This window comes from Salinivibrio sp. MA351 (assembly GCF_001996065.1).
Lineage (GTDB): Bacteria > Pseudomonadota > Gammaproteobacteria > Enterobacterales > Vibrionaceae > Salinivibrio > Salinivibrio costicola.
In genome coordinates this window covers 1-87722 of the sequence record NZ_MUFG01000010.1, presented here as the reverse complement: position 1 = coordinate 87722, position 87722 = coordinate 1, and the positions used below count along the sequence as shown (strand labels likewise).

The 87722-nt window shown below is 49.9% G+C and carries 69 protein-coding genes, 3 pseudogenes, 1 CRISPR repeat array and 1 riboswitch; of the genes and pseudogenes, 26 read left to right on the top strand and 46 right to left on the bottom strand.

What is annotated here, in order from left to right; translation table 11 throughout:
* Nucleotides 1-439: 439 nt before the first annotated feature.
* A CRISPR array of direct repeats spans nucleotides 440-1486; the repeat unit is 28 nt; unit sequence TTTCTAAGCTGCCTGTGCGGCAGTGAAC.
* A gap of 218 nt (nucleotides 1487-1704) precedes the next feature.
* Nucleotides 1705-1974 carry a TIGR03643 family protein gene (locus tag BZG78_RS07455; RefSeq protein WP_021023599.1) on the top strand — a complete coding sequence of 90 codons (270 nt, stop codon included), beginning with the start codon at nucleotides 1705-1707 and terminating at the stop codon, nucleotides 1972-1974.
* 333 nt (nucleotides 1975-2307) lie between these two features.
* Here BZG78_RS07455 and BZG78_RS07450 read toward each other — a convergent pair whose 3' ends face one another.
* Nucleotides 2308-3471 (bottom strand): amidase family protein, encoded by a 1164-nt coding sequence (locus BZG78_RS07450; protein WP_077660816.1) that lies wholly within the window; start codon nucleotides 3469-3471, stop codon nucleotides 2308-2310.
* A 126-nt stretch (nucleotides 3472-3597) separates the two neighbouring features.
* The gene (locus BZG78_RS07445; RefSeq protein ID WP_077660815.1) at nucleotides 3598-4767 is read right to left on the bottom strand and encodes a J domain-containing protein; all 1170 of its coding nucleotides are present in this window, start codon (nucleotides 4765-4767) and stop codon (nucleotides 3598-3600) included.
* 358 nt (nucleotides 4768-5125) lie between these two features.
* Nucleotides 5126-5219: riboswitch (glycine riboswitch) on the top strand.
* Between the two features lie 72 nt (nucleotides 5220-5291).
* Here BZG78_RS07445 and BZG78_RS07440 point away from each other — a divergent pair.
* Nucleotides 5292-6695 (top strand): alanine/glycine:cation symporter family protein, encoded by a 1404-nt coding sequence (locus tag BZG78_RS07440; RefSeq protein WP_077660814.1) that lies wholly within the window; start codon nucleotides 5292-5294, stop codon nucleotides 6693-6695.
* Nucleotides 6696-6775: 80 nt separating this feature from the next.
* On the opposite strand, the gene BZG78_RS07435 is transcribed toward BZG78_RS07440, so the two are convergent.
* Nucleotides 6776-7450 (bottom strand): HAD family hydrolase, encoded by a 675-nt coding sequence (locus tag BZG78_RS07435; RefSeq protein ID WP_236719564.1) that lies wholly within the window; start codon nucleotides 7448-7450, stop codon nucleotides 6776-6778.
* 307 nt (nucleotides 7451-7757) lie between these two features.
* Here BZG78_RS07435 and BZG78_RS07430 point away from each other — a divergent pair, with 307 nt between their 5' ends.
* From BZG78_RS07430 to BZG78_RS07410, 5 genes are all read left to right on the top strand, one after another.
* Nucleotides 7758-8342, top strand: coding sequence for an FMN-dependent NADH-azoreductase (locus BZG78_RS07430; protein ID WP_077660813.1), 585 nt, complete (start codon nucleotides 7758-7760; stop codon nucleotides 8340-8342).
* 168 nt (nucleotides 8343-8510) lie between these two features.
* The gene (sbcB, locus tag BZG78_RS07425) at nucleotides 8511-9932 is read left to right on the top strand and encodes an exodeoxyribonuclease I (protein ID WP_077660812.1); all 1422 of its coding nucleotides are present in this window, start codon (nucleotides 8511-8513) and stop codon (nucleotides 9930-9932) included.
* Nucleotides 9933-10145: 213 nt separating this feature from the next.
* On the top strand, nucleotides 10146-10646 hold the full coding sequence (locus BZG78_RS07420) for a hypothetical protein (protein WP_236719563.1): 501 nt from the start codon (nucleotides 10146-10148) through the stop codon (nucleotides 10644-10646).
* Nucleotides 10647-10955: 309 nt separating this feature from the next.
* Nucleotides 10956-11852 (top strand): cytidine deaminase, encoded by an 897-nt coding sequence (gene cdd / locus BZG78_RS07415; RefSeq protein ID WP_021023608.1) that lies wholly within the window; start codon nucleotides 10956-10958, stop codon nucleotides 11850-11852.
* A 95-nt stretch (nucleotides 11853-11947) separates the two neighbouring features.
* The gene (locus BZG78_RS07410) at nucleotides 11948-12847 is read left to right on the top strand and encodes a DMT family transporter (protein ID WP_174566346.1); all 900 of its coding nucleotides are present in this window, start codon (nucleotides 11948-11950) and stop codon (nucleotides 12845-12847) included.
* 43 nt (nucleotides 12848-12890) lie between these two features.
* Here BZG78_RS07410 and BZG78_RS07405 read toward each other — a convergent pair whose 3' ends face one another.
* On the bottom strand, nucleotides 12891-13508 hold the full coding sequence (locus BZG78_RS07405) for a thiopurine S-methyltransferase (RefSeq protein WP_077660811.1): 618 nt from the start codon (nucleotides 13506-13508) through the stop codon (nucleotides 12891-12893).
* 198 nt (nucleotides 13509-13706) lie between these two features.
* Here BZG78_RS07405 and BZG78_RS07400 point away from each other — a divergent pair, with 198 nt between their 5' ends.
* Nucleotides 13707-14114, top strand: a complete 408-nt coding sequence (locus BZG78_RS07400) for a hypothetical protein (RefSeq protein WP_131825315.1) — start codon at nucleotides 13707-13709, stop codon at nucleotides 14112-14114.
* A gap of 8 nt (nucleotides 14115-14122) precedes the next feature.
* Here the strand turns inward: BZG78_RS07400 and BZG78_RS07395 are convergent, their stop codons facing one another.
* Together BZG78_RS07395 and BZG78_RS07390 are read right to left on the bottom strand one after the other, a co-directional pair.
* Nucleotides 14123-14557, bottom strand: a complete 435-nt coding sequence (locus BZG78_RS07395; protein ID WP_077660810.1) for a hypothetical protein — start codon at nucleotides 14555-14557, stop codon at nucleotides 14123-14125.
* A 276-nt stretch (nucleotides 14558-14833) separates the two neighbouring features.
* Entirely contained in the window at nucleotides 14834-15199 is a 366-nt protein-coding gene (locus BZG78_RS07390) for a MarR family transcriptional regulator (protein ID WP_077660809.1), read from the bottom strand.
* Nucleotides 15200-15465: 266 nt separating this feature from the next.
* Between BZG78_RS07390 and BZG78_RS07385 the strand changes: the two genes are divergently transcribed.
* Nucleotides 15466-16149, top strand: a complete 684-nt coding sequence (locus BZG78_RS07385) for a DUF2982 domain-containing protein (RefSeq protein ID WP_077660808.1) — start codon at nucleotides 15466-15468, stop codon at nucleotides 16147-16149.
* A gap of 128 nt (nucleotides 16150-16277) precedes the next feature.
* On the opposite strand, the gene BZG78_RS07380 is transcribed toward BZG78_RS07385, so the two are convergent.
* Complete coding sequence (locus BZG78_RS07380; protein WP_077460613.1) at nucleotides 16278-16922, bottom strand: MBL fold metallo-hydrolase; 645 nt, start codon at nucleotides 16920-16922, stop codon at nucleotides 16278-16280.
* A 185-nt stretch (nucleotides 16923-17107) separates the two neighbouring features.
* On the opposite strand from BZG78_RS07380, the gene BZG78_RS07375 reads away from it, so the two are divergent.
* A complete protein-coding gene (locus BZG78_RS07375) occupies nucleotides 17108-18853 on the top strand; it encodes a GNAT family N-acyltransferase (RefSeq protein ID WP_077660807.1) in 1746 nt (581 codons plus the stop codon).
* A gap of 130 nt (nucleotides 18854-18983) precedes the next feature.
* Here the strand turns inward: BZG78_RS07375 and BZG78_RS07370 are convergent, their stop codons facing one another.
* The 5 genes from BZG78_RS07370 to BZG78_RS07350 all read right to left on the bottom strand — a co-directional run bounded on the left by BZG78_RS07370 (nucleotide 18984) and on the right by BZG78_RS07350 (nucleotide 25749).
* Nucleotides 18984-20744, bottom strand: a complete 1761-nt coding sequence (locus BZG78_RS07370) for a L,D-transpeptidase family protein (protein WP_077660806.1) — start codon at nucleotides 20742-20744, stop codon at nucleotides 18984-18986.
* A gap of 149 nt (nucleotides 20745-20893) precedes the next feature.
* The gene (locus BZG78_RS07365; RefSeq protein WP_077660805.1) at nucleotides 20894-22000 is read right to left on the bottom strand and encodes a DUF1513 domain-containing protein; all 1107 of its coding nucleotides are present in this window, start codon (nucleotides 21998-22000) and stop codon (nucleotides 20894-20896) included.
* Nucleotides 21981-22994 carry an imelysin family protein gene (locus BZG78_RS07360; protein WP_158011789.1) on the bottom strand — a complete coding sequence of 338 codons (1014 nt, stop codon included), beginning with the start codon at nucleotides 22992-22994 and terminating at the stop codon, nucleotides 21981-21983. Before BZG78_RS07360 ends, BZG78_RS07365 begins: the two co-directional genes overlap by 20 nt.
* Nucleotides 22995-23034: 40 nt before the next feature.
* A complete protein-coding gene (locus BZG78_RS07355; protein WP_077660803.1) occupies nucleotides 23035-24432 on the bottom strand; it encodes a di-heme oxidoredictase family protein in 1398 nt (465 codons plus the stop codon).
* A gap of 60 nt (nucleotides 24433-24492) precedes the next feature.
* Nucleotides 24493-25749, bottom strand: coding sequence for an imelysin family protein (locus BZG78_RS07350; protein ID WP_077660802.1), 1257 nt, complete (start codon nucleotides 25747-25749; stop codon nucleotides 24493-24495).
* Between the two features lie 412 nt (nucleotides 25750-26161).
* Between BZG78_RS07350 and BZG78_RS07345 the strand changes: the two genes are divergently transcribed.
* Nucleotides 26162-26659 (top strand): MarR family transcriptional regulator, encoded by a 498-nt coding sequence (locus BZG78_RS07345; protein WP_021023622.1) that lies wholly within the window; start codon nucleotides 26162-26164, stop codon nucleotides 26657-26659.
* 183 nt (nucleotides 26660-26842) lie between these two features.
* Here BZG78_RS07345 and BZG78_RS07340 read toward each other — a convergent pair whose 3' ends face one another.
* Entirely contained in the window at nucleotides 26843-27703 is an 861-nt protein-coding gene (locus BZG78_RS07340; RefSeq protein WP_051109700.1) for an aldo/keto reductase, read from the bottom strand.
* A 280-nt stretch (nucleotides 27704-27983) separates the two neighbouring features.
* Here BZG78_RS07340 and BZG78_RS07335 point away from each other — a divergent pair, with 280 nt between their 5' ends.
* Both BZG78_RS07335 and BZG78_RS07330 read left to right on the top strand, forming a co-directional pair.
* The gene (locus BZG78_RS07335; RefSeq protein ID WP_021023624.1) at nucleotides 27984-28481 is read left to right on the top strand and encodes a GNAT family N-acetyltransferase; all 498 of its coding nucleotides are present in this window, start codon (nucleotides 27984-27986) and stop codon (nucleotides 28479-28481) included.
* A 101-nt stretch (nucleotides 28482-28582) separates the two neighbouring features.
* Entirely contained in the window at nucleotides 28583-30898 is a 2316-nt protein-coding gene (locus BZG78_RS07330; RefSeq protein ID WP_077660801.1) for a methyl-accepting chemotaxis protein, read from the top strand.
* Nucleotides 30899-31911: 1013 nt separating this feature from the next.
* Here the strand turns inward: BZG78_RS07330 and mukB are convergent.
* Genes mukB through cmoM form a run of 4 tightly spaced genes read right to left on the bottom strand, consistent with a single transcriptional unit; the run spans nucleotide 31912 to nucleotide 39245 of the window.
* A complete protein-coding gene (mukB, locus tag BZG78_RS07320) occupies nucleotides 31912-36366 on the bottom strand; it encodes a chromosome partition protein MukB (protein WP_077660799.1) in 4455 nt (1484 codons plus the stop codon).
* Entirely contained in the window at nucleotides 36363-37094 is a 732-nt protein-coding gene (mukE, locus tag BZG78_RS07315; protein WP_021022806.1) for a chromosome partition protein MukE, read from the bottom strand. The genes mukB and mukE overlap by 4 nt, the downstream gene beginning before the upstream one ends.
* On the bottom strand, nucleotides 37075-38439 hold the full coding sequence (gene mukF / locus BZG78_RS07310) for a chromosome partition protein MukF (protein WP_077660798.1): 1365 nt from the start codon (nucleotides 38437-38439) through the stop codon (nucleotides 37075-37077). The genes mukE and mukF overlap by 20 nt, the downstream gene beginning before the upstream one ends.
* A complete protein-coding gene (gene cmoM / locus BZG78_RS07305) occupies nucleotides 38436-39245 on the bottom strand; it encodes a tRNA uridine 5-oxyacetic acid(34) methyltransferase CmoM (RefSeq protein ID WP_077660819.1) in 810 nt (269 codons plus the stop codon). Before cmoM ends, mukF begins: the two co-directional genes overlap by 4 nt.
* 115 nt (nucleotides 39246-39360) lie before the next feature.
* Between cmoM and elyC the strand changes: the two genes are divergently transcribed.
* Nucleotides 39361-40137, top strand: a complete 777-nt coding sequence (gene elyC, locus BZG78_RS07300; RefSeq protein ID WP_021022808.1) for an envelope biogenesis factor ElyC — start codon at nucleotides 39361-39363, stop codon at nucleotides 40135-40137.
* 130 nt (nucleotides 40138-40267) lie between these two features.
* On the opposite strand, the gene kdsB is transcribed toward elyC, so the two are convergent.
* The 5 genes from kdsB to BZG78_RS07275 are packed head-to-tail and all read right to left on the bottom strand — an operon-like array spanning nucleotide 40268 to nucleotide 46319.
* Nucleotides 40268-41038 (bottom strand): 3-deoxy-manno-octulosonate cytidylyltransferase, encoded by a 771-nt coding sequence (kdsB, locus tag BZG78_RS07295; RefSeq protein ID WP_077660797.1) that lies wholly within the window; start codon nucleotides 41036-41038, stop codon nucleotides 40268-40270.
* Nucleotides 41035-41217 carry a Trm112 family protein gene (locus BZG78_RS07290; RefSeq protein WP_077460625.1) on the bottom strand — a complete coding sequence of 61 codons (183 nt, stop codon included), beginning with the start codon at nucleotides 41215-41217 and terminating at the stop codon, nucleotides 41035-41037. Before BZG78_RS07290 ends, kdsB begins: the two co-directional genes overlap by 4 nt.
* Nucleotides 41218-41228: 11 nt before the next feature.
* On the bottom strand, nucleotides 41229-42221 hold the full coding sequence (gene lpxK, locus BZG78_RS07285) for a tetraacyldisaccharide 4'-kinase (protein ID WP_077660796.1): 993 nt from the start codon (nucleotides 42219-42221) through the stop codon (nucleotides 41229-41231).
* A 2-nt stretch (nucleotides 42222-42223) separates the two neighbouring features.
* Nucleotides 42224-43978, bottom strand: a complete 1755-nt coding sequence (msbA, locus tag BZG78_RS07280; protein WP_077577016.1) for a lipid A ABC transporter ATP-binding protein/permease MsbA — start codon at nucleotides 43976-43978, stop codon at nucleotides 42224-42226.
* A gap of 43 nt (nucleotides 43979-44021) precedes the next feature.
* On the bottom strand, nucleotides 44022-46319 hold the full coding sequence (locus tag BZG78_RS07275; protein WP_077660795.1) for a DNA internalization-related competence protein ComEC/Rec2: 2298 nt from the start codon (nucleotides 46317-46319) through the stop codon (nucleotides 44022-44024).
* A 29-nt stretch (nucleotides 46320-46348) separates the two neighbouring features.
* Between BZG78_RS07275 and BZG78_RS07270 the strand changes: the two genes are divergently transcribed.
* The gene (locus BZG78_RS07270) at nucleotides 46349-46909 is read left to right on the top strand and encodes a DUF2062 domain-containing protein (RefSeq protein WP_021022813.1); all 561 of its coding nucleotides are present in this window, start codon (nucleotides 46349-46351) and stop codon (nucleotides 46907-46909) included.
* 249 nt (nucleotides 46910-47158) lie between these two features.
* Here BZG78_RS07270 and lolE read toward each other — a convergent pair whose 3' ends face one another.
* From lolE to BZG78_RS07255, 3 genes are read right to left on the bottom strand one after another with little or no spacing between them, the layout of a single operon-like run.
* On the bottom strand, nucleotides 47159-48400 hold the full coding sequence (lolE, locus tag BZG78_RS07265; protein ID WP_025744329.1) for a lipoprotein-releasing ABC transporter permease subunit LolE: 1242 nt from the start codon (nucleotides 48398-48400) through the stop codon (nucleotides 47159-47161).
* Complete coding sequence (gene lolD / locus BZG78_RS07260) at nucleotides 48394-49083, bottom strand: lipoprotein-releasing ABC transporter ATP-binding protein LolD (RefSeq protein ID WP_021022815.1); 690 nt, start codon at nucleotides 49081-49083, stop codon at nucleotides 48394-48396. Before lolD ends, lolE begins: the two co-directional genes overlap by 7 nt.
* Nucleotides 49076-50263, bottom strand: a complete 1188-nt coding sequence (locus tag BZG78_RS07255; RefSeq protein ID WP_077660794.1) for a lipoprotein-releasing ABC transporter permease subunit — start codon at nucleotides 50261-50263, stop codon at nucleotides 49076-49078. Before BZG78_RS07255 ends, lolD begins: the two co-directional genes overlap by 8 nt.
* A gap of 195 nt (nucleotides 50264-50458) precedes the next feature.
* Between BZG78_RS07255 and BZG78_RS07250 the strand changes: the two genes are divergently transcribed.
* From BZG78_RS07250 to BZG78_RS07240, 3 genes are all read left to right on the top strand, one after another.
* The gene (locus BZG78_RS07250) at nucleotides 50459-51052 is read left to right on the top strand and encodes a hypothetical protein (protein WP_021022817.1); all 594 of its coding nucleotides are present in this window, start codon (nucleotides 50459-50461) and stop codon (nucleotides 51050-51052) included.
* Between the two features lie 4 nt (nucleotides 51053-51056).
* Nucleotides 51057-54521 (top strand): transcription-repair coupling factor, encoded by a 3465-nt coding sequence (mfd, locus tag BZG78_RS07245; RefSeq protein ID WP_077660793.1) that lies wholly within the window; start codon nucleotides 51057-51059, stop codon nucleotides 54519-54521.
* Nucleotides 54522-54585: 64 nt separating this feature from the next.
* Complete coding sequence (locus tag BZG78_RS07240; protein ID WP_077460632.1) at nucleotides 54586-55458, top strand: peptidoglycan binding protein CsiV; 873 nt, start codon at nucleotides 54586-54588, stop codon at nucleotides 55456-55458.
* A 151-nt stretch (nucleotides 55459-55609) separates the two neighbouring features.
* On the opposite strand, the pseudogene BZG78_RS07235 reads toward BZG78_RS07240, so the two are convergent.
* The 8 genes and pseudogenes from BZG78_RS07235 to hinT all read right to left on the bottom strand — a co-directional run.
* A pseudogene (locus BZG78_RS07235) lies at nucleotides 55610-56878 on the bottom strand (DEAD/DEAH box helicase); the annotation flags it as partial.
* Between the two features lie 241 nt (nucleotides 56879-57119).
* Nucleotides 57120-58121 carry a cytochrome-c peroxidase gene (locus tag BZG78_RS07230; protein ID WP_077660792.1) on the bottom strand — a complete coding sequence of 334 codons (1002 nt, stop codon included), beginning with the start codon at nucleotides 58119-58121 and terminating at the stop codon, nucleotides 57120-57122.
* Between the two features lie 167 nt (nucleotides 58122-58288).
* On the bottom strand, nucleotides 58289-59578 hold the full coding sequence (locus BZG78_RS07225) for an NAD(P)/FAD-dependent oxidoreductase (RefSeq protein WP_077460634.1): 1290 nt from the start codon (nucleotides 59576-59578) through the stop codon (nucleotides 58289-58291).
* 289 nt (nucleotides 59579-59867) lie between these two features.
* Entirely contained in the window at nucleotides 59868-60410 is a 543-nt protein-coding gene (ycfP, locus tag BZG78_RS07220) for an alpha/beta hydrolase YcfP (protein WP_077577006.1), read from the bottom strand.
* Nucleotides 60411-60516: 106 nt separating this feature from the next.
* The gene (locus tag BZG78_RS07215; RefSeq protein ID WP_077660791.1) at nucleotides 60517-61371 is read right to left on the bottom strand and encodes a DUF6279 family lipoprotein; all 855 of its coding nucleotides are present in this window, start codon (nucleotides 61369-61371) and stop codon (nucleotides 60517-60519) included.
* 67 nt (nucleotides 61372-61438) lie between these two features.
* Entirely contained in the window at nucleotides 61439-62296 is an 858-nt protein-coding gene (locus tag BZG78_RS07210; RefSeq protein WP_077660790.1) for a phosphotransferase, read from the bottom strand.
* Complete coding sequence (locus BZG78_RS07205) at nucleotides 62283-62873, bottom strand: hypothetical protein (RefSeq protein WP_158011539.1); 591 nt, start codon at nucleotides 62871-62873, stop codon at nucleotides 62283-62285. Before BZG78_RS07205 ends, BZG78_RS07210 begins: the two co-directional genes overlap by 14 nt.
* 22 nt (nucleotides 62874-62895) lie before the next feature.
* Nucleotides 62896-63246 carry a purine nucleoside phosphoramidase gene (hinT, locus tag BZG78_RS07200; protein WP_077460639.1) on the bottom strand — a complete coding sequence of 117 codons (351 nt, stop codon included), beginning with the start codon at nucleotides 63244-63246 and terminating at the stop codon, nucleotides 62896-62898.
* Between the two features lie 201 nt (nucleotides 63247-63447).
* Between hinT and BZG78_RS07195 the strand changes: the two genes are divergently transcribed.
* Nucleotides 63448-64803, top strand: coding sequence for a dihydroorotase (locus BZG78_RS07195; protein WP_077660788.1), 1356 nt, complete (start codon nucleotides 63448-63450; stop codon nucleotides 64801-64803).
* 502 nt (nucleotides 64804-65305) lie between these two features.
* Nucleotides 65306-66937 carry an ABC transporter ATP-binding protein gene (locus BZG78_RS07190; RefSeq protein ID WP_021022828.1) on the top strand — a complete coding sequence of 544 codons (1632 nt, stop codon included), beginning with the start codon at nucleotides 65306-65308 and terminating at the stop codon, nucleotides 66935-66937.
* A 160-nt stretch (nucleotides 66938-67097) separates the two neighbouring features.
* Here BZG78_RS07190 and BZG78_RS07185 read toward each other — a convergent pair whose 3' ends face one another.
* On the bottom strand, nucleotides 67098-68615 hold the full coding sequence (locus BZG78_RS07185) for a fumarate hydratase (RefSeq protein ID WP_077660818.1): 1518 nt from the start codon (nucleotides 68613-68615) through the stop codon (nucleotides 67098-67100).
* 307 nt (nucleotides 68616-68922) lie between these two features.
* Here BZG78_RS07185 and pabB point away from each other — a divergent pair, with 307 nt between their 5' ends.
* The 4 genes from pabB to BZG78_RS07165 all read left to right on the top strand — a co-directional run bounded on the left by pabB (nucleotide 68923) and on the right by BZG78_RS07165 (nucleotide 74180).
* The gene (gene pabB, locus BZG78_RS07180) at nucleotides 68923-70308 is read left to right on the top strand and encodes an aminodeoxychorismate synthase component 1 (protein WP_077660817.1); all 1386 of its coding nucleotides are present in this window, start codon (nucleotides 68923-68925) and stop codon (nucleotides 70306-70308) included.
* A gap of 9 nt (nucleotides 70309-70317) precedes the next feature.
* Nucleotides 70318-71121, top strand: a complete 804-nt coding sequence (locus tag BZG78_RS07175; RefSeq protein ID WP_077660787.1) for a CoA pyrophosphatase — start codon at nucleotides 70318-70320, stop codon at nucleotides 71119-71121.
* A 203-nt stretch (nucleotides 71122-71324) separates the two neighbouring features.
* Nucleotides 71325-72593: a serine/threonine transporter gene (locus tag BZG78_RS07170; protein ID WP_077660786.1), complete on the top strand. Its 1269-nt coding sequence runs from the start codon at nucleotides 71325-71327 to the stop codon at nucleotides 72591-72593.
* A 225-nt stretch (nucleotides 72594-72818) separates the two neighbouring features.
* Entirely contained in the window at nucleotides 72819-74180 is a 1362-nt protein-coding gene (locus BZG78_RS07165; protein ID WP_021022833.1) for an L-serine ammonia-lyase, read from the top strand.
* A 163-nt stretch (nucleotides 74181-74343) separates the two neighbouring features.
* Here BZG78_RS07165 and BZG78_RS07160 read toward each other — a convergent pair whose 3' ends face one another.
* Nucleotides 74344-74946 (bottom strand): GPR1/FUN34/YaaH family transporter, encoded by a 603-nt coding sequence (locus tag BZG78_RS07160; RefSeq protein ID WP_077660785.1) that lies wholly within the window; start codon nucleotides 74944-74946, stop codon nucleotides 74344-74346.
* A gap of 255 nt (nucleotides 74947-75201) precedes the next feature.
* On the bottom strand, nucleotides 75202-75924 hold the full coding sequence (nfsA, locus tag BZG78_RS07155; RefSeq protein ID WP_077660784.1) for an oxygen-insensitive NADPH nitroreductase: 723 nt from the start codon (nucleotides 75922-75924) through the stop codon (nucleotides 75202-75204).
* Nucleotides 75925-76173: 249 nt separating this feature from the next.
* Between nfsA and BZG78_RS07150 the strand changes: the two genes are divergently transcribed.
* Entirely contained in the window at nucleotides 76174-76440 is a 267-nt protein-coding gene (locus BZG78_RS07150) for a GrxA family glutaredoxin (RefSeq protein ID WP_021022836.1), read from the top strand.
* 108 nt (nucleotides 76441-76548) lie between these two features.
* On the opposite strand, the gene BZG78_RS07145 is transcribed toward BZG78_RS07150, so the two are convergent.
* The 10 genes and pseudogenes from BZG78_RS07145 to BZG78_RS07100 form a co-directional block, all read right to left on the bottom strand.
* The gene (locus BZG78_RS07145; RefSeq protein WP_077660783.1) at nucleotides 76549-79731 is read right to left on the bottom strand and encodes an ATP-binding protein; all 3183 of its coding nucleotides are present in this window, start codon (nucleotides 79729-79731) and stop codon (nucleotides 76549-76551) included.
* Entirely contained in the window at nucleotides 79728-82586 is a 2859-nt protein-coding gene (locus BZG78_RS07140) for a PAS domain-containing protein (protein WP_077660782.1), read from the bottom strand. Before BZG78_RS07140 ends, BZG78_RS07145 begins: the two co-directional genes overlap by 4 nt.
* A gap of 24 nt (nucleotides 82587-82610) precedes the next feature.
* The gene (locus BZG78_RS07135) at nucleotides 82611-84260 is read right to left on the bottom strand and encodes a diguanylate cyclase (protein ID WP_077660781.1); all 1650 of its coding nucleotides are present in this window, start codon (nucleotides 84258-84260) and stop codon (nucleotides 82611-82613) included.
* Complete coding sequence (locus BZG78_RS07130; RefSeq protein WP_077660780.1) at nucleotides 84253-84642, bottom strand: response regulator; 390 nt, start codon at nucleotides 84640-84642, stop codon at nucleotides 84253-84255. Before BZG78_RS07130 ends, BZG78_RS07135 begins: the two co-directional genes overlap by 8 nt.
* A 232-nt stretch (nucleotides 84643-84874) precedes the next feature.
* Nucleotides 84875-85138: a Txe/YoeB family addiction module toxin gene (locus BZG78_RS07125; protein ID WP_077660779.1), complete on the bottom strand. Its 264-nt coding sequence runs from the start codon at nucleotides 85136-85138 to the stop codon at nucleotides 84875-84877.
* Nucleotides 85135-85377, bottom strand: a complete 243-nt coding sequence (locus BZG78_RS07120; RefSeq protein WP_021022842.1) for a type II toxin-antitoxin system Phd/YefM family antitoxin — start codon at nucleotides 85375-85377, stop codon at nucleotides 85135-85137. Before BZG78_RS07120 ends, BZG78_RS07125 begins: the two co-directional genes overlap by 4 nt.
* Nucleotides 85378-85466: 89 nt before the next feature.
* A pseudogene (locus tag BZG78_RS07115) lies at nucleotides 85467-86162 on the bottom strand (arylamine N-acetyltransferase); the annotation flags it as partial.
* A 53-nt stretch (nucleotides 86163-86215) separates the two neighbouring features.
* Entirely contained in the window at nucleotides 86216-86479 is a 264-nt protein-coding gene (locus BZG78_RS07110) for a DUF4282 domain-containing protein (protein ID WP_025744784.1), read from the bottom strand.
* Between the two features lie 41 nt (nucleotides 86480-86520).
* Entirely contained in the window at nucleotides 86521-87048 is a 528-nt protein-coding gene (locus tag BZG78_RS07105; protein ID WP_242412995.1) for a GNAT family N-acetyltransferase, read from the bottom strand.
* Nucleotides 87049-87069: 21 nt separating this feature from the next.
* The gene (locus BZG78_RS07100; RefSeq protein ID WP_077660776.1) at nucleotides 87070-87498 is read right to left on the bottom strand and encodes an N-acetyltransferase; all 429 of its coding nucleotides are present in this window, start codon (nucleotides 87496-87498) and stop codon (nucleotides 87070-87072) included.
* Between the two features lie 46 nt (nucleotides 87499-87544).
* On the opposite strand from BZG78_RS07100, the pseudogene BZG78_RS15300 reads away from it, so the two are divergent.
* A pseudogene (locus BZG78_RS15300) lies at nucleotides 87545-87667 on the top strand (IS110 family transposase); the annotation flags it as partial.
* Between the last annotated feature and the right edge of the window lie 55 nt (nucleotides 87668-87722).

The following is an 87722-nucleotide window of genomic DNA, read 5'->3' as shown; positions in this document are numbered from 1 at the left end:
ATATAACGCTTTTGTCAGTGACTCCCAACTTTTAACTCATATTGATTCAGCCGAACAACGTTGGATATACAGCAGCACACATAAAGATTCTCATTCAAGCTTGGTATGACTTACGCTATGCACCATCGTCGTCAAATTGGCACTGATCGTGACAGGCCCCCGTTGGCAATGTGCACCTATCCAACACCGTGCCGGGGCTTGTGTCACCTACGCGAATGGTATCATCGGGCCAAAAGTGGCTGTTCCGATAACCAATGTAAGCCAATGGCACCTCCGATATTAAAATGGTGTGTAGGTCGGACAAGCGCCAGTGCGATGTCTGTCATGTATTACCCAAGCGGACTGCGCGCCTCCGACATCGGAGCCAACGATTAACCTCGATCGTGACAGGCGCCCGTTGGCAATTTGCACATATCCAACACCGTGCCGGGGCTTGTGTCACCTACGCTGTCTATGCGGCAGTGAACAAAAGGGTTTATCTTGGAATTGTTTTAATCATTTTCTAAGCTGCCTGTGCGGCAGTGAACTTCCAAATTAGTTTGGGGCAGATCTGCGTTATTTTCTAAGCTGCCTGTGCGGCAGTGAACAGTCGATGGGCGTTGCGGTGCCATTACCGGGCTTTCTAAGCTGCCTGTGCGGCAGTGAACTTTTCGAAAAGCTCAGCAAAACGCTGAGTTATTTCTAAGCTGCCTGTGCGGCAGTGAACCGCTGCGTAGTGATTTTCGCGAGCAAGTAAAATTTCTAAGCTGCCTGTGCGGCAGTGAACAACTTTGATGGCACAGTTAGCGAGATACGAGATTTCTAAGCTGCCTGTGCGGCAGTGAACGGAATTGACCCAGACAGCGCCGCTCATGGAGTTTTCTAAGCTGCCTGTGCGGCAGTGAACATATGATCGTTATCTCTGGATCCGTGGCGATGTTTCTAAGCTGCCTGTGCGGCAGTGAACATAAAATCCCGCCTCGGCTACTACCCACTTGCTTTCTAAGCTGCCTGTGCGGCAGTGAACCAGGGTTTTTGTATGTCGTTAGATAAAACAACTTTCTAAGCTGCCTGTGCGGCAGTGAACCCGGGTGACGACATCGACACCAAAGCACTATTTTTCTAAGCTGCCTGTGCGGCAGTGAACATCATTAAGTGGGTCGGAACGCACATCGTAACTTTCTAAGCTGCCTGTGCGGCAGTGAACGAAATGATTCAGGTTAACACCGACGGTCTAACTTTCTAAGCTGCCTGTGCGGCAGTGAACCAGTGGGAGCAAGTAACGGGACTGCAACTTGATTTCTAAGCTGCCTGTGCGGCAGTGAACTAGTCGCGGAGCTGCGTGCGTCCGTGCCGGAATTTCTAAGCTGCCTGTGCGGCAGTGAACGCGTCGACGTCACGCGCGCTGACATACGGGCGTTTCTAAGCTGCCTGTGCGGCAGTGAACAAGCTAGCCAACGGCCACGCGCTTTGCGTTGATTTCTAAGCTGCCTGTGCGGCAGTGAACTATAGAATAACGAAATAATAGCCTGTGACAACAGGCCGTTAGGATAAAAATCGTTTTTTACCCTTATTAAAAACGCCCAGTCGTAACTGACTGTATTCGCTATTTATTTCTAAATATCCCAAAAACAAGGGTAAAAGCATTGCTCAGTCTGAGGGCTCACGCTGATCGGTCTTTCATGCTCTACGCGTACTGTTTGCCACTAGAGCAAGGAGACCGATATGGCATTGAACGAGCAACCGGGAGACATTGACCGGATCATTGAAATGGCGTGGGAAGATAGAACCCCCTTTGAGGCGATTGAAACGCTGTATGGCTTGCGTCAGGATGACGTCATCGCTTTGATGCGGCGCGAGTTAAAACCACGCAGCTTTAAGGTATGGCGTGAGCGGACGCGCGGGCGTAAAACCAAGCATCAGGCCCTACGGTCAGAGCACGTCTTACGTAGCCATTGCAAGACGCAATACAAAATAAAATCCGCCAAAAAGTGATAGGTTTAGCGATAGATCGTGTTTTGTGAATAACGTGGATGCGTTAATTGGGCGTCTCCGAAACGTTACGGGAAGGTGACAGCCAATTTGTCACTTTCTTATACCACGAGGCCTGCGTGCCAAACCTCATAAAGCACTAAGTTAACCTCTTAAATATCAAATAGTTAAAAAGTTAAACACCGACTAATCCAACCAGTTATCCACAGTTTCTGTTGATAGTAAACGCACAACATAAAACTTATTTAAAACATATAAATCATGCGTTTACCGAGGTAAAAAGGTTTTTTATAGAAATTTCTTGACGAAGCTGAGGATAAGGAAGCAATCCATCCTTTAGTTTAACCATCGACGCGCAACTTCCATCAACAACTTATCTTTATAGGGATGAGCAAGTAACGTTATCCCATAGGGCACGTTATCGTGAGTGAATAAAGGCATTGTTAGTTGTGGTAATCCACACACATCGGCTAACGCCATAAGGCGGCGCTGGGCGAGATTAAAGGTATCACTGGCGGGTTGGTCTGCATCACGGGGCAAAATCGCGCCTGGTGTTGAGGGAATAATCAATACCTTATCACTCGGCCACATGGCGGCAATGGTATCGCGGAGCTGCTTGCGCGTTTTCTTGGCCTGATAATGGGCTTTGTAATCCACTTCCCGCAGCCGTTCAAGGTAGCCTTGGGTTGAGGTAGGTAAGTCGAGTTCGGCGCTGTCTAGCCAAGCTTGATACATCAGTAAAAATTCTTGACTGGCAATCGCAACTTGGGTTTTCTCTACCCGAGTAAGCACTAATTTATTCATCGCTAAGGTGGTTTCTTGGGGAAGGTGAAGCTGTTCGAGGTGTTGGTAGACCTGCTTCATTGCTTCATCCGAGTAAAACAAGGCAAAAATTGGCTCAGCAATGACCACACCTTGAATATTGGTGACCGCGGTTGAGGGCTTTGCCACCAGCTCTTGAAACTGGCTTAAATCTCCGAGACTCGCACTGCAAACGCCAATGTTATCAAAGGTATCAGCCATGGCGATTATCCCGGTAGTATCGACCAAACCAGGCGTGGGCCGATAGCCATAGAGGCCGCAATGCGCGGCGGGGATCCGCACGCCCCCGAACGCATCATTGCCTAAACCCAGATCCGCCAGTTTTTTCGCCACTGCGACTGCGATACCGGCATTGGCACCACCCACACGGTATTGACGATAGTGGGGGTTGCGAAGTTCGGCATAAAAAGGATTGAATCCGGTGATACTAAAGCCGAGCGGATCGATTTGCACCTGGCCGATCACACTGGCACCCTGCGCCATCATCGTTTTCACCACGCCCGCATCTTGGCTTGCGGCTGTGCGCGTTTCCGACCAAGCCGGAATGCCTATCCCGGACACACACGCTTCGAGCGATACCGAATGCGACACCGCTATCTTGTGGCGCCGAAATACGCCGCTTGCACTGTCTTGCCGCGGTGGCTCAAATTGGTGCGCGAACATCGCTTGATCGAGCATAGTGACTGGCCTCAAATAAGTGTTATTGCTTACTGATCAGTGTAATACATTCAGGCGATACTGAGTTGAAATTCCTTCTATCTGACGGTTGCCATCTTTAATCGTGAACACTCGCGGTACCGCTGCCTACTCACGGTTCACCGCAGTAAGATCCGGTATTTGTCGGCACGATTGTTCAAACGCCCTTAACTTCGGGGTCAGATCAGCACTCACAAAGGTGTCATCGAATATTTGTACCTTACGTGCTAATTGCCAACTATCGATAGATGCCCCTTGGCCATAAGGAATCGCATACACATGAAAGTGCTGCCGCTGTGCGACGTAATCGAGATTAGGTGGCACGCGCAACGGTTGATAACTGCGGTTCAAATAGATGTAAAAATCGCCCACGCAATTTGCCACGATGTATGAGCCTTGTTGACTACGCAGCGCGAGATACGGCTGGGCGATATCAGTATATTGATTGATATGCCATTTTTCTGCCGTCGGGTTAAGTTCAATCATCGGCGCGGCCGGTAAACTCGGCGGCGGTGCTGAGGGCGACTGAGTGGCGGCAACAGTATCAACCGGCTCAGAGGCTGGTGGCTTGGGATTAATGATACGTACACGTTGCGCGGTATCAGGCTGGCTGTCACCGATAAGTGGAGCAAGCCACCGTTGCCATTGCCCAAAAGGCACCATTACCAGTGCTATGGCGCACCATGAGGCCAATACCCAACGCCAAGCCAGCCCAGGTTTAGCCGGTTTTAAAGTGACTGGAGTGGCTTTATGCGTCAGCTCCGTTTCTAGCTGTTCCACGCGCGTTAACGCATCTTTAAGCTCACGGTTGCGTTGTGTGGCCTCTTTTTTTTCTTTGTCGTGCTCACGTGTCAGGCGCGCATGTTGTCCGTCTAATGATTGGTGCTGACGCTCAAGTTTTTGGTACTGCTCTCGCCACTGGCGGTTATCAAACTCAAGTTTGGCAATTTTAGCCGTGAGGTGTGCCGGAATTTGTTGGCCGGCCTGACGAGATTTGAGGGTGCGGTTTTCTTGCTGCAACACCGCTAACTCTTTTTGCAGGCGTGCAACCTGGCTGCGTAACGCCGCCTGACTTCCCTCGTTTTGCGTTTGCCCTAAAGCGCTATCGTCGCCCTTCCCTGATTTAACGGCCTGGTATGCTTCACTGACCAGCTGCATCAACCCAGTGCTGCCACCTTTATCCGGATGCACACGGCTAGAAAGTCGCTTATAGCGTTGTTTAACCTGCGCGGCCGTTTCGCCGGCATTCACGCCTAAAAGTTCGTTCCAAGTGGTCATGCTAGGGCTCGTTGAGTCAGTGGTTACCGATTAATGGTAATAATAATATCGGCCAATGTCTTATAACATTGAGCCACCTCGTTTAAAAACGGGCGTTAATAAGTGCAAGAAACACTCAGGCAACTGACACATATCACGCGGCATCTATAGCCAGTAGAACCTTCTATAAAGCGATAATTTTTACCTTTTCAGAAGAACAATGCCCTGTTCACTTAATTTTGCATTGCATTCATATTTCTGTGATCTATCATACTTTCCGTCATAACGACGTTCCGATGAAGACAGCAGGAGAGAGATGGCAAATGCCATCCGCCGAAGAAGTAAATCTTTCAGGCACTTAATTGTATGGACTGCTGTTGGAGGAAACTCTGGAGAGACCCGTTAATTCGGGCGCCGAAGGAGCAAGCTTGTTTTCAAGTGAAACTCTCAGGCAAAAGGACAGAGGAGATACCCACCCCAATATGTAGCACTTTTGTTAATATTAGTGTGGTCTATCTTCTCCTTTGATGTTTAAAGGGGGATTAATGCCATTTTTTTCACAACTACCCGATATACCCGCGCTTCTTGCCACCATTGACGGCTGGATTTGGGGCCCACCGCTTTTATTGTTATTAACCGGTACCGGGCTCTTTTTTACCGTTCGCTTGGGCTTGCTCCAACTCCGCCGTTTACCCTTTGCGCTCAAGCAAATATTTAAACCTTCTGATGCCACCAGCCAAGGCGATGTCTCTGGTTTTGCCGCGCTATGTACCGCATTATCTGCCACCATTGGTACCGGTAATATTATCGGGGTTGCCACAGCAATTTCGTTAGGGGGCCCAGGCGCACTATTTTGGATGTGGTTAGCCGCTTTTTTAGGGATGGCGACCAAATACGCTGAGTGTTTACTGGCGGTGAAATACCGCGAAACCGATCATAAAGGTAATATGCTTGGCGGGCCGATGATGTACCTATCCAAAGGCGCCGGCAAGCCGATATTAGCCAAATTATTTGCCCTATTCGGCATCGGCGTGGCTTGTTTTGGTATTGGCACTTTCCCACAGGTGAACGCCATTAGTAGCGCCGCGACCCATTTGTTTAATATTCCAACCGTTGCCGTCGCTGCTATCCTTACGGTACTAGTGGCGTTAGTGACTATCGGGGGCGTGAAATCTATTTCGGCCGTCGCCGCCAAAATCGTTCCTGTGATGGCCGTATTATACGTCGCTGCCTGCTTGTGGGTACTCGGCGCCAATATATCCCAATTACCCCATGCGGTTGGCCTGGTGTTTGAGTCCGCGTTTAACGGCATGGCAGCCACCGGCGGCTTTGCTGGGGCCGGTATGATGCTCGCCATTCAATCAGGGATTGCCCGTGGTGTGTTCTCTAACGAGTCTGGCTTAGGGAGTGCCCCCATTGCCGCGGCGGCCGCTAAAACCGACTCGTGCGTTGAGCAAGGGTTGGTATCAATGACAGGCACCTTTATCGATACCTTGGTGATTTGTACCATGACAGGGTTAACGTTAATTTTAACGCAATCATGGTCAGGCGAATTAGCGGGAGCAGCAATGACATCGCATGCCTTTGCCGTGGGCATGGAGAGCAGCGTTGGCCCTATGTTAGTGAATATCGGCCTACTCTTTTTCGCCTTCACGACGATTTTAGGCTGGCACTACTATGGCGAGCGCTGCGTCGCGTACTTGTTTGGCAAAAAAGCGATTTATATCTATAAACTATTCTTTATCGGCTTGATCGCATCCGGTGCCTTTATTCAACTGAATACGATCTGGATTCTTGCCGATATTGTTAATGGCTTAATGGCGGTCCCCAACCTCATCGGTTTGTTACTGCTGCGTAAAGTCGTGATTGAAGAGACCCAAGCGTATTTTTCGTCACAAGACAGTGACCAGGCCAGCGAGATAGCGCAATCCTGTTCACAATCAGCATGATCGCGTGCCAGTTACTTTGTACAAAAAAAGCCGGTTCATAGACTGAACCGGCTTGTTGTGCATATGTGGGGCGAGGGGGATTAAGCGTATTGACGCTCAGCTTCCTCAATCCCTAACTTACCAAGAATTGCTTGAGGATTGATAAAGTGATTCACCCGCACCTCGTGCTCTACCTTGTCACCCACCGCGACGAATTCATAGTTCAGTGATTGCGTGGCTTGCTTATCCCATACACCATCACCGAAATAGATTCGACGATCAAAATACACACCGTAATCTTGTTTGGCTCGAAATGCCGCCAACGCCATGACTTCACTCCGGCTCATGGCATCGGAGCAAGATGAAAATACAATGCCGTCGATATTAAAACCTGCCGCTTTTAACTTCATTCGTGCGGTTTCTTCCCACCCGCCGGTAGCAATGGCTAATTCAACCGAGGGCACATGGCGCATGTGTTCTACAAATTCCACCGCGCCGGGAATTGGCGCTAAGCCTTTCTCTGCAATCCTAACCGCCAATTTTTGCCTAAACACCCGTTTGATCTCTCTAAACAGCCTGATCTTGTCATGGTTGAGTCCATGGGTGTCGATTAACTCTTCGATGATCCCCGCATCGGTCACATTGGTGTAGCTTCCCCAATTATCTGGAACCGCTAAACCTGTGACTTCATCAATCGCCTGGCTGAAACACTCGTGGTCCATTTGGCAGCTGTCTACCAGCGTACCGTCCACGTCTAACATAAATAAGTTTTTCACGCACATTTCCTCAAACCCCGTTGTGTCCCACAAGTGACCGACTTGTGATTTGATCGGGCGCTTTGCCGTTCTTGATCTTCGTTTTTTATCAACACAACGGGCATTATAACATTATTTTTACATTCTGGACGACTATCGGGCGACATCATACGCCCCTATTCACTCAGCGCAACGCTACCGTGAGAAATAACCGGACCCAACAAAAATTTTGAACAAGTTTAACGAATTTATACGCTGGTTTTACCGTGTCGTTTCTCTACACTCTAACGTGTGCTGAATCACGCCAACCCATTTTAAGGAGAAATATATGAAAGCGCTGGTCTTAAAATCAAGCATTCTCGGCCCCTACTCTAGCTCAAACGCAGTCATTGACAGTGTAGTGGATTCCCTGTCTCCAGAGACGCTGATTGAGCGCGATCTGGCGGCGACTCCTTTGCCTACGCTAACAGGAAATAACGTCGGTGGTTTGCGTGGCGCAGACGAGCTCACTGAGCCGCAACAACAGGTGCAACAGGCATCGGACCAACTGATTGAAGAAATACAACAAAGCGATACTCTAGTGATCGCGGCACCTATGTATAACTTTACCATCCCCGTGCAGCTAAAAGCATGGATTGATCTGGTTGCCCGTGCAGGGGTAACGTTCCGCTATACCGAAAACGGTCCTGAAGGCCTACTAACCGGTAAGCGCGCCATTGTGGTCACCACACGAGGGGGGATGCATAAAGGAGGAGACACGGATCATGTCACCGGATATATGCAAACGGTGCTTGGCTTTATTGGGATCACAGATGTCGAGTTTGTCTATGCAGAAGGCCTCGCTATGGGCGAAGAAAGCGCGACAAAAGCCATCGACGAGGCGAAGCAAACACTGAAGCGGCTTGCCTCTTAATGCGCCTTTGTTTGTAGATGATCGATCAGAGCCTGCCTCGTTGCAGGCTTTGACGCATTTGATCTTACCACCGACAGGATTGGTGATACGTCTTGCCAGTGTTACCATGAGCACTTATCGCAGGGTATTGACTCTGCTTTCTTTTGTTTGATCAAATTGGATTCGATTGTGACAGACGCGGACCAGCCAACCTTTTTTATTTACGACTTTGAGACGTTCGGTACCCATCCGGGTAAAGACAGGCCTTGCCAATTTGCTGGCGTTCGCACCGACAGTAATTTTAATATTATTGGCGAGCCTCTGGTGCTATTTTGTCAGCCCCCCAATGATTACTTGCCGGCCCCAGAAGCTTGTTTGGTCACAGGCATTACCCCGCAGCTCGCACTGAAAAAAGGGCTGCCCGAACCCGAGTTTATTGCCCAAATCCATGCGGCTCTGTCTCAACCGAACACCTGTGTAATTGGCTATAACAATGTTCGGTTTGATGACGAAGTGACACGGTATACCTTATATCGTAACTTTTTTGACCCATATGGGTGGAGCTGGCAAAACGGAAACTCGCGCTGGGATTTACTCGATGTGATGCGCGCCTGTTACGCGTTGCGGCCTGAAGGGATTGAATGGCCACATGACGAAAACGGTAAGCCCAGTTTTAAGTTAGAAAACTTATCCGTCGCCAATGGCATTGAACACAGTGATGCGCATGACGCCATGGCGGATGTCCACGCGACCATTGAGTTAGCGAAAAAAGTGAAAGCCGCGCAACCCCGGTTGTTTGATTACCTTCTCACTCACCGCCATAAGAATAAAATTAAGCACCTGATTGACGTGGTCAACATGACACCACTGGTACATGTCTCAGGTATGTTTGGCACCGAGCGAGGCAACACCAGTTGGGTTGTGCCAGTGGCATGGCATCCTGACAACCCCAATGCCGTGATCACCGTTGATCTTGCCCGCGATCCTTCACCTTTATTCGCGCTTGATGCCGATGCCCTCCGTGAGCGTTTATATACTCCTCGTCAAGCATTGAGTGACGACCAATTGCCGGCACCATTAAAGCTTATCCATATCAATAAATGTCCGGTCTTAGCCGATGCCAAAGTACTTCGTCCTGACGATGCCGCGCGTCTTGGCGTGGATAGAGAAGCATGTCTTCAACATCTTAAAGCACTAAAGGCGGCGCCCGAAATCCGAGAGAAGCTGGTGGCTGTCTTCGCGCAATCCAAGCCCTTTGACAATCAAGATGTTGATAACGCACTGTATGCTGGCTTTTTTTCAAAAAGTGATCGCAGCGCGATGGACATTATCCGCGCGCAAGATCCAGAAAACCTTGCCGGGATTGACTTGAGTGTCGACGATTGGCGCATCAAACCTCTGTTGTTTCGTTATCGTGCCCGCAACTATCCGTGGACACTTACTGACGATGAACAAAAACAATGGTTTATGCACCGCCGCGATTATTTTGAAACACACCTTCCCACGTACATGGACAACCTACAGCAACTTGCGGATCATCATCAGGCGGATGAGCACAAGGTCCGTATCTTGAAAGCGGTCTACCATTACGTCGAATCATTAGTCGGTTAGCCTCGAGATACGATGTCGTGTTTTTCGATAGGTTCAACAACCGTTATGGCGCCATAGCGGTTGTGCTTTTTTTAATCTATTGTTATTCCTTATAAAATCAGAAAATTCAACATTATGCCTGCATAACTAGACCCAAAAAAGACATGCTAACGAGTTGCAGTTCTGTGATTTAAGTCCACACTTTTATAAAAGCTGTCGTTTGGAGTGGGCTTGATGATGACAACAAAAGTAAATACACGCTGTTACCGTTTTCCTGAAGTAGATTTTGAGCCAGAGAGTCGCACACTGTATTGGACGGATCAGGCAATCACGGTTTTGTCGTATGAAGAATCACGAATGCTCGAAATGCTTTGTTATTACGCAGGCGAGGTGTTGTCAAGTCGCACCTTGTTTAAACAAGTCGCATTACCCGACAGTTCTTTTGCACAACACCAAAGTGTGGTCACTTCGCTCATGGCTAAGTCTTACCGCAACGGTAAAAAGTGCTTGCCCTTTGACGTGGTTGGCGAGTTTGGTTTTCGTGTTGCTTTACCCCAACAAACCTTTGCGCAACGGCCAACCACACCGGCGGAAAATCAACCTGATCTCACCCCACCTCCGGCAACGCAATCACCGGCATTAGGGGATCCCTCTTTTAGCATTACAAAACCGCTTATTGTGTTGATTGCGACCGCAAGCCTCATTATTGGCATTACTGCGTTATTAACGCAGTAGCTGTTCGTCGACGCGAAATCCGAGTACTTTCGAGCTCACACTCACACTATTCGCGTTGTGAGCTCAGATCGTTGATGTTTTATCTGACTTTGTCTTATCTCTAATGATCGTGGATCCGGTGACCTTCGCGCTGGCAACATTGGCTTTTGCAGCGTTAGCGTTGGCAAAATTAGAAGGCGAAAAAACATTGATGTCACTCTAACTTTCAGCAACGAAATCAGTTTTGCATATCATGCGTGACTTTAATCACATAATTATCAGGAGTGCTTCCCTACACTGAGCCTCCGTTAATGACTAAGAAGTGATGCTATGCGAACTGCACTAACCGATGCACTGACACAATTGCCCGACGCATTACAACGCGTTGTCTCTGATTGGATAACTGACACACACTTTGGTGCGACATTTTCACCAGAGCAAGTGGCGCAAATGGAAGCCGAAAGTGGCCTATCTGGCGCCGCATTGCGTCTTACTCTATTGCCAATAGCGGCGGCTTATGCGGTGACTCCGATATCAACGTTTAACGTTGGCGCCATCGTTCGTGGCGAAGATGGCACCCTATACTTGGGAGCCAATATTGAGTTCACAGGGGTGCAACTAGGCCAAACCATTCACGCCGAGCAATGCGCGATTGCCCATGCGTGGACCAAAGGGGCAACTCGCTTAACCGATATCACGATCAACTACAGCCCATGTGGTCATTGCCGTCAGTTTATGAATGAGCTAAACGGTGCAGAATCACTCACCATTCAGCTACCAAAAACGGATCCCAAACCGTTACATGCGTATTTACCTGATTCCTTTGGTCCTGCCGATTTAGGGGTTGAATCACGTTTATTAACTGACGCGCCACACCAGTTACCCACAGACGATATTGATATTCCACTACTCAAAGCTGCCGCCGATGCGGCGAACCGAAGTCATGCACCGTATTCGGGTAACTACAGCGGCGTGGCCGTTGAAACATCTGATGGGGCGGTTTTCTCTGGGATGTATGCCGAAAATGCAGCGTTTAACCCGAGTTTACCCCCGCTTCAAGTGGCGCTCATTGCGACCAATATGGCCGGCTATCACTGGGACGACATTCGGTCGGTGGCGCTGGCCGAGATGACAAACAGTACGGTGAGCCATCTGACCGATACCCAAGCCACATTGGACGCGATGGATCCTGATATTCCTTTCGTCTATTCGACCCTTTCAACTTAACCACATGATACGCTTGGCCTCAGCGGGGATTTCTGATCGCTCTGAGGCCTAATTTGCGCTACTATCCGTACGTCTTTTTTCGGATTGTCACGGTAATGAAACAAGTTCATCATCCCCTCCAAGGCGCGGCCTGGATGCTCACTGCAGGCTTATGCTTCGCATTAGTCAACAGCCTTTCTCAATATGTTAGCTTCAAGTTGGGCTTGCCTTCGACGACCGTTGCTTTTATTCAATATGCCATTGCCTTAGTGGCCATGATCCCCTGGTTAAAGCAACTGGGGATTCGTCAATCTTTAAAAACCCAGCACCTTGGGCAACATTGTTTGCGGGTGTTTATTTCTGTTATTGGGATCCAACTTTGGCTATGGGCGCTCGCTTATCCGGTTCCCATTTGGCAAGGCATAGCCCTACTAATGACATCACCGCTGTTTGCAACCATAGGATCGGGGCTATTTCTTCGTGAACGGGTTGGTATTGCACGTAGCTTGGCCACACTTGCGGGTTTTTGTGGCGCGATGATTATCCTAGAACCTTGGTCAAATGGTTTTACATGGGCAACGTTACTGCCGATAGGCGCCGCTTTCTTTTGGGCGACCTATTCATTAATGGTGAAACGGTTATCAGCCTACGATCCACCGACCACGATGGTCGTTTACCTCCTTTTGTTGATCACCCCATTTAATCTACTCTTGGCCGTGCCTGACTGGACACTGCCGTCATCTGCAATGGCATGGTGGATGCTGTTCGGTGCTGGAATGCTCACCGCACTCGCACAGTGGGCAATAGCCAAAGCCTATGCCGCGTCAGATGCCTCGTTTGTTCAGCCGTTTGATCACGCTAAACTGCCGCTGAACGTCCTCTTTGGTTGGCTGGTATTCAGCTGGGTTCCACCTGGCCGGCTATGGCTCGGCGCAGGAATTATTATCGCAGCCGTTTTCTTTATTACCCACTGGGAATCACGACAGTCTAATCAACCTCGAGTCAAAACCGTCTAGCGCAAAACGGCGCTATCCGAGCATGGCTCTACCAAACCGAGCACTAAGCGTTGGCTTTTATCAACCAGACTTGCTCACCTCGGTCACCCTCTGGCTCGGTTTGCGTCTCTAACAACCTAATATCGAGCCCTGAAAACGCCTCTTCCACTATTGACGTATCGATGGAAAACGGCGGATTATCATCGGCCTGAGGATAAAACAAAGTGATCAGTAATAGGCGGCCTCCCGGCGCTAAAAGATCACGCACACGATGCACATACTGATCCCGCATCGACGGTGGCATCGCCACCAAAGCGGCACGATCGTAGATCAGCGAAGTCGGGCTCAAACGTGCAGTAAAAAAGTCACCACTGATCAACTCCAACTCATCGAAACAATAATGTGTATGACCCGACGGCGCACGGTGAACTTGCGGGGTATACAGGTTTTCTGAAAAAAAGGCCCGTACCGCGATATCACTCAGTTCTACACCAATCACATGTTCGTGTTTTTCCGCAAGCCAGTTTAAATCGATGGATTTGCCACACAAAGGCACCAGTACTGTCTCATCGGGCATTGGACAAAGTGTTGACCAGTAACGCATAAGCATTGGGTGCACACTGTCCCGATGAAACCCTATTTGATTTTCAGCCCAACGCTGATGCCAAAATTCTTGCTCCATGGTTTCTCCGAGAAGATGAAAAGCGGCCAGTTTAGCAAGTTATTAAATCAATCTCATTAGCAATTGCTTAAAAACGGGTGGAAATTGTTCACGATCTTGATCACAAATTAGTCAACGAGTAACTTGCGAGGCAGTCCACAAACAAGTACTGTTTATGCATACAGTAATGATCATATATACAGGTTCTTTATGTACGCGATGTCTAATGAGTCAAATCAAGCAACGACGCAAACGTCAGTACAGATGCGTGACGGAAGCTATTATTCCTCTGCGTTGAACGCACAGACACCCATCAATGCCCATTGGCTGTCGATGTTACAGGCGTTAGCATTCAAAGCACGACAGCAAAAGTGGATCACGATCATTAATCCACCCCGCTCATTGAACGCCGAGCAGCTTAGTCATTGGGGAATTAATACCAATCAGGTAAGGATGATTTATCGTCGGCATGGGTTTGACGATGAAGCACTGATTGACGCCGCAATGGCCGCAGATACGTCATGTGCGATCATTGCGTTTACACCCACATTGACACGTTTAACCTGTTACGAACACAATCAGCAGTGGATTGCACGCGTCGATCCAACATTGGCACAACGTCATTAGTACGCGCCTCAGTGCAGGCAAGTATCCGCGTCAGAGATGAAAGTAAATCTAACCCACTCGCGGTTTTCATTACTGTATTCAAGCTGTGCGCCTGTTTGGTGGCTTATCGACTCCATTTGCCGATACTCTAAAGCATAAGGCATCAATACAGTGAGTTCTTTAATTCCTTGCGCACGAGCCAAACCGGCCAGTTGAACCAAATTGGATGTATCGGTATGACGCACTGACATCACACGCGCGGCGTCTTGCTGTAGGCGCTCTTGAGCGGTTAGTGGTGATTGAACGCCACCCGCTTGATACTCAAGCACAGTATTAAACATGGGCAACAAGCTTCGAAAAATATCGAAAAAAGTCCAATTGGGCTGCTGACTTTCACACAAAAAATGTGTGTAATCGAAAACAACCTCTGTGGGTGTTTTCAGCTGGGTTGACAGCGCATCCATGGCTTACCTCCAGACTAAAACCTAAGCGGATACACCCACTATAAGCAGTTTTAAACAGATGTCTGGAAGATTATACAGTATTTTGCACTCGATCATGCTTTATACACGTAACACGATTATTTCGAAAAGCTTTTTTAACACAAAGAAAACAAATAGTTGAAAAGAAACCGATTTTCTTAGCATGTGCAAAATGAAGTAACTGAGAGGCGGTGTTATCGAACACCCGCTTAAGTACAAAGACAAATCATACGACTTAAGCGGATGAGCAAACACTGATCAAGATGCTTTGTAAATCACCTTGTTGACGGCCATTTGAACACGCTCGACTGCGCCCTCTTCGGTCAATTTTTTCAACGCACCTGTCGCCCAAGAAGCGGCTTTACTGTCTTCTTGTCCTGCAGCCAGACCAATGCCTTTCGGGTTGATCCCTTCAGGATTGGCTTTAACGATGTCTAATACTTGCTGCTGCTTAGGGGTGAATGACGAAACGGTATCCACAACGGGCGCTTTTGCTGCAGAGTCTACCGCCGGTTTAGCCGTTACCGCGGGTTTCGCTTTTACGGGACGTTGACGCGCTGGCGACGATGCCTTAACACGCTTGTTGAGTTTACCTTGTACTTTACGTTTGTGAGAAATTTTCATTCAATCATCCTACTCCGACGCACTACGTTCAGGCTCGCTGAAAGCAGCGGGTGAAAAACAAAGCGCGTGTTATACCAAATTTCAGCTCACTTTTGTAGGTAAGCGTCCCTTAGTCGGTGCAAAGTTCGTGACATTCAGCGACAAATGTTTACCTATTCGGTGTTTTTTAGGCAAACTAATCAGACACTTTCATCGTACACTTACAAAGTAAATCGTGGCTAAACGCTTGTACTCGCCGCTTTATCTATGGCGTGGAATGGAAGATTATGGATGCACTCAAGACAATAAAAATCTACCCGCCCCAATTTGAAGCGGCGCGATGGAGCATGCTAATCGCAATGGTTGTCGCATTTGCATTGGTATGCTTTTTTTTAATCCAACCCTCCTTGTCACTTGGGCAAGGCATTATCGGCCTGATCGCTATCGGCGCAATTTTATATGCCATACATAAACTTCTGCAGCGCGTACAACTGTCGTTTTCGCTCTCATTTATGCATATACAGCATCACAGCTTTCGTGGCGGTTGGGCACTCAAATGGCGCCATATTGACACGATAGGGATCCCTCAAATCTATCCGCAAAGCCTTGGCGAGCCACTGCCTTGGATGGGGATTAAAATCAAACACTATGATGCATTATTAGATAGTATTAGCTTGAGAATGGTGACTCATATCATCATGACTCAACGGGCATTACTGATTACAGCTTACCGTCGTGCGGGAAGCAAACCCAGTAAGCCATTGGAAGATATGATGTTTGATGACACCCCATATCGTGGTGCCAATGGTGTGCTTTATAAAGGTCTGATGGCGATGTTGGCCAATCGTATGCGATATATGCGCGAATTGTTAGGTTATGACATTTTTATCAGCGAAGACTTACTCGATCGCCCCCTAGAAGACTTTATCGGGGTGACAAGACGCTATCTGGCTGCTGCCAGTACGCAATAATGGTCTTGGGACAAATAGGCTCTTCTAAACAAAACAAACAGGCTCTAAACAAACAGGCTCTAAACAAACAGGCTCTAAACAAACAAGCTGGCCCGTACTCTGAGTACAAGCCAGTTTAGTGACAAGCGTTAGAAAGCACCGGTAAGAAAAGGATTAGTTTTACGCTCATGGCCCAGCGTTGACGTGGGACCGTGGCCGGGAATAAAAGTCACATCATCTCCCACCGGAAGCAGCGTGTTCTTGATGGCGTCAATCAAGGTCGCGTGATCGCCTTTTGGAAAGTCGGTACGGCCAATACCACCGTTAAATAACACATCGCCTACCCATGCGGTACGGCTTTCTTCATCCACAAAGACAATATGTCCTGGCGTATGCCCGGGGGTAAATAAGACCGACAAAGTATGCTTGCCGACGGTGACCGTATCACCTTGCACTAACCACTGATCCGGCTCGAACGGCTCGGCGTGGGCAAAACCAAACATTTGTGCCTGCGCCGGTAAGGCTTGTAACCAAAATGCATCTTCTTTGTGCGGACCAATCACCGGAATATCAAGCGCGTTAGCCAATTCTACTGTGCCACCCACGTGATCTAAATGGCCGTGAGTAAGAAGGATTTTCGTCACGGTGACATTGAGTGAATGAATCACTTGGCGAATTTTAGCCACGTCACCACCTGGGTCGACGATCGCTGCGTCTTGAGTTTGATCGCACCAAATAATCGAGCAGTTTTGTTGAAATGCCGTGACCGGCACAATCTCATAATGCAACGCCATACAGTTAGCCTTCCTTTTGTATAAGTGCGGTAGCCGCCGATAACGACGTAAATACGGGCCTCACTATGCCATGCTGTCATCAGTTTGCAACTGTGCTGCCAAGGAGATGTCACCTTCACGCTCTAGGCTAAGATAAGGATACCTGGATACCTTTCAGGTGCGCTTTATTGTATGCAGGGCTGCTTATGTTAGATATTGATAAAGTATTATCGTCGCATTACCCCCGGTTAGAACAGCGCGGTTGGCTCATGCGCCCCGTCAGTAAAACGTTAAAGCGTTTACTTCATGAGCAGGAGTTTCAAGCGTTTGCTGAACGCTACCCGCATCTACAAGGGTTCGAGTTTGTTGAACAGGTGCTGGATTATTTTAACTTTAGCTATCGGGTCAGCGATAGAGAAAAAGAGCGGATCCCGGAATCTGGACGGGTAGTGATTATCGCCAATCATCCAATCGGATCACTGGATGGCTTGGCGCTGCTTAAACTCGTACGCTCAGTGCGTCCAGACGTTAAAGTTATTGCCAATGAATTACTCATGCAAGTCGGCCCACTTCACAGTTGTCTGTTGCCAGTCAACAATATGGGAGGCCGAACGCCTAAACAAAATCTACAACAAATCACACAGTGGCTAGAGCGTGATGGCGCTTTGATTATCTTTCCAGCCGGTGAGGTTTCGCGCGTCGCACCAACAGGAATTCGAGACGGTGTTTGGCACTCTGGCTTCTTACGTATGGCGAGTAAATCAAACGCCCCTATTTTGCCGATTCATGTTGACGGGCGAAATTCTGCCCGTTTTTATGGTGCGTCAATGGTCTATAAACCTTTGTCGACTTTGTTACTGGTTGAAGAGATGTTTCGACAAGAGAACAACACCATCGCCTTCACTGTGGGCGAAATGATCCCACACCACAGTTACAGTGCCAGCGCGAACCTTCCGGTAAAAACACGGGTTAAACTCTTTCGCAAACACCTCTACCGGATCGCCAAGCGTAAGCAAGGCTTGTTTCCCACCGAAACTGCGATTGCCTCACCGGAGCCACGACTGGCGCTCAAGCATGCAATCGCACTCGGCGAGCAACTCGGACAGACACCCGATGGTAAACTCATTTATTTACTCGACTATCAAGCCGACTCGCCGGTGATGCGCGAAATAGGCCGTTTACGTGAAGTCGCGTTTCGTGCTGTTGGGGAAGGCACCGGACAGCGGCGTGATCTTGATAAATACGACCAATACTATTGGCATTTGGTCTTGTGGGATCCGATTGAGCTCGATATCGTCGGCGCATACCGCTTATGTGATACCCAAGCCACTCTCGCTCATCAAGGGCTTGGAGGAATCTATAGCGCAAGCTTGTTCGATTATGAACAAGGGATGCAGCCTTTTCTTGACCAAGGCTTAGAGCTAGGCCGTAGTTTTGTTCAGCCCAAATATTGGGGAAAACGAAGCCTGGATTATTTATGGTTAGGTATTGGCGCCCTACTCGCTAATCGCCCACAGTACCGTTATTTATTCGGGCCTGTCACTATCAGCAACGCGATGCCACAACCCGCTAAAGAGCTACTGATCTTCTTTTATCGCACCTACTTTCGTGGCGACAACCGCTGTGCGCGCTCGAAACGACCGTATCAACTCGCCGAAAGTAAACAAAGTGAGTTGCTCGACCACTTTTGTGGCAACGACTATGCGCGCGATCTGAAAAAGCTAAAAATGTTACTCGATCACCTTGGCGTCGGGATCCCAACGCTTTATAAGCAGTACAGTGAGCTATGTGAGCCTGGCGGCGTACAATTCTTAGACTTTGGCGTTGATCCTGATTTCGCCGACTGCATTGATGGACTGGTTTTAGTCGACCTCAAGCGTTTAAAACCCAAGCGCTACCAACGCTATATTGCGCCACATCTAACCACTACCCCAACCTCCACTTGTGACTAAACCTCGCTGTGAGTACCTCGCTGAAAGTACCTCACTGTGAATAAGCGTCGCGGTGAAAAAACAAAGCCCCGCGCTCTCTGTCTTGATGGCGCGGGGCTATGACTGTCAACTCTTGTGATCGTGATTGAGACTACTGTGACCGTGATGAGGATATATCACGTTGCTGGGTTAAGTAGCTCGGCTCCTGAGTGGTGATTTGTCGTTCGGCATGACTATCATAGGCATATACATCATCGCGAAACGCGAGCTTGCCGTCTTCAGTGACCCATGCTGTTTGGTAAATGGTTTGCACGGAAAGGCGCGTTTGCAACGACACCCACTTAGTTTGTGTTTTATCCAAATACCCTTGGTAGTTAGACAACTGTTTCCCGGACAAATCCAGCACCAAATCCGCCAACTGCTCGGCCTGCTCCACCCGAATACACCCAGAACTAAACGCGCGGCGCGAGCGACTAAATAAGCTTTGTGCCGGCGTGTCATGTAAATAAATGGCGTTTTTGTTTGGGGTGTTAAACTTGTACTTTCCTAATGCATTGCCTTGACCCGGAGCCTGTTGCAATCGATAAGGGAAGCCGTCGTCATTCACGGTTTGCCAATTAATCGTACTCGGGTCGATAGCGATGTTGCTTTGCCAGTTAGGCAAAATGCGATACTGATTGCGAGACAAATACTGCTGGTCATCCGCCAGTCTGGGCAAGATATCTTTTTGCACAATGCTACGAGGCACATTCCAGCTGGGGTTCAGCACCACCGAATCAAGTTGCGACGTAAACAGCGGCGTACGTCTTGATTGTCGACCAACAACCACTTTACTTTCGAATACATTTTGATCGTCATGCCATACATGCATGCGATAATCGGGAATGTTCACCACAATTCGATTGGGATTATCGTTAGGCCACAACCGCAACCGTTCTGCATTAAGTGCCAATAACCGAACCCGTGCTTGTGGGTCCAAATTTAACCACTTCGCGGTTGCTGGGCCGATAATACCATCCATGGATAAACCATGTTGTTGCTGAAAGCGTTCAACTGCGCGAAGCAAGTCACCACCGTAGCGCACAGTCTCGCCATTTATCGCTTCCAAGCGCTCAGAGCTGCCCCAAAACCCCTGTAGCCTCAGATTATCCACCAAGTTAAGCGCTAACGTTGTCGCAATCGCTTGGTCCGGGTATATGACGTTCTCAGCCTGAATCGTTGGCCAAACCGACTGCGCCTGCTCTTGTAAGCGAACAATTTGTTTTACTAATGCATCGTATTGCGAGTGTTGTGGACGCCGCTGCTGCAAAAACGGAGCCAGTGACCCGTTAAGTCCTGCCTTAAATAACGCAGCACGCCTTTGCGATAAGGGAGCTGGCAAGGGGGTGCGATGAGACGCGCCAAAAAACCATTGCACTCCTTTATCGGGGATCACACTTAAATAGCGAAGCAGCGCATAGGCGGTATCGGTAGCAAAAATATCATAGGCCGCATCGCTGGGCTGCTGACGAAGTTGCCGCAATTGCCATGCTCGCCATTCAAACTCAGGACTAAAGCCAGCCAGTGAAATCACATTCACTTGCGTTTCTAACTCATCTCGCGCCGCATCTTGTGTCCAAATCAACGAAAATCCATTATCCAGGTAGTCTTGAGTCAGCGCTTGGGGATAGGCCAATACGGTCGCATCCGGTGCCGCCGATTCAAGCCAATCGCGCGCATACTGGTAGGCTCGCTGGCGATGAACATCCGCCGATACAGTTTGATCATCAGGCACTCTTTTCCCCGAGATCTGCGGTTCAGTCAGTAACCGTACTCCCCCCGTTTCACTGGCGTTATTGGCCATCACTGGCTTTACCAAAAAGCAAAACACTATCAGAAGGTTAGCCAACCAGGCATCGTGCCTTCTCATCATACGCCCCTCCTCATCCCTGTTATGATTATGGCAAAGTTTTACTGCAAAGAAGCAAAATTAACGTCTGTTTTTCCTCATCACAACGCAAGGTATTGAAACAAAAACGGCAGCCAAAATTGACTGCCGTTTAGAACATTATCATGGATTCATTACACTAAGGTTATCCAGTGATTATCCCATCGGACTGGCGTCATTTTATAATCCGGATGGTGTGCATTATTTAGCGTCACCATTTTACCGCTACCCGCACTGAGGTTAATCACATCACCATCGCGACTCGCGCCAGAAGCATCTATCAGCGGATGCAATCCAAGTAACTCGCCACTATTTAACGACCAAATACCATAACAATTGCCACGGGGCGACGTGGCGACAATCCAACCATTGAGGGTAGCAATACTGGCAACATAGTTATTAAAACGCGACCACTGCTCTGGTGAAGCATTCAACATTTTCATCGGCTCACCACGGCGATGAATCGCGACAAGGGGGGCGTTATCAGCACCATGGTATTGCTGACCTGTCACCACATAACCCTTATCTGACACCATTAAATGGCGAATACTGAGCTTCTTATTTGCAAGCTCAGCGCGCTCGATCACTTTGCCACTGTCGATATCGATATAGACCAGTGCCGGTGACATAGCGTCAATGTTTAACACTGTGCGTCCATCAGTATGCATGCCGCCGACACCCACGACTAACGTGTTAGTATCCACCAGCGCTAACTCATGAGGACCAATGCCAAAGCCGCTTATTTCACGCACTTTTTTTACCTGCCCCTGCGCGGTTAATTGGTAAACACCGATCACACCTTCGCTGGTTTGCCGTTTACCCTCGGTGGTATATAACCATTTTCCATCATCAGAAATGGCGCCGTGTCCATAAAAATAACGATCGGAAGCGGCCCTTATCCGTGACAACGTCACTCCACGTTGGTAGTCAAACACCTGCATAAAATCACCAGGCCGGCGCGCAAATGCCACCCCTAGCGTTCCAACCTCTCGTCGCTGAGCGGCGACACCATGACCCCGATCGGGCAATGGTAGGCGGAAAACGGGTTGCCCAGACGGATCAGCGCCAACCACCGCGAAAGAGCCATCACGACTCAGCGCACAGCCCAGTAACTCACACCGCGCTGCTGCGGTATTACCACGACAACCACTCAATGTATTTACGACGGTGGGTAAAGCCGCGCCCATTAGCGCCGCCTTGAGTAAACGGCGGCGTTTCTGACTAATCGCCATCGGTTGCATTAAACCCCACAACTATGCCTAAATCTTGTGCGACTTGACCACCCAACACGAGTTTTAGATATTCCAGATTGTTATAGACGGTGAGCATGTCACGATAACCCGGTACGCTGTTGAGCCTATCAAACAGCGGCTCGCCGTCTTTGGGCACACTGTCATAGGCGAGTTGCCAATGCTCGCTAACACGATCGGCTACCTGATGGTTGCCTCGCTCGCGTAGCGCTTGCTCGATACCACCTTCAGCGTGATATTGAACTTGCATCGCTTGAATGCTCTCGCTTAATAGTGTTAGAGAGTGCCGCGATCGCCAGGCTTCTCCTTGGTAGGGGTTAGGAAAACCAGGTTTGCCCAAAGGGCCGGCAAGCTTTTTAAGCACATAATCGAGCTGATGTGTCAGTGCGCCAAGTTTTTCTGCCGTGGCCATCGAAGATGGCATCCCTAACCACGGGTTTTTCTGCCACGCTAGGGTTAATGCCGTTGCACTTTGCTGCAAACGCCCACTGACGGCCATGGCTACTTCGCAGTGTTTTGGCTGAGTTAAATTTGCTTGGCGATCATACAACAACCATTCCATCGCGCCGACACCTTGCACGGCCACACTTTGATCCGCTAATGCATCCGCGGTCCAGGTAGTATCACTGGCCAGCAAGGCATTCATTTTCCGTCCCGTGGTATTCTTTTTGTCAGGATAAAACTGAATCCGCCAACTTTGTGCCAAGGCTTGCTCTGAGCCCTTTTCTACGCCTTGTAAAGGCATCCAAGCGGTCATAACCTTCTTCCATGCTTGACGCGCCTTATCCACATCCGTGCCCTGCAAGCAAACCGATTGTGTGGTCTGCGCAAGCGCCTTGGTTGCAGAGAGAAACTGTTCGCTTCTTTGTTTTTGTAGTTGCCAAAGGCCATGATTAGGCCCTGTCTCAGCTTGAGACAAACATCCGCCGAGCAACACGGTGGCGCTGAGCGTAAGCACCACAATAGGATTAAATCGAAAACGCATACCACAAGACTCCAGCATGGTGTTTTTATAATAAGTGCTTTTATAATGAACGTAAAAATGCAATCAGTGCATCACGGTCCGCTTTTGGCATCGCCAGTACACGCTGTTTGGTGCCATCGGCTTCGCCACCATGCCATAAAACGGCTTCCATCAACGTTCGAGCACGACCGTCATGTAAGTAGGTACCATCAGCATTGACCTCTTTGGTATAACCAATCCCCCAAAGTGGTGCCGTTCGCCATTCTCGGCCGTTAGCAATAAACTCACTACGGTGATCCGCTAGCCCCTCTCCCATATCGTGTAACAGTAAGTCGGTATAGGGATGAATTTCTTGTTCACTCAGAGCGGCCAGATCAGGACGTTTTGCTGTTGTGAACGACTCAACGTGACAAGCGTTACATCCAGCATTAACAAACATCTCTTGCCCTCGTTGGACTTGCGAGTCTTGGATGTTACGACGCGCGGGAACCGCGAGATGGCGAGCATAAAATTCAACAAAGTCGAGAATATTATCACTCACTTCGGGATCGCCCCCATTGGGCATATCGTCGCACACCGACTGCGACGGCATACAGTTGTGATGAGGGAACATCGAGGTTGTTAGCCCGACATCGCCATTAAAAGCGGATGCATTTTGTTGATTCACGTTGGGTAATCCGGCTTTCCACCCAAACCGCCCCAGTGCGGTACGCTGTGTGTCGATATCCCACACTTGGTTGGGGCGCCCGGAAATGCCGTCGCCATTGGCATCCTCAGGATCGGCGTACGCATAGATCGCCTCAGCGGGGATCGACTCGAGTAGCCCAAGACCTATCATCGGTGGTGCAATCCGCGCTGACAGCTGCACATTCTCTGCCATCGGACCATAATTAAGGTCTGTAATAGCTAAGTTTGGCTGGCGTAATGTCACAGTCTCACCGTCTTCAAAGGTCACCGGTACTTCGCGATAGCTGATTGCTATTTTGCCCTCTGGCTTGACGCCTGGTAAGGAAAAATCTTGAAGTTGACCGCCATAATTGGGCTCTGGAATATTGCCATATTGGATCAGCTTTTGTTTTTCCGCTTCACTCATCGCTGGCACACTCAGCCGAACCAACATGGAAACGGCATTGATATCACCTGGCGATGGAGGATGGCCTCGCCCATCTTTGATATGGCAATTTTGGCAGCCATTAGTATTAAATAATGGGCCAAGGCCGTCACGGGCATCCGTTGATGCCGGTGAACTGACCCAAGGATTACGAAAAAAGCTATTACCGACACTGAAATCAATGCGCTCACTCATCGGCAAGTTAGCGGCAGGTTGGGAAAAGGCGTTCGGTCCTTCCTTGATAACGGTTGTTCCCCCACCGGATGTGCGCTCGAATGCAAGTGCGGAGGTGGTCACCAAAAAAGTAAGACATGTCACGTTAAGGTAAGCAATGACATTGGGCTTCATAGTGTGTCCTGACAAGGCAAAAAGCCCCGTACCACGGGGCTAACTAGAATAATATGTCGTTTAGAATTGGTGATCAGCGGTGTCTGGATTCAGGTTATCAATACCAATCACTTGCGCCGCTTGTTCAATATGCTTGGTCTGATCCACCAGCGCCGCGATAGATGCGTTGACCAGTTGATTCCCTTCGTTATTACCAGCAGCAATCAGCTGATCAAAATACACGTTGTTGTCCTCCGCAGAAACAACCAAGGTTTTAACTTGCTGCTGCGCTTGATCAAAGCTGGCTTTAATTGCCTCTGCGGCATCGGCATTTTTATCTCTAACCAAATCAAGGACTGACGGTCCCGATAAGGTATTACCATTCACGCGCTGATATGTCCCCGTCATGACATTGTAAATGCCCTGCTCGTTATAAAAATGCGAATTGTGCGTATTGTCAGAAAAACAGTCATGCTCATCTTCGGTTGAGTTAGCTTCTAGCGCGACTTTCATTCGCTCCCCCGCCAGTTCACCTAACGACAGTGATCCCATACCAAATAACATTTTGCGTAGGCCATTCTCACTTGAATCGGCAAGCAGACTCGCACGGTAATTATCTTTGTTACCCTCAGCCCATTGATCACGCATCCACGCCAGATCATCAACCAATAGATCAGCAGCCGCTTTCAAGTAATCACGACGACGATCACAATGGTCATGGGTACACGCTTCACCATAGGCGAAATCGGTATAAGGGCGCTCACCGGCTCCTGCGTTGGTGCCGTTTAAATCTTGTCCCCACAACAGGAACTCGATGGCATGGTAGCCCGATGCCACATTGGCTTCTGAGCCGCCCACTTCATTTAAACTTGCGAGCAGTGTTGGCGTGATGTCAGTAACATCAAGATCGGTGGCGCCAATCTGAATGCGTTGATTCGCAATAATGTTAGCTGTCGCTCCGGCATTACCGAGTTCTGCCTGATAGCCATCCGCGACATAATCAATTAACCCCTCGTCCAAAGGCCAAGCATTGAGCTGTCCTTCCCAGTCATCGACAATGGCATTGCCAAAGCGAAAAACTTCTGACTGTTGGTAAGGCACACGTGCATCTAGCCACGCCTTTTTAGCTGCCTGAAGGGTTGTTTCAGAAGGTTCGGCAACAAAAGCGTTCAGTGCACTGTCGAGTTCAACCGCGGTTGTGTGAGCATCAGCAAAAACGGCGTGAGCAATGTCTGCATAATGTGCCACGACCTCTTGTTGGGTCGCCGCATTAGCGCCAAATGGGGCCGCAAATAGTGATAGCGCAATCAGGTTGCGCTTAAACGGTGTCAATTCCATAGTCGTGTTGTCCTTCGCCTTATATGAACGGTTATGATAACCATTATCGTTTGTACGAGAGAATTCTAAGTATAATGTTACGAAATGCAACAAAGAATTTTTCTCATTACGCGAAGTGTGATGGCTATGCTATGTGTAAGGTTGACTGCAATACGTTGCAATGCACATCCGACCTGTTATTTAGGTAAACCGATGACTATAGGCCATTTTTTGCACTTACTCTCTGAAACAGTCAAAAATAACAATAAATTAGATTTAATTTGAACTCTAATGGTTATAATAGACTGAAAGCACTTCGATTATTTTCTCGTTGAAACAAACATAAATCATCGATTTTTCTCTCGATGTCTTTGCACTACAACCGCGGGTATTGTAAGTTTCGGGGGCAATTTTTTCTGGTGGAGGTGAGGTAATGGAAAAACACGAAGAAGTACTGGTCGCATTGCGGCAAATTATACGCGCAATCGATTTGCATTCACGAAAGCTTAACAAAGTATCGGGGATCACTGGCCCCCAATTGGTACTGATGCGTGCGATTAAAGAGCTTGGTCAAGTGACGATTCGTAAGTTATCTGTCCATACCAACATGAGCCAGGCCACAGCAACCACCATTTTGGACCGCTTAGAAAAGCGTGGGCTGATTTTGCGTGTCCGGAGCGAGCTTGATAAGCGTAAAGTGCACGCACACCTGACCGAACAAGGGGAAGCGGCATTGGAACAAGCTCCTAAGCCACTGCAGGAGAACTTTATCTCACGCTTTCAAAACCTAGAAGAATGGGAACAATCTCTGCTGCTGTCCTCTGTCCAACGTATCTCATCAATGATGAATGCAGACGATATTGATGCCGCACCGATGCTAGAGGTGTCTGCGCTTACCTCGCATCACTCCATGTCTCAGGCTAAAAAATAGCAGCTACCGGCGGGTAAACAGGACGTCTCCACCGGTCAACCTGCCAGCAAGGCGCCAGAAAAGCCATGGATTGAACGCTTTTTGTCGCCATTGCTCATCTGAAAATAAAAAGACGGCACCACGTACCGTCTGTTGATTTTTCCCTTGATCAACGCCTTCGCACGAATGACCAACACCTTCGCTCTAAGGCACGTTATGCCCTTTCGAAGCGACCCATATGCGATACCACTGCTCACGCGTTAATTTAAGATCATAAGCCTGTTTAGCGGCTTTCACTCGCTCAATGTTCCCCGAGCCTATAATGGGTAATGGTTTCGATGGATGGCGCATCACCCAAGCATAAATCACTTGATCGATACTCGCGCCGCCTAACTCCTCACCAATAGCGCTAAGCGTTTCGCGCACACGGACAGCTTGTTGTGACTCTCCCGTCAATAATTCGCCGCCGGCAAGGCACGACCACGCCATCGGTTTTACCTGAAGACGCTGAAGCTGATCAAGCGTGCCATCGTGGATCACATCAAAACGTAGCGGGTTGATTTCAACCTGGTTGGTGACGAGCGATTCGTCCCAACGAGATTGCAATAAATCAAATTGTGACGGCGTAAAGTTTGATACCCCGAAGTGCGCGACTTTTCCGTGATAGCGAAGCGTTGTAAACGCCTCTGCCACTTCATCCGCGTCCATCAATGCATCAGGGCGATGCAACAATAACACGTCGAGCTTTTCCACCCCTAAACGCTTCAGTGAATGATCCACCGACTCCAGGATATGATGATAGCTGGTGTCATAATGATTAATTTTACGATTAGGGGCCGCCTCGCTGACCAACTTAATGTCGCACTTGGAGACAACTTGGATCGATTTTCTCACACTCGGATCCAATTTTACCGCTTGTCCAAACAAGGTTTCACAGCGATAGTCTCCATAGATATCAGCATGATCAACCGTTGTAATTCCCAAATCAATATGGGATTTGAGAAAACTGAGCCGCTGCTGCGGGGTCATCTGCCAATCATCTAATCGCCAGTATCCCTGCACCATAGGCGAGAAAAACGGGCCGACCGGAGAAATGGATGTCGCTTTAAACTCTGACAAAACGCGTCCTTATATGCCGAGAAGTGAAGATCTCATGCTAGTCCGATCAATTTCACGTCACAATCCCTTTTTTATTAATATAACGAGATAGTTTGTTTTCTCTCAATTTTTGATTTTTTGCGTACCACGCGTTTGAACGAAAGATGAGCAATTTGTCATCAATACTTGGCGAATGGGACGAACTTCGGTATCTTATGCGCCGCAAAAAAGCAAAAAGGAAGCGAAAATGCTTATTCGACGCATGGAGTTGCGTGATTGTGACGCGATCAATACCATTTATAACTATTACATCACCCACACTGCGATCACGTTCGATTTAGCCCCTTGGCAAAAGCAAGAGCGTGAACATTGGTTTGCGCAATTTGATCCGTCCTCCCGCTATCAAGCTTGGGTGGCAGAGCAAGATCAACAAATCGTTGGGTTTGCTTATAACACGCCGTTCAACGCTAAACAGGCTTTTCATATCGCCTCAGAGATCACGATTTACGCCGCGCCTGATGCCGGCGGTCGCGGTATCGGCTCACAGTTGATGCGCACTTTGCTCGAGGGTATGCGAGAGCAAGATCTTCGCCGTGCTTACTCGCTGATCACACTCCCTAACCCCTCTTCACTGGCGCTTCATCGTCGTTTTGGCTTTCAGCAAGTTGGCCAACTTAACGAGGTCGGTGAAAAGTTCGGCCAATACCATAGTGTCGCCATGCTCGAGTGTGATCTAACCGTTTGAGCATGCTGTTGGCCTGTTGAATAAGCCCCACCCTCTTCACCATGCACCGTTACGGTGCCCTCATTTGATACCGTCGTCACGACGTTCAGGAGTTTAGTAGTATGAAAGTTCGCACAAAGGTATCTGCGGCAATCATCTCCGCCTGTGTTATCTGTATTCTCGCCACCGCAGCAGTGCTCGCCAATCGCACCACTGCATTGTTTGGCGACCAGATGCAAGATCAAGCCATTAGCCAGCTCAAAGCAGTCCGTGAAGCTAAACAATCAGAGCTAAGCAGTTATTTTTCATTTATCGGTCAACAGTTGACATCAATGGCCGATTCAACCATGACTGAAAATGCCGTTAACGCATTTAGTCAGGCCTATTTACGCTACAGCCGTGAAGTACGGACCGACCGCGCGTCACGCCGCGCCCTGCAGGATTACTATACCGACACCTTTGGTGATGCCTACCAGGCGCTTAACGATACGAATGCCAACGCTCGTTCCAACCTCGCCGCGCTCGCCCCCGCCACACGTACACTGCAACAATTTTACATCAGTGGTAGCCCGCACCCTTTGGGCGAGAAAGACAAGTTAGTTACCACTAATGACGGATCAACCTACGATAACGTTCACACCCAGTACCATCCCAACTATCACCGTTTTGCCGAAACCTTTGGCTACCAAGATATTTTATTAGCAGATGCGAACGGTCGTATCGTTTATTCGGTGGCGAAAGAAATCGATTTTGGCACCAGTTTGTTTGCCGGTCCCTACGCCACCAGCGGGATGGGAGATGCGTTTTTAGAAGCTATCGACGCGCAAGCAGGCGACATTAGTTTTGTTGATTATCGCCCTTACTTTCCCAGCTATGACGAGCCAGCTTCATTTATCGCTACCCCTATTGTTGAAAACGGCGAAACCCAAGGGGTGCTGATCTTTAAACTGCCCATCGCACGATTAAGCGGTGTCATAAGTGGCCAAGGGCACTGGCAATCTGCCGGATTTGGTGAGACGGGCGAAATGTTTATGGTGGGGCCAGACAAGGCTCTCCGTACCGAGGCACGCGCGTTACAAGAAGATAAATCGGCCTATTTAAATTTGTTACGCACCAATGGCGTAAAACCCGGTTTGATTAACCGCATCGACTTCACTGACACTGCGGCTGGACAAATGCCAATCGATTCTCCAAGTGTGGCCCAGGCGCTCGCGGGCCAAACAGGCACGGGGGAAGAAAAAAGCTACCGCAACCAAACCGTTTATACCGCTTATGCGCCGATTGATGTATTTGGAAAGCGCTGGGCGTTGGTGAATCAAATTAGTCAACAAGAAGCGCTTGCCCAAGTGACGACCATGAAAGACACTATTTTAAACGCCACAGTGCTCACATCGCTGGTTCTGGTGGGTGTCGCGATACTGATTGGTTATGTACTGGGTGGCAATATTGCTAAACCCATGATTGCGGTGACCACACGGATTAAGACGATCGCCGAAGACAAGGATTTAACTCAACGGCTGCCGGATAAAGGTAAAGATGAAATGGCGCTGCTCGGCCGTTCGCTCAATCAGATGTTTGCCAGCTTCCAAACCGTGATCCAAGAAGCGCATCAAGCATCTGGATTACTTGGGCAAGCCGCTAACGATATTAACCAAGACGTAGTCACCATGCACGATCGCGTTACCGACCAGGTCAAGCATACCCATCAAGTGGCCTCAGCGGCGACGGAAATGGCTACATCGGTCACGGATGTCGCGCAATACGCCGATCAAGCCTCAACCGCATCAGACGATATCACTCAAGCGGTGAATAAAGGCTCGCAAATTGGTGACGATCTGGTGGAACAGATCCGCACGTTGTCATCGAGTATGGACGCCGCCACGGCGACCATGAGCCGCTTATCGCAGCAAAGTGAGGAAATTGGCACCGTGCTCGATGTGATCCAAGCGATTGCCGAGCAAACAAACTTGTTGGCATTGAATGCTGCTATCGAGGCCGCCCGTGCCGGCGAACAAGGCCGTGGATTCAGCGTGGTCGCCGAAGAAGTACGTTCCCTTGCCTCTCGTACCCAGGACTCCACCGAAAGTATTCGCGATAAAATTGCCGCATTGCGCCAAGAGACGCAGTCAGCGGTGGCGGATATGGATACCACCAGCCAAACCGTGGAAGTTTGTGTGAACCACTGTCAGCAAAACAACGCCGCCTTGGTGGATATTGCCAACATGGTCACCGAAATTAATCAAATGACCTCACACATCGCCAATGCCACACAGCAGCAAACCCAAGTCATAACGGAGATTAGCGAAAGCATCACAGACATTGCACAATCAGCAGAGACTGTCTCGCAACGTACGCATGACACGGCAGAAACCGTCACCGGCTTAAGCCAACGTTCTGCGCGATTGGCGGATACCATCGGACATTTCAAAACCGAATAATATATCTCACAATATTAACGCTTTGTGTCATCCTCGCCGATGGCCCCACAGACGTTAAAATACGTGTAGTTTGGCATAAGCGTCTTCTCGATCGTACAAGCTTGGTGTGATTTCCGCCGCGCGCCCGTTGCACGGCGCCATCGGAGATTAAGGTCAAAGTTGGCGCCGGTGTTAAAATTGGCGCCGATCGTGACAGGCGCCCGTTGGCAATGTGCACCTATCCATCATCGTGCTGGGGCTTGTGTCACCTACGCCAATGGCACCATTGATGTATAAATTTTGTCATTGTATGCATTCCCACGCAGGAGCGTGGGAACGAGTAATCGTAGCCAATGGCACCACCGATATATAAACCAGGCGTAGGTCGGCATAAGCGCCTTCTCGATCGCGCAAGCTTGGTGTGATTTGCGCTGCGCGCCCGTTGGCAATGTGCACTTATCCAACATCTTACCGGGGCTTGTGTCACCAACGCCAATGGCACCATCGAGGTTAAATATTAACGCCTTGTGTCATCGTCGCCAATGGCACCACCGACGTTAAAATACGCGTAGGTCGGTATAAGCGCCAGTGCGATGCCAATCATTATCAAGATGTGGGCCGCGCGCCATCCGACATTAGGGTCAAAATTGGCGCCGGTATTAAAATTGGCGCCGATCGTGACAGGCGCAGTGCAACTGGCGCCCGTTGGCAATGTGCACCTATCCATCATCGTGCTGGGGCTTGTGTCACCTACGCCAATGGCACCATCGATGTATAAATTTTGTCATTGTATGCATTCCCACGCAGGAGCGTGGGAACGAGTAATCCACAATATTAACGCTTTGTGTCATCCGCGCCGATGGCCCCACAGACGTTAAAGTGCGTGTAAGTCGGACAAGCGCCAGTGCGGTGTTAGTCGTGCATACCCAAGCCAACGCGCGCCTCCGACATCCGGGGCAAATTTGGCATCGAATGTGACAGGCGCCCGGTAGCATCGGGCGCCTATCCCAACCGACTACCGGAGCTTGTTTCACCTACGCCAATGACACCGGCTCTTGCGCAAGCGCTTGACGCTTCTCCTCACCAAAACCGCGTAAGCCAACCACATGCACATGCTCACGATCGTTAAAGATCTTGCGCACTAATTTATAGGTGGTGCCTTGCTCTGGGCTGATGTTTTCCGGTGCGGCAATCAACAGCTGCATATCCAAACGATGACACAACTCAAACAAGGTCGAGATCGATTTAGCATCCAAACGCGCGGCTTCATCAAGGAACAGCAAACGACATGGGATCACGTCTTTACCGCGTAACCGCCGTGATTCCTCTTCCCAGCTTTGAATTACCATCAGCAAAATGGCTTGGYCGGTACCAATGGCCTCCCCTGTCGACAACGCACCGGATTCCGCTTTCAGCCAGCCATCGGTACCACGATTCACCTCAATGCCTAATTCGAGGAAATTGCGATAATCTAACAACTCTTCGCCTAAGGTCTGTGGTGAACGCTGCCCCATGTCGATATGCGGATTCAGGCGTTGGAATAACTTCGCCATCGCTTCTGAGAAGGTTAGGTTTGGATTGCCGAACAAGTCTTGGTGTTGATCGGCATGCTCGGCTAAGCCCATCAGTAGCTGCGCATGAGTGTCACGAATCGAGACATTGAGACGCACGCCTTTAACCTGACCAAACCCGACACTTTGCAACCCTTGGTTGAGCATGCGGATCCGGTTTTGTTCACGCTGAATCGTTTTACGAATAATATTAGCGACCGACTCTGAGCTAATCGCTAACCGCTGCTCACGCTGCGTGAGTTCTTCGGTCAGGCGCGCAAGCTCCACTTCCATCTCTTCAATCGCTTCAACTGGATCGTCGGTGCGAATAATGTCGTGGCGGATCCGCTCGCGCAGATGTTGATAAACCGCAACGTAAAACAACACTTTACGCTCAGGCCGACCGATATCTTCTGACGCGCGTAAAGCATCACGCAAAATTTCATTATCGGCCACGGCAAGGCGCAAGGCACCCAACGACTTATCCGACAGTGAGCGCAATTCCTCGGCAGACATATACGCCATTTCTCGGCGGTTCAGTTGCTTTTCAACGCCGTTATCACGCGCAATCCGTAATACACTGCACCAGCCTGCTTTGGCATTGACCACAAACTGACGCAGTTCTTTATACTGCTTGAGCGATTTACGCAGCTCTTTGGTCAGCGACTTGGTTTCCATCTCTAACGAGGTGATCCCGCGTGACAGCTCACTATGTCGCTGTCGCGCTTGGTGCATTTGCTCATACAAGGTATCGCGACGATGCTGCGCGCGCATCAAAGCTTCTTCGTCCGCTTGTACACCTAACTCGGCAAATTCACGTTTAAACTCGTTCAACGTCTCTTGCTTGGACTGATGGGCACTTTTAAGCGACGCGAGCAGCTGCTGATACTGGCTATTTTGCCCCTGTACCTGCTTTAGCGCATCACGCTCACGTTGGCGAACTTGCTCTGCGTCTTTTAGTTTGGCCTTCAGTTGCTCGTTTAACTCACTGCTTTGCGTCAGCATCTCTGCCGCATCTTGATAGGCAAAATGAGGACGGCGCTCCGCTAAGTCGGCGACGGCAAATAACTGTTGCTTAATCGCTTGTAAGGCTTCATCCGCTTCTTGATAGGCTTGCTCCAACTTATCAAACTGCTCAGGATCACTCTCCAATGTGGCCAAGTATCCTTCTAGGGACGCCAACGTCTCTCCATGCTGCTGGATAAACGTTTTGGCCTGTTTCGCGGCGTGCAGGTTGTCATTCGCGGTTTGCAAGCGAACATCAAGTTCGGATTCTGCTAGGGCGTCGGCACAGTAACGCAGCTTATCAAGGCATTGCAGGGCTTGCTGACAACGTGAAACCTCAGCCTCATGCTGCGTCAGCGTCTGTTTACTCTCAGTTATCGCGCGCTGGGTTTGCACGCGTTTTTCACGGCAGCGCGCTATCGCTTGCTCGGGATCGGGAGTAAAGGCAACGGTTAGGTGCTCCGCAATAAATTGGCTAAACGCTTGCGATAAACGCTGCCACTTTTGCACATCAAACGAGGCCTTCGCGTAATCTTCTACCAGTGCATCACGTTGTGCTCTGAGCTGCTCAAGCCGATGCTCACGAGCCGCACGGCCAAATAGCGGGGTCTCTGGGAAGCGTGAATAGCGCATTTGCCGATCATTCAGGTGCACACATACCGCACCGCCCAGCTCTTGAGCATCAAACACGCGATCATCAAATGCGTCCGCATCGCCTTCAATGATGTAAAGATCATCTGGGCACGCGTCAAGCGAAGCCAGCTTCTCCTTTACGCCTTTCAGATCCGGCACCACAATCGCATGACGCGCTGGACCATACAGAGCGCTAAAATACGGGGCATCTTCTAAGGTAATATCATCGTAAATCTCAGAGAGCAAGGTTCCGCCAAGCGTCTCTGCCAGTCCTTGTAATTGCGAATCTTCACTGCCACCAGGTTGCGCCAGCTGTTCAATCGCCCGCTCTATCTCGGCTTTTTGGCGGGCAAGCTGCTCTTGATGATGGGTCTGCTGACGCACCGACTCATGTGTGGCATGCATGGCGTCCATCACCGCTTGGCTATCCGCCAAGGTTTGCTCGGTCTGGGTTTCGAGTTTGGTCAACGCCTCATTGGCGGCAAACCAACGGGGCGCTTTGCCTTCAAGCTCGCGAATGTCCGCATCAATCGCTGCCTCGGTACGTGACAACTCGCGCAGCCGCTCGGCTTGAGCCTCTTTTTCTTGCTGTAAGGTCTCTCGTTTTTCTTGTTGCAAGGCAACAGCTTGCTCCGCGGCATCACTATCAGCCAGGCGCTCCCCGGTTAACGCCTGATAGTCTAACACCAGGTGGCTAGCCTTTTGCTGCTGCTCAACACGTTGGGTTAATTCGCGATGTTCATATTGGCGTTGTGAGAGGCTGTCGGCGAGATAGCGACGGGTGCGGCCCTGCTCTACCCAATACTTGGCTTTTTCTCCTGCCTCGGACCGGGCCACTGACGGATCAATGCGTTGTAATAAGCTTAATCCTTGCGCAAACTGATTGGCCGTTGCCGATGCCAGATCCCGCTTGTGTTTAAGCGACAATACGCGATCCGTTTGCTCTGATTCTTCGGTTTTGAGCCTTTGCAAGCAGGCCCCTGCCTCATCGACGGTTAGGGCGTCATCGTCGGTGAGACGTCTGGCTGTTTCCAACGCCGTTACAGCTTGCTGATATTGCAAAGATCGCGTTTGCTGAGTATTTAGCGCTTGCTGATAGTCCGCCAGTTGCGTTTTCAGGCTATCGACTTCTTCTTCGCTTTGTGCCGCCCGTAACTCGGCCTCGGTGAGCTGTTCCGTGGCTTCTTCCACCACCATGATTTGCTCTTCCAGTCGCTCAGATAATTCAAGCAAGTCTTCTTCATAACGCTGGATTTTTTCTTGCTGACGCATCGCCGATTGCACCAGTTGCAAGTGGTCCGCCGCGGCTTGATGATCTTGCTCAAGATGATCTTGTCCGGCTTCCAACTCACTTAATTCGGCACGCATGGCCTCAGCGTGCTGCTGTTTTTGCTGCAAGGTTTGCTGCGCGGCGTTTAATTCAGCCCGCAAAGACAAAGCCTGTTCGAGCTTGGTACGACGTTCGTTGGCATGGCGCATGTAATCTGAAGCCACATAATGGGTCGCCTCGGTGATCAGGTGCTTAAACAAATCCCGATCGCGCTGGGTAACTTTAATCGCCTCCAGCGTCATACGGTTTTCTTTTAGCGCCACTTCCATGTCTTGGAAAGCTTTTTTAACCCCGCCATTTTGTGGCAATAAGTACTCACGAAGTGACTTAGTAATGGCACTGGAAATACCGCCATACAAAGACGCTTCGATCAGACGGTAGAATTTGCCACGATCTTGTTGCGTACGCAGCTTTTTAGGTAACACCCCAAATTCAAACATTTGCGCATGATAGTCAGTGACCGAACTAAACGCTTTAAAATGCGCGGTTTCATACGCACCGGCCGCGTCTTTCACTTCGTTTAACTGACGCACTCGCGCTTGGCCGTTATTTAAGGTTTCCACCAAGACATCAGTAGGTGAGACTGAGGACGGTAACCCTTGCAAGATAAATGGCTTGATATCGACTTTCTTATCTCGACCGGCGACTTGCTGTAGGCGTACGCCAAATAACACGCGCTGTTGACGCGAGTTCACCACGTCTAATGCCGCATAACAGGCGCCTGGTTGCAATTTACCGTGCAAACCTTTGTCTCGAGATGCGCTCGAGCTGCCTGCTTCCGTAGTATTGCGAAAGTGCAGTAAGGTTTGATCGGGGATCAATGAGGTAATAAAAGCCGCCATAGTGGTGGATTTACCGGCGCCATTGCCACCCGATAACGTGGTGACCAGTGAATCGATATCAAAGGTCCGCGCAAAAAAGCCGTTCCAGTTCACCATGGTGAGTGATTGATACTTACCGCGCTGGCTCATGCTGTCGGCTCCTCCGTGTGTTGTGTTGCGGACGTCTCAGCTTCCTGATCAAACGCATCATCAAGCAAGCTAGATTGAATATGTTCTTGGCTATGGACCACAGCTTCGCCATCTCGGATTAAGCGTAACTGCGCTTCTTGCGGATCATCGCCCGTGCGCACATCGGCGCCAAAGCGGAAGGTGGCTTCACTAACGCGAAACTTATTGCCCTCACCAATCGGCAAGATCATTCCCAAACGACGCAGGCGACGCAGCGAGGTTTTCACCTTATCAAACAGCTTCTCGCGGTCGAGATCTGAGCCTGTGGCACGGTGGGTGACCAGCTTCATCAGTTTTTTCTCGTCGGCCAATGCCATCAGCTCGTCGAACAATTCTTGCGTGGTGAAGATCCCTTCTTGGGCCAAGCGCTCTGGGCTCAAATACAAAAAGCACAGCACTTTGCCGACCAGCATATCAAGCTCCGACAAGACACTGCGGCGGATAAGGCTGGTGGAACGCGGACGCAGATAGAAAAAGCCTTCTGGCGCACGCACTAACTCAGCGTTATAGCGCTGATAAAAAATATTTAACGCTTGCTCAAATTCAATCAGCAAGGCGTGGTTATCTAAATCGTCACTGGCAACATGGCGGCCAGCGCGTAATGCACTATCCAACGCCGGAAATAAAGGGTTAGCAATGGCTTTGGCCAGCTCCTCTGGCATTGGCTGTTCAGTATTTATCGATGACATTCGCTTGTACCTTCGCTCCGAAATCGTTAATCGCCTGCCAATCAGGCTGGATCGCGTTGAGATCAGATTGGGAATAACCCATCCGAACCGCTTGATTAATCACTAAGCGCGCGAGATCAAAATGGCGAGCTTGGGGGTGCTCGGCTAAGTAGTCTTTGAGAACACGACCGAGATTGATCGCTTGTCCGGTTTCTCGGTGACGGTTGAGCATCTGTGAAACTTTCTGTGACAAGGTGTCATCAACCACAGCCAACTGCTCAAACGTCACTTCTTCTGGCATATCGCCGGTGACTTCATCATCACGTAACACCAAGGCTTCATCACGGGTGTCGCGTAAACGCTCGGCATCCGCATAGGTCAAAAACCACGGCGCATCCAAATAGTCCGAGACCGATTGACGCAGACGCTGACTAAACGCACGGTTTTTATCCATATCAATCGCGGTTCGAATAAATTTATGCACATGGCGATCGTAACCTATCCATAAATCAATCGCTTGCTGACCCCAGTTCACGATCCGATCCAGTTTCATCTGCAGTCGATAAACCATGGCATCGACAAACTCGAGCTCGTCGCGTTGTCGCACCACTTCCTGGATCTCTAACAGTTGGCTTTGTAACTCATCTCCCGCCGCTTGCAGCGTTTCTTGCAGCTCTTGCAACGTATTGGATGTTTCATTTAACAAGTGCTCACAGTTAGCGATAGCGGCTTGCCAGTCTTGGGTAAGTAAGGCGGCAATATCGTCTTTAACTTGCTGTTGCTGCTCATCCATCACCCGCTGGTTGAGATCGATACGGTCAAAGATATCGGCCACCGAGTATTTTAATACCCCATACACATTGTGACGCCAAAAGGCGGCATCGCCATCTTCCTCTGCCGCACCGCGTGCCTTAGCGATTTCATCCGCGACCATTGAAAGCTGTACAGACAACTTTAACGTCGAGTATTCACGGTGGCGCGCATAATAATCCGCAATGCCCAGGGCGAGCGGCGTCAGACGATAAATGCTATCGCCCTCGGTCATTTCACTGGTAAAACGGCTTAATAAGCGCGCTTGCACCATTTCATTGATGGCATTGTTGGCACGAAAAGCGATGTTGCCGACGCTGCCACCTTCGTCGTTTATAAACTGTTCACTCACTAGCCGAAAAACATCGACTAATTCATGTTCGCTCAGTTCATCGTCTAAGCGCTCTTGGCTCATCACCGCCATTGCCAGCAAAAATGCCAAGCGCTCGGGCGGCAGCTGAAGTGCAAAGTTATTGTGTTTAACCCAACTGACCAATTCCGGTACGGTCTGAGCGTCGCCTTCCCCATGCTGAGAAGACAGAGCCWGATCACTCATCGGTTGTCCTTGTTTTCATCTTGATGGCTGGAGGCATTATGTTGCCCCCATACATGAATATATCGCCCTAGAGACACAAACGGCTCTTGGCGGCAAAGTTGCTGCTCCAACGCCAGCACCTGCTCAAAGGTAAAATCACCAATATTGGTATCGCGCATGTAGTCATGAAACGTGCGCACCCCGGTTTTACCTTTGAGGCTAATGCTACTGTCTTGCATCCATTGATAGACACTGTCTGGCTGCAACCCTTTGGGCGGCTGCAGTTTAAACCGTTTACGGTGCGGCATTCCCTGTTCAACATGGGTCAAGTTGCCACAGACGAGGTTTTTAAACAGCAATCCGGTTTGGTTATAAAACATCACGGATGCAACGCCACCCGGCCGTAAATGGCTGAGCAAATCTTTTAGCACTTGCTCAGGAGCGGCGACCCACTCCAATACCGCGTGAAATAAAATCACATCCGGGGGTGACGTCAAATGCTCACCAATAGACTGCACCGAGGAGTGGACCAGCTGATACTGCGCAAGTAAGCCCTGTTGTTCAATCTCCTGACGCGCCAACTCGAGCATTTGTGAAGAAAGATCACATAAAGTGACCCTGTGACCTCGAGCGGCCAGCGGTTGTGAAATCGGTGCAACGCCGCCACCCGCATCCAAAATATGGAGTGGTTGATCCGGCGGAAAGCACTGCAACATCTGCTCGATGTCGTGCCAAATTACCGCTTGACGGATTTCGCCTTTGCCCGATCCATAAATGTTTTTAACAAATTTGTGGGCGATGTCGTCGAAATTTTTATCCTCAGTCACAATGGCATTCGTTATCATTGAGTGGTATGAAGGCTTATTCTGTCACAAGCCTTACGTTAATAAAGGTTTATGGCATTATTTGTGCCTCGTTTGACTATATTTCGGGCGACATTGCATGTTTGAATTAAAAAAACTTATCTCAACCTTGATAATGCCCTTGCCCGCGCTGTTGCTCTTGGGTCTTTTCGGGCTATGCCTGCTTTGGTTCTCTCAGCGTAAAAGGCTGGCATCTTTTGTTATTTTCATTGCGTTTGCTGGGATTTTTCTCACTGCGTTTCAACCGGTCGCCTCTGGGTTACTTCGCCCTCTTGAGCGTCAATACACCGCTTTTCTCCCGACAGAGAAACCGGTGGACTTTGTAATGGTACTTGGAAACAGTCATGTGGTAGATGACGCATTACCACCAACGTCTGAACTCTCGCGTGCAGCGCTCATGCGTCTGACCGAAGGGATCCGAATTCACCGGATGTATCCGACATCCAAACTAATATTATCGGGCTATGACCACGGCTATGAGGTGAGCCACGCCCGCATGTTGGCACGTGTCGCGATGGCGCTGGGTGTCAACAAAAACAGTATCTTGTTACTGGAAACAGCAAAAGATACCTGGGAGGAGGCGTATCAAGCAGCGTCTGTGGTGGGGAGTCGTAATCTGGTGTTAGTCACATCAGCCGCACATATGGAGCGTGCGGTGTATGAGTTTCAAAGCGCAGGCCTTAATCCCATCCCTGCACCGACCAACTTCATGGCGCAAAAAGAGATCAAACAGCCATGGATTAAATACAGCCCTCGCGCCCAATACTTGGAGCAATTTGAGCGCTATTGGCACGAGCGGCTCGGTCAAGCCTGGCAACGCCTTCGTGATTTGATCGCACAGCCGGCATCCAAGTAACAGCGAAGAGACAACGGATAACAAGAAAAGGTAACGGGTAAAAAAGAAAAAAGCCGCGATAACATTCGCGGCTTTTTTATGGTTTATTGCCATGACAAGCGAGGAGATTACGACCTGATGGCTGTTAACGTCACTCGCTTGCACCATTGGCGGCGATATGCGCACGTACCGCCTCGAGATCAGCCTGGGTATCGACCCCATGCGGTGGCGTTTCGGCGGCAACCGCAACATGAATTTTTTCACCATGCCAAAGCACTCTGAGCTGCTCAAGCGACTCAATCTTTTCCAACGGACTTGGCGTCCAATGAATATAGCGACTAATAAACCCCGCACGGTAGCCATAAATGCCAACATGACGGAGTAAAGCGTCTGGAATATCGGGAGATTCAGCCTCGAAATGAGTACGATCCCAGGGAATCGTGGCGCGACTGAAATACAAGGCAAACCCTTGCTGATCCGTAACAACTTTGACCACGTTGGGGTTGAATACTTGCTCACTGTCATCAATCGCAACGGCTAAGGTCGCCATCGGGGCTTGCGGGTACTGACTCAAATTCGCCGCCACTTGCCCAATCACTGCAGACGGAATTAAAGGCTCATCGCCTTGCACGTTGACAATGATGTCATCATCAGCAAAACCGTATTGTGCCACCACTTCCGCCAAGCGTTCAGTCCCTGACTCATGGTCAGCACGTGTTAGGCATACGTCGCCGCCAAAGTCACGTACCGCAGTCTCAATGCGTTTGTCGTCTGTTGCAACAATGACCTTACTGGCCCCTGCGGCTTGCGCGCGCTCATACACATGTTGGATCATCGGCTTGCCCGCGATCTCAGCCAATGGCTTTCCTGGCAGACGGCTTGAACCAAACCGTGCTGGGATCACCGCATAAAACGGACTCATCCTTGCACCTCTTCCAAGGATAAATCGCGCGCTTCCGACGCGAGCAGTACCGGAATTCCATCGACAATAGGATAAGCAACCCGATCGAATTTACAAATCAGCTCGTTATTATCTCGGTTATAAAACAATTTGCCCTGGCATGATGGGCAGGCCACGATTTCAAGCAGGCGGTGATCCATAGCGTTCCTTTTTATTTGTTCGCGTTTTTGGTCAAACGTTCGATCTTGGCGAGTAAAGCCTGGGCGGCAGCCTCCGGCAAACTCGCTTCTACCGGCAAATACCACCAGTTATCTTGTGCGATGCCTTGGTATTTTACCGCGTCTTTTTCGGTCATGAGTAAATGTTGCCCCTTCTTTGCCAGCCTGTCCAGTTCCTCAGCGCTGAGGGTTTGGTGATCATTGATCCCTTGGCTGTACAGAGGCGTCACGCCCATTTGTTGCAACGTGGCAAAAAAGCGCGGCGGATGACCAATTCCTGCCACGGCAACCACACCTGGTAACATAGATGCAGGGCAAGCCTGACCGGTTCGAAGGTTCGTGGCTTGCCCGGCCACCAAATGCATAGGCCACTCTTGCCCTTGGGTGGTGCCGCCGTTATTAATCAGCATGTCGACACTGTCGAGGCGATCGATCGATTCACGTAAGGGTCCAAGGGGTAAGTAATGACCGTTACCAAAGCGGCGCTGACCATCAATGATCACGATTTCAAGATCACGGTCTAAACGGTAATGCTGCATGCCATCGTCCGTCACCACGATATCGACGCCCTCTTGCAATAAGCGCTTCACTGCTTCACTGCGGTCAGGGTCAACGCACACTGGTACCTGAGTGCGGCGAGCGATTAATACCGGCTCATCACCGGCGGCTCTCGGCGATGTCGTTTGCGTCAACAGTAACGGGTATTGGTCTGATTTACCGCCATATCCACGGGAGACCACGCCTGGACGATAGCCTTGCGCTTTCAGTTGCTCCACTAGCCAGATCACGAAGGGAGTTTTACCGTTTCCCCCCACCATGATATTACCGACAACCACCACAGGAACGGGCGCACGATAACAAGGCGATCTTCCGCGCAAATATTGGCGGCGCCGATGACGAGCAATCAAACCAAATAAAGCACTAAACGGCCGTAATAGCGCGGTCCAAAGGGATCCTTGATGGCCAAACCAAAGCTGATCCAGCATACTTAGTCACCAAACTGAATACGATGGAGTTGAGCGTAGGCACCGTTGTGCGCGAGCAATGCTTGATGGCTACCTCGCTCAACAATCTCACCTTCATCCACCACCAAAATTTGATCGGCATCTTCAATGGTAGATAGACGGTGAGCAATCACCAGTACGGTGCGGTCTTTTTGCAGCTCATCCAAGGCGGCTTGAATCGCGCGCTCTGACTCTGTATCCAGGGCTGAGGTTGCCTCATCCAGGATTAAAACAGGCGCATTACGTAACAGCGCGCGGGCAATGGCGATACGCTGACGCTGTCCACCCGACAAACTCACGCCATTTTCACCAATCATGGTGTCGTAGCCCTCATCCATACCGCGAATAAAGTCGTCTGCGTAGGCCAACTTAGCGGCATGCTCAATTTGCTCACGGCTATATTGATCGGCCGCGGCGTAGGCTATATTGTTAGCCACCGTATCGTTGAACAGGTGGACATTTTGCGACACCACCGCAACCTGTTGGCGCAAATTACTCAACGTATATTGCTCAATCGGCATCCCATCTAAGGTAATTGAGCCACTGTCTATCTCGTAAAAACGGGTCAAAAGGTTGGCAATGGTACTTTTCCCTGAACCTGACCGCCCCACCAGTGCCAGCGTTTTCCCCGCGGGCACCTCAAAACTCACATGATTCAGTGCCGGCGCTTCTCGTGATGGATAGGTAAAAACCACGTCTTCAACTTTAATGTCGCCGTTAATCTGCTCGGCCTCATGGGTGCCGGTATCTTTCTCGGTCTCAAGTTCCATTAAGTTAAACAAGCTATGACACGCTGCCATCCCGCGCTGAAATTGCGACGTCACGTTGGTTAACGATTTCAGTGGCCGCATCAAACCAAACATGGCACCGAATACCACCGCAAAGGTCCCTGCCGTTAGTTCTGACCGAATGGCTTCGGTGTTGGCGAGAATCAGCACCACCACCAGCGCCATTGACGCGATAAGCTGAATCACAGGGTTGGCAATCGCCTGGGCCGAAACCAGCTTCATGGTTTGCTGACGCATACGGTTACTGACTTTTTCAAACCGTTTTTTCTCGACGTCTTGACCACCATAGCTTAAGACCACTTTATGGCCTTTGAGCATTTGCTCCGCGGAGCTGGTGACCGAGCCCATTGCATCTTGCATATTCGACGAAATACGGCGGAAGCGTTTAGAGACCACTTGAATGGAAATCGCGACAACCGGCGCAATAACCAAAAGAATGGCGGATAACTGCCAACTTGACCAAAACATTAAGATCATCAAGCCAAGAATCGATGCGCCCTCTCTCACCAAACTCACTAATGCGCCACTGGTTGCAGACGCCACTTGTTCGGAGTCATAGGTAATACGCGACAACAGCGCCCCTGACGACTCTTGGTCGAAAAAGCTCACGGGCATTTTCATAAAGTGATTAAACATGCGACGACGCATGGTCATTACCACATTACCCGACACCCAAGATAAGCAATAAGCAGAGACAAAGCTTGATAAGCCACGCACCAACATTAATATCACGAGGTAAAGTGGCATCCATTTAAGGAAATCGCCCTCAACGTCATCGTAAGAAAAGCCTTGATCAAGCAGTGGGCCGAGCATGGAAAGCATCAGGGTGTCACTGGCGGCGTTCATTACCAAGGCGACAATGGCAACGATTAACCCTAGTTTGTAATTAGCAATATAGGGCCAGAGTTGCTTAAACGTCTGCCAGGTCGTTTTATCTTGATATTCGCTCATTAAAATCGTTTTGATGGGTAAAACAGACCGGCATTCTACTCTTTTACCGGTCTGCGTCCAAATTTACTGGCCGACGTTTAAACATCTGACGATACCAAGCCGCACGACGATCTTGGCGCCAACGCGTTAACTGCCAACCCGTGTCGACACGCTGCCAACGAACCTGACCATTGGCTGCGGTATCTAACCACGTCACATCGGCGTGCTCATAGGCGGCCCGTACTTGTTGCGCGGGCAACCGCCAAGGATTGAGTAACCCCGTCGATGCCACCGCCCAAGAAGGATTCACCGCACCAATAAAAGAAGGCGAAGAAGAAGAACGACTGCCATGGTGCGGCACCAGCATAATATCGCTGTCCAGCTGCGTTTGATCGCCCAAGGATGCAAGCAAATTTGCTTCTCCCTTTCTCTCAATGTCTCCGGTCAGTAACACGCTGTATTCCCCGTCAGAGATGCGTATGACGCAAGAGTCATTATTGTCTGCAGGTGCCGTTGCCTCTGGCGGCCATAAGGCGGCGAAGTCTAATCCTTGCCACTGCCAGCGCTGCCCTGCCACACACGTTTTATAGCCAGAGCGTACCTCACTGGCACGGCGCCAACGCGGTGAATATTGAGCGACGATAAAATCGGCACCGCCATCGTGATCACTGTCGCCATGGCTGAGAATAAGACCGTCCAGGCGCTCAATGTGTCGACTTTCTAAAATAGGCGCGATGACCGCCTGTGCAATGCCGCCCACTTGCCAACGATTGCCAGTATCATAAAGGATGGCCTTTCCATTTTTACTCACCAACACCGCAAGACCATGGCCAACATCCAACACATCCACTTGCCAGTTCACCGCTTTCGGCGCGCGCCAGGTGATTAACGCGACGATAAACACAATGACCAAGCCGCTGCATCGATGGCACCGCCAACCATATAATCCTATCGCTAACGCTATCACAGTAAACGCCCATCCGATTGATGCCACCGGTACAGTCAACCAACTCGCTGAGGCATTTTCAGCCAGTGCCATCACCGGGATCAGACTGATATTGGCCCACTGCCAACATAACACGTCCCCTAATCCAGTCGTTGACAAAAAAAGGGCCATAAAAACTAACGGTACCGTTATCATTCCCACCCACGGGACCGCAACCAGATTAATAGGCGTTGCCGCCGCACTCACTCCAGAAAAAAAACTGAGTTGCAGCGGTAACATACCAATCAGCAGTACAAGTTGGACGACCAACAGCTGCTTCAACGGCCGCAGCCAGTGCCAGCGCCGGGGCGCTTGTCCCCAACCGGATGAGCGCGAAAAGCCATAATGCGCAAGACATAAGGCACCGACCGCCGAAAATGATAACCAAAAGCTGACCGAGAAGCCGGCTAACGGATCACGCGCAAGTACCAATAACACGGTGAGTTGCAAAAGATTAAGCGGTGAGACGCTGGCACCAAGACGCTTTGCCACCGACACCAATAACAGCGCAATCAATGCCCGTTGGGTTGGCAGTGCAAATCCCGCTAGTGCGGCATAGACTATCGCGACACCGAGTGCCACATAGAGCGGCAACCATGTAAATAAACGCTGCTCTGGCAGCCAAACACGCGCCCAACGGCCAAGTTGCCACCCCATGCCATAAGCCAAGCCAATGTGTAACCCTGAAATCGCCATCAAGTGGGCCAAACCACTTTGTGTCAATGTGTCCCAATGGGCGGCAGTCAGCCACGATCGCTCGCCCAAACTCAATGCTAAAAGGTGAGGGCCAAACCGAAGTGGTGATAAAGTCGGTGTTAAGGTATCAAGCAGCTGCTGACGCCAAGTAATGGTATCGGTTAATTGTGTGGCCTGTTTTAAACTGGCTTTGGCGTGTATTCGCCGAGCCACATAATATTTTTCCGCATCAAAGCCGGTTTCATTGAGTCGGCCATACGGTGGTTTAAGCCGTACAGTCAGTTGCCAACGCTCGCCCTGCTTAGGAAAAGGCGCCGATTGCCAGTACACACGTACACGCGCTGAACGAAAAGGCGCCAATCTCGATTGATTAATTTTATCGACATCAAAAATAATCGCTTGCGCGCCGGCTTTATCGCTAAAAAGGGTGCCCACAGTGCCCGTGATTGTAGTATCCTTTTGGTTTGAAATGATGTGGATCACGTTGGCTTGATACAGGTTTGCGGATAATACAGCCCAAGTGAGCCCCAGCGCGCTCCCTGCAAGCCACCACCAACGTGTTTTCACCCCGAAAAAAAAGACAATACAGGTAATGGAGCAGACCCAAAACGGCGGTAATACAGGCCACCATGGTAGTGATAGCAAAGTCAGTGCCGCGGTTATCGTAAAGGTTAGCTTCATCGCGTAATTTCCAGGTAATGTAAACAGGTATGCCCAAGAAGTTTTTTCAACGCTATATGCCAAAGCGGGAGGCGTTGCGCGACAATAAGGCGCTACGCGTATTTGGTAGCCTGTTGCAGGATCCCAATCTGTGGTGCCTTAACCGGCGCTCGGCATCAGGGGCCTTTGCGGTGGGGCTGTTTATGGCATTTGTCCCGCTTCCTAGCCAAATGATCATGGCCGCTGGCCTGGCCATTATGTTCGGCGTGAATCTGCCACTGGCCGTGGCTTTGGTGTGGGTAAGCAATCCAATCACCATGCCGGTGATGTTTTATCTCGCTTACAAACTCGGGACCTGGATGCTGAATACGGCACCTATCCCCTTTCACTTTGAGCTTTCATGGCATTACCTTGCCGAGCAAATGAGCCATATTGGCCCACCTTTTTTATTAGGGTGTATCACTAGCGGGCTCGTCTTCGCGGTGATTGGTTATTTCAGTGTGCGCGGTATTTGGCGCTACTCGGTGGTGAGAAGCTGGCAAAAGCGCAAACTTCGCTTGCCTAAGAAAATCAAACAAGTACTCCCAAAGCCGACCAAACCGTCATCTTAGTGCGCACGTAGCGTAGCGCTCGGTGCATCTTGCGCAAGAGTGAGCCCGAGAAGGTGCGAGTGAGATGGAATAGCTGTTGGTCGTTATACAATCGTTAACACCCTTGAGCGAGACAGATCAAAAAGAGCCCGTCGTAACGGGCTCTTTTTGTCGCTGTCTTTTATGCAGGCTATCTTGTATCAAGGCTATTTTGTATTAAAGCTATCTAGTTTTAGAGCTCTCTGGTATTAAAGCTCTCTGGTATTCACGCTATTTGGCACTGAGCACTGCAGCGGGTTGAAGCTGGCAAGCACGACGTGCTGGGTACCAAGCCGCCAGCAAGCTCAGAAGTATCGCCGTGATACTAACAAGTACCACGTCTGTGGCATGTAACTCACTGGGGAGAAAGTTGACAAAATACACATCACCTGACAAAAAACGATGCCCGACCCAAGCCTCAATCTGAGACAAGATCGCGGTGAGATGACTGGCAATCGCCACGCCCAACACACTGCCAATTGCGCTGCCTAACGCCCCAGAGAACAATCCGTACCAGATAAATATGCGTCGAATCAGGCGATCATTCGCGCCCATTGTGCGTAAAATCGCAATGTCCGCGGCTCTATCTTTTACCGACATCATCAAGGTTGACACCACATTAAAACACGCCACGCCAATCACCAGCACCATCACCAAATACATAATGGCTCTGACCAACTGGATATCGCGATATAAATACCCGAAATCGCCCGTCCAATCTTTTAAGTACACATAAGTAGATAAGGTTTGCCCTACTTCTTGTACGATTTTTCGCGCGTCGAGTACCGGCGAAACCTTAAGCGAGACGCCGGTCACCGCCTCATCCATTCCCATCAGAGCTTGGGCATCTTGGAGACGCATTAATGCCAGCGAATGGTCGATTTGTCCGCCTAACTGCAACAGGCCAGCAACCTGCATTCGCACCCGCTTCGGCGCCCGTAGGTTAAGGCTACTGTCTGTCGCCGGCACCATGACCGTGATCCAGTCACCCTTGCTAACACCGAGCTGAGAAGCAATGCCTTGCCCCAAGACAAGACGAGATTGCCCCGCTGGTAAACTTTCCCATCCACCATCGATATAATCACCAATCCGGCTAACCGTTCGCTCTGAGGTGGGATCCACCGCGCGAATTTGCGCAGGCTGTAAGCGAGTGCCATGTTCCATCAATGCCGTAAGCTCGACATAAGGCGCCGCCGCTTCCACCTGTGGGTGCCGTTCACTTTGCGCTTGCACCTGTTGCCAGTTTTCAATCGGACCATTGACACCAAACACCTGCCCATGAGGCACCACTGACAGCACGCGTTGATTCAACTCTCGCTCAAATCCGTTCATGGCTGATAAACCCACAATGATCACCATGACGCCCACCGCGATACCAATGACCGAGGAAAGAGAAATAAAGGAGACCAAGCGATTTCGCTGCCGAGCACGACTAAAGCGCCGGCCTATCGCCAAGGATAACGGTTTCATGATGCCTCCTGCACAACCAAGTGGCCATCTTGCATCATTACTTGGCGATCCAGTTTTGCTGCCAGCTCACTATCATGAGTGACCACTAAAAACGCCGTGCCATGTTTCGCATTCAGTTGTCGCATCAAATCGTAGATCTCTAACGCCGTGGCGTGATCCAAATTGCCTGTCGGTTCGTCGGCCAATACCAACTTCGGCTCATTGACTAAGGCACGTGCAATCGCCACACGTTGGCGCTCGCCCCCCGATAACTCCGAGGGCCGATGCTTGAGTCGATGCCCAACCCCAACCGCGTTCAAGATCGCAGTGGCTTGTTTTGCTGCCGCTTTGTGACTAACTTTGTTGATCAGCAAAGGCATCATCACGTTTTCGAGCGCGGTGAAGTCGGCCAACAAATGATGAAACTGATAAACAAATCCTAAGGTTTGATTGCGCAGTGTCGCCTGTTGTGACGCCGACATCGCACTCACCAATGCATCCTCAATCCAAACATCGCCCTCGCTCGGCGCATCAAGCGTGCCAAGCGTGTGCAATAGCGTACTTTTCCCCGAGCCGGATGACCCCACAATCGCCACCAGCTCGCCCGGGGCTATTGTCATTGACACCTGGTTTAACACACAGGTTGATTGCCCACCTTCTTGATAGGTTTTACTGACACGGTGGCAGGACAATAAAGATTTACTCATAACGCAGTGCCTCAGCAGGGTGAACAGATGCCGCTTTAAATGCAGGGAATAAGGTTGCCAACACGCTTAGCACAACGGCTAAGCCGAGTATCATGGCAACTTGAAACGGATTAACAACCACAGGCAACGCTAAGCCGTTACCCAATAGACTCACGCCGAATATCGCCATGATTTCGTTGATGTATGATGCAATCAATACACCAAGCACGCCCCCAATGGCAGCGCCAACCAGACCACTTAAACTGCCTTGAGCGATAAAGACAGCCACAATGTCTCTATCTTTCATGCCCAGTGTTTTTAAAATCGCGACCTCGGATTGTTTTTCCATCACCACCATGATCAGCGCGGAAATGATGTTAAATGCCGCCACCACAATGATCAGACTCAGCATCAAACTCATCATGTTTTTTTCCATTTTCACCGCTTGAAAGAGCTCACCACGCCAACGTCGCCAATCGGTCCAGGTGGCAGGATCGGCCTTGGGTTTAAGCTGGGTAATCGCAAATGGATCATCTAAAAATAACCGTAAGTCGTTCGCTTGGTTTGGGGAAATACCACTCAGTTTTGCGACATCTTCAATGTTGGCCAGCATCAACTGGTTATCGACATCCGTGCCAGTATGAAAAATCCCACCTACGGTAAATAAACGTTGCGCAGGGATCCGACCGATGGGCGTAAAACGACTAGCACTGGTGACCATGACTCGGACCGAATCTCCGACCCGTAATTGCAACTCAGATGCCATCGCGCGCCCTATAATCACTTGATAGCGTCCCGGACGCAGTGCCGACATCTCACCTTGCAAAAGGTGGAACGCCAGCGGCTCTGTCGCCTTCGGATCAATCCCTTCAAGTAAACCTGCACTGAGGCCTTTGCGGCTTTGAATCACCGCATCGGTGGTTTTTATCGGCGCGGTATCGACCACATGCGGCCACTGCTCTATGGTCGATGGTGTCGATCCTAACTGGCCATTGGCGATAATCGCATGGGGCAACACCCCTAAAATACGGCCTTTTAGTTGGGCTTCAAATCCATTCATCACCGATGACACCGTAATCAACGCCAATACACCGATCGCGATCCCCGCGGTAGACATCGACGAGACAAAACGCCCAAAGCGGTCGGCTGAACGGCCACGCAAATAGCGCAGGCCAATAAACACCGACAAAGGTTGATACATAGCACACCTAGCTTATTGTTTTGATTCGCTGCAAGCATACCTGTCCAAGTCAGGCTCGCCAAGTTATCCGCCGCATTTAACCCTCTCTGGATGATACAAATCCATGCCTTTAGGGCGAGAAAGTATCGCTAACCTTTACCTCTCGGTAAGGGTGCGTGATAATCATGAATACAACAGCAATGTAAAGGCACAGTGATGAGCCAAGACGAATACTTCTCTGTGCGAGCGGCCATGCGGATAAATGTGGAGCCCCTCGCCGACAATCAACCGCAACCGGACGCGGATGGCTTCATCGCGGAGATCCCCGCGCCATTTCGCTTGGCGAGCCAATGCGGCCAGCTTGATGCTGACGTGGAAAAGGATTTACAGTCGATTGACCCTAATGACGCGTCAGCATTGTTCCGCATTTTGCAGACTCAAAACGAAAAGCTCACACTGATGATGGGCTACATGCTCAGCCATGAAGATCAGCCTTCTCACCGCTTTATCACCCATACCTTTGGGGCGAGTCGTTTTTCGTACCTGAGTCCATCGCCGTTAGCACTTGGGGTACATGCGCGCGTCAAGCTGTTCCTTGATCATCCACCCACAGCCATTTATTGCTACGGCGTGGTGACCGATTGCGAGCATCATCAAGAAGACGATGGCAATCAGCCTCACTATTTGATCCAAATCCAGTACACACGGTTATTGGAAGAAGACCAAGACACTCTCATTCGTGCCGCGTTGTATCATCAGCAAAAACTCTTAAAAAAACGCGCACGCGACCGAAAACAATCAAGCAGTTAAACTCATGACCCAACAACCGCTCTACGCTTTCACTCTGCCCACGGGCCCCGGCGACGTTAAACACCTTGGTAACCTAGCAGGGGCCGCGCTTCCGCTAGCGATTGCAACCTTAACCCAACAGCATGCGGGCCCGGTTTTTCTATTGGTCCCGGATAACCAAACCGCGGTGCGATTACAGCCGGCCATTCGCCAGTTCACCCAAGGTGAGTGCGATCTTTTTCCGGATTGGGAAACGCTGCCGTACGACAGTTTTTCGCCCCACCAAGACATTATTTCGGCACGCCTATCTTGCTTGTATCAACTGCCGCACCAGAAAGCTGGAGTATTAATCGCACCGGCCAGTACGGCACTGCAACGCGTCACACCAAGACAGTTTTTGCACCAACATGCGTTGATGGTGAAAAAAGGCGATATTCTTTCGCTTGAAAAGCTGCGTGACCAACTCACCGATGCCGGCTACCGCCATGTTGATCAGGTGATGGAACATGGTGAATTCGCCAGCCGCGGCTCCATTCTTGATTTATTCCCAATGGGCAGTGACGAACCCTATCGCATTGACTTTTTTGATGATGAAGTCGATACCATTCGTCAATTTGATCCGGAAAACCAGCGCTCAACCGGCGAACTGACTCAGATCCAATTACTGCCGGCTCATGAGTTTCCTACTGATGATGCCGCCGTCGAATACTTTCGCGGCCGTTTTCGTGAACACTTTGAAGCGCGCCGAGAGCCTGAGTCGATTTATCAGCAAGTCAGCAAAAAAACCTGGCCAGCGGGGATCGAGTATTGGCTGCCGCTATTTTTCGAGCAAACCGAAACCTTGTTCGATTATTTGCCTGACAACACACTTATCTTATCGGTCGGCGATATCGATGCGGCGATCAGCCACTTTGAAGCAGATGTCGCCAACCGCTATGATCAACGCCGTGTTGATCCGCTGCGTCCACTGCTTCCTCCCGATGCACTATGGCTGAGCAAAGACACCCTGTTTTCGACACTCAAACAGTACCCTCGGCTTAAGCTTGAAAGTGACAGCGTCACAGAAAAAGCCGGACGCGAGAATCTGGACATCTCGCCACTGCCGTCACTGACCGTTAACCACCAAGCGAAAGAGCCGTTGGCCGCATTGCGTCAATTCAGCGAAGCGTATAGCGGTAAGGTGATTTTCTCGGTCGAATCGGAAGGTCGACGCGAAGCATTGTTGGATTTACTTAGCCAAGCGAAAATCCGCCCTATGGTCGCAGATGGCTTATCCGAAGCCCTATCACAACCCGGTCGTTTTGGTTTAATCATCGGTCCGGTAGACCAAGGCTTTATTGATAACCCGCGCCAATTTGCCCTAATCTGCGAAAGTGACATGTTCGGCGAGCGCGCCGTGCAACAACGCCGACGCGAAAAACGCAAACAAACCGTCAGTAATGATGCGGTGATCCGCAGCTTGGCAGAGCTCAAACCGGGACAAGCAGTGGTTCACCTTGAGCACGGTATTGGCCGCTATCAAGGTTTGCAGACCTTAGAGGCCGGCGGCTTAAAAACCGAATACATGACGCTCGAATACCAGCAAGGAGCCAAACTGTATGTGCCTGTCGGCGCATTGCATTTAATTAGCCGTTACTCTGGCGGAGCGGAAGACACCGCACCTATCCATAAATTAGGCGGCGAAGCGTGGGAAAAAGCCCGTCGCCGTGCGGCCGAAAAAGTCCGTGATGTCGCCGCAGAGCTTTTGGATGTCTATGCCAAACGCGAAACCAAGCCAGGCTTTACCTTTACTCACGACAAAGAGGCCTATCAAACATTTCGGGCCACCTTCCCGTTTGAAGAAACCGCAGATCAGTCCCAAGCGATTAATGCGGTGTTATCCGACATGTGCCGCCCGATCGCCATGGATCGCCTGGTCTGCGGCGATGTTGGCTTCGGCAAAACGGAAGTGGCAATGCGGGCGACGTTCCTCGCCGTAAACAACAGTAAGCAAGTTGCTGTATTAGTGCCAACCACCTTGCTCGCGCAACAGCACTTTGAAAACTTCCGCGATCGATTCGCTAACCTGCCAGTGCGGGTTGAAGTGCTCTCACGTTTTAAATCCGCCAAAGAGCAAAAAGCAATCATGGCCGATTGCGAAGCCGGCAAAGTCGACATATTGATCGGCACCCATAAGTTACTGCAATCCGATGTCAAAGTACGGGATTTAGGCTTACTGATTGTCGACGAAGAACACCGCTTTGGGGTACGTCAAAAAGAGAAAATCAAAGCCATGCGTGCCAATGTTGATATTCTCACGCTCACCGCCACACCGATTCCCCGGACACTCAATATGGCCATGAGTGGCATGCGTGATCTGTCGATTATTGCGACCCCGCCCTCACGACGCTTAGCGGTGAAGACTTTTGTCCGCGAGCGCGAAGACAACTTGATCAAAGAATCGCTCTTACGCGAAATCATGCGCGGGGGGCAAGTGTACTTTTTGCACAACGATATCGAGACAATAGAAAAAACTGCGAATGAAATCAGTGACATGATCCCTGAAGCTCGCGTGACCGTGGCGCATGGGCAAATGCGCGAGCGTGAGCTAGAAAAAATCATGAGTGATTTCTATCACCAAAAGTACAATGTATTGGTGTGTACCACCATCATCGAAACCGGCATCGATATTCCCTCAGCCAACACCATTATTATTGATCGCGCCGATCACTTTGGCTTGGCGCAGCTTCATCAGTTGCGTGGCCGGGTTGGACGCTCACACCACCAAGCCTATGCGTATCTGCTCACGCCACATCCAAAACGCATGACCAAAGATGCGGTCAAACGACTCGACGCCATTGCCGCGCTGGAAGATTTAGGGGCCGGTTTTACTCTCGCGACGCAAGATTTGGAAATTCGTGGGGCGGGCGAGTTATTGGGCGATGAGCAGAGCGGCCAAATTCAATCGATTGGCTTTACCCTCTACATGGATATGTTAGAGCAAGCGGTTGAGGCCTTAAAAGAGGGCAAAGAGCCAAGCCTAGATGCACTGCTCAATGAACAGACCGACATTGAATTGCGGCTACCTGCCCTATTACCGGATGACTATATTCCGGACATTAATATGCGCCTATCGATGTATAAACGCATTGCCAGCGCCAAGTCCAACGACGACATGAACGAGCTGCAAGTCGAGCTGATTGACCGCTTTGGATTACTGCCTGATGCGGCGAAGAACCTCCTCCACATTCAGCAACTGAAAATACGTGCCGCGAGCCTAGGCGTGAAGAAGATCGAGGCCAGTGAACGGGGTGGCTTAGTGGAGTTTCATGAAAACGCGCAAATTGATCCCGGATTTTTAGTGGGACTGTTACAATCGCGCCCAGATAAGTTTAAGTTTGACGGGCCAACTAAGATCAAGTTTGTCGAAACGCTCACCGACCGACGCGAGCGGATGAACTTTATTGATGAGCTGTTGACTCAATTTGCGAGCCATCAGTTAGTCGCCTAGTGCGTCAACAAACCCAATGAAAGGCGGCTGACAACGTCGCCTTTCATTACCAATGGAGTAACCAGTGAGAAATCATCAACGTCCCGCGAAAGATTGGCGCTCAGCCGCAGGCCTAAAAGGACTTGTGGTGTTATTACTGTTGTCATTAAGCCAACCCGTCTGGGCTAAACGGCTTTATGATGTCGAATTAATCGTTTTTAAGCGCAACCAAGATCCTGCAAGCGTAGAAGAAAACTGGCCATCGCAAGACAGCGAGAGCAGTGTGAGCCGCGGCGTGCCAGTCACCAATCAACGCGCGTTACAAGACGCTGGGTTAACGCCATTGTCACCTAACCAATGGCAACTTAACGATGCCTACAACAAATTAAAAAACCATGCAGGCTTTACGCCCATGGTTCATGTGGCATGGCGCCAAGATGACAGTGGTCGAGCGGCACTGCCTTTACTGCGAGTGATGGCAGGAAAAGACTATCGCGCAAGTTTTAATCCCGACGGCACGCCGATCAAAGCAACACCTGAGCCGAAGACCGCTGACGACCCTACCGATGGCTTAAGCCGCAAAGACTGGGACGAGCAAAGCGTCTCCGAGCCCGCGACACCGCAGGGATTGTATGAACTTGACGGCACACTACGTGTCTATGTTCAGCATTACTTATATGTCGAGGCCGATATGGTGTTACGCGAGCCGACTGAACGTCGCGCTTTAGTTGAAGACATCATTGATATGCCACTGCAACGCGCCGATGCTGCCGCGAATCAAAATAACGATGTGCAAGTGGCAGGGCTACAGAAAGTAGAAAAACAATACCATGTTGAACGCTACTTGCAGCCTTATGCATTTACCCACAAACGCCGTATGCGCAGTGGTGAAACACATTATCTCGATAATCCAATGATGGGATTGATTATTCAGGTCCGCAAAGTCAATAACGGTTAATCGACAGTCGCTCATTGAAAGCCGTTCATTGAAAGCAGCTCATCGAAAAAATCGCATTAAAAAGCCGGCACATCAAGCCGGCTTTTTTAGTTTCACGCTCACAGCCCCAGTCAGACTATGAGGATGACGGTTTCGCACCCGGCTTGCCCGTATGGCGACGATTTTTACTCATCGGTTTATGCCCTCGTGCTTTTTCGCCCGAACGTTGGCCATCTTGATACTGCTTTGGCTTCTTCGGTTTTTTCGGCTTCAGTGGTCGCGTATCTAACCGCGACTCCGGCAGAGGATTCGCCACTGGGAAACCCTCAAGGCTGAGGCGCGGTAACACTTGCTTGGTTAGACGCTCAATCGCAAAGAGATCTTTAGCTTCGTCGGCACAGACGAGCGAAATCGCATGACCCACAGCGCCGGCCCGTCCGGTCCGTCCAATACGGTGAACATAATCTTCAGCGACATGGGGCAAATCAAAGTTAACCACTTGTGGTAATTGCGCAATATCGATGCCACGCGCGGCAATATCGGTCGCGACAAGCACACGTACATCACCGGTTTTGAATTGCTCCAGTGCTTTGGTACGTGCGCCTTGGCTTTTATTACCGTGAATCGCGGCAGCACTGACGCCATACTCATCTAAATAACGCGACAGACGATTGGCACCGTGCTTGGTTTTACTAAAGACCAACACTTGTTGCCAGTTGTTATCGGCAATTAACGATAAGAGCATCGGCGCTTTTTGCTTTTTATCAACAGGATAAATGCACTGTTCGACACTGGTCGCCGCTTGGTTAGCAGGGCTGACCGAAATCTCTACCGGATTGTTGACCATGCCTTTGGCAAGTTGACGGATCTCATCCGAGAAGGTGGCTGAGAACAATAGATTCTGACGTTTCGCAGGCAAAGCGGCCAAAATCTTACGGATATCACGAATAAAGCCCATATCCAGCATGCGATCGGCTTCATCCAGCACCAACACTTCAAGTTGCGAAAAGTTGACGGCATTTTGGTTATACAGATCCAACAAACGACCCGGCGTTGCCACGAGGACGTCGGCCCCTTTACGCAATTTCATCATTTGCGGGTTTATCTTCACCCCACCATACACCACCAGCGAGGTCAGCGGCGTGTACTGACTGTATTGTTCAACGTTTTTATGAACTTGTGCAGCGAGTTCACGCGTTGGCGTTAAAATCAAAGTGCGAACGTGATTAGGGCGCGCACGTTTACCGGCTTGCAAACGTTCTAAAATCGGTAACGTAAACCCAGCGGTTTTACCGGTGCCGGTTTGCGCGGCAGCCATCACATCTTGGCCTTCAATTACTGCCGGAATCGCTTTAGCCTGAATTGGTGATGGGATGGTATAGCCTTGCTCTTGCACGGCTTTAAGGAGTGGTGCAGATAGTCCTAAAGAGGAGAAACTCATCAATTGATCTCAATAAATAAAAAAATGTCGCCACGTGTAGACACCCTACCCGTCGCTTAAGGGCATGAATATCAATATCGTTGTATGAGAAAAACTCGGCGTTCAGGAGGGTTGCTCTAGAAGTGATATCAATAATCTTGATTGCGGCGCTATTGTGACGTCTTTCACGTCAGGCGGCAACCACTATCATACAAAATGCCAGCTCATTCCAGTACTAACCGGTACGAGCTGGCAAAATGACTTAATCGTCAAACGGCTGAGGCACCGGGGTATCAGCATTGGAGGGTGGGAGTGTCGGCAAATCGAAGCTCGGCTGATCACCGGTCAATGTGAGCAAGAATGCCACAATCTTCGCATTCTCATCATCGGTAAACTTACGACCTAATTGCAGACGCCCCATAATGTCTACCGCCTCTGTTAGCGTTTGCGCTTCACCGTCATGGAAATACGGATAGGTTAATTCCACATTACGTAGCGTCGGCACCTTGAACATAAAGCGATCCGCGTCTTGACCCGTCACAGTAATACGCCCTTCGACTGGGTTATCGGTTTGATACGGCTCAAGCAAGCCCATTTTCTGGAACGAGGTACCACCTAACGCACTGCCGTTATGGCACGCAACACAACCTGACTCCACAAACAGACGATAACCCGCTAACTCATAATCGCTGATCGCCGAATCATCCCCCATTAGCCACAGATCGAATGGAGAGTTGGGCGTGACCAAGGTACGCTCAAACTCGGCAATGGCATCTGTAACTTGATCAATCGTAATCTCCGTGACACCAAACACTTGGTTGAATTCGCGCACGTATTGAGGAATGGATTGCAGTACATCAATGGCGAGAACATGATTCGACGCCATCTCTCCTGGATTCGCGATAGGCCCGCCAGCCTGCTCTTGCAAATCAGACGCGCGACCGTCCCAAAATTGGGCAATAGACAAGCTGGAGTTCAAAACGGTAGGCGAATTAATCGGGCCTTGTTGCCAATTATGACCAATCGAGGTTTTTAAGTTATCACTTCCTCCCATGCTGAGGTTATGGCATGAGTTACACGAAATGAAGCCAGACTTAGACAGCCTTGGGTCAAAGAACAGTTTCTTGCCAAGTTCGGCTTTTCCGATATGGATCTCTTCTGGCGGGGTAATCGGCGTGACGGGTTCGTTGCGGGGTAATGCTGATGCAACCTGACTAGATATCAGCCCGATAGCGATTATAACCGTCGTAATGATCGAACGCATTGCTCCTCCTGATGATGTATTTTTATTTAGTCACTACTAATATAAAATAGCCACCCATCAAGACTTGCGCGAGTGTAATCTCTACCTTTATTGACTACGATCAAAAAGACCGAAGCATGCCCCGGTCTTATAGCCTTATTTCGCTGTCCCTGATTCAGGCTCAATGTTTAGTGCAGCTTCAAGCTTGGACGTAACACACGGTTAATGCGGCCGACTAACATCATCAAGCCGGTTTTTACATAGCCGTGCAACGCAATTTGATGCATGCGATACAAAGAAATATAAACCACACGCGCGATGCGCCCTTCGATCATCATTGAGCCTTTGGTCAGGTTACCCATCAAGCTGCCAACCGTCGAGAAGCGGCTTAAGGAAACCAGCGAACCATGATCTTTAAACACATAAGGTTTAAGTTCACGCCCGTTCATTTTCGCAACAATATTGCTAAAGCACAGGCTCGCCATTTGATGGGCAGACTGCGCGCGCGGTGGCACTTTACTGCCATCTTCCTGCGTGCACGCCGCGCAATCACCAATCACAAAAATATCGTCGTCACGGGTCGTTTGTAAGGTGTTCTTCACCTCAAGCTGATTAATGCGGTTGGTTTCTAAACCCGCAATATCTTTCAAGAAATCAGGCGCTTTAATCCCCGCAGCCCAAACCATAATGTCGGCATGGATACGTTCACCCGATTTGGTTTCTAGGCCATCTTCATCAGCTTTTACCACAAAGGTGTTGGTTTTTACTGTTACGCCGAGTTTTAATAACTCTTGATGCGCGGCACTAGAAATACGTGGCGGTAACGCCGGTAGGATTCGCTCGCCTGCTTCAACCAAGGTCACATTCAACTTAGAGTTCTCGAGGTCACGGAAACCATAGTTGCGCAGCTCTTTAATCGCATTATGCAGCTCAGCCGACAATTCAACGCCTGTCGCCCCCGCACCGACAATGGCAATATCAACACTGCCGTCACCGTGTTTCGCGTGCAGGCGCATAAACTCATTGTTCATTTCTCGGCGGAAACGGTGTGCCTGTTTCGGGTTATCCAGGAAAATACAATTGTCACGCACGCCAGGGGTATTAAAGTCATTAGAGGTCGAGCCAATCGCCATCACTAAGGTGTCATATTCGAGCTCACGCTCGGGCATTAATAGCTCGTTATTCTCGTCATACATGGGCGCGAGGGTGATCACCTTACGTTCGCGATCAATATCCCACAATGTGCCCATTTGGAAATCAAACCCATGATTTTTAGCATGCGCGCGATAGCTTAATGCATCGACGCCTTCATCCATCGATCCCGTGGCCACCTCGTGCAGCAGGGGTTTCCATAAATGACTACTGTTTTTATCGACGAGGGTGATTTCAGCACGGCGTTTGCGGCCTAACGTGCGGCCTAGCTTGGTCGCGAGCTCAAGCCCACCTGCACCACCGCCGACAACGATAATTTTGGTCACTTCTACATCCTTACCTTAATTAAAAAACACTCGCTAGCCGCACGTATGCCACTAGCTAAAATCGGTCTTAAGTACGCCACTTTCTATTTGTTAGTGACTAACGACATAATCTGTATCAGTGCGTGTGGTTTATTGCTGTGTAGTTGGTCAGCACGCCCGTCCATTTTGCCGTAAAATGGCGATCACTTCGACCCTTGTCTGTGCTTTATTTACGGATAAAATGTAGGAAAATAACACCAAGCGCGTATAACAATGGCGTAGCTATACGCTCGATACGGGAAAGTGACCATCAGGTAGACTTTTTAAAGTGCGCAATCGCTTGTAGATGCGTAGAAAGGTTTTTAAATTTATGGGTTTGCGCCTCGTCCCAACGCACAGGATAGAAAGGTGAAAGCAGATGATAGCTACGTTGACTGTCTAGCACGTCGTCTTCACGTGATAGGATAACCAACGCCCGCTGCTGGTTGCGCTGACGAAAATCAGTGACACATTTAGTTGCAATATCTTCGTACTCTTCAGGACGGTCGATTTTGCCCGGCATATTTTCCTGAGGGTGTAAGTTTGGGTTGATCAGAACCTGCTTTATCCCGCACAAAAATCCAATTCGCTCTGACCAATACCCGCCTAGCCCAACACCACATATCAATGGGTTAGGATCTTGGCTGGCTTCGATCTGCGTTTGCACCTGTTTAAGTAAGTGCTGCATATCATGTTTGGGGTGCAAAGTGCTGTAATTAATGGTGCGAACATCGTCGTCAACAAATTGAAGTTGAAGCACTTTTTCGTGGTTGCCTGGACTGGTGGCATCAAAGCCATGCAGATAGATGATCATAAGCGGTCCTTGCTGATTGCGCTAAGAATGTAATGGCCTTTATCAATAGCATAGCTGCTTACACGCAAAAATGAGCAAGATCACCCTAGCGAGGATCAGGGTATTTTTATCCAGCCATGCCTTGCAAACGCGACGCCCATTGCTCAAGTTCTTCTATCAAGTGCGTGCGTTGATCATCATCCAAGCTTTTATCGAACCTGAGTAACCAGTCAAGGCGCCGAGAGCGATAGATCGCCATGTCTGTCTGTGTATCACTACCACCGCGCCAGGCGACGAGGTCATCCACCCATTGACGCAGTTGACTGTCCAAGTCATCGCGTTGGCGTGTCTCAATCAGGTTAAATAGCCGCGCTTGCAACTGCTCACGTACCGTAATGAAGGTCGGCATCGCGCGTTGCTGGTAGTCCGCCATCTCAGCGTAGAATGGCGCTTGGCTGTCTGTGGTGTGTCCGACCCAACCCTCAGTGCGCTCTTCAAGCTCTTCTTGTTGCTCGGCTAGCCGTTCTTGCGGTGATTTCTGGTCACGGCGCGCTTGTGCCTCAGCAATTTCGTCTTTTAAAAATTGGGTCAATCGCTCAGCCTGACGATCATCCAGGCTTTGCAATAAACGCGTCGTCGCCGGGATCAGTGCATTGAGCGTGGCTTGTATCCGAGTTTTAAACCCAGCTTGATGATCGCGCAACTGGTCCCATGTTTGCCGTTCCGTACTTTGCGCGGCGATCAAGGTGAGCCGATCCGCTAACCGAGGCAACTCTTCCACGCGATGCCATTGCTGAACTGCATCGAGGTCCGCTTTTACTTGGCGCGATTGGGTGGCGGTCAGGTCGACAATATCGTCCAGGTAATAGTGAATCCAAAACGGCAACGTATTGTACGCAAGCTCCGTGGTACATCCGGCAAGTACCAACAGACAGCCCACAAGCCAGCCTGTTCGACACCGCCGTTTGCAATCCTTGACCATATTGTCTCCTTATCCTTATTCGCCTATGCGTCAGCTACGAGGGATTTATCCGAATGTAGCGGGCGGTCTACTCTGAAAGCTGTTGATACAGCACGTCCGCTGCTTGATTGTACGCAGGTAATCCATACAGATTCGCCCCCACCTCATACCAACATAGTGCTAAATAGTCGGTAAACGGCAACCAAGCGTTGACGCGTGCGAGGATAACATTCACCGATTTTAGTTGCCGCAGAGCACAATAACGCGGCACCACAGTGTGTGGTAACCAGCCATTAGCACGACAAAAGAGCGCGATGTCAAGATAAGGATCCCCGGCGCGGGCATACTCCCAATCAAGCACACACGGGTTACCATCTGGCTCGATCACCACATTGTAAGCGCCCAAGTCCATGTGACACACCGCCGATGACTCATACGTTGGGAGCGGGCTGTGTGCGAGCACCTTATGTTTGAGCCGGTGTAAACGCGCTACCACACCATCAGGCAGTTGCTTTTCATAATGAGCGCATTGTGCCTCGACGGACGCGGTTTCCAGATCCGTCGGCAATTGGTGAATACGGGATAAAAGTGGAATAAGGATCGATGCCTGATCGGTTTTTAGATTACAAAGCGGTTCGCCATCCACCCAAGGCACCAATAATCCTTCGCCGTTGTGGACAATCAGCTGACGCGCCAGCCCATGCTCAGCGGCCAAAGATTGCGCCTGAGCTTCACGCGCACGGTCAATGGCAAAAGCACTCGCCGCTCGACCATGGGGACGCCAAATACTGCGCCCCCCCTGTGAGTCGGTGAGTCGTAAACAGCGATTTGTCAGGCCCGCTGCCAACGGCTCGACACCGGTAACCTCGGTAGGGACACCATAATAGCGCGTCAGTGCGGTAGATAAGGTCTGCGCCAGAGCAGGAGACCATTCAACGGCTGACAAAGCGTTCTACATCCTGCCAAGCGATCACTCCTGACTGTAAGTCCATTAACTGCAAACTTAGCTGATAAGGGGCCTGACCGGTGATTTTACCGCTCAGTTGATACTGCGCACCCAGCATGCGGCCATATTGCATAATGGTCGCGGGATCCACCAGCACCTGATTCGCTGCCAACCCTAACGAGGCGCGGACCGCCTGTACTCTCGCTTCAGGAACAGGCGTTATCCGACCGGATTCGATTAAGCCCGCTTGCAACTGCGTTGAATACCTTGGGGTAGGAAAATAATCGCCACTGCTATTTTGGATCGGTTGGACCAAGGTCACCGGCGATACCTTTAAAGGCTCACTCGCCAATAAGGCTTCCACCGCAGCACGCATGGCGCGATCAATGCCGTTATGCACCTGCGAATCTGATAAACGTGCTGCGCGGTTGGTGTCTGGCGACGGGTTAACCGGCTGGTAGCGAGGCGCACACCCTGCGAGTAACAGCACGAGCGCGCCCACCATTAGTTGAGGCAAGCGCAACTTGCCCCATTTTTTCGTCCATCGGCGTGACCACTCAAGGTTCGCGGTTTTCATGGTTTCATTCATATTTAATGTGTTAACCCACTACCATGGGCCCAAGCGCTCGCCCACCCACTAAATGCATGTGGATATGATAGACCTCTTGGCCACCATGTTGATTACAGTTCATGATCAAACGATAGCCGTTTTCGGCAACCCCTTCGTCCGCTGCAATTTTCTTGGCCACGGTAATCATACGCCCGAGCGCGAGCTCATCATCTGGCTCCACATCATTGGTCGTTGGGATCAATTTGTTGGGTACAATAAGCACATGAACCGGCGCGCGCGGATTAATATCACGGAAGGCAGTAACAAGTTCATCCTGATAGACAACATCCGCGGGGATTTCTTTGCGAATGATTTTGCTGAAAATAGTTTCTTCCGCCATGGTCGATTCCCTTTTATGATTGTGTGTCGGCCAAGTATGCGGCAGCCCCCAATGAAGGGCAATATGCTAACGGTACGAATGTGCAACAATTCGGTCAATGCGCGGTGAAATATCCGTCAATCCCCGGTAAAAACAGGGGCTGAATCAAGTAATCGATTGCGTTACCATAGCACCGATGCATTGACATGTAAGGATCACACCATGACCACCCTGCTTTTCAAAAACGCTTCTGTCGTCAACGAAGGACACGTTGTTGAGACCGATGTACTGATCGAAAATGGCCGCATTAGCCAGATTGCTCGCGACATCAGTGCCCCTGCGGCCGCCGATTGTCGCGTGATTGATGCAACCGGTAAACACCTATTACCTGGAATGATTGATGACCAAGTTCACTTTCGTGAACCTGGCTTCCCGAAAAAAGGCACCATTGCCACTGAATCGAAAGCCGCGGTTGCCGGCGGCATCACCACCTACATGGAAATGCCCAACGTTAACCCGCCGACCACTACGCTAGAGGCACTGGAAGAAAAGTATCAACGCGCATCACAATCCAGTCATGCCAATTACGCCTTTTATCTTGGCGCTACTAACGACAATATCGATGAGATCCGTCGTCTTGATCCCAACGCTGCGTGTGGCGTGAAGGTATTTATGGGCGCGTCAACCGGGAACATGTTGGTCAACGATCCTGAAACACTGAACGCGATTTTTGCCGACTGCCCAACGCTGATCGCAACCCATTGCGAAGACACGCCAATGATCAATGAACTGGAAGGCATATATCGGGAAAAATATGGCGACGACGTCCCCATTGATGCGCACGCCCATATTCGTTCCAAAGAAGCGTGCTTAAAATCGTCGCAACTGGCGGTTAACTTAGCCAAAAAACACGGGACACGCTTGCATGTATTGCATCTGACGACCGAAGACGAGCTGTACCAGTTTGAGCCTGCTAAAACCCTAGAAGCCTTGCAGCAAAAGCAAATCACTGCCGAAGCCTGCGTTCATCACCTGTTTTTTAATCGCGACGACTACGACAGCAAAGGGACACTGATCAAATGTAATCCTGCGATCAAAGAGGCGCACCACCAGCAAGCGCTCATTCAAGCGGTGAAAGACGGGGTTATCGATGTGATTGCCACCGATCATGCGCCGCATACCTTTGAAGAGAAGCAAAATACCTACTTTAACGCCCCAGCCGGCCTACCCTTAGTGCAACATGCCTTGCAAGTGGCGTTAGAATTTTATCATCGCGGGATTTTTGATTTGCCGTTGGTGGTACAAAAAGTGGCTCATGCGCCGGCTGTTCGCTATCAGGTGAAAGAGCGCGGTTTCGTTCGTGAAGGCTACTGGGCCGACTTAGTACTGGTGGATCTGAACCAAACTCAGACAGTCAGCCAAGAAAATCTCTTTTATCAGTGCCAGTGGTCACCGTTTGACGGCCACACCTTTGGGTCAAGCATTGAGATGACTCTCGTTAATGGCGAAGTCGCGTTTGAGCACGGTCAGCACAGTGAGAATCGCTACTCCACGCGTCTAGCGTTCGACCGCAGCTAAACGACGTAACCCTTAATCGATACGCGCGCGACACCAAAACGAATCCGTCGCGCGCTTTTCTTTTTGCCTGCGCGGTCAAACTCTCACATCACAAACCTTGCTTATAATAACGATTTGCTTTTATATCCGAATCGTTTATTGTGTTGTTGATATATGGATATTCACGCTGCTTGGTTTCAACACCGGATGATGTTGAAAAGCTGTGTTCGCAAGGAGAGGTAACCTTAAGCGTCTTTCGGTTATCGCGACACTCGTATCCTACCTCTTCCACTGGCGTAAGCCGTTCAAAGGCACCAGCTGGCTGATATCCGCATCAGGGCGTACATTGCAAAGCCATCGCAAGCAATGATGACCCCACATGAATGACTCACGTTTGCTCGGTAATCCAGCAGGCGTAACCCAAATCATCGAGCCATCGCCGCAGTCCATATCATGCACGTTATTGTCGTGCAGAAGGCACCGGCAAGCTCGGGACGTCGAATAATCAACCAGTGAGGTGATGATGTCTTCATCTGCTTCTAAGCCACTGCTCAGTGTCAAAAACTTGAGCGTGTCATTTACTACCAACGACGGTATGGTCGATGCCGTTAAAAACGTAAGCTTTGACATCATGCCCGGTGAAACCGTGGCTGTCGTTGGCGAATCAGGATCGGGTAAATCGGTCTCTAGCAGTGCCGTGATGGGCCTGCTGCCCAATAACGCTGTGGTAAAACCTGAATCGCAAGTAAGCTTTAACGATACCAATGTTCTGACCTTGTCGACCAAGCAAATTCAGAAAATGCGCGGTGATCGTGTCGCGATGATTTTCCAAGAGCCAATGACTTCACTGAACCCGTATATGCGCGTTGGCGAGCAGTTAACCGAAGCCATTCAGTGTCACCACCGCACCACGTCAGACAAGGCCAAGCAGCGGATTATCGATCTCCTTAATTTAGTCCACCTTCCTAACCCCACTAGCGCATTGCAAAAATACCCGCATGAGTTTTCAGGCGGCCAATTGCAACGCATCATGATTGCTATGGCCCTTGTGAATGAGCCTGACTTGCTGATCGCCGATGAGCCAACAACAGCCCTGGATGTAACGGTACAAGCCGAAGTATTGAACTTGATTGGCGAACTACAGCAAAAGATGGGCATGGCGATCATGTTTATCTCCCATGACTTGGCCGTGGTGAAACACCTAGCCGACCGCGTTGTGGTGATGTGTAAAGGTGAAGTGGTTGAAACCAACGACACCAAAGCCTTGTTCGATAATCCGCAAGAAGATTACACCAAAATGCTGATTGACGCGGTACCGCGTGGTCGCAAAGCGGCTGTCAACGAGGATTCAGAAAACTTGCTAACCGTGGATAATGTCACCATCAAGTATTTCCTTGGTGCTGACTTCTTTGGCGGCAACAAACGCTATTTTGAAGCGGTGAGCGACATTAGCTTATCGCTACGCCGTGGCGAAACCTTAGGTATCGTGGGCGAGTCTGGATCGGGTAAATCGACCCTGGGCCGCGCAATTATGCGCTTGTTACCCGTTGCCGAGGGCCGAGTCTGTTTTCGAGGTCACGATATCCACGAAATAAAAAACAGTGAGAATAAAGCGCTATGCCGCGATATGCAGATGGTGTTCCAAGACCCATTTGGCTCACTGTCGCCCCGCATGACGGTCGGTGAAATTGTGGCTGAGGGCTTGCGCACTCACTTTCCAGAGCTCGACAAAAAAGAGCGTCTCGATCGGGTAAAAGATGCCCTTTATGAAGTACGTCTCGATAGTTCCGCGATTAACCGTTATCCGCACGAGTTCTCTGGCGGTCAGCGTCAGCGAATTGCGATTGCACGCGCCTTGATCTTGAATCCTGCGTTTATCTTACTCGACGAACCAACCTCTGCATTGGACCGTTCAGTGCAGTTGACCGTGATTGATTTGTTGAAAGACATTCAACAGCGTCACAATATTGGCTATCTGTTTATCAGCCATGACTTGAGTGTGGTTCGTGCGCTATCAGACCGCGTCATGGTCATGCAAAACGGCAAAGTCATGGAGGCGGGCACACCAGAAGAAATCTTCCATCACCCGCAACACGAATACACGCGTAACCTGATTGCCGCGTCGTTCGATCTGGAAGAAGAGGAAGTGGCTTAGCCCACGCAGTGATGTCCAAACGGGCAACATCGTTCGGGTAGACAAAAAATGCGCCTAATTGGCGCATTTTTTATGACGTCTATCCGCTTAGGCTCCGCCCGACTCAACGCCTTCTCATTAACGCAAACTGGCGTTAAGCCGAACAGGTCCAATTGACGGATTAATCATCCATTTCAGCTATCTTCACCTTCCAGGTATCCGGGCCAATCTGGTGCGCGTTTTGCCCTTGCGCATCAACCGCTACGGTCACGGGCATGTCTTCCACCTCAAATTCGTAAATGGCCTCCATACCGAGATCTTCAAACGCGACCACGCGCGCTTTTTTGATCGCTTTTGATACCAAGTACGCGGCACCGCCGACCGCCATGAGGTACACCGCTTGGTGGTTTCTAATCGATTCCACCGCCGCAGGACCGCGCTCAGCCTTACCGATCATGCCGGTGAGTCCGGTTTCTGCCAGCATCATATCGGTAAATTTGTCCATGCGCGTTGAGGTGGTTGGGCCTGCTGGACCGACTACCTCATCCCCCACCGCATCGACAGGGCCAACGTAATAAATAAAGCGGCCGTTAAAGTCGACGCCCTCGGGAAGGCCTTCGCCATTGCGCAGCATTTCTTGTAAGCGTTTATGTGCGGCGTCGCGTCCGGTCAAGATCTTACCTGATAACAACACAGTTTCGCCGGTTTTCCAGCTCTGCACGTCTTCTTTGGTCACGGTATCTAAGTTAACACGGCGGACGTTATCCCCCACTTCCCAGGTGACCTGTGGCCAGTCGTCCAGTTTTGGTGGTGCCAATTCGGCTGGGCCTGAGCCATCAAGCGTAAAGTGAACATGCCGTGTGGCGGCACAGTTCGGGATCAAGCATACCGGCTTAGAAGCGGCATGGGTGGGCGCGGTTTTTACTTTCACATCCACTACCGTGGTCAGGCCGCCCAAGCCTTGGGCACCGATACCCAGCTTGTTCACCCGATCAAAAATATCTAACCGCAGTGCTTCATCCGCATTGCTTGGACCACGGTCGATAAGCGCTTGAATATCAATGTGCTCCATGAGCGATTCTTTGGCCAATACGGCGGCTTTCTCGGCCGTGCCACCAATTCCAATACCTAACATACCCGGTGGGCACCAACCCGCGCCCATGGTCGGCAATGTTTTCTCAACCCACTCAGCCACATCGTCAGATGGATTCAACATCACCATCTTAGTTTTGTTTTCCGAACCACCGCCTTTGGCTGCAATTTGAATGTCCACCGCGTCGCCCGGCACCATATCAATGTGCACCACCGCAGGGCTATTATCGCGGGTGTTTTGGCGTTTACCGGCCGGATCGGCAACCACGGAGGCACGTAGCGGATTGTCAGGGTTGGTGTAGGCACGTCGTACCCCTTCATCGACCATTTCTTGCACCGTCATATCATGACGATCCCACTGCACCGCCATGCCCACTTTGACAAAGCAGGTGACAATACCTGTATCTTGGCAAATAGGACGCTTACCTTCCGCCGACATGCGGGAGTTAATCAGAATTTGCGCAATGGCGTCTTTTGCCGCCTGGCTTTGTTCCTTGTTGTACGCTTTTTCAAGGGCTTGTACAAAATCAAGGGGATGGTAGTAAGAGATATATTGCAGGGCATCTGCAACACTTTCGATCACGTCTTGCTGTTTAATTGTGGTCATCATTGCCTCTGGTGTCATTTGCAGGACCCAAAGCGGGTATCCAGTGTGGGGGAGCTTTCCCCTCGTTATTATCGGTTGGCGATCAATTTTCGAGTAGCGCTCGATTGTCGGTTGACGCTAGATGTAAATCGCATATAGCCAAGTTGCCTCATCGAATTATAGAAGGTGATAATGGCAACAGCGTTGCTTGGTTATTTTTGTTGGCCCATGCCGGAAAAGGCCTAGCTATGATACGCTTAGCGCTATTCGCGCGCCACACAGCGCTTCAACCGTGATCACAAAAAGAACAATGCAGCGACAAAATGCCATGACACTGACAACGACGCCCATCGATTATACGCCGGATCTTGCGGTGACCCTCTTTGATCGGATTGCCCACCAGCCCTGGGCGATGCTGCTCCACTCGGCCACGCGAACCCACCCAGACAGTCGTTTCGATATCTTGGTCGCCGATCCGGTTGCCACCATTACTGCGCGCTATAACCAGGTGACAACCTGTTACGCAGATGGCACAACCACCACCCACACGCAAGACCCTTTTCACTGGGTGGCCGATCTTCAGGCCAAGCTTTTACCCACCGCGGATCCGATAGCGCCTTGGCCATTTATTGGTGGCGCCTTGGGGTACTTTGGCTATGATCTCGGTCGATGGGTGGAAGTGCTACCGGCATTGGCGAAAGACGAGCTCGAGGTGCCGGATATGGCGGTCGGGCTCTATGACTGGGCGGTGGTGATCGATCATCATCAGCGCCAAGCGGTGGTGATTGCACCCAATAGCCAACAACGATGGCAGTGGCTAACCGAGCAACACGCGCCAGCCTCGCCGATTCCCTTCGCACTCACTGGGCCTTGGCAGGCCAACATGACCGCGCAACAATACGGCGAAAAGTTCGACATCGTCCAAGCGTATTTACACGCGGGCGATTGCTATCAAATCAATCTTGCTCAACGCTTTTCCGCGCCCTATCAGGGCGACGAGTGGCACGCGTATCGCAAATTGGCCGCGAACAACGGCGCGCCGTTTTCGGGCTTTATTCGCCTGCAAGACAGCGCCCTGTTGTCGGTCTCGCCTGAGCGCTTTTTATCGGTGCACGACAAACAGATAGAAACCAAACCCATTAAAGGCACACGCCCGCGCGATCCCGATCCACAAAAAGACGCACAACGCGCCCAAGCATTGAAGTCGGCTGAAAAAGATCGCGCCGAAAATTTGATGATTGTAGACTTATTACGCAATGATATTGGTCGCATTGCCTCGCCAGGTTCCGTATCTGTGCCTAAACTCTTTGATATAGAAAGTTTTCCTGCTGTCCACCACATGGTCAGTACAGTGACTGGACGCTTACCCGACGACAAGACAGCACTCGATTTACTGCGCGCCGCGTTTCCTGGCGGGTCAATTACCGGGGCACCAAAGGTGCGGGCAATGGAAATCATTGAAGAACTCGAGCCCCATCGTCGTCATGTTTATTGTGGCAGCTTTGCCTATATCAGCCGCTGTGGACGAATGGATACCAGCATTACCATTCGCACGTTGGTTGGTCATCAAGGACAACTTCATGTTTGGGCAGGTGGCGGGTTGGTTGCTGACAGCCAAGCCGATGCCGAATATCAGGAGACGCTCGATAAAGTGAGCCGAATTTTACCCGTACTGGCAGAAGATGAGGCATTGAGCACACCTATTCAGGATTAAGGAGAGTGGATGCAGTTACTCACCGCTGACAAGGCGTATTTCTCACCCCTAAATGTCTCCCCCCTGGGCAATACAATACAGACAGTGCCTGGGTTTTGGCCGCGCTACGAAGGAGAGTGTTTCCTCGCTGATCACGGTGCGGCCACGCGACTATCACCGACCGACGTGGTCCGTGCATTTTCACTCACCCCTTTAGCGCGCCACGACAGCCGTATTCTCAATCGCGTGCGGCTATCTCCGCGCATTCTCGGTGGGGCGGATTTTCAACCCGCCGCAGTATTGATCGGGCTGGTGCCTAGGCCGTCAGGCATTCATTTGGTGTTAACCCAACGCGCCAGTCACCTTAAACATCACCCGGGACAAGTGAGCTTTCCGGGCGGAAAACGCGAGTCTATCGATCACGATAATATTGCCACCGCCACCCGTGAAATGTGGGAAGAAACCGGTATTCGCGTCACGCGCGACGCTGTCATTGGCCACTTGTGTCCCTTGCCCACGGTGACGGGCTATTATATTCATCCGGTGCTTGCCTGGGTGGATCCCGATTATCAGCCTTGTCTGGATCCCAATGAAGTGGCCGCCTGCTTTGAAGTGCCCTTAGATACCTTGTGTTATCCCGGCCACATCCGAGAACAATCGTTTTTAATCTACGGACAATGGCACCCTGTGAGTGCGTTTTATCATCACGATCATCTTGTTTGGGGAGCCACGGCTCAGCTGTTACGCGCGTTGATCAGTCAACTCACGCTGTTTCACTTTCCGGTCAATCGCACCATAAACCCTACCAAAACTATGGACTTTGGCGCAATTTGATGCATATTTATCCAACACAAAACCGTACACACCTGCCTACTTAGTCGCACCAAAGCGCTTTTATTATTGATAGTTGTCACATTTTGGTGCAATAGTCCGGGCGCCCCTTTTCATATCGCGATCTAGCGCTTGGTTTTCTGCGTGGAAATCGCCAGAATTCGCCTTCCCTGATTCCTGTTCCCTACAATGTGAGTAGTATTGTTATGCAAACAACCTCGACGACTGGTACCCGCGCAACCACGCGCCCGCGCTGGACCAAACAAGACACAACCTGGGCGCTTTCCCTTTTTGGCACCGCTGTTGGAGCCGGCATCCTCTTTCTTCCCATCAATGCGGGGATGAGCGGTTTTTGGCCATTGGTTGTGATGACCTTATTAGTTGGCCCGATGACCTTTTTTGCTCACCGTGGTTTGTCTCGTTTTGTGCTCTCGTCCAAAAACGCAGGCAGCGATATCACAGAAGTGGTTGAAGAGCACTTTGGCGTCGGCGCGGGTAAAATCATCACCCTGTTGTACTTTTTCGCGATTTACCCGATTGTTCTGATCTACGGTGTCGGCATCACCAACACCGTTGATTCCTTCTTGGTTAACCAGCTTGGTATGGCATCACCACCGCGGGCAATTTTGTCACTGGCCCTGATTTTGGGAATGATGGCTATCATGCTTCTGGGCGAGAAAATGATGTTGCGTGTCACCCAGTTCTTGGTTTATCCGCTGGTTGCCATCTTAGTATTTATGTCGCTCTATCTTATCCCAGAATGGAACACCGCCGCCCTGTCGCAAGTGCCTTCAGCCGGCGATTTTGCTATCACTCTTTGGATCTCGATTCCGGTGCTGGTATTTGCGTTTAACCACAGCCCAGCGATTTCATCTTTCTCATTGGCACAACGTCGCGATCATGGTGACGATGCAGAGCAAAAGTCTGGCCAAATTCTAATGCGCGCAGCAGCGATGCTGGTTGGCTTTGTGATGTTGTTTGTATTCTCTTGCGTCCTGTCGCTGACACCAGCGGACCTGGAAGCGGCCAAAGCAGAAAACATTGCGATTTTGTCTTACCTTGCCAACAAGCATGAGAGCCCATTTATTTCCTTCTTGGGCCCATTGGTTGCCTTTGTCGCGATCGTGTCTTCATTCTTCGGCCATTATTTGGGCGCACGTGAAGGCCTAAATGGCTTAGTCGTGAAAACCCTGCGTGGTGCAGGTAAACCGATCAACCGCAAGAAAATTGACGTGTTTACTGTGATATTCATGATCCTCACCATTTGGTTGGTAGCGACCCTAAACCCAAGTATTTTGGGGATGATTGAATCACTTGGCGGCCCTATCATTGCCACCATCCTGTTTATTATGCCAATGTATGCCGTGAAAAACGTGCCAGCAATGCAGAAGTATTCAGGTACAATCAGTAACGCCTTTGTTCTTATCATGGGCTTGGTCGCGATTTCAGCGATTATGTACGGCATGCTTTTTTAATTAACCATGACCGTTAATCAGCGCGCGCAGCAGGTGCTATAGGACTGCTGTTACTGGGGCATTAATCCCAGCCGCATTCATCGATGTTTGCGGGATAACCAGGAGCAGTGAACGCTGCTCCTTTCATTATGGCAAGCCACCGGCATTGCCAGCACAGTCAATACCATGGACGGATGGCGTAAACACTAAATCCATTGCCCTTAGGGCATTGACTGAGGTAAACACATGATCAGTGTTTTTGACATTTTCAAGATTGGCGTTGGCCCGTCCAGCTCGCATACTGTTGGCCCAATGAAAGCCGGCCAGTGTTTCGTTGATGCGCTTATTGCTAACCAACGCTTGACCGACGTCGACCGCGTGACGGTTGACGTTTATGGCTCTTTGTCTTTAACAGGCAAAGGCCACCACACCGACATCGCGATCATTATGGGCCTCGCAGGCAACAGCCCTGAAACCGTTGATATCGACGCGATCCCTAGCTTTGTTAAACGTGTCGAAGACACAGAGCAATTGCCGTTGGGCGAACAGCAGCATGTCGTCACCTTTTTGCGTGATGGCGGCATGAACTTTCACCAAACCAACCTCTCCTTGCATGAAAACGGCATGCGTATTCATGCTTGGCAAGGCGATGAGTGCGTGCTGAGCAAAACCTACTACTCCATTGGTGGCGGCTTTATTGTTGAAGAAGCCGAGTTTGGTCAGCCTGCCATGCAAGCAGTGCAAGTCCCTTACGACTTTAATAGCGCAGACGGCTTGCTCGCACTGACGCAAGAAACCGGTTTTTCTATCAGCGGCTTAGTGATGGCCAACATGCGTAGCATGCATAGCCAAGCAGAAATTGACACCTATTTCGCCAATATCTGGAAAACCATGCAAGCGTGTATGTACCGTGGTATGGAAAACGAAGGCGTGTTGCCCGGTCCATTGCGTGTACCTCGTCGAGCCGCTGCGTTGCATCACCAGCTCAAAACCACCGAAAAATACAACATCGATCCTATGTCGGTGGTGGACTGGGTCAATATGTTTGCCTTTGCGGTGAACGAAGAAAACGCCGCCGGTGGCCGTGTTGTAACCGCGCCAACGAATGGGGCATGCGGAATTATTCCTGCCGTCCTCGCCTACTACGATAAATTTATTGAGCCGGTCGATAAGCAAACCTATACCCGCTACTTTGCTGCATCCGGTGCGATTGGCGGCTTATATAAACAAAACGCGTCTATTTCTGGGGCAGAAGTGGGTTGCCAAGGTGAAGTCGGGGTCGCGTGTTCAATGGCCGCCGCCGGTTTGGCTGAACTTATGGGCGGTAATCCGCACCAGGTGTGTATGGCAGCTGAAATCGCAATGGAGCACAACTTAGGCCTTACCTGCGATCCGGTCGCTGGACAGGTGCAAGTGCCGTGTATTGAGCGTAACGGCATTGCGGCGGTGAAGGCGATCAATGCATCACGCATGGCACTACAACGTTCTTCCGAGCCACGGGTGTCGTTAGATAAAGTGATCGAAACCATGATGGAAACCGGTAAAGACATGAACGCCAAATACCGTGAAACATCACAAGGTGGCCTAGCTGTCACCGTGATGTGCTAATCCCAGAGAATCACGCCAGGTAGCACACGCTATCGAAAAGTAACGCGTTATATTGCTGACTAAAACCATCAAAAAGGCCCGGGACATCACGTCACCGGGCCTTTTTATCTGCGTTTACACCGCAAACAGACAGTGTGTTTTCCACTGCCCTCACAGGTATGATTTAAGCCGCGTGGGTGGCCATCGCAGGCTTTTTCGCATCACGTGTTAGCTCACCAACCGGAAGTACGGTACGGCCATATTCCTCGTTAAGCACCTGCGCCATCGCAAAATACATCGCGCTTAAGCCACACACAATCCCTTCAAATCCGGCAATGGTGCCAATGAGTGTACTGCCGGTAAAATCACGCGCCGCGAGCAAGAAAAACAGGATAGTCAGGCTACCAAATACAAACTGTTTAGCACGGCAATAGCGCAATGRGCCAATAAACATAAATCCAGTGAACACACCCCACAACACCAAATACCAACCCATAAAGGCAGCAGGGCTTGCGTCAGCCAGACCCATTTTTGGCATCACAATCAGGCCAACAAGCGTCAACCAGAACAAACCATAAGAGGTAAACGCGGTTGTTCCAAACGTATTGCCTTTTTTGAATTCCATGATCCCCACAATCACCTGCGCTAAGCCGCCATAAAACAGCCCCATCGCCAAAATCATGCCATCAATCGGAAAAAACCCTGCATTATGAATGTTCAATAATACCGTGGTCATTCCAAAACCCATCAGCCCTAAAGGGGCAGGATTTGCCAGTTTGTTTTCCATCAGTGCCCTACTTATTAAAAAAACCTATCAATACTCAAAATAAGCGCCAAAAACCACGGATAAAAGTGATTATCACGCGCAAAAACGCGGCAATATTACGGGTTACAGATTAGATGTAAATAACTTTTAGTGCTTAGCGTTGCTTTCATAAACAAGAGGGCCAAAACAGCCAATAAAACTGGGCAATTCCGGTTTGTTGATAATAAAAAAGCAGCAAAATGCTGCTTTTTTACTCAATTGTTCAAGCATAGCGCGTTAGCGGGTACTAAAGCCTTTACTATGCAGAAATTCTTTCATAAACGGACGCGCTTCTTTTTCCAATGTGGCAGACACTTGTTCGCTCCAGCTCATGTCTTTATTGCCGCCTGTGCGTGTTTGATAATACTCGCGCACTTGGTTGTCGTAGTCACTTAGCGCCGCTTCATCAATCGCCTGATAACGATTTTCGTGAACGATAAGACTGGCCGGTAGTTTCGGTTTGGTCTCAGGATCTTGTGCAGGTACACCTAAGCACATACCAAATAATGGCAACACATGATTAGGTATATCCAGCAACTCGGCGACTTTATTCGGTTGGTTACGCAACCCACCGATATACACACCGCCAAGACCCATGGACTCTGCTGCGACCATCGCATTTTGCGCCATGATTGCGCCGTCAATCGCGCCAATTAACGTTTGCTCAGTAAAGCCCAACTTGGCATTGGGATTGATTTGCTCATGACGATGAAAGTCCGCACACCACACCAAAAACTCGGCGCAGTCGGCTACATACGCTTGGTTGCCCGCGTATTCCGCCAGTAAACGTCGTTTGTCGCCATCGGTCACACGAATAATACTGGTGCATTGTAAAAAGCTTGAGCTCGACGCCGAGCGCGCCGCATCAATAATCTGGCTCAGTTGCTCTGACGAAATGGGGGCTTGGCTAAATTTGCGAATAGAGCGGTGAGAAAGTAATGTCTCAATCGTTGGGTTCATTATGTTTCCTTATTAGACGTTGAGCTGTAAAAGAGGGATGAGCTGGTTTTACACCTTTATGAGCCGACGCGCAATCAACACAATAGCGACGCTCTGCGGCCATACCACCCGTGATCTCCCGCCGGTCGTGCGATTCGGTATAGACGTTCACAGCAATCGGTTTTGCCTATCGGTGCAAAAGGGAAATTCGTCTTTTCTCTCCATCGCCTATCAGGCATAGTAACAACATTAATGCCAAAGGAGATGAATATGTTCGTCGTAATTTTCGGTCGCCCAGGGTGCCCTTTTTGTGTTCGCGCCAAAGACCTAGCGGAAGATCTTAAAACCAACCGTGATGACTTTAACTACCGTTATGTCGATATTCACGCGGAAGGCATCAGCAAAGCGGATTTGGAAAAAACCGTCGGCAAACCGGTTGAAACCGTGCCACAGATTTTCGTTGATCAAGCGCACGTTGGCGGCTTTACCGAATTTGAAGCCTACGCCAAAGAAAATCTCGGTTTGTTCCAAGACTAATCGGTCGAGCAATCGATAAAAAACCAGCCCATTGGCTGGTTTTTTTGTTTTTGGCGGTCATTGATATATCGAGGTTGTCGTCTAGCGTCTCGATTAACGCTAGGAACGTTACCGCTCACGCGTAATACGCTTGCCGATAATATCCACAAGCCTGTCAGTTGTCAGTTGCCTTTTCATCAACACACCGTGAACCGTATCGTATCGTTCAGCACTAATCTCCTCACCGGTCAGTACGATAATCGCAGCCGTTGGCTGTGTTTCTTGAATCACTGGAATTAAGCGCCAACCCGATCCGTCGGGTAAACCAATATCCAACAAGACAGCATCATACGCATGTTGCGTTAACAACGATTGAGCTTGGCTCAGTGTGAGAGCATGATCAAGCGTCATATAATCACTGACCATCGCCTGAACAATTCGATGTAAATCTATATCGTCTTCAACATGCAAAATTTTTGCCTGTGTAGACGTTAGCAACTGTTGTTTTACTAGACTGATGAGTTGTTTGTGATCGATGGGTTTTGCTAACCATTCAATGTTTTCAGCGTCGCCATTAAGCTCTAACCGTCCTTGTTTCATCTTTGCAGACACCACAACAATGGGAATATTAGCGGTGTCGGCATGCTGTCTTATCCGACGAATAATATCGAGCCCACCGATATCGGGCAGCATTAAATCTAAGCTGATTAAGTCATAATGCCTTGCTTGTAACGCTTTTAACGCCGCCATACCCTCTTGGCTAATATCAACTCGGTATCCGGCCTCTTCCAGCACTATTTTTAATAAACTAGCCACGTCGGGATCATCTTCAATCACTAGAATATTATATGAAGAGTTAATGTTTGGTTTGTCACCAATGTTCGAGTCAGTCGGCCTATGCTGATCGACCGATTTGGTCTTCACTGTTTCATGCAAAGGCAGCTGAAAGTAAAAACGGGTGCCTTTCCCCGGGCTCGACTCAAAACCTATCTTGCCATTCATTTTTTCAACGAGTTCACGGGTAATCGCAAGCCCTAACCCCGTGCCACCTTTTTGCCGTGTATCTGTGCTATCGGCTTGGGCAAACTTTTGGAAAATTTTGGGATAAAAGTCCGCAGCAATACCACAACCTTGGTCAGTAACACTCACGGTCACGTGCTGTTCATCCACCACGGTATCGATGGTGACCGTCGCCCCATCAGGCGAAAACTTGATCGCATTAGATAGCAGATTAGCCAATACTTGCTTCAGCCTTTGTTTGTCTACTCGAACCTCGGCGTTAGCCGTTTCACTGTTCAAGACGATATCGATGTGCCGCTCTGCACCGTATGCTTTATTTTCTTCTAAACACTGCTCAAGGATGGGATCAATAGATTGAACTTGCATATCAAAATACAACTGGCCGGCCGCTATTTTTTCGATATCGAGTAAATCATTGATCAATAACGCTAACCGCTCGCTATTACGGTGTGCGGTGTTGAGTATTTTTTGGGCTTTATCAGGGATCTCACCCAAGCGTCCACCCAGCACTAGACTCAGTGCACCAGACACCGAGGTAAGCGGCGTACGCAACTCATGACTGACCGTAGAAATGAACTCATTCTTCATTTGCTCATGACGTTTGCGTTCGGTGATATTTTGGGCAATCCCGAGGAAACCGGTAATCTCTTGACTGTCGTTGTATATCGCCGTTACTGTCAACATAACCGGAATATGCTGACCTTGCTTATGGACATAACACCATTCACGCGTTTCTGCGCCCTCTAACATCGGAATGGTCATAAATGTCTCAAACCCAGTTATCGCCCGATTAAACTGACCTGATAGCGCCTGAGATCGTTCTTCCACCTCGTCAGGCACATGAAAAAAGGCAGGGCTGTGTTTATCGACGACCTCGGCAGAATGGTAACCAAGCAGTCGCTCAGCGCCGGTGTTGAATAAAGTAATTATGCCTCTCGTATCCGTCGCGATAATCGCAACCTCAGTCGAGGCGGCCAATATATTACTGAGCAGATCGGAAGTGCTTGCCAGTTCACGGGTACGGTCCTTTACCTCTTGCTTTAAGTTTGCTCGTGCCTTTTCCAATTCACGGAAGTTATCACTAAGCGCATGGCTCATATCTTGCAGCGATGTCGACAAAACAGCATATTCCGCTACTCGGCTTTCAGCCAGCACAACACTCGCTTGATAGCGTATTTTTTTAGGTAGATGACGGCTTGCCCTATCGAGTTGTGAAAGAGGCTGAATCAGGATTCGGCTCAACAAAAAGGCCGCGAGTATACTCAAAAAAGCAATGCCTGAAAGCATAATAAAGCTTTGATTACGACTCCTTTCAATAGCCTCTATCAATGGCGCTGCCGGCCGTTCTGCAAGCAAGACCATAGCGTCGGACCGGTCTGTTAATGGCAGTTGGTAACGATAAAAGCCGGATTGCCAGCGATTAACCAAACTACCCCCCGACGCCGGCAACCAAATAGACAGGTTATCGGCACTGGTTAGCGGCCGGACTCCCCCTGGTAAACCAGAGTGTAAATCACCGACCTGCACTGTCGGTGTTCCCTCGCGATTTAATATCGCCACACCAGACGCACCTTGAGACAGTGACGGCCGTAATGCTCTCTTTTGGTTATCAAGCGAACGGTCAGGTTGCTGGTTGAGTCGAGCCACGGCACCCTCGGCAACCCGCTTAAGTTCGTCAGCGATCCGTTGCTCGTTTTTTATTATATTATTTTGGTTGTTGATAATGATGGGTGTCATCCCCGCGATAAGGGTCAGGCACAACAGGGCATCAAAAAGCAGCTCCTGGAGCCGTATCTTTGCCGGTAACCAATTGATAGTGCCATTCTGGAAATACCAAATCAGCAGTTTCACCAATAGCCCTGCAATGAGCGCATTGAACAAACCGTTCAGCGCTTGTTTTAAGACAATCATGCCGGTGGAGCTGCCATCCATACCGATGGCTATTGCATAGATTGGTATCAGCACTATCGGGCTCACCACTACCCAAAAAGCGAGATCCGCGAGTACCAAGTTTTTTACGCCGCGGCGATACAATAAACTGACTGCAAACGCTTCCAATGTCAGTGTCAGCATCGCGTAAGGGTGACCCCAAAGTATCCAGGTATAAGAACCGCCAGCTAACGCCACGAACACGGCTGGCCATAGCCCGATCAATCTTATGGCCAGCATGACAGCCACCGAGCCAAAGATAAAATGCACGCCGAAAAACAAAGGCAAGTTGACCATGTTACCAACGACGGCAATAAGGGCCAGTAACAGCGTTGCCATCACCTGTTTAGCAACTACGCTCATTGTGCAACCTGCAACTGAATAAAAAACAACGCCCCACCGCCCTCAGCATCGCGGTACCCCACATTACCGTCCATTTGCTGACATATCTCCCGCGTAATCGCTAGCCCCAGTCCTGTACCAGCAACCTTGCGATTATCACTGCTGTCAGCTTGGCTAAAACGCTGAAACAGTCGATCCTGAAACGCTAGGTCAACCCCAGGTCCACGATCTCTGATAGCAATTTCAACCAGCGTTTTATCAACAATTACCGAAACGTCTACCCACTCACCTTCTGGTGAGAATTTGATCGCATTAGATAAAAGATTGGTCAGTGCTTGAATCAATCTTGGTCCATCAACATTGACCGTCACAGCCGGCCAGTTATTTGGAGGGCGTATTTGTGTCTGAGTTTGATGCTGGTAGGATTTAACAGACTCTATCGCGTCATCCAATAGCGAGCCAAGATCTTGCTTTTGTTTCTGAATTGGCATTTTTCCTGCCACGAGCTTTTCCATATCTAACAAGTCGTTTATCAGCAAGGTTAAACGTGTTGCGTTACGCTCGGCAGTATGCAGCAACTTGTTAGCCTTTGGTGGTAATTCCCCAGTTGCGCCGCCATTCAATAATCCTAACGCGCCTTTGATCGACGTTAAGGGTGTGCGCAGTTCATGGCTGACGGTGGCAATAAATTCATCTTTCATTTTGTCGAGTTTTTTACGCTCAGTAATGTCTTCGACAAGGGACCAGATCACCTTTCTTCCATCCAACTCTGTGCTCAGCATGCCTTGCAAACGGACCGGATAACGACTGCCATCTTTGCGGATGTACTCTTTTTCAAACGGCCCATAACGACCCGTGCTTTGCATACTTGCCAGCGCTTTTTGCTCCTCTGGCTCATATTCTTTAGGCGTGACATCCCAATAACTAAGGGAAACGAATTCTTCGCGGGTGTAACCCGTGGGTGCAGTCAAAGCATCATTGAGATCAAGAAACTGCCCGGTAGCAAAATCATTCAAAGCGATGCCGATAGGGGAAAAGTCAAACAAGCTACGCAATCTCGCCTCGCTCTGCTCCAAAGCTAAACGCGCCTGGTGCTGTTCGTGAACATCTTGCAAATAACCGTGCCACAATATACTACCGTCGATCATTTTCTCCGGCCTCGCCTCGCCAGAAATCCAACGATAGCCCTTACCCGGACAATTGATCTGATAGGTAGATTGCCAGTGTTCTAACGTATTCGCCGAATGCTCAATGGATCGACTCACGGTCTCAATATCGCCAGGATGGATGCGCTCAAACGCAGGAATGGCATCTTCTGCAGCCTGTTCTGGTGTGATGCCGTACAACGTCTCTATTTGAGGGGAACTATAAGGAAAAACCATACGCCCATCGGGAAAACGACGGAATTGATAGAGCGTTCCCGGCAATAATGCTGCTAATTTGGTCAGCCGCTGCTGGCTCAAATTCTGGGTCAATACATCGGATAACCAGTTGCCGAGGAGGCGTAGAAACAGTTTTTCGCCATCGTTGTAATCTTCAGAACGCGCCTTAGCGGACGATACGTTCAATGTGCCCCAGGGGCGGTCATAGATATTGATGACAACGCCAGCATAGCTGCCTAACGGTGCAGTTTTATAACACGGATGTTGCTGAAACTCTGGGCGATCGGTATCGGCAATAAACTGTTCCTGCGTGGTGCTGCTGGGGTTCTCTGCCATCAAAAACTGACACCAGGTGTCTTTTAATGCAAACTGCTGCCCTGCAACAATCGTTGTGTCTGGCGGCCCAGCTATCCAGTTAACCGTATACACCTCGCCTTTTATTTCACTGACAATGGCCAATTCAGCCCTCAAGTAGAGCTTGGCCTCTTGCAAGGCATGATTGATTATCTCATCCAGGCTCCCATGACTGGAAAAGGCAATGTCAGTCAGCACCGTTAACGCCTGATGGTGCCGCTCCAGCTGCGTTAAGGCATTGCGCTCTCGAGTAATATCGATAATAAACCCTTCAAGCACCAGTGGATGCCTAGGATCTGTGTCTATACATTTACCTCGTTCCTCCACCCAGCGAAAGCCCAGCGTACGATGTCGAACACGATACTCAATATGCCATTCCTCATTGTTGGCCATGGCGTTGGCAACGGCGTTATCAACAACGAACACATCATCAGGGTGAATGAGATCCGCATAACAAACACGTTTATTATTTATCAAGTCCTCGGCGGTATAGCCACTGATGGTGTCGACTTGATTACTGATATAGAGCATGGTCCAGCTTTTATCTGGCAAACAACGAAACGTAATACCTGGTATGTTATTAACCAGCGATGTCATTTCATTGTGACTAGCCTGCAGTTGTTGCTGCAACGCCGTTGACTCACGTCGCTGATAAGTATCGGTCCAAATCAGATCCTCCACCATGCCAGCAAGGTTCTTTAGTTGCGCCACGTTTTCTTCACTAAACTGCCTTGGTTGGTTATCGATTAGGCATAGCGTGCCCAGTCGATAACCCTCGCTGCTGTGAATCGGCATACCTGCATAAAACCGAATATCCGGCGCCCCACAGACGAGCGGATTATCACAAAAACGCATGTCGTCTAGCGCGTTTTCAACAATTAATGGTTCACTACCCAGAATGGCATGCCCACAAAAAGAGATATCCCTTGGGGTTTCAGAGGCATCTACCCCCTGACGAGACTTGAAGTATTGTCGCTCCCGGTCGATCAGTGACACCAGCGCGATAGGGACAGAAAACAAGTCAAGGCATAAGCGAGTAATGCGCTCAAAACGTGGGTCGGCACCACTGTTAAGCAGCTCGGTTTCGTCTAGTGCCTGTTGACGCTCGGCTTCGTTATCAGGGATAGATGGCGTTCGCATACAAAAGCTCCGGACAATTAGCGATTAAGGCGTATTCATTGCTTGTACGACACAGTTTCGTCCGTCATGCTTGGCGCGATACAAGGCTTTGTCCGCGAGAGCCAATAAAGACTCACTTGGTTCTGTCGGAAAGCACTGATTGTCGGCAATGCCGGCGGAAAGCGTGCAAGAAAACGTGGCGTCATTCGCCTTGAACGTGATCGCTCCGAAATCTTCTCGTAATTGATTAACCAAATGCTCGGCTTGGTCAGCATCACAATCTGGCAATACCAGCGCAAACTCTTCTCCGCCGTATCGGCCAAGCTTATCCGTATTCCTAAAATGCTGACGTAAAAGCGTACCGATTGCCGCGATCACCTGATCCCCAATAGCGTGACCATAGGTGTCATTCACGCCTTTAAAGTGATCAATATCCAACATGACCACGCTGAATACTTGCGACCGACGCTGCGCCAATTGCCATTGCTTTTGCAACGCGTCTTTGATGCTGGCGTGTTTCAATAAGCCGGTAAGCCCGTCTTGATGTTGCGTGCGGTTAAACGCTCGAAATCGCTGTATTCTGCTTTGACACAGGCGCACCAAAAGATCCGTGTCCACCGGCACCTCAAGAATGGCATCGCCGTCTAACAACAATGATTGGCGACGCAAATCTGCGTTAGGGTCGCGAGAGAGGAAAATAATCGGCAAATGTGACCAATGCTCTGTCTGCGCGAGCAAGGCCACTAATTCAGCGCCCGTCACCTGCGGTAACCAGACACTGACAAGGATAATTTCAGGATTAAACTCGCTGATACACTCAAACAGTCGTTCTGGCTTATCCAGTGTCGCGACGTTCATGTCTGCATCTTCTAAGACAGATTGGCATTGAGAGACGAGGGCTGGGTCTTGATCAATTATCATAACCCGACCAGGTTCCGCGTCTATGTGGCCAAGCATATACGCAAACTTTGAGGCAAGTTTGGCCATGTCCAACGGCTTGGGATAATAACCTGCGCCTCCCGCGCGCAATGCTTGCAGCCTAGCTTTATAACTTTCCTCAGCACCAATGAAAAAGACGGGACATTGAAAGTGCTGTAACTTGGTCTTCCATAAAGTTGCTAAATCGGTATCAGACACGTCGTCCTGAATAGCATGATGGTCAATAAGCAGTAAGTCAGGTGCGTGTTTAGTCAATTGTTTTAGTTCGTTCGCATCCTTTATCCAGTACACCTGAAAACCAAAACGAGCAAACTGGGATTGGGCGTATTTAGCCAAAATATTATCGCGCTCGACCAAGCCGATAATAGGCGCCCCTTCCATAACCGGTTGCTGGATTGTTGTGGTGCTTTGCGTCGCTGACACGCTATCTTTATGGTGCGCAGACTCAAGCGCTTCCATCCAATCAGTTGGCAGGCTGGTGGGCGGTTCTGTTTGGGATAAGCGCTTGGCAACCTGTTGCTCAAATTGACGGGCCGCTTCGCCGAGACTAGCAAAACCAAATGTTCCCGCCGCGCCCGCAATGGTGTGCAACCCAGAGTGCAACGCCTTTAACGTTTCCTGGTCATCATGGCCTGATAACAACTTATCATTGATGGCATGAAGCCGTTTAAACTCCGAGGTCAGCCGTTTAGCGTACGCTTCCTTGAGCCTTTCAAGACGCTTTTCGGTGTCATTAGTCTTTTTGTTATCATCCATTGAATTCGTCCCAAAACGCACGCACATCATCAGCTAATGTCATAGGATCGAAAGGTTTAGAAATAACATGACTCGCCCCTAACGCTTTATAGCGCGCCACTTCTTCTGGATGAACTTTCGCTGTCATAAAAAGAATGAGCACCGAGTCATCAACGAGTCCTCGTTCCCGCATCGCGGTGAGTGTTTCTGGGCCATCCATATTTGGCATCATGACATCGAGCAGTATGATTTGCGGCTTAAATCCGTCCACTTCCTGCAAGGCCCGCTCTCCCGATTCACAGGTTTTAAGAGTGAGGCCACCCACATCCTCGAGTGCTAGGGTAGCAATTTCTCGTATATCAGGATCGTCCTCTACATATAAAACTTTGTTTAAAACAGCCATATACATTCCTTGTTCATTCGCCTAACGGTGTACAACAAATACGGCGACCCGTTCACTGCTACCAACTGACTAGCGTTTTGTCTTTGAATTTTAGTCAGTTGTGTCTTTTAGCGTAGTGCATACCGTCAGCTTCTGGTGGGACAGACGGATAATTTTTGCGCTCCAAACATGGTGCCCAGCCCAGAGAACAACGCAATTAACAACAGCAACCAATAAAGGCCGATGACAGCCACTACTCATAATGGCTCCAGAGCCTGAGCACTTTCACCACCTGTTCATCCTCGAGGATTTGATAGACCAAGCGATGTTGAATATTAATACGGCGTGAATAGGCACCGGTGAGATCGCCGACAAGCTTTTCGAACGGAGGAGGTTTACGGTAGGGATCGTCTTTAATCAGTGCTAGCAGTTCTTGCGCTTTTGGTTTAAGGCCACTGGAGGCCAGCTTTTTTGCATCTTTCTGGGCTTGTTTGGTGTAAACCAACTTCCATGTCACCAGTCCAACTCCTCATCGCATTCATCCGTCGGCGTGGCGATGCCTTCACGAATCGACTCGCGCATCCCTGGCACAGAAAGCAAATAGAGTGTTTCCTGAATCGCTGACCAGTCTTCTTCTGAAATCAGCACCGCTTTGTTACGTTTCCCCGCAATAACAATGGGCTGATGAGATTCGGCGGTTTCATCAATGAGCCGATACAATTTGCTACGCGCTTCAGTGGCAGTGATCCCCGTCATAGCGCTTCTCCAGTGTGATTAACTTTTAATCAATTGTACGGCATCAAGTACGTACGTCAAGACGAACGTTTTCGTTAACATCCGCTCACTCAAACCGCCGCGTTGGCCGCCACCTGTGCAAACGCGGTTTCCAACACTGCGTTGGGCGGTTGCAATAAGAAAACCTCGTGAACCAACTGGGTTAATGCCTCGAGGCTATCGATACTTTTTTCGGTAATGAGGTGCCCTGCCGCATCCCAGACTAAAAACTGCTGATTACGGATCAGATAACGGTTCGACGCAGTGATCAACGACACCACGAGGTTATTGACGAAAATGGCTTCAGGGTGTTGATGAGAATAGAAGTGCGCCACGTCAAAGTCGGCTTCTACTACATCGTAAAGCTCAACCTCGTACAGCGTTAGTGGCGGTTGCTCGGGCTCGTGTAACACCACCGTCACTACATTGCCATTGCGCGTGATTTGATAGGTATCGTGCCCGATGGTGCAGGTGCGCTGGTTGATATTGAGTAAGCCGCGCGGGGTTTTATTGCCAAAACCAACGTCCACTAGATAAGTCTCGCCATCGAGCTCAAGCACATTCATACGGTGAGTGCGCGGATTGGTGGGCTTACCATTGAGCATCACCCGCGCCAACAAACTGCGCATCTTAAACCCCAAATGCTTCAGGGCAAGGTAGGCAATTTTATTATGCTCAAAGCAATAGCCGCCTTGTTGGTTCACCACCAACCGTTCAAACAAAGCATCGGCCTGTAAAGAAAGCGGCTGCCCTGCCATGGCATTAAGGCTGGAAAACGCATATCACCTCGTTAATAAAAACCTTGGCTTACCTTATCAAATTAAGTATCTTTCTCGTCTTTTAAGCTTTGAAGATTTTCGTTGATTTTAAAAATTACAATCATCAGCTCACACCAAATCCTTGCCCCAACCGCACCGCCGACAATGGTAAACAGGCCAATGGCCATATTCTCAAGCCTCATCCCACCGTAGCCACCAAACATGGTGCCCAGCCCAGAGAACAACGCAATTAACAACAGCAGCCAATACAAGCCGGTGACGAGTTTTGGGGTTAGCATTGAGTTAAAAAAGAAGATAGATTTCATTTTTAGTTCCTTAATATATTCTGAGAAAAAGGGTATTCGAATTAGCGAGTAAACACTTCCCACTGCGCTTTGCTGATTTTGTATAAAACATGTTCGCTAAGCGGATCAGACGCGTCGAGATCAGGATGCGCGAAATGATACGCATAGGACATGCCAAGCTTTTTCATCACTGCCTGAGAGCCAATGTTATTCACTGTAGTAAAAGAGACGACTTCCTCTACGCCCAAGTGCATAAACGCATAGTGTAGCGACGCATTAGCCGCTTCTGTGGCATAGCCCCTACCCCAATGTTGTGGCGCAAGTCGCCAGCCAATCTCAACACAAGGTGAGAACGGCATCGTATCTTTCGGTATGTGCAAACCGACAAAGCCAATAAACGCGTGTTGGTCGGGGATCTCGACAGCCCAGAATCCCCAACCACGCTCGGCGATTAACGACTGGATTTTTCTTGCCACCTTGTCGCTTTCTTCCTGGCTCAGACACTTTGGGAAGTGCGCCATGACACGGCTATCGCGGCTCATCTGCGCAAAGGGTTGTTGATCGGCGTCATCCCATTGCCGAAGTATCAATCTTTTCGTTGTTATCATACGTTAGGTTGTGCCCGTGCTCATTGTGTACTCAGGATGCCCCGTATGCTGATCTCGCTGTTCACTTATCACGCTAAAACCTTGAGATAAGTAAAACCGATAACTCGCCTGATTTTCCTTGTATACCGACAAGTTTAACACTGCTCTTTGAGACTTCGCATGACTCAATAATTGCTTACCAATACCTTGGCCCTGAAAGGCCGGAGACACAAAGATGGCAGCCAAATTATTTTCATACAGTGCATAAAAACCAACGACTTTTGACTCGGTTTCATAAACGTAGACCTCTGACGCTGGGATGTAGATCTCACGCATATTATCAACTTGCGAAGCCCAATAGTCGGCCGAGACGAAATCATGCGCTTTAACAGATGCTTCAAGCCAGATTTCAAGAACCAAATCTAAGTCATTTGAATTGTACTTTCTAATCATTTTCGAACTCTAGATTGTCAAATTTATCGGGGTAACATAACACTGGTTAGTCGCCGCTGGAAAGCCGAAAAAAGTCGCTATTATTGCTTGTGTGCGTAAGATGGTAGTGATTTTAAATTCGATGCTCAGAGACGGCGTGATGTGGGATAAAAATCTCGCTAAAATTTAGGATTGACGACATACTCGTTTGTTATATTTATTGCGTAAATGCATCCTTGCTTAAG

Excerpts from the sequence above, each read along its gene's own strand:
- BZG78_RS07440 (WP_077660814.1), top strand. The coding sequence starts at position 5,292 with ATGCCATTTTTTTCACAACTACCCGATATACCCGCGCTTCTTGCCACC.
- BZG78_RS07120 (WP_021022842.1), bottom strand. The coding sequence starts at position 85,377 with ATGACGGGGATCACTGCCACTGAAGCGCGTAGCAAATTGTATCGGCTC.
- kdsB (WP_077660797.1), bottom strand. The coding sequence starts at position 41,038 with ATGAGTCCGTTTTATGCGGTGATCCCAGCACGGTTTGGTTCAAGCCGT.
- BZG78_RS07100 (WP_077660776.1), bottom strand. The coding sequence starts at position 87,498 with ATGATTAGAAAGTACAATTCAAATGACTTAGATTTGGTTCTTGAAATC.
- BZG78_RS07340 (WP_051109700.1), bottom strand. The coding sequence starts at position 27,703 with ATGGTGCAGGGATACTGGCGATTAGATGATTGGCAGATGACCCCGCAG.
- ycfP (WP_077577006.1), bottom strand. The coding sequence starts at position 60,410 with ATGATCATCTATCTGCATGGCTTTGATGCCACCAGTCCAGGCAACCAC.
- mfd (WP_077660793.1), top strand. The coding sequence starts at position 51,057 with ATGACCCAACAACCGCTCTACGCTTTCACTCTGCCCACGGGCCCCGGC.
- BZG78_RS07130 (WP_077660780.1), bottom strand. The coding sequence starts at position 84,642 with ATGGCTGTTTTAAACAAAGTTTTATATGTAGAGGACGATCCTGATATA.
- BZG78_RS07205 (WP_158011539.1), bottom strand. The coding sequence starts at position 62,873 with ATGAAAACCGCGAACCTTGAGTGGTCACGCCGATGGACGAAAAAATGG.
- BZG78_RS07270 (WP_021022813.1), top strand. The coding sequence starts at position 46,349 with ATGCCCAAGAAGTTTTTTCAACGCTATATGCCAAAGCGGGAGGCGTTG.
- BZG78_RS07395 (WP_077660810.1), bottom strand. The coding sequence starts at position 14,557 with ATGGATGCGCTGTCAACCCAGCTGAAAACACCCACAGAGGTTGTTTTC.
- BZG78_RS07360 (WP_158011789.1), bottom strand. The coding sequence starts at position 22,994 with ATGCGTTTTCGATTTAATCCTATTGTGGTGCTTACGCTCAGCGCCACC.
- BZG78_RS07150 (WP_021022836.1), top strand. The coding sequence starts at position 76,174 with ATGTTCGTCGTAATTTTCGGTCGCCCAGGGTGCCCTTTTTGTGTTCGC.
- BZG78_RS07345 (WP_021023622.1), top strand. The coding sequence starts at position 26,162 with ATGGAAAAACACGAAGAAGTACTGGTCGCATTGCGGCAAATTATACGC.
- BZG78_RS07275 (WP_077660795.1), bottom strand. The coding sequence starts at position 46,319 with ATGAAGCTAACCTTTACGATAACCGCGGCACTGACTTTGCTATCACTA.
- pabB (WP_077660817.1), top strand. The coding sequence starts at position 68,923 with ATGACACTGACAACGACGCCCATCGATTATACGCCGGATCTTGCGGTG.
- elyC (WP_021022808.1), top strand. The coding sequence starts at position 39,361 with ATGTTTGAATTAAAAAAACTTATCTCAACCTTGATAATGCCCTTGCCC.
- BZG78_RS07335 (WP_021023624.1), top strand. The coding sequence starts at position 27,984 with ATGCTTATTCGACGCATGGAGTTGCGTGATTGTGACGCGATCAATACC.
- hinT (WP_077460639.1), bottom strand. The coding sequence starts at position 63,246 with ATGGCGGAAGAAACTATTTTCAGCAAAATCATTCGCAAAGAAATCCCC.
- BZG78_RS07400 (WP_131825315.1), top strand. The coding sequence starts at position 13,707 with ATGTCTAATGAGTCAAATCAAGCAACGACGCAAACGTCAGTACAGATG.
- lpxK (WP_077660796.1), bottom strand. The coding sequence starts at position 42,221 with ATGCTGGATCAGCTTTGGTTTGGCCATCAAGGATCCCTTTGGACCGCG.
- BZG78_RS07375 (WP_077660807.1), top strand. The coding sequence starts at position 17,108 with ATGTTAGATATTGATAAAGTATTATCGTCGCATTACCCCCGGTTAGAA.
- BZG78_RS07430 (WP_077660813.1), top strand. The coding sequence starts at position 7,758 with ATGAAAGCGCTGGTCTTAAAATCAAGCATTCTCGGCCCCTACTCTAGC.
- BZG78_RS07140 (WP_077660782.1), bottom strand. The coding sequence starts at position 82,586 with ATGCGAACGCCATCTATCCCTGATAACGAAGCCGAGCGTCAACAGGCA.
- BZG78_RS07390 (WP_077660809.1), bottom strand. The coding sequence starts at position 15,199 with ATGAAAATTTCTCACAAACGTAAAGTACAAGGTAAACTCAACAAGCGT.
- cdd (WP_021023608.1), top strand. The coding sequence starts at position 10,956 with ATGCGAACTGCACTAACCGATGCACTGACACAATTGCCCGACGCATTA.
- BZG78_RS07175 (WP_077660787.1), top strand. The coding sequence starts at position 70,318 with ATGCAGTTACTCACCGCTGACAAGGCGTATTTCTCACCCCTAAATGTC.
- BZG78_RS07170 (WP_077660786.1), top strand. The coding sequence starts at position 71,325 with ATGCAAACAACCTCGACGACTGGTACCCGCGCAACCACGCGCCCGCGC.
- BZG78_RS07165 (WP_021022833.1), top strand. The coding sequence starts at position 72,819 with ATGATCAGTGTTTTTGACATTTTCAAGATTGGCGTTGGCCCGTCCAGC.
- BZG78_RS07330 (WP_077660801.1), top strand. The coding sequence starts at position 28,583 with ATGAAAGTTCGCACAAAGGTATCTGCGGCAATCATCTCCGCCTGTGTT.
- nfsA (WP_077660784.1), bottom strand. The coding sequence starts at position 75,924 with ATGAACCCAACGATTGAGACATTACTTTCTCACCGCTCTATTCGCAAA.
- BZG78_RS07290 (WP_077460625.1), bottom strand. The coding sequence starts at position 41,217 with ATGGATCACCGCCTGCTTGAAATCGTGGCCTGCCCATCATGCCAGGGC.
- BZG78_RS07385 (WP_077660808.1), top strand. The coding sequence starts at position 15,466 with ATGGATGCACTCAAGACAATAAAAATCTACCCGCCCCAATTTGAAGCG.
- BZG78_RS07250 (WP_021022817.1), top strand. The coding sequence starts at position 50,459 with ATGAGCCAAGACGAATACTTCTCTGTGCGAGCGGCCATGCGGATAAAT.
- BZG78_RS07380 (WP_077460613.1), bottom strand. The coding sequence starts at position 16,922 with ATGGCGTTGCATTATGAGATTGTGCCGGTCACGGCATTTCAACAAAAC.
- msbA (WP_077577016.1), bottom strand. The coding sequence starts at position 43,978 with ATGAGCGAATATCAAGATAAAACGACCTGGCAGACGTTTAAGCAACTC.
- BZG78_RS07455 (WP_021023599.1), top strand. The coding sequence starts at position 1,705 with ATGGCATTGAACGAGCAACCGGGAGACATTGACCGGATCATTGAAATG.
- BZG78_RS07445 (WP_077660815.1), bottom strand. The coding sequence starts at position 4,767 with ATGACCACTTGGAACGAACTTTTAGGCGTGAATGCCGGCGAAACGGCC.
- BZG78_RS07420 (WP_236719563.1), top strand. The coding sequence starts at position 10,146 with ATGATGACAACAAAAGTAAATACACGCTGTTACCGTTTTCCTGAAGTA.
- BZG78_RS07405 (WP_077660811.1), bottom strand. The coding sequence starts at position 13,508 with ATGGAGCAAGAATTTTGGCATCAGCGTTGGGCTGAAAATCAAATAGGG.
- BZG78_RS07255 (WP_077660794.1), bottom strand. The coding sequence starts at position 50,263 with ATGTATCAACCTTTGTCGGTGTTTATTGGCCTGCGCTATTTGCGTGGC.
- BZG78_RS07355 (WP_077660803.1), bottom strand. The coding sequence starts at position 24,432 with ATGAAGCCCAATGTCATTGCTTACCTTAACGTGACATGTCTTACTTTT.
- BZG78_RS07350 (WP_077660802.1), bottom strand. The coding sequence starts at position 25,749 with ATGGAATTGACACCGTTTAAGCGCAACCTGATTGCGCTATCACTATTT.
- BZG78_RS07190 (WP_021022828.1), top strand. The coding sequence starts at position 65,306 with ATGTCTTCATCTGCTTCTAAGCCACTGCTCAGTGTCAAAAACTTGAGC.
- lolD (WP_021022815.1), bottom strand. The coding sequence starts at position 49,083 with ATGAGTAAATCTTTATTGTCCTGCCACCGTGTCAGTAAAACCTATCAA.
- BZG78_RS07365 (WP_077660805.1), bottom strand. The coding sequence starts at position 22,000 with ATGCAACCGATGGCGATTAGTCAGAAACGCCGCCGTTTACTCAAGGCG.
- BZG78_RS07410 (WP_174566346.1), top strand. The coding sequence starts at position 11,948 with ATGAAACAAGTTCATCATCCCCTCCAAGGCGCGGCCTGGATGCTCACT.
- BZG78_RS07110 (WP_025744784.1), bottom strand. The coding sequence starts at position 86,479 with ATGAAATCTATCTTCTTTTTTAACTCAATGCTAACCCCAAAACTCGTC.
- BZG78_RS07450 (WP_077660816.1), bottom strand. The coding sequence starts at position 3,471 with ATGCTCGATCAAGCGATGTTCGCGCACCAATTTGAGCCACCGCGGCAA.
- BZG78_RS07185 (WP_077660818.1), bottom strand. The coding sequence starts at position 68,615 with ATGACCACAATTAAACAGCAAGACGTGATCGAAAGTGTTGCAGATGCC.
- BZG78_RS07195 (WP_077660788.1), top strand. The coding sequence starts at position 63,448 with ATGACCACCCTGCTTTTCAAAAACGCTTCTGTCGTCAACGAAGGACAC.
- BZG78_RS07135 (WP_077660781.1), bottom strand. The coding sequence starts at position 84,260 with ATGGATGATAACAAAAAGACTAATGACACCGAAAAGCGTCTTGAAAGG.
- mukE (WP_021022806.1), bottom strand. The coding sequence starts at position 37,094 with ATGTCATCGATAAATACTGAACAGCCAATGCCAGAGGAGCTGGCCAAA.
- BZG78_RS07145 (WP_077660783.1), bottom strand. The coding sequence starts at position 79,731 with ATGAGCGTAGTTGCTAAACAGGTGATGGCAACGCTGTTACTGGCCCTT.
- BZG78_RS07230 (WP_077660792.1), bottom strand. The coding sequence starts at position 58,121 with ATGCGTTCGATCATTACGACGGTTATAATCGCTATCGGGCTGATATCT.
- BZG78_RS07370 (WP_077660806.1), bottom strand. The coding sequence starts at position 20,744 with ATGATGAGAAGGCACGATGCCTGGTTGGCTAACCTTCTGATAGTGTTT.
- BZG78_RS07215 (WP_077660791.1), bottom strand. The coding sequence starts at position 61,371 with ATGGTCAAGGATTGCAAACGGCGGTGTCGAACAGGCTGGCTTGTGGGC.